The sequence below is a fragment of the Halomonas sp. DP8Y7-1 genome (assembly GCF_019801685.1).
In the GTDB taxonomy this organism is placed as follows: domain Bacteria; phylum Pseudomonadota; class Gammaproteobacteria; order Pseudomonadales; family Halomonadaceae; genus Halomonas; species Halomonas litopenaei_A.
The window spans coordinates 287627-401021 of record NZ_JAHVIN010000014.1 but is presented as its reverse complement, the minus strand read 5'-3'; the positions used below and the strand labels follow the sequence as shown (position 1 = coordinate 401021).

General features: G+C 62.2%; 107 protein-coding genes and 2 pseudogenes (2 of these 109 cut by a window edge). 62 read left to right on the top strand and 47 right to left on the bottom strand.

The genetic code is table 11. The features are described from left to right. Together KUV41_RS18710 and KUV41_RS18705 are read left to right on the top strand one after the other, a co-directional pair. On the top strand, positions 1-1088 hold the 3' portion of the coding sequence (locus KUV41_RS18710; protein WP_222486978.1) for a metal ABC transporter permease. It extends 61 nt beyond the left edge of the window; the window shows 1088 of its 1149 coding nt (coding positions 62-1149); its start codon lies off the left edge, out of view; it ends in the stop codon at positions 1086-1088. Continuing rightward, positions 1088-2224: a metal ABC transporter permease gene (locus KUV41_RS18705; protein WP_206942387.1), complete on the top strand. Its 1137-nt coding sequence runs from the start codon at positions 1088-1090 to the stop codon at positions 2222-2224. The genes KUV41_RS18710 and KUV41_RS18705 overlap by 1 nt, the downstream gene beginning before the upstream one ends. 76 nt (positions 2225-2300) lie before the next feature. Here KUV41_RS18705 and KUV41_RS18700 read toward each other — a convergent pair whose 3' ends face one another. Beyond that, positions 2301-3101 carry a transporter substrate-binding domain-containing protein gene (locus KUV41_RS18700; RefSeq protein WP_206942385.1) on the bottom strand — a complete coding sequence of 267 codons (801 nt, stop codon included), beginning with the start codon at positions 3099-3101 and terminating at the stop codon, positions 2301-2303. A 134-nt stretch (positions 3102-3235) separates the two neighbouring features. Between KUV41_RS18700 and KUV41_RS18695 the strand changes: the two genes are divergently transcribed. The 5 genes from KUV41_RS18695 to KUV41_RS18675 all read left to right on the top strand — a co-directional run bounded on the left by KUV41_RS18695 (position 3236) and on the right by KUV41_RS18675 (position 8307). Then, positions 3236-4186, top strand: a complete 951-nt coding sequence (locus tag KUV41_RS18695) for a LysR family transcriptional regulator (protein ID WP_222486977.1) — start codon at positions 3236-3238, stop codon at positions 4184-4186. Between the two features lie 152 nt (positions 4187-4338). Next, positions 4339-5373, top strand: a complete 1035-nt coding sequence (dctP, locus tag KUV41_RS18690) for a TRAP transporter substrate-binding protein DctP (protein WP_222162158.1) — start codon at positions 4339-4341, stop codon at positions 5371-5373. A gap of 299 nt (positions 5374-5672) precedes the next feature. Continuing rightward, a complete protein-coding gene (locus KUV41_RS18685; RefSeq protein ID WP_206942379.1) occupies positions 5673-6200 on the top strand; it encodes a TRAP transporter small permease in 528 nt (175 codons plus the stop codon). Then, entirely contained in the window at positions 6197-7474 is a 1278-nt protein-coding gene (locus KUV41_RS18680) for a TRAP transporter large permease (RefSeq protein WP_206942377.1), read from the top strand. Before KUV41_RS18685 ends, KUV41_RS18680 begins: the two co-directional genes overlap by 4 nt. 104 nt (positions 7475-7578) lie before the next feature. Then, the gene (locus KUV41_RS18675; RefSeq protein WP_222162498.1) at positions 7579-8307 is read left to right on the top strand and encodes a M15 family metallopeptidase; all 729 of its coding nucleotides are present in this window, start codon (positions 7579-7581) and stop codon (positions 8305-8307) included. Positions 8308-8440: 133 nt separating this feature from the next. On the opposite strand, the gene KUV41_RS18670 is transcribed toward KUV41_RS18675, so the two are convergent. The 6 genes from KUV41_RS18670 to KUV41_RS18645 all read right to left on the bottom strand — a co-directional run bounded on the left by KUV41_RS18670 (position 8441) and on the right by KUV41_RS18645 (position 15863). Beyond that, on the bottom strand, positions 8441-8965 hold the full coding sequence (locus KUV41_RS18670; RefSeq protein WP_222486976.1) for an RES family NAD+ phosphorylase: 525 nt from the start codon (positions 8963-8965) through the stop codon (positions 8441-8443). Beyond that, entirely contained in the window at positions 8962-9321 is a 360-nt protein-coding gene (locus KUV41_RS18665) for an XRE family transcriptional regulator (protein ID WP_222162160.1), read from the bottom strand. The genes KUV41_RS18670 and KUV41_RS18665 overlap by 4 nt, the downstream gene beginning before the upstream one ends. Positions 9322-9410: 89 nt before the next feature. Beyond that, the gene (locus KUV41_RS18660; protein WP_222486975.1) at positions 9411-10298 is read right to left on the bottom strand and encodes a hypothetical protein; all 888 of its coding nucleotides are present in this window, start codon (positions 10296-10298) and stop codon (positions 9411-9413) included. 5 nt (positions 10299-10303) lie between these two features. After that, positions 10304-11557 (bottom strand): hypothetical protein, encoded by a 1254-nt coding sequence (locus tag KUV41_RS18655; RefSeq protein ID WP_222486974.1) that lies wholly within the window; start codon positions 11555-11557, stop codon positions 10304-10306. Further along, entirely contained in the window at positions 11554-12180 is a 627-nt protein-coding gene (locus KUV41_RS18650) for a condensin complex protein MksE (protein ID WP_222484372.1), read from the bottom strand. The genes KUV41_RS18655 and KUV41_RS18650 overlap by 4 nt, the downstream gene beginning before the upstream one ends. After that, the gene (locus KUV41_RS18645) at positions 12177-15863 is read right to left on the bottom strand and encodes an ATP-binding protein (protein ID WP_222484371.1); all 3687 of its coding nucleotides are present in this window, start codon (positions 15861-15863) and stop codon (positions 12177-12179) included. The genes KUV41_RS18650 and KUV41_RS18645 overlap by 4 nt, the downstream gene beginning before the upstream one ends. A 143-nt stretch (positions 15864-16006) precedes the next feature. On the opposite strand from KUV41_RS18645, the gene KUV41_RS18640 reads away from it, so the two are divergent. Both KUV41_RS18640 and KUV41_RS18635 read left to right on the top strand, forming a co-directional pair. Beyond that, positions 16007-16639 carry a hypothetical protein gene (locus KUV41_RS18640; RefSeq protein WP_261396106.1) on the top strand — a complete coding sequence of 211 codons (633 nt, stop codon included), beginning with the start codon at positions 16007-16009 and terminating at the stop codon, positions 16637-16639. Positions 16640-17116: 477 nt separating this feature from the next. After that, a complete protein-coding gene (locus tag KUV41_RS18635; protein ID WP_222486973.1) occupies positions 17117-18061 on the top strand; it encodes a formylglycine-generating enzyme family protein in 945 nt (314 codons plus the stop codon). Between the two features lie 116 nt (positions 18062-18177). On the opposite strand, the gene KUV41_RS18630 is transcribed toward KUV41_RS18635, so the two are convergent. The 10 genes from KUV41_RS18630 to KUV41_RS18585 form a co-directional block, all read right to left on the bottom strand. Continuing rightward, positions 18178-20394, bottom strand: a complete 2217-nt coding sequence (locus tag KUV41_RS18630) for a hypothetical protein (protein ID WP_222486972.1) — start codon at positions 20392-20394, stop codon at positions 18178-18180. A gap of 1 nt (position 20395) precedes the next feature. Beyond that, positions 20396-23245, bottom strand: a complete 2850-nt coding sequence (locus KUV41_RS18625) for a type VI secretion system Vgr family protein (RefSeq protein ID WP_222486971.1) — start codon at positions 23243-23245, stop codon at positions 20396-20398. A 439-nt stretch (positions 23246-23684) separates the two neighbouring features. After that, positions 23685-25499: a TRAP transporter permease gene (locus KUV41_RS18620; RefSeq protein ID WP_222486970.1), complete on the bottom strand. Its 1815-nt coding sequence runs from the start codon at positions 25497-25499 to the stop codon at positions 23685-23687. Positions 25500-25665: 166 nt separating this feature from the next. Then, the gene (locus tag KUV41_RS18615; protein WP_206942338.1) at positions 25666-26649 is read right to left on the bottom strand and encodes a TAXI family TRAP transporter solute-binding subunit; all 984 of its coding nucleotides are present in this window, start codon (positions 26647-26649) and stop codon (positions 25666-25668) included. A 328-nt stretch (positions 26650-26977) separates the two neighbouring features. Continuing rightward, on the bottom strand, positions 26978-27781 hold the full coding sequence (locus tag KUV41_RS18610) for a hypothetical protein (RefSeq protein ID WP_222486969.1): 804 nt from the start codon (positions 27779-27781) through the stop codon (positions 26978-26980). Between the two features lie 23 nt (positions 27782-27804). Then, the gene (locus tag KUV41_RS18605) at positions 27805-28545 is read right to left on the bottom strand and encodes an SDR family NAD(P)-dependent oxidoreductase (protein ID WP_206942334.1); all 741 of its coding nucleotides are present in this window, start codon (positions 28543-28545) and stop codon (positions 27805-27807) included. A 57-nt stretch (positions 28546-28602) separates the two neighbouring features. Continuing rightward, positions 28603-29391 (bottom strand): SDR family NAD(P)-dependent oxidoreductase, encoded by a 789-nt coding sequence (locus KUV41_RS18600; RefSeq protein WP_222162168.1) that lies wholly within the window; start codon positions 29389-29391, stop codon positions 28603-28605. Next, positions 29388-30758, bottom strand: a complete 1371-nt coding sequence (locus tag KUV41_RS18595) for an MFS transporter (protein WP_206942330.1) — start codon at positions 30756-30758, stop codon at positions 29388-29390. Before KUV41_RS18595 ends, KUV41_RS18600 begins: the two co-directional genes overlap by 4 nt. Before the next feature lie 114 nt (positions 30759-30872). After that, a complete protein-coding gene (locus KUV41_RS18590) occupies positions 30873-31754 on the bottom strand; it encodes a polysaccharide deacetylase family protein (RefSeq protein WP_206942328.1) in 882 nt (293 codons plus the stop codon). Positions 31755-32391: 637 nt separating this feature from the next. After that, complete coding sequence (locus KUV41_RS18585; RefSeq protein WP_222486968.1) at positions 32392-33474, bottom strand: GntR family transcriptional regulator; 1083 nt, start codon at positions 33472-33474, stop codon at positions 32392-32394. Positions 33475-33754: 280 nt separating this feature from the next. Here KUV41_RS18585 and KUV41_RS18580 point away from each other — a divergent pair, with 280 nt between their 5' ends. The 5 genes from KUV41_RS18580 to KUV41_RS18560 are packed head-to-tail and all read left to right on the top strand — an operon-like array spanning position 33755 to position 39332. Beyond that, positions 33755-35311 (top strand): NCS1 family transporter, encoded by a 1557-nt coding sequence (locus KUV41_RS18580; protein ID WP_261396105.1) that lies wholly within the window; start codon positions 33755-33757, stop codon positions 35309-35311. Between the two features lie 55 nt (positions 35312-35366). After that, complete coding sequence (locus tag KUV41_RS18575) at positions 35367-36716, top strand: amidase family protein (RefSeq protein ID WP_222486967.1); 1350 nt, start codon at positions 35367-35369, stop codon at positions 36714-36716. 41 nt (positions 36717-36757) lie between these two features. Beyond that, complete coding sequence (locus KUV41_RS18570) at positions 36758-37060, top strand: hypothetical protein (protein ID WP_222162171.1); 303 nt, start codon at positions 36758-36760, stop codon at positions 37058-37060. A gap of 27 nt (positions 37061-37087) precedes the next feature. Continuing rightward, positions 37088-38128 carry a CobW family GTP-binding protein gene (locus KUV41_RS18565; protein ID WP_222162172.1) on the top strand — a complete coding sequence of 347 codons (1041 nt, stop codon included), beginning with the start codon at positions 37088-37090 and terminating at the stop codon, positions 38126-38128. Then, positions 38121-39332, top strand: a complete 1212-nt coding sequence (locus tag KUV41_RS18560) for a PotD/PotF family extracellular solute-binding protein (RefSeq protein WP_261396104.1) — start codon at positions 38121-38123, stop codon at positions 39330-39332. The genes KUV41_RS18565 and KUV41_RS18560 overlap by 8 nt, the downstream gene beginning before the upstream one ends. Before the next feature lie 161 nt (positions 39333-39493). Here KUV41_RS18560 and KUV41_RS18555 read toward each other — a convergent pair whose 3' ends face one another. Together KUV41_RS18555 and gap are read right to left on the bottom strand one after the other, a co-directional pair. Further along, complete coding sequence (locus KUV41_RS18555) at positions 39494-40237, bottom strand: sulfite exporter TauE/SafE family protein (RefSeq protein ID WP_206942319.1); 744 nt, start codon at positions 40235-40237, stop codon at positions 39494-39496. A gap of 169 nt (positions 40238-40406) precedes the next feature. Continuing rightward, positions 40407-41408 (bottom strand): type I glyceraldehyde-3-phosphate dehydrogenase, encoded by a 1002-nt coding sequence (gap, locus tag KUV41_RS18550; protein ID WP_222486966.1) that lies wholly within the window; start codon positions 41406-41408, stop codon positions 40407-40409. 363 nt (positions 41409-41771) lie between these two features. On the opposite strand from gap, the gene KUV41_RS18545 reads away from it, so the two are divergent. Together KUV41_RS18545 and pgi are read left to right on the top strand one after the other, a co-directional pair. Beyond that, a complete protein-coding gene (locus KUV41_RS18545; protein ID WP_222162175.1) occupies positions 41772-42248 on the top strand; it encodes a methylglyoxal synthase in 477 nt (158 codons plus the stop codon). A 20-nt stretch (positions 42249-42268) separates the two neighbouring features. After that, positions 42269-43948: a glucose-6-phosphate isomerase gene (pgi, locus tag KUV41_RS18540; RefSeq protein ID WP_222486965.1), complete on the top strand. Its 1680-nt coding sequence runs from the start codon at positions 42269-42271 to the stop codon at positions 43946-43948. A gap of 56 nt (positions 43949-44004) precedes the next feature. Here the strand turns inward: pgi and KUV41_RS18535 are convergent, their stop codons facing one another. Then, a complete protein-coding gene (locus tag KUV41_RS18535) occupies positions 44005-44448 on the bottom strand; it encodes a fluoride efflux transporter FluC (RefSeq protein WP_222486964.1) in 444 nt (147 codons plus the stop codon). Then, positions 44445-44873 carry a fluoride efflux transporter CrcB gene (crcB, locus tag KUV41_RS18530; protein ID WP_224907807.1) on the bottom strand — a complete coding sequence of 143 codons (429 nt, stop codon included), beginning with the start codon at positions 44871-44873 and terminating at the stop codon, positions 44445-44447. Before crcB ends, KUV41_RS18535 begins: the two co-directional genes overlap by 4 nt. Before the next feature lie 366 nt (positions 44874-45239). Here crcB and ybiO point away from each other — a divergent pair, with 366 nt between their 5' ends. Continuing rightward, complete coding sequence (ybiO, locus tag KUV41_RS18525) at positions 45240-47612, top strand: mechanosensitive channel protein (RefSeq protein WP_222484350.1); 2373 nt, start codon at positions 45240-45242, stop codon at positions 47610-47612. 358 nt (positions 47613-47970) lie between these two features. On the opposite strand, the gene KUV41_RS18520 is transcribed toward ybiO, so the two are convergent. After that, entirely contained in the window at positions 47971-49197 is a 1227-nt protein-coding gene (locus tag KUV41_RS18520; RefSeq protein ID WP_206942309.1) for a heme biosynthesis HemY N-terminal domain-containing protein, read from the bottom strand. Further along, positions 49194-50198, bottom strand: a complete 1005-nt coding sequence (locus tag KUV41_RS19595; RefSeq protein ID WP_224851901.1) for a uroporphyrinogen-III C-methyltransferase — start codon at positions 50196-50198, stop codon at positions 49194-49196. The genes KUV41_RS18520 and KUV41_RS19595 overlap by 4 nt, the downstream gene beginning before the upstream one ends. A gap of 19 nt (positions 50199-50217) precedes the next feature. Here KUV41_RS19595 and KUV41_RS19590 point away from each other — a divergent pair, with 19 nt between their 5' ends. Continuing rightward, positions 50218-50781, top strand: coding sequence for a hypothetical protein (locus KUV41_RS19590; protein WP_261317400.1), 564 nt, complete (start codon positions 50218-50220; stop codon positions 50779-50781). A gap of 45 nt (positions 50782-50826) precedes the next feature. On the opposite strand, the gene KUV41_RS18510 is transcribed toward KUV41_RS19590, so the two are convergent. Together KUV41_RS18510 and hemC are read right to left on the bottom strand one after the other, a co-directional pair. Then, the gene (locus KUV41_RS18510; RefSeq protein ID WP_222486963.1) at positions 50827-51591 is read right to left on the bottom strand and encodes a uroporphyrinogen-III synthase; all 765 of its coding nucleotides are present in this window, start codon (positions 51589-51591) and stop codon (positions 50827-50829) included. Next, entirely contained in the window at positions 51591-52523 is a 933-nt protein-coding gene (gene hemC, locus KUV41_RS18505) for a hydroxymethylbilane synthase (RefSeq protein WP_242520844.1), read from the bottom strand. The genes KUV41_RS18510 and hemC overlap by 1 nt, the downstream gene beginning before the upstream one ends. Positions 52524-52897: 374 nt before the next feature. Between hemC and argH the strand changes: the two genes are divergently transcribed. From argH to KUV41_RS18470, 7 genes and pseudogenes are all read left to right on the top strand, one after another. Beyond that, the gene (gene argH / locus KUV41_RS18500; protein ID WP_222162179.1) at positions 52898-54313 is read left to right on the top strand and encodes an argininosuccinate lyase; all 1416 of its coding nucleotides are present in this window, start codon (positions 52898-52900) and stop codon (positions 54311-54313) included. Then, positions 54310-54426, top strand: a pseudogene (gene lptM, locus KUV41_RS19755) (LPS translocon maturation chaperone LptM); the annotation flags it as partial. The gene argH and the pseudogene lptM, both read left to right, overlap by 4 nt. Positions 54427-54533: 107 nt before the next feature. Beyond that, entirely contained in the window at positions 54534-55811 is a 1278-nt protein-coding gene (gene lysA, locus KUV41_RS18490; protein WP_222237984.1) for a diaminopimelate decarboxylase, read from the top strand. Continuing rightward, complete coding sequence (gene dapF / locus KUV41_RS18485; RefSeq protein ID WP_222237983.1) at positions 55811-56644, top strand: diaminopimelate epimerase; 834 nt, start codon at positions 55811-55813, stop codon at positions 56642-56644. The genes lysA and dapF overlap by 1 nt, the downstream gene beginning before the upstream one ends. Positions 56645-56731: 87 nt before the next feature. Then, the gene (locus KUV41_RS18480) at positions 56732-57451 is read left to right on the top strand and encodes a DUF484 family protein (RefSeq protein ID WP_222486961.1); all 720 of its coding nucleotides are present in this window, start codon (positions 56732-56734) and stop codon (positions 57449-57451) included. After that, positions 57441-58400 (top strand): tyrosine recombinase XerC, encoded by a 960-nt coding sequence (locus KUV41_RS18475; protein WP_222484496.1) that lies wholly within the window; start codon positions 57441-57443, stop codon positions 58398-58400. Before KUV41_RS18480 ends, KUV41_RS18475 begins: the two co-directional genes overlap by 11 nt. Continuing rightward, a complete protein-coding gene (locus tag KUV41_RS18470) occupies positions 58394-59128 on the top strand; it encodes an HAD family hydrolase (protein ID WP_315900609.1) in 735 nt (244 codons plus the stop codon). The genes KUV41_RS18475 and KUV41_RS18470 overlap by 7 nt, the downstream gene beginning before the upstream one ends. Positions 59129-59191: 63 nt before the next feature. Here the strand turns inward: KUV41_RS18470 and yihA are convergent, their stop codons facing one another. Next, positions 59192-59797, bottom strand: coding sequence for a ribosome biogenesis GTP-binding protein YihA/YsxC (gene yihA / locus KUV41_RS18465; protein WP_206942291.1), 606 nt, complete (start codon positions 59795-59797; stop codon positions 59192-59194). A gap of 242 nt (positions 59798-60039) precedes the next feature. Between yihA and KUV41_RS18460 the strand changes: the two genes are divergently transcribed. The 6 genes from KUV41_RS18460 (at position 60040) to KUV41_RS18435 (ending at position 65988) form a co-directional block, all read left to right on the top strand. Then, a complete protein-coding gene (locus tag KUV41_RS18460; RefSeq protein ID WP_206942289.1) occupies positions 60040-60660 on the top strand; it encodes a c-type cytochrome in 621 nt (206 codons plus the stop codon). Positions 60661-60877: 217 nt separating this feature from the next. Continuing rightward, positions 60878-61516, top strand: a complete 639-nt coding sequence (locus KUV41_RS18455) for a thiol:disulfide interchange protein DsbA/DsbL (protein WP_222486960.1) — start codon at positions 60878-60880, stop codon at positions 61514-61516. Beyond that, complete coding sequence (locus KUV41_RS18450; protein ID WP_206942286.1) at positions 61516-62340, top strand: endonuclease/exonuclease/phosphatase family protein; 825 nt, start codon at positions 61516-61518, stop codon at positions 62338-62340. Before KUV41_RS18455 ends, KUV41_RS18450 begins: the two co-directional genes overlap by 1 nt. A 215-nt stretch (positions 62341-62555) precedes the next feature. After that, positions 62556-63116, top strand: coding sequence for a TRAP transporter small permease subunit (locus tag KUV41_RS18445; RefSeq protein WP_206942285.1), 561 nt, complete (start codon positions 62556-62558; stop codon positions 63114-63116). Next, positions 63117-64520, top strand: coding sequence for a TRAP transporter large permease subunit (locus KUV41_RS18440; RefSeq protein ID WP_222162185.1), 1404 nt, complete (start codon positions 63117-63119; stop codon positions 64518-64520). It abuts the gene before it with no gap. 364 nt (positions 64521-64884) lie between these two features. Then, positions 64885-65988, top strand: a complete 1104-nt coding sequence (locus KUV41_RS18435) for a TRAP transporter substrate-binding protein (RefSeq protein WP_206942283.1) — start codon at positions 64885-64887, stop codon at positions 65986-65988. Positions 65989-66184: 196 nt separating this feature from the next. Here the strand turns inward: KUV41_RS18435 and KUV41_RS18430 are convergent, their stop codons facing one another. Next, a complete protein-coding gene (locus KUV41_RS18430; protein ID WP_222486959.1) occupies positions 66185-66613 on the bottom strand; it encodes a YqaA family protein in 429 nt (142 codons plus the stop codon). 59 nt (positions 66614-66672) lie between these two features. Here KUV41_RS18430 and thiD point away from each other — a divergent pair, with 59 nt between their 5' ends. The 5 genes from thiD (at position 66673) to KUV41_RS18405 (ending at position 71243) form a co-directional block, all read left to right on the top strand. Next, entirely contained in the window at positions 66673-67503 is an 831-nt protein-coding gene (thiD, locus tag KUV41_RS18425) for a bifunctional hydroxymethylpyrimidine kinase/phosphomethylpyrimidine kinase (RefSeq protein ID WP_206942281.1), read from the top strand. A 138-nt stretch (positions 67504-67641) separates the two neighbouring features. Further along, complete coding sequence (locus KUV41_RS18420) at positions 67642-68487, top strand: universal stress protein (protein ID WP_206942271.1); 846 nt, start codon at positions 67642-67644, stop codon at positions 68485-68487. Positions 68488-68584: 97 nt separating this feature from the next. Further along, positions 68585-69205, top strand: coding sequence for a chalcone isomerase family protein (locus KUV41_RS18415; protein WP_222237981.1), 621 nt, complete (start codon positions 68585-68587; stop codon positions 69203-69205). A 70-nt stretch (positions 69206-69275) separates the two neighbouring features. Beyond that, the gene (dtd, locus tag KUV41_RS18410; RefSeq protein ID WP_222486958.1) at positions 69276-69713 is read left to right on the top strand and encodes a D-aminoacyl-tRNA deacylase; all 438 of its coding nucleotides are present in this window, start codon (positions 69276-69278) and stop codon (positions 69711-69713) included. 114 nt (positions 69714-69827) lie between these two features. Beyond that, positions 69828-71243 (top strand): uracil-xanthine permease family protein, encoded by a 1416-nt coding sequence (locus KUV41_RS18405; RefSeq protein WP_222486957.1) that lies wholly within the window; start codon positions 69828-69830, stop codon positions 71241-71243. Here the strand turns inward: KUV41_RS18405 and KUV41_RS18400 are convergent. After that, entirely contained in the window at positions 71226-73178 is a 1953-nt protein-coding gene (locus tag KUV41_RS18400) for an ABC-F family ATP-binding cassette domain-containing protein (protein ID WP_222238059.1), read from the bottom strand. The two genes, KUV41_RS18405 and KUV41_RS18400, sit on opposite strands and share 18 nt — an antisense overlap. A 75-nt stretch (positions 73179-73253) precedes the next feature. Between KUV41_RS18400 and KUV41_RS18395 the strand changes: the two genes are divergently transcribed. The 7 genes from KUV41_RS18395 (at position 73254) to KUV41_RS18365 (ending at position 79495) form a co-directional block, all read left to right on the top strand. Next, positions 73254-73781 carry a TIGR02444 family protein gene (locus KUV41_RS18395; RefSeq protein WP_206942266.1) on the top strand — a complete coding sequence of 176 codons (528 nt, stop codon included), beginning with the start codon at positions 73254-73256 and terminating at the stop codon, positions 73779-73781. Positions 73782-73914: 133 nt separating this feature from the next. Further along, positions 73915-74937 carry a TRAP transporter substrate-binding protein DctP gene (gene dctP / locus KUV41_RS18390; protein ID WP_222486956.1) on the top strand — a complete coding sequence of 341 codons (1023 nt, stop codon included), beginning with the start codon at positions 73915-73917 and terminating at the stop codon, positions 74935-74937. Positions 74938-75135: 198 nt separating this feature from the next. Then, positions 75136-75714 (top strand): TRAP transporter small permease, encoded by a 579-nt coding sequence (locus tag KUV41_RS18385; RefSeq protein WP_206942264.1) that lies wholly within the window; start codon positions 75136-75138, stop codon positions 75712-75714. Positions 75715-75748: 34 nt separating this feature from the next. Further along, positions 75749-77032, top strand: a complete 1284-nt coding sequence (locus KUV41_RS18380) for a TRAP transporter large permease (protein WP_206942263.1) — start codon at positions 75749-75751, stop codon at positions 77030-77032. Between the two features lie 26 nt (positions 77033-77058). Continuing rightward, entirely contained in the window at positions 77059-77502 is a 444-nt protein-coding gene (locus KUV41_RS18375; RefSeq protein WP_206942262.1) for a universal stress protein, read from the top strand. A 165-nt stretch (positions 77503-77667) separates the two neighbouring features. After that, positions 77668-78384 (top strand): FKBP-type peptidyl-prolyl cis-trans isomerase, encoded by a 717-nt coding sequence (locus KUV41_RS18370; protein WP_206942260.1) that lies wholly within the window; start codon positions 77668-77670, stop codon positions 78382-78384. Between the two features lie 64 nt (positions 78385-78448). Continuing rightward, a complete protein-coding gene (locus KUV41_RS18365; protein ID WP_261396103.1) occupies positions 78449-79495 on the top strand; it encodes an alpha/beta hydrolase in 1047 nt (348 codons plus the stop codon). A 44-nt stretch (positions 79496-79539) separates the two neighbouring features. Here KUV41_RS18365 and KUV41_RS18360 read toward each other — a convergent pair whose 3' ends face one another. Both KUV41_RS18360 and KUV41_RS18355 read right to left on the bottom strand, forming a co-directional pair. After that, positions 79540-80145, bottom strand: coding sequence for an SCO family protein (locus tag KUV41_RS18360; RefSeq protein ID WP_222486955.1), 606 nt, complete (start codon positions 80143-80145; stop codon positions 79540-79542). Then, complete coding sequence (locus tag KUV41_RS18355; protein WP_222237977.1) at positions 80142-80669, bottom strand: hypothetical protein; 528 nt, start codon at positions 80667-80669, stop codon at positions 80142-80144. Before KUV41_RS18355 ends, KUV41_RS18360 begins: the two co-directional genes overlap by 4 nt. 156 nt (positions 80670-80825) lie before the next feature. Between KUV41_RS18355 and KUV41_RS18350 the strand changes: the two genes are divergently transcribed. Then, positions 80826-81737, top strand: a complete 912-nt coding sequence (locus KUV41_RS18350; RefSeq protein WP_222486954.1) for an AEC family transporter — start codon at positions 80826-80828, stop codon at positions 81735-81737. A gap of 745 nt (positions 81738-82482) precedes the next feature. On the opposite strand, the gene KUV41_RS18345 is transcribed toward KUV41_RS18350, so the two are convergent. Continuing rightward, a complete protein-coding gene (locus KUV41_RS18345; protein WP_206942253.1) occupies positions 82483-83409 on the bottom strand; it encodes a LysR substrate-binding domain-containing protein in 927 nt (308 codons plus the stop codon). Positions 83410-83531: 122 nt separating this feature from the next. On the opposite strand from KUV41_RS18345, the pseudogene KUV41_RS18340 reads away from it, so the two are divergent. Next, positions 83532-84479: pseudogene (locus KUV41_RS18340) on the top strand (DMT family transporter); the annotation flags it as partial. A gap of 58 nt (positions 84480-84537) precedes the next feature. Here KUV41_RS18340 and trmB read toward each other — a convergent pair. From trmB to thiS, 3 genes are all read right to left on the bottom strand, one after another. After that, positions 84538-85284: a tRNA (guanosine(46)-N7)-methyltransferase TrmB gene (trmB, locus tag KUV41_RS19585; RefSeq protein WP_224851906.1), complete on the bottom strand. Its 747-nt coding sequence runs from the start codon at positions 85282-85284 to the stop codon at positions 84538-84540. A gap of 109 nt (positions 85285-85393) precedes the next feature. Further along, positions 85394-86188 carry a thiazole synthase gene (locus tag KUV41_RS18335; RefSeq protein ID WP_222486952.1) on the bottom strand — a complete coding sequence of 265 codons (795 nt, stop codon included), beginning with the start codon at positions 86186-86188 and terminating at the stop codon, positions 85394-85396. Positions 86189-86266: 78 nt separating this feature from the next. Continuing rightward, a complete protein-coding gene (thiS, locus tag KUV41_RS18330; RefSeq protein WP_206942247.1) occupies positions 86267-86467 on the bottom strand; it encodes a sulfur carrier protein ThiS in 201 nt (66 codons plus the stop codon). A gap of 140 nt (positions 86468-86607) precedes the next feature. Between thiS and KUV41_RS18325 the strand changes: the two genes are divergently transcribed. Further along, positions 86608-87000, top strand: a complete 393-nt coding sequence (locus KUV41_RS18325) for a DUF423 domain-containing protein (RefSeq protein WP_206942245.1) — start codon at positions 86608-86610, stop codon at positions 86998-87000. Between the two features lie 3 nt (positions 87001-87003). Here KUV41_RS18325 and KUV41_RS18320 read toward each other — a convergent pair whose 3' ends face one another. Beyond that, complete coding sequence (locus tag KUV41_RS18320) at positions 87004-87417, bottom strand: PaaI family thioesterase (RefSeq protein WP_206942244.1); 414 nt, start codon at positions 87415-87417, stop codon at positions 87004-87006. Between the two features lie 151 nt (positions 87418-87568). Next, a complete protein-coding gene (locus tag KUV41_RS18315) occupies positions 87569-89755 on the bottom strand; it encodes a malate synthase G (protein WP_222162195.1) in 2187 nt (728 codons plus the stop codon). 450 nt (positions 89756-90205) lie between these two features. Between KUV41_RS18315 and KUV41_RS18310 the strand changes: the two genes are divergently transcribed. After that, positions 90206-91231, top strand: coding sequence for an alpha/beta hydrolase (locus tag KUV41_RS18310; protein WP_206942242.1), 1026 nt, complete (start codon positions 90206-90208; stop codon positions 91229-91231). Further along, a complete protein-coding gene (locus KUV41_RS18305; protein WP_261389608.1) occupies positions 91216-91776 on the top strand; it encodes a hypothetical protein in 561 nt (186 codons plus the stop codon). Before KUV41_RS18310 ends, KUV41_RS18305 begins: the two co-directional genes overlap by 16 nt. A gap of 81 nt (positions 91777-91857) precedes the next feature. On the opposite strand, the gene KUV41_RS18300 is transcribed toward KUV41_RS18305, so the two are convergent. Continuing rightward, entirely contained in the window at positions 91858-93363 is a 1506-nt protein-coding gene (locus KUV41_RS18300) for a YifB family Mg chelatase-like AAA ATPase (RefSeq protein WP_222162199.1), read from the bottom strand. A gap of 141 nt (positions 93364-93504) precedes the next feature. Then, on the bottom strand, positions 93505-93879 hold the full coding sequence (locus KUV41_RS19580) for an accessory factor UbiK family protein (protein ID WP_224907822.1): 375 nt from the start codon (positions 93877-93879) through the stop codon (positions 93505-93507). A gap of 399 nt (positions 93880-94278) precedes the next feature. Between KUV41_RS19580 and KUV41_RS18290 the strand changes: the two genes are divergently transcribed. The 3 genes from KUV41_RS18290 to glnK all read left to right on the top strand — a co-directional run bounded on the left by KUV41_RS18290 (position 94279) and on the right by glnK (position 96444). Next, positions 94279-94617: a P-II family nitrogen regulator gene (locus KUV41_RS18290; protein ID WP_206942240.1), complete on the top strand. Its 339-nt coding sequence runs from the start codon at positions 94279-94281 to the stop codon at positions 94615-94617. 47 nt (positions 94618-94664) lie between these two features. Beyond that, a complete protein-coding gene (locus tag KUV41_RS18285; RefSeq protein ID WP_206942239.1) occupies positions 94665-95915 on the top strand; it encodes an ammonium transporter in 1251 nt (416 codons plus the stop codon). A gap of 190 nt (positions 95916-96105) precedes the next feature. After that, on the top strand, positions 96106-96444 hold the full coding sequence (gene glnK, locus KUV41_RS18280; RefSeq protein ID WP_206942236.1) for a P-II family nitrogen regulator: 339 nt from the start codon (positions 96106-96108) through the stop codon (positions 96442-96444). 527 nt (positions 96445-96971) lie between these two features. Here the strand turns inward: glnK and KUV41_RS18275 are convergent. Further along, complete coding sequence (locus KUV41_RS18275; RefSeq protein ID WP_045993906.1) at positions 96972-97187, bottom strand: DUF3820 family protein; 216 nt, start codon at positions 97185-97187, stop codon at positions 96972-96974. Positions 97188-97326: 139 nt separating this feature from the next. Here KUV41_RS18275 and KUV41_RS18270 point away from each other — a divergent pair, with 139 nt between their 5' ends. Beyond that, the gene (locus KUV41_RS18270; protein WP_222486951.1) at positions 97327-97962 is read left to right on the top strand and encodes an SDR family oxidoreductase; all 636 of its coding nucleotides are present in this window, start codon (positions 97327-97329) and stop codon (positions 97960-97962) included. A gap of 108 nt (positions 97963-98070) precedes the next feature. Here the strand turns inward: KUV41_RS18270 and KUV41_RS18265 are convergent, their stop codons facing one another. Continuing rightward, a complete protein-coding gene (locus tag KUV41_RS18265; protein WP_045993904.1) occupies positions 98071-98847 on the bottom strand; it encodes a ferredoxin--NADP reductase in 777 nt (258 codons plus the stop codon). A gap of 204 nt (positions 98848-99051) precedes the next feature. On the opposite strand from KUV41_RS18265, the gene KUV41_RS18260 reads away from it, so the two are divergent. Next, a complete protein-coding gene (locus KUV41_RS18260; RefSeq protein WP_206942223.1) occupies positions 99052-99978 on the top strand; it encodes a LysR family transcriptional regulator in 927 nt (308 codons plus the stop codon). 53 nt (positions 99979-100031) lie between these two features. On the opposite strand, the gene KUV41_RS18255 is transcribed toward KUV41_RS18260, so the two are convergent. After that, positions 100032-100460 carry a host attachment protein gene (locus KUV41_RS18255; protein WP_206942221.1) on the bottom strand — a complete coding sequence of 143 codons (429 nt, stop codon included), beginning with the start codon at positions 100458-100460 and terminating at the stop codon, positions 100032-100034. A gap of 269 nt (positions 100461-100729) precedes the next feature. Here KUV41_RS18255 and KUV41_RS18250 point away from each other — a divergent pair, with 269 nt between their 5' ends. After that, a complete protein-coding gene (locus KUV41_RS18250; RefSeq protein ID WP_222486950.1) occupies positions 100730-101230 on the top strand; it encodes a hypothetical protein in 501 nt (166 codons plus the stop codon). Between the two features lie 19 nt (positions 101231-101249). On the opposite strand, the gene KUV41_RS18245 is transcribed toward KUV41_RS18250, so the two are convergent. Next, on the bottom strand, positions 101250-101657 hold the full coding sequence (locus KUV41_RS18245) for a VanZ family protein (RefSeq protein WP_222486949.1): 408 nt from the start codon (positions 101655-101657) through the stop codon (positions 101250-101252). Further along, entirely contained in the window at positions 101635-102711 is a 1077-nt protein-coding gene (gene hemE, locus KUV41_RS18240; protein WP_222486948.1) for a uroporphyrinogen decarboxylase, read from the bottom strand. The genes KUV41_RS18245 and hemE overlap by 23 nt, the downstream gene beginning before the upstream one ends. 177 nt (positions 102712-102888) lie before the next feature. Between hemE and ribA the strand changes: the two genes are divergently transcribed. From ribA to KUV41_RS18205, 7 genes are all read left to right on the top strand, one after another. Then, positions 102889-103524 carry a GTP cyclohydrolase II gene (gene ribA, locus KUV41_RS18235; protein ID WP_206942213.1) on the top strand — a complete coding sequence of 212 codons (636 nt, stop codon included), beginning with the start codon at positions 102889-102891 and terminating at the stop codon, positions 103522-103524. 86 nt (positions 103525-103610) lie between these two features. Then, positions 103611-103889: a hypothetical protein gene (locus KUV41_RS18230; protein ID WP_222486947.1), complete on the top strand. Its 279-nt coding sequence runs from the start codon at positions 103611-103613 to the stop codon at positions 103887-103889. Between the two features lie 188 nt (positions 103890-104077). Then, the gene (locus KUV41_RS18225) at positions 104078-104278 is read left to right on the top strand and encodes a hypothetical protein (protein WP_222486946.1); all 201 of its coding nucleotides are present in this window, start codon (positions 104078-104080) and stop codon (positions 104276-104278) included. Positions 104279-104667: 389 nt separating this feature from the next. Continuing rightward, positions 104668-104961, top strand: coding sequence for a hypothetical protein (locus tag KUV41_RS18220; RefSeq protein ID WP_206942208.1), 294 nt, complete (start codon positions 104668-104670; stop codon positions 104959-104961). A 271-nt stretch (positions 104962-105232) separates the two neighbouring features. Then, positions 105233-105526, top strand: coding sequence for a hypothetical protein (locus tag KUV41_RS18215; RefSeq protein WP_206942206.1), 294 nt, complete (start codon positions 105233-105235; stop codon positions 105524-105526). A gap of 121 nt (positions 105527-105647) precedes the next feature. After that, positions 105648-105941: a hypothetical protein gene (locus KUV41_RS18210; protein WP_206942206.1), complete on the top strand. Its 294-nt coding sequence runs from the start codon at positions 105648-105650 to the stop codon at positions 105939-105941. A 121-nt stretch (positions 105942-106062) separates the two neighbouring features. Next, positions 106063-106356, top strand: coding sequence for a hypothetical protein (locus KUV41_RS18205; protein WP_222484323.1), 294 nt, complete (start codon positions 106063-106065; stop codon positions 106354-106356). Between the two features lie 218 nt (positions 106357-106574). On the opposite strand, the gene KUV41_RS18200 is transcribed toward KUV41_RS18205, so the two are convergent. Both KUV41_RS18200 and KUV41_RS18195 read right to left on the bottom strand, forming a co-directional pair. Then, entirely contained in the window at positions 106575-108134 is a 1560-nt protein-coding gene (locus KUV41_RS18200) for a Na+/H+ antiporter NhaC family protein (RefSeq protein WP_206942202.1), read from the bottom strand. Between the two features lie 163 nt (positions 108135-108297). Next, complete coding sequence (locus KUV41_RS18195; protein WP_222486945.1) at positions 108298-109314, bottom strand: aldo/keto reductase; 1017 nt, start codon at positions 109312-109314, stop codon at positions 108298-108300. 216 nt (positions 109315-109530) lie between these two features. On the opposite strand from KUV41_RS18195, the gene KUV41_RS18190 reads away from it, so the two are divergent. Continuing rightward, positions 109531-110451: a LysR family transcriptional regulator gene (locus tag KUV41_RS18190; RefSeq protein ID WP_222484320.1), complete on the top strand. Its 921-nt coding sequence runs from the start codon at positions 109531-109533 to the stop codon at positions 110449-110451. A 60-nt stretch (positions 110452-110511) separates the two neighbouring features. Here the strand turns inward: KUV41_RS18190 and djlA are convergent, their stop codons facing one another. Both djlA and dxs read right to left on the bottom strand, forming a co-directional pair. Next, positions 110512-111291, bottom strand: coding sequence for a co-chaperone DjlA (gene djlA / locus KUV41_RS18185; protein ID WP_206942196.1), 780 nt, complete (start codon positions 111289-111291; stop codon positions 110512-110514). Positions 111292-111752: 461 nt separating this feature from the next. Further along, positions 111753-113395, bottom strand: partial view of a 1-deoxy-D-xylulose-5-phosphate synthase gene (gene dxs, locus KUV41_RS18180; protein WP_206942187.1) — the 3' portion only. The gene runs 259 nt beyond the window's last position; 1643 of the gene's 1902 nt are visible here — the last part of the coding sequence; its start codon lies beyond the right edge, outside the window; the stop codon is at positions 111753-111755.

Sequence of the window (113395 nt, the reverse complement as noted above, 5' to 3'; positions counted from 1 at the left end):
TGCTGGGACTGGTGAGCGGCGTGCTGGGCTCTTTTGCGGTGCTGCGCAAGCAGAGCCTGCTCGGCGATACCCTGTCCCATGCAGCGCTGCCAGGGGTCTGCCTGGGCTTCATCATCGCCGGGGGTCGTGAAATGGGCAGCATTCTTGCTGGCGCGCTATTTACTGGCTCCCTGGCTGCCCTGGTGATGCTGCTGCTGACCCGCATGAGTCGGCTCAAGACCGACGCCGCCCTGGGCATCTCGCTGAGCGTCTTCTTCGCTATCGGCGTAGTGCTGCTGACGTACATTCAAGGCACGGGCAACGCCTCCCAGGGCGGCCTGGATGCCTTTCTGTTCGGCCAGGCGGCGGCCACGCTGAGAAGCGACCTGTGGATCATGGCTGCCGTGGGCGGCGTGGCCCTGGCCTTGGTCGCCGGCCTGTGGAAAGAGTTCAAGCTGGTGTCCTTCGATGCCCAGTTCGCCGCGTCCCAAGGCATGCCGGTGTCGCTGCTGGATGGGTTGATGACGATCATGATCGCCCTGGCGGTGGTCATTGGCCTGCAGATGGTCGGCGTGGTGCTGATGGCTGCCATGGTCATCGCCCCTGCCGTTGCCGCCCGCCAGTGGGCCAACCGGCTCGAGTCGATGGTGGCATTGTCGGCGCTGTTCGGCATTCTCGGCGGTGTCGTGGGCGCCGTCATCAGCGCCACGGGCCCCGGCCTTGCCACGGGTCCGCTGATCATCCTGAGCCTTTCCAGCGTGGTCCTGGTGTCCCTGCTATTCGCCCCCAGACGTGGCTTCTTGTGGGAGATCCTCAAGCTGCGACGTGACCGACGCCAGCTCCGCTACCAGCGCGTGCTGACCACGCTTTACCAGCTGGCAAGCCATCACGCAGACCGCCACTATCGCTCAGAAAAACGCATGCTGGACACCTATCTGGGCGCGGATAGCCGCAGGGCTCTTGCCCGTCTGATGGCTCGCGGACTTATCATTGAGCAGGACCCTCCCCCCCATGAGCCCGGCAACAACAAACGCTGGGTACTGACGCCAGCAGGCTGCCAGGAGGCAGAACGCATTCTGGCGACGCTCGGGCAGGAGCAAGCACACTAATGGCCACCCTATTCGACAACATTCCACTGATGATCATGCTGGTCGGGGCGCTGGTGGGCATCGCCTCTAGTCTGGTCGGCACCTTTCTGGTGCTGCGCGGGACCAGCATGCTGTCAGACGCCATCGGTCACTCTATCGTGCTCGGCATCGTGGTCGTCTGGCTGGCGACCCATCAGGCCAACGGACCGGTGCAGATCATCGGCGCAGCGCTGACCGGCATCCTTACCGTCTTCTTGACCGAACTGCTGGTCTCGACGCAAAGGGTCAAGAAGGATGCCGCCATTGGTCTGGTGTTTCCCGTGCTGTTTTCGCTGGGCGTGCTGCTGATCAACCTTTACGCCAGCGACGTGCATATCGACGCCCATACGGTGCTGCTGGGGGAAATCGGCTTCGTCTGGCTCGATACCCTGACCATCGGAGGCGCGGAGGTGCCCCGTGCGCTGATCTCCATGGGCGCCATGACCCTGCTCAACCTGCTGTTCGTGGCGGCCTTTTACAAGGAGCTGAAACTCGCCACCTTCGACGAGGCCCTGGCCAAGGCATTAGGCTTCGCCCCCACGGCACTGTTCTACGTCTTGCTGATGTTGACCAGCGGTACCGCCGTCGCAGCCTTCGATGCCGTGGGTGCGGTGCTGTTCGTGGCCTTTGTCATTGTTCCGCCATCCGCGGCGTATCTGCTCACCGACCGGCTTTGGAAGATCTTTGTCTATGCCTCGCTGATCGCGGCTGCCTCCAGCGTCTCCGGCTATATGCTGGCGGTGGCATGGGACGTGTCGATTGGCGGCATGATGGCCGTCATGACCGGCGTCTTCCTGGCTCTGGCCTTTCTGCTCGGTCCGCGCTATGGCCTGTGCGCCCAGTGGCTGAGCCGTCGCCGCCAGCGCGACCTCAACGAAAGCCGTACCCTGATGGTGCACCTCTATCACCACGAAGATGGCCCCGAAAAGGCAGTGGAAAACGTGACCCAGGCGCTGCGCGAGCATCTTATGTGGACACCTGCCAGGGCGCGTCGCGCGGTTGAGTTATCCCGCCAGCGCCAGCTTGTCGTGCAGGAGGGTGAGCGCTTGCACCTCACCCAGGCGGGCCGGCACATGGCGCGAGAGATTCTGGAGCCAGGCGCCAAGGACGGCAGCTGATACCAGGCAACGACGTCAACGGGGCAGCCAGAGGCTGCCCCGTTGACGTTAAACTGGCAGAAGCACAGCTCTTGCCTCAGATCTTGATATCGTAGTCCACGTACTTGTGCATCAGCTCGTCGTAGGTGCCGTCTTCCTTGATCTCGGCCAGGGCCTGATTGAACTGTGCGGCCAGGTCTTCGTCGCGAGGACGAAACGCCACCGCCACACCGTGGCCAAAGTAGGACTTGGGCTCACGGATCAGCTCGGAGCTGACCACTACCTCGCTGTCGGCTTCGTCCACCTGCAGGTTGGCCAGCGCCAGCGGGTAGTACATGAAGGCACTGTCCAGGCGTCCGGTCTTGACGTCCAGCGCCAGGTCCTCGGCGGTGGCATAGCGACGCACTTCCATGATGTCGCCGTAGGTATCGGTGATGAAGCGATCACGAATGGTGCCGCGCTGCACGCCAACGGTCAGGCCCTCCAGGCTCGCACGGTCGTCGGGATCCACTTCACTGCCGCGCAGCGTCACCCATACGCTGGGGTTGGAATAGTAGGGCTCGGAGAACAACACCTGCTGGCGACGCTCTTCAGTGATCGCCATGGACGACATGATGGCGTCGTACTTGCGGGCCATCAGCCCCGGGATGATGCCATCCCAGCTTTGCTCGACCCATTCACATTGACGCTGGATGCGCCGACACACTTCTTCCCCAAGCTCTACCTCGAAGCCCGTCAGGGTGCCATCAGGCAAGCGGTACTCGAAGGGCTCGAACGGGATATCCACCCCCAGCTTGAGCGGCTCGTCGGCCTGGGCCGTTGTCACCAGGGTCGAAGCCGACAAAGCGGTGAGCCCCAGCAGGGCACTCAATAGCACAGGACGAGAAAACGATCGCATCCGTAAGTTCCTTTTTGCGTTATGGTTATTGGTCTATGCCTTGTGGGCACAAAGAGTCTGCCACTCTCTGTCACCCTCGCCAAGTTGCCTGCGACATGCTGACAACCACCGGTCATCATCGATAAGGAACGACAATGCTCAACGGCCGCGCTCTGGCGTATCTGTGCGAAGTACAGCGACGTGGTTCCCTGCGGGGCGCAGCCATCCACCTGAATGTGGACGTCTCCGCCATCAGTCGCTTGATCCGTCGCCAGGAAGAAGAGCTTTCGATCCCATTGCTGACCCGCCACCCAGATGGCGTCACCCTGACCGAAGCCGGCCGCCTGCTGGTGGAACACCATCGCGCTCGATGCGATGCCGAAACGGCAACGCTGTCGCGCCTGAGCGCGCTTCAGAGCCTGGATAGCGGTGAGGTCAGAGTGGCCGTCGGCGAGGGCTTTATCGCTGATCTGGTCAATGCCCCCTTGCAGACCTTCATGACGGCGCATTCTGGCATCGACATTGTGGTGGTCATGGCTGGCGTCAACGAGGCCATGGCGTTGGTCCGTGACCGCGAGGTGGATCTGGCCCTGTTGTACGCGCCACCCATGGACCCGCTGCTGCGTTGTCATGTGGAGCGCCGCCACCCTCTGGATCTGATCGTGCCTGCCGACCATCCACTGACTCGGCGCCAGGCACCATTGACCCTGGCCGAAATCAGCGATTGGCCACTGGGGCTGATGGACAGCCCCTTTGGCATGCGCCAGATGGTCGACCAGGTCGCCCATCAGGAGCGCCTCCATCTGCGTTCACGGCTGCATACCAACTCGGTCACCGTCCTGAGGAATTTCGTCAGGTCCGGTAGCGGCGTCACCTTTATGCCCGAGTTGACCGTCGCCGATGACATCGCCCAGGGGTTGATTCAGGTGCTGCCGCTGGCACATCCGGTGCTCAACGGGGCCCGCGCTCAGATCGTCAGTCGTCAAGGCCGGCCATTGCCGGTGGCGGCAGAGGCCTGCCTGGCGCATCTGCGTCGCGGCATGCGCTTCTTTGCCGATGATGCGCCACGCCTGCTGGCCCCACATCGCCAGAGCGGCGTTGCCTGAGGGCCCGTCCGACGTGCTGCCAAACGCCAGACCATGCTGGCGTTGCCAAAAGATCAACGCCTTGGGGTTTGATTAGTCAACGCGACAACGCCTAGTCTCGTTATCGATAGACAGCGTTGCCGCACAATAACACCACAACACCGGAGTCCCTCATGAGCCTGTTTCGTCCACTGCCCCTGCTTGCTGCCCTGACCACCGCCACGACAATGGGGTTGACCGCCGCCTCAGCGCTGGCTGCAACCACCGTCAACCTGAGCTATAACGGCGCTCCCGACCCGGACAAGAACGCGGTGCACGTGTTCGCCACCAACTTGAAGGAACTGGTCGAGGAAAAGACCGGAGGCGAGCTTGAGCTCAAGCTGTACCCCAACAGCATGCTGGGTGAAGAGCAGGAGCGCATGGAGCAGACCATGGCGTCGCCGAGCCTGAACATTGCGTCCTTCGCCGGCATGTCGCCCATCGTCCCCGAAGTGTTCGTCAGCGCAATCCCCTTCCTGTTCCAGGATTTCGATGACGCTCGCCAGTTCTTCGACGAAGGCAGCTACTGGAAAGCGGTTCAGGAAGACCTGGAGGGCCGCGCCGGACTGGAACTGCTGGCGGTAGTCGAGGAAGGCGGCTTCCTGGCCTTCACCAACGACAAGACGCCAATCGCCGAACCGGCGGACTTCGAAGGGCTGCGCTTCCGCGCCATGGACCCCAGCCAGGTCGCACTTTATGAGGCCTTCGGCGCGTCCGGCACGCCCATTCCCTGGACCGAAGTCTACATGGCGCTGAAAACCGGCGTCGCTGACGGCCAGATGAACCCGCCGATGTATATCATCCTCGGCAGCCTCTATGAGGTTCAGGACTACCTGACGCTAGCCAACATCCAGTACTCCGACCAGTTCCTGGTGGGCAACACCAGCATGATCAATGGCTGGGACGAGGCGACCCAGACTGCCTTCCGTGAGGCGGTCGCCGAAGCCAACCAACTTGCTCGCGAACAGAACCAGGCCAAGGTCGATGAGCGCATTGCCTACCTGGAAGAGCAAGGCATGGAGGTCATTCGTCCTAACCCAGAGCAGCTGGAAGCCTTCCGCCAGCAGGGCCAGCCGGCTTATCTTGAGTGGCTGAAGGACCAGAACATCGAACAGCGCTATATCGACATGGCGCTCGACGACGCCGGACTTCAACTCAGCGCCCAGTAGACCTGAGACCTGAGCACTTAGTACTGAACACCGGGCAGCGTCGACGACCGTCTGGCTGCCCGGCACACAGTGCACTGACCCAGACTCTCTTAACACGTGCTCTGAATAGGTGCTCTGAACAAGCGCTCTGATATTAGCGGCTCAACGTTAAGCGCTCTGATATCGGTATGGCGACATGAGTGCTCTGACGTGAGTGCGCAGGCCTGAGCGCAAGACGAAGAATGCTCCAGCACGTACAACGGCCTCCGCTCCAGGAGGCCGGTTCATCCTGTTTCACCAACCTGTGGGAGAGCCTCCCCATGTCCTGGTCCCTTGCCCAAAGCCGGCCCGTCATGGCGCTGCGGCGACTATCGCTATGGAGCGCGAGTGCACTGCTGCTCATTGATCTGCTGGCCATGCTGTATGGTGTGGCCGCGCGTTATCTAGCCGGCGGGGCCCCCATCTGGACCGATGAGCTGGCCCGCTACCTGATCATCGGCGCGGTCATGCTGGCCCTTGGCAGCGTCTGGATCGAAGGCGGTCATATGCGGGTCGCGCTGATCGAGCGGCTGATTCCACGCACCCTGGGGCGCATCCTCTCTGTCTACCAGTGGCTATTGACCCTGGCACTTGCCGCTGGCGGAGCCTGGTTCAGCTTTCACTACGCGCAATCAGTGGCGATGTTCCAGAGCCAAGGCCTGGGCATTAGTCGGGCCGTGCCGGTTATGTCCGTGCCGCTCGGCTTTGCGCTGCTGACGCTGATGGCGCTGTGCCATGGTCCATTCCCGCTACCGACCCAGGACGGCGACGCCGACGCCGCTCAGCACGACCGGGGGGCCACATCATGACGCTTGCCATGCTGGCGGTCTTTGTCGTCCATGTGCTGCTGGGCCTGCCTCTGTTCATCTCGCTGCTGGCCACCGCCGTGGTCGGTTTCGCCTTCGTCGACCTGTCGATGATTCCCCGCATGATGCCCCAGCAGTTCTTTGGCGGCATCGATGCCTTCTCATTGATGGCCATCCCACTGTTCATCCTCGCCGGCAACCTGATGAACGCCTCGAAGCTGACCGACCGGCTGATGGCGCTGGCGCGTCTGTTGGTCGGCCATCTGCGCGGCGGCATGGGCCACGTCAATGTGGTGTCCAGCGTGTTCTTTGCGGGGGTCAATGGATCGGCGGTCGCCGATACCTCGGCACTGGGCTCTCTGCTGGTCCCTGCGATGCGCAAGGAAGGCTATTCGACGGCCTTCGCCGCTGGCCTGACGGCGGGCAGCTCACTGATCGGGCCGATCATCCCGCCCAGCATCTTCATGATCCTCTATGCCTCGCTGACCAACACCTCGGTGGGCGATCTGTTCCTTGCCGGCGTGATTCCCGGGCTGTTGCTGGGTGCCGCCTTCATGGCCATGAATGCTGTCTACGCGCGTCGCAAGGGGCTGCCCAAGGGTGATGGCTGGCCCGGTGCGCGCCAGCTGGGGGTGGCTGCCCTTGGCGCCTTGCCTGCCCTGATGGCCCCCTTCCTGATTGTCGCCGGCATCGTCATGGGATTGGTCACACCCACGGAATCAGGAGCGCTGACCGTGGCCTACGTGGCCCTCTATGGGGTGCTGGCTGGCAACCTGAATCTATTGGCGCTGTGGCGTGCGTTTGTCGACACGACCCGCCTTACCGCCGCCATCTTCGTCATCATGGCCGCCTCCAGCACGGTCAGCTGGCTGCTGTCCTACGCCCAGGTGCCCTACCAGTTCGTCGAGCTGTTGACCCCCTACGTCGATAGTCCGGTGATCATTCTGCTGTTGCTCAGCCTGATCACCTTCATCACCGGCATGTTCATGGAAGAGGTCTCGGCGCTGATGCTGCTGACACCGATCTTTGCGCCGGTGGCCATGATGGCAGGCATCGACCCGGTCCACCTGGGTATCATCATCACCCTCAACATCACCATCGCGCTGATCACGCCGCCGATGGGCGCCTGCGTATTCGTCGCCGCTGCCGTCAGCCGGCTGGAGATCACCGCGCTGTTTCGTACCATCTGGCCCTTCGTGGTCATCGCCCTGCTGGTCCTGGTGGCACTGATCCTGGTGCCCTCCCTGACCCTATGGCTTCCGACCGCTCTGGGATGAGAACCTCCATGACCTCCAACGAAGGCTGCAACGAGAGCTGCAACAACGGCATCAATAACAGCGGTGACGACCGTCATCCCTATGCACATCCCGAGACCCCAGCCATGGCGATTCCTCTATCCGCTGAGCCTTCCTGGGCCCAACTGCGCCAGATTCCCATTCAGGGGCTGGATGAGCCCCTGGTGCCCATGAGCCTGGCCCCATCACCGGTCAAGGTATTTCCCGCCTACGCCCGCCTGGGAATTCCTGGCGCCATCAACGAGTGCTATCTGCGTGAAGGCGTCTATCGCCGCGTGCTGGCGGCGGCGCGCTCGCTGCCTGACGGCGTAGGTCTGATCGTGCTGGACGGCTGGCGTCCGTGGCGAGTTCAGCAGTACCTGTTCGACACCTTGATGGAAGCCATTCGCGGCAACCATCCAGACATTGATGAGGCTGAGCTGCTAAACCGTACCCGTGAGTTTGTGGCCGAACCCAGCACCCGTGCCGATGCGCCGAGCCCGCACCTGAGCGGCGGCGCCGTCGACGTGACCCTGTGCGATGCCGATGGCCTGCCGCTGCCCATGGGCACCTTGTTCGACGAAGCGTTGCCGGCCTCCCACACCGCTTTTCTGGAACACAAGGCCACGCTGACCGATGACGAGCGCGCGGCGCGGGACAACCGTCGCCTGCTGTACCACGCCATGACCGCTCAGGGATTCACCAACCTACCGAGCGAATGGTGGCACTTCGACTTCGGCGACCAGCTGTGGGCCCATTACGGCGGCCACGATCAGGCGCTGTACGGCCCCGCCGAACTGGACACCATCGAGAATCGCTGGCGGCGGCAGTTGTAGCGAAAAGCGGTAAGGGAAAGGGAAAGGGAAAGGGAAAGGGAGAGTGGGCAGGAGAAAGGAAAACGTTGAGGGGCAACACGGGATAACTGGCTGCGCTGGACATCTCGAACTGTGGCGCTGACGATACGCTACTTCAGCGGCTCAGCCGCCCCTCATCATCGATCACCCTGACCTTGGTCGGGCGAGAGCGAGACCATTTCCAGAACACCAGGTTGACGTCACGGGCACCGGCCCCCGTCGCCTGCGACGGTACTCGTATGCCGACAATGCCTTGCCGAATCAGCTCGTCGGCAATCTCCCAGGCGAGCACGCTTTGACGTGCGAGCCTCTTCGCCAGCCAGGCCTCGTGCATCCAGCTGTCCACGTCGGGATGGACGAGGGCACAGACATCCCGATCACACAGGTCAAGCAGCGGACCACAGTCGACCTCATAGGTACACAGCGTCAGCGGCTGTGTCTTGAAGGGCATTCCCTGTTGCGCTTCCAACCAGGCGGTCTCGAACCGCGCTGAGGTGTAGAGTGCGGGTTGGCCAACACGGTTCCAGCGCCCGCCATTCAGCGCCGCCCCATCTCCGGATTCAGGTGCGTGCTGCCAGAGAGGGTTGTGCCCTCGATACACCAGTCCTTTGAAGTGAAAGCCGTGACTCCGCAGGCTCACGCATAGCCCCCCTCGGCGATATGCGACAGATACGCGCGTACATCATCGGCTCGACCTCGCCTGACCAGTTCTTCCGCCGTCATATCGCCCAGGGCCGCAATCGGGTAGCTGCGAAACCACGACCAGGCTGCGCTGATCGAGCCAGCCCAGGGCTCGATGCGTTTGAGTATTTCATAGGCCTGGCGCAACCGCTGTTGCGTCGAGACGGCCTGCAGCCGCTCCTTGCGAACGATGGCGCTCTGGCTGAGCCCGATGGCGCGAGCAAATTCGCTTTTCGTTATATGAAGCGCCTTGGGCAAGGCATCGGCGCTGATATAGCCCTCGGCATTCACCGCTTCACGAATCTCAAAGGACATATCTGACACCCATTACGACATAGATATATGTCAATCTAGGCGACAAACAGGGAAGCGTCAAAACCCGCCTGCGCAACCCTGTCGCAGACTCAGCGCAGTGCCACGGCCTTGAGAGGGCCTTCAAACCACTGCTGGAGCAGGCCGCGCTGCTCATCGAGGATCAGCGCGAGATAGTCGCGTAGCGGGTGGCCAGCGGGCAGACTCTCAAGATGATGTATCAGCCCCTCATGCCGCGGCAGTTGCTCGGCGAGCTGATGATCCGGCGTGGCCCGCTGCGCGAGCCAGTCCAATGGTGGCAGCAACAGATGGCTGGCGCCGCTGGAAAGTGCTTCGCGAACGCCGGCGGCATCGAAGTCACCGAGATAGAGATGCGGTCGCGGCTCATCAAAGCCCTGTGCCCAGGCCGCCGCCAATTGATCGAAGCCCTGGCGATAGGCACTGTCGCCGCGATAGACCACCAGCGGATTGGCGAAGCCACCTAGCTCCTCTTGCATCACGTTCAGGTCATAGTGGCTATCGAGATTCTCGACCTGCACCAGGGCGTCGAAGGCCGCAAGCTCGAGCTTTCGACCATCGACATCAAGGGCCTCCCTCACACATAAGGGAAAACCGACCCGCGGCGTTGCCGGAACACTCACCAACACCCGATAGCGACGGGGTGGCTCGCGCACGTATTTGTCTTCCTTAGACCCGAACTTCGCCTGTTCCCGCGTGGATAAACCGCTGAGCGACTGCCCCAGTCGGGGCTGATCGAGGCTTTCAAGCGTGGCATCGATGGTGGCCAGCAGGCGCCGGTCAAAGCGCAGCATGTTCCCCCAGCGATAGTCGCCAAGCTCCACATCATGGGCCTCACACCAAGCCTCGATTGCCCTGATGGCCTTCATCGAACGCGTGCGTTCTACCGTCGGAGACTTCTTTAGTTCCTGGGCGATGCGCGAAAGCACCGCGTAGTCCGCCGACTTCAGCTCCTTGCCCATCAACACTACACCGCCAGCACCAAGCTGACGTCGTGAATCAGCTGGACGTCATTGAAGGGGCCTGCCGGGCTTTCCTCGGGGATCAGCCGAAAGGCACGCTGCTCTTCTCGCGGCAGCCCCTGGTACTCGGCGATGACCTGAAACAGCCAGATTTCCTGATCCCATTCGAGTGCGCTGTCGGCCAGGTACTCAAGGGCACTGACATCTCCCGGAATCCCTCCTTGCGCGGTGCCACGATCCACCACGTCCAGGTAGAAGCGCTCTACATCCTGCTTCAGCGCCTGCTGGCGGGCCTCCACCAGGCTTTGTTCCTCCACCTGGGCGGGGCCGGCGGCCTCGACGATCTCGGGGCGGTGAACCGCAACCGGCAAGGCGTGCAGCAGGCTGGCGATCGTGTCGCTGTCGTGATGGTGGTCCAGGGCCACCGAACCCGCTGCCTGCAAGGGGCTTGCCCGATTGAACAGCTCTGGCACCTCGCTTCTGCGAGTGTAGTTGCCGGGAATAAACCCCGGATGCTCGCGCAGGAAGGCGGCCATACCGGCCACCAGTCGGCTCTGCTGCTGCTGCTGGCGAAAGCGCGCCATCAGCTCGATCAGCCGCCCCTGCACCTCACGCAGGTTGGTGTAGTGCAGACTCAGCTGCTGTTGCAGCTGGCTGATCAGCAGCTTGCGCAACGACCCATCACTGCCCACCAGTTCGATCAGCTCTTCGAAGTCGATCAACGCCATGCCGTCGAGCAGACGCACGATCTGCTTCTGGGCACGGTCGTTCTCGCGGATCTTGTCGTTAAGGCGGCTGACAAAGCCAAAGTCGCTGTTGAGGCGCTGCCACAGACTATCGATGGCGTCGGCGAAGCGGCCGTTGAGGTCGTCCACCTCCTGGCGCAAGCGCAGCATCAGGGGCCCCTGCTGGTAGTGCTCACCGCGATTGACCGCTTCACGATAGCTCTGTACCAGGTTGCGAATCTGCTCAAGGGTCTCACCGACGTCGGCGTTGACGTGGCGGCGGGTCTCATCGGCCAGCATCTCGGCGATCAGCTCGCGCACCTTGGGGGTCAGCTTGACCGCTCCGTGTTCGTCTGGGCGCCACAGGATGCGCGCCGCCAGCAGCTTGCGCAGGGCGCCGTCAGTCAGCGGCTCCAGCGGCACCTCGTCACGGGAGTAGCCCTGCATCAGGACGTCGGCGTAGCGTCCCAGCAAGGAGAGACGCTCGGTGCCGGTGGCCATCAACCGGCTTTCGAGCGTGTGTTCCTCGCTCATAGCAGGGACTCCTGACGGGCCGGCGCCTCATCATCCACCGGCAGGCTTTCTTCGTCGCGAATGAAGCGTACCAGCTCGACCAGATAATCGATCTTGCCGGTGACCAGATAGACCTGACGATCGGCGTGGGGCTGCAGCAGGTAGCCGTGTTCCTTGAGTCGCTTGAACACCTGCTTCATCTGGGCGTCGAGCTGCTCGCTCTGGGAACCGAAAAAAGGATCGGTGGCAAGGCGCTCCAGGCGTTCGCGCAGACTCTGGTTGTCCTCGCAGCGAGCGCTGAACTCCGCCGGCTTGAGCACATCGCCAGGCGCCGCCAGGGCATCCTGGCCCAGCGCTTCCTGTACCAGTTGCAGCCACTCCAGCAGCGGCAGCAGGCTGTTGACGGTATCGCCCAGCTGGCGCGACAGCTGCTCGCGGGCGTCTTCGTTTAGCTGCCGCCAGGCCAGGAAGTGGACGCTGCGGTCCTCGTTGCTGGCCAGACGGCGATTGAGCGGACGCAGGTAGGTGTCGATCTGCTCGCGAACGTCGTCGTCTTCAAGTTTGCGAAAGGCGCTCTCGTCGCTGATCGCGCAGATGAACTCGCCGGCCAAAAGGCGCTCCAGCAGGGGGCCGTGTTCGATCATAGGGTGAGCTCCTCTTCACTGCGCTGCTTGAGTCGCTGGGCCAGCTTGCTGAGCCGGGGTTCGATGCGCTTGAGTCGACGGCGGCGAGGATCACTGGCGTCACGGTCGATCAGGTAGCGGTTGTGGAACAGCAGCAGCACATCGGACTCCGGGTTGGGGAAGGCGCCGACGATGTGAATGTGATTGCTGTCACAGGCCTCGAACAGTTTTTCGACGTTGTGATAGGCCAGGGTGCCGATCTCGTCGATGGGCCAGTGCACGCTGATCTCGGCCTGGCCGCGCAGCAGGCGGGTGAAGGCCAGCAGGAACTTGCACAGGATCAGGTAGGCCATGCCGTGGCTCGACGACTCGAGCAACTGGCGGTCGTTCTTGATCACCAGGTCGGTGCCGCCTTCATTAAGGTGCAGCTCCAGGCGCAGCAGGCTCTCGAAGCTGTACTGCTGGTCGCTGCGCAGCAGGTCGACCACATCGGCCAGGGCATTGAGGTAGTCGTCTCCGGGCAGGCCACCGGCGTCCTGCCAGTCACGATAGTCCTGGGCGAAGCGCTTGAGCGGCTCCCAGAAACCCAGCTCGTCGATGGTGGACTGGATCTTGACCTCGGCCTTGGTGATGCCTTCCAGGCGCAGGTCGTCGGCCACCTCTTCGGATAGCCGTCGGCTCTGGGCGCTGATGCGTCGGTTGAGGTCGCGAAAGACGGTGAAGAACTTGTCGAGGTCCGCCCCCAGGTTGCGTCCCTGCTGCACCAGCTGCTGTTGCTGGTCTTCGAGCAGGGTAAGCATCCCGCGCAGCAGCGGCAACAGCTGCCGAGGACCGACGTCGGCGCTACCCTGGAGCTCATCGCGGAGCTTGTCGCGCTCGGCGCTCAAGGTATCGATAAAGCCAGCGCTGGCGCCCTTGATCAGCTCCCCCTCGACCTGCTCGCACCCCTTGCGCAGGGCATCCATTTCGGTGGCACGCTCGCTTAGCGCTCGGTGGGCTCGCTCGATACGCTCGTGCACATCCCCGGGTGCCTGACTCTGGGGCGCCGGAGCTGGGTCCAGCGGCAGCTGCTCGACCTGCACCAGCAGCGGCTTGAGGGCGTCGATGATGCCGCTCTCGGTGCTGCGCCGGGTGGACAACTCCGCCAGCGCCTGCTGGTGGGCGCTGCGGGCAGACTGGAACTCGGCCTTGCGCTGCTCGCGCTCGCGCTCGGCGGTCTCCTTGTCACGTATCAGACGGGTTTCCTTCTCCACCAGCTGCGGCTTGCGCTGACCCCAGTCCAGGCGCATGAAGCGGCGATAGTCCTCCAGCTGCTCCTGACGGCCGGCGGTGTCGCGGATGCGCTGATCCAAGGCGGCAAGCCGCGCCTTGGTATCCCTGAGGGAGTCCAGGTCCACGCCCTGCTCCTGCAGCTCACGATCGAAGGCGGCCTCGAGCTCCTGGCGCTGGCGCTGGTGCTCCTGCTTCTGGTCGCTCAGGTACTGCTTGTGCTGGCGGATCTGGTCGTCGATGCCATCCAGGCGGCTCTGGGCATCGGCCTTCACCTCCAGTAGCTGCGCCTGATGGGTCTTGGCCAGAGTGTCGAGGGCATCACCTTTTTCCTGCTTGAGGTCATCATGACTCGCCTGCTGAGCGGCCAGTGACTCCTCCAGCGCCTGACGCCGGGTCTTCTGCTGGCGCGCATGGCGCTCCTGCAGTTGGCTGCGCGCATCCCGGGCGTAGTCCACCTCCGACTCGGCGCGCTTGACCTCCATGCGCGCTCGCCGCACGGCGTCCTCGGCAGACTGTACCCGCTCGTTGCAGGCCTTCATCTGACGCTCGGCGGCCTGTTCGGCGTTCTCTGCGCGCACCAGCGCGGCCTCGGCCTGCTCGATGGCGACGACCAGGCTCGCCTCATCCTGAGCGTACTCCGGCACGTCCACCGCGGCCAGGTCGAGCCCGACGCCGAACAGCTCATCGTGGTCGTGTTCACCGACCTTGGGTGACAGGTCGCGACGCTCCAGCAGCTCAGGCGCGATCACCTTGCCCAGACGTTGTTCCCAGCCCGGTCGGTGATAGCGCAGGAAGTGGCGCAGCGTGCCTTGCGCGGGATCACGCTGCTGGTGCAGCGCGTGACAGTGTGCCTCGGCCTTGGCCAGCTGGTGACGGGCGTCGTTGAGCTCCTGCTCCGCCTGGTCTCGACTGCGCTTGAGCGTGTCGTACTCTTCGCGCAGGGCACTCAGGGTTTCCCCGCTGGCGTCACGATCGCTCTGGGCCTGGTCGAGGCGCGCCTGGGCGAGCTCCGCTTCCTGCATCTCTTCTGCTGTGGCGGCACTGGCCGACAGCTGCGCCTTCAGTTCGGCTACCCGCTGAAGCCCTGCGTCGAGGCGTTCACGGTAGCTGTCATCGAGCTCCTGGCGCTGGGACTGGTAGCGTTGCTCCAGCTCGCTTTGCTGCTGCCACTGCTGATTGCGCAGCTCTTCCCTGGTCTCGCCCAACTCGTCGATACGGGCCTGGGCCTCCTCCTGCTGGCGGGCCAGCTCATCGGCGAGCTCACGCAGCCGGCCCTCAAGCCGTGACTGGTGCTCCTGAAAGGCGGACTGCATCACCGCCAGGTGCTCGCGCAACTGCTGACTCTGGTCGCGCCACTGGGGCAGCGACTGGACGTCTCGCTCAAGCGCCGGCATGTCGGCTTCTTCGAAGGCCTCGAAGGTGTCCTGCAGATCCGACAGCTCCCGCTGAGTCTGCTCGAGCTCGCTGGTCATCTCGCTAAGACGGTCATTCAAGGCGTCGCGCAGGTGGCCATATTCCGCTTCACGCTCCTGAAACTCCTGCTTGCGGCGAGCGATCTCCGCCTCGGTGTCGGCCAAGGTGCGCTCGGCGCGGTGGCGGTCAGCCTCGAGCTGGGGCTTCAACTGCCACAAGATGGTCTCGCGCTCGGCCACCTCATGGTCCAGCTCATCCAGCTTCGCCAACGCCCGCTCCAGCGGCTCCAGGCGTTTGGACTGACGCATCTGAGCGATCCACTCCCGCGCCTTGGTGCTGCGGATGCGCGTCACCGGCAGTTCGACGCCGTCCTCCTCGAAAATCGCCGCCAGCATGGTCTTGAGGGTGTCCATCTTGCCCTCTTTGGCGTGCACCGCACTGATCAACTTCTCCATATGGCGGATACGACGCTCAGGCTTGACCAGGCTGAACTGGGCGGCCATCTGGCGCAGTCGCAGACTGTCCTTGCGGTTGCCCTGCTGATGGGTGAAGTCGTTCTGGATGACGGAGCGGTACTCCGAGGTGGCCGTCAACTTGGCGGACATCGGCACGTTATCTCGCCTCAACTGGCTGGCCCAATCGCTGTAGCCGAGTGCTGTCACGCCACCGTTGGCTTCCACCAGATAATGACCGGGCTGATACGGCGCGCCAATAAAGCGGTACTCGATGCCGCCATCGGACTTGCGCGTCAGCACCGCCTGACAGACATTGCCGGCCTCGCGACGATACTCGTAGATCAGGTAGCTGTTGCCGTGGGGTAGATAGAAGGCGTCGAACTTCTTGCGGGTCTTGGGTACCACCTTATTGGGCAGCTCACCGTAGAACACCGGCACCAGACGCTGGAGCGTGGTCTTGCCCGAGGCATTGGTGCCACAGATATTGGTGTGACCATCGACATCCAGTTCGACCACCCCTTCCAGGTGGCCGTGGATCATCACGATGCGCAGCAGGTGAGCCATGGAGTTTCCTTGTTCGCTTGTCCGTCAGGGGGAGTATTCTGCCAGAGACCGCCCGCCCTGACAGTTCGACCAGAGTTGCCCCGGAGCAAGCTTTCGCCTAAAAGAAGTATCCCCACTATCGTCTGCCCACTACCGGAGCACCCATGAACTTCGCCACCCTCGGCCCTGAAGACAGCAACCACGCCTTGGTCCTGGCCCGCTATCTTGAGCTCCGGCGTCAGGATCTTGGGGGTAAAGACAGCCCACGCTCGCCGACCGTCCAGCTGGTAAACGACTTCCCCCAGGCCTTTCAGGACCTGGTGGACGGGCATCACGACTATGTGTTGCAGGTCAGCGCCCATTTCAGTCACGCCGACTGCGTCGGACGCTTCATGCACCGCGCCTTTCCCGTGGATAGCTTCATTGCCCCAAGCCGGCCCTTGGCACTGGTCGCACGCAAGGACGTCGCCAACCCTACAAGCGTCCTGCGTCAACCGGCGACCCGTCACTACACCGACCTAACGGGACTGGAACAACGCGACGCCCCCACCATCGTCGCCGCCCTGGAAGGCCTGCTCGACGGCCAAGCCGACGCCGCCATCGTCGCCGAGCAGGCCCTGGCCCTCTACCCAGATCAACTGCGGTTGATGCGCCCCCTGGGACCAGCGCTGGACACCTGGATTCTGTACGCCAACCGACCGCTCATGGATGAGGTGCAGCAAGAGCCGGCATTGGGAAACAGTGGCGCCCTACGGGAGCATTTCAGAACGACGTTTGCGCGAAAAAAACCGGCATGATGCATCAACCTCGATAACGTATGCGGTGTGGCAGGTACTTGCCGCCGCTTTCCCGATGGAAGCGCTGACGTCATCAGCCGAGCGGTACCAGGCGCCCGCAGCGCAGCACCCGGAGCTTATGCGGTATCGGTGAGGAGTTCGAGCAGCGCGTAACGCAGCAAGTCGGCGGCGCAGGCATTTATGCAGTGTTTCCCTATGGTGGAGAGTCACACAGGGGGAAGGGCCCACTTCATCACTATCATCCTCCGAACTCCCAAGCCCCGTCGTTGAGTTAAAACTCCTTCAGGCCACCGATACGTGTCGACGCTTAGTCCCCACTTATCCCTACCTGGACAGCCATGACGCCCCCCTAGGAGATAGGGGAACCCACAGATCGGAATAATTTGTGGGAAATCACTCACAAGGCACTGTCCGGTCGAATGGTAAGCTTACTTTGCGCACACCCTTGTCGCACAAGTATCGTAATGGAGCCAAACCATGGAAAGGTTTTATCGACTCAGCATCCCCATTATTGCATGCGTCGTGATGACCGGGTGTGACAGCACTACTTCACAGGAACAAGCCGGAGGCCACAGGGACGCCGGCTCACCGGTTAACCAAGAGGCCGTTGCGGCACTCATCCAGAAAACCATGGATAACATGGTCTTTGTTGAAGGCGGCAGCTTCCAGATGGGAGATTTTGGGCCGCTGATGCCCAATTCTGGCGGAAGAACCTATACAGCGGATAGCGACAATAAACCCGTGCACGAAGTGACGCTGGACAGCTTCTCCATTTCCGCCGTCCAGGTATCCTACGCTGACTACGACATTTATACCGAGGCGATGGAGTTGCCAAGGATCAATACCGAAGGTATTGAAGTGGAGTATCGTGCTTCTGACGTGCCCGCCGGTGTGGATTGGTATCAAGCCAGAGACTACTGCGAATGGCTGGGTGAACAGACCGGACTTCCCTTCTCACTTCCTACCGAGGCGCAGTGGGAATACGCAGCACGCTCGCGAGGGCAATTCCTACCATTTGCCACCACTGATGGTTATATCAACCGTGGGACGAACTATCCTTCTCGGGCAGAAATCCTTGCCAGTACTCCGTCCCCACTAATAGGCCCCCAGTCAATAAAACTTATCCCTCCAAACCCATTAGGTCTATACCAAATGGGGTTGAATGGATTCGAGTGGGTTAGTGATTGGTATGATGAAAACTACTACAGTGTTTCCCCCACGAAAAATCCGACCGGACCAATAATGGGAACACAGAGAGTTCAACGTGGCGCTGATTTTGGAGAAGGAAACAGCTCTAATTTATTGATAAATCGTCGAAAGAAGAATCCGGACTTATCTTATAACGACCCAAGAGGATTATCTAGCCACAGTGCTTACCGAGTAAACACCGTAAGATGTGCCATCAATAAACAAACTTATTAACAGACACCAACCACCAAATACGACAAGCACTGCCATGTCAACTTATTAAAAAAACTTTCTATCAAAGTAACGACTCATTGATAGAACAAGGTCTACCGAAAGTATACGGCATGGGATCATATTGTAACTACACATTGTGTGGTATTTTCACAAGCTCTGGAGAAAAATCTTGAAATAGGCTCTTGAGATGAGTATGTGAAACTATCATTTCTTACGATCGGCATTCCCACCCTAGTCTTCTCCCACAAACGAGCCTGCAAATGAATAAACTCTCTAGCATAGTGCGAAGATAGCGGCCTTGGTAGGCCTCTCTCACCACGCCCCATGAACTCCTCGACTATTCTCTCGCCTTCTTTCCAGGGAATTAGTTCACCTATCCGAGACGTTACTCTTTGCATGACGTTTCGATACTCGTTAACCGATTGGATCAAACGTAATACGTTCATTACCGCTTCCTTTCGGTCATTCATAAAACCAAAAAGACTTGGATCTTCCCACCACCCTTCTAAATCTCGATTTGCTGGATGATAACGATCAAAAGCATTTGTTTGCATAAGCCAATATATTACTATTCCTTTAGCATCTGGTGTGGCATGCTTCATCACATCATTACCCTCGTTTATGCTCTCAGAAAGTTTTCCTCTTGCTGAAGCATTGTCAATATCTACTCTTGTTTTTGCGAGTGTTCTAGCAAGGTCATCAATAATGTCTGATGCCTCTTCTCTGAGGTATTCGCTCAGTCGCCCCCCTTCAATTGCAGCCATGGTAACAATACTAGTTATCGCATGAAAAGCGCTTTCGTCAATAAACAGCAATCTTGAGTAATCAATATTCTTCAGCTGGTAAATTACCCATTTCACGAACTCATATATCAGTCCAGCATCCACCTCAAAATCAACTTTACCTTTAATCCCTGGCCCGAAACACACTCCTGCCTGGGCCGTTATACGAAACTTGCCACTATCATAGTAGACCGAAAAGTTTGCGGCAGCTCCGGCCCCCAGCAACCCAACAAGGCTCGGTGCGCTTTTTGCAAAAGGTTTAAACTTATTGCCTTCTTCGGGGTTCTTCCATTCAAGCTGCACCCCGAAGGTTGCGATCGCTTGGCCTCCGGCAAAGGCCGCCATCCCCCCGGCGATTTCACTATTGTCCAGCTGGGGTGACCCTGACTGACGCACCACCGACCGCTGCTCGCCGGGTAGTCCTCGTTGGGCAAGCTGTCCTTGTACCCCACGAGTCTGCAACTGACCATCCCGCATATCGACATTCAAGCTCAGCTCGGCGGCTACGCTGGCTCCAATCCCTCCACTACAGGTGATAAACGCATGCGACCGTATCATCCCCAGATCAATGATCCCGGCTTCATTGGGAAGCTCACAGGCCAGCATCAGGCCACCAGCGGGAGTATAAAAATCCAATGATGCCTTGGCTTCCGCCAGGACCAATTCTGCTTTTGCGTCAGCCTTGAGGGAGGCTTTTCCTTGAAAGGGGTTGAACTCTCCGCTCATACCACTTGCACCTGATGTCCAGCGCATCAACTGGGCTTCAGCAGATAGCTCAACACGCGAGCTATCCTTATCGTGTTCCTCACCCTCAAGCAATTCGTACTTCGCAGACAGGTTTTCGTTGATCGCCTCAGACCACTTAAACAGATCAACTGTCTCTTTTTCCTTCTTCAGCCAATCTTCAAACCACGGAAAATCTGCTTTCACCTTAGCTTCACCACTGACATTCACCATCTGGCGCACCAGCTTGTCAGTATCGACACGTCCGTTGTTGAGCACCGTCTGGCTAGCATTACCGCCACCACCGCTTAACGGTATCTCTTCAGATATCGCTCTGATAATATGAGACCTAGCGTACACCAGTCTGAAGTGTTCAGTTCTTGAAGCTCTTCGTTGAATAGGGATTAGCTCCATCACCTTGTTCGTTTCGCTACTCAACTCCGTCAGCGGCTCAATCACATCCTTCAGCGCACGATTTTTCTCGTCCACCTTGCGTTGCGCTGTCAGGACCTGTTGCCTCAAGGACTCTCTGTCCATAACAAACTGTTGATCACGGATGTCCGACATCATCAACGCAATATAGTTACTAGTGGCAGCGGATAGCTCATCAAGTGCATGTTGATGCTCCTCTACCACGGTTTCCATTAGCCGGCACTCCTCAATAAAGTGCGCAGCTCCCTCGGGTGACACGCTCACCAACTTATCTCGCCCCACCGCATAGAACAGCAGTGGCGAGCCTCCAATCGCAACATCACGCCCTTGCGGCATCAGGCGGGTTTGGGCATTACCATCTTCCGTATCAGCGGGTAGTGTCGAAGCCTCTGTCATGTCACACGCCTCCCTGCGCATCAAAAATGTCATCCAGGTCATCAAGCCGGTCTAGAACCGTGATGCTCAGGCGCTCTGGTTGACGGGTAACTACCTTCTGCGTCCGCCCCTCTTCGTCACTACGACCCTCGATAGCCCTGCCCTCTGCAGTCACGATCCGGTACTTTGCGAAACGCAGGGGCAAATTCGTCTTCTTGTCACGCAGAACGAAAAACTCGGAAAATATTCCTTGAGGCTCGGGCAATGGAGCCAGCAACTGCTGCAAGCTTGTCGGCCCCGCCAAGCTATGCTGCGCGCCCTTCAGGTCCACCAGTCCCGGCCCGTGGATCTGAATATCCCCATCCTTGAGGCGGATATAGCCTCCGCCGCTGGTCAGCAGGATTTCCTCTTCGGCAGCGATGTGTACGCTGTCCTCGGTGGAGGTGATGGTCAGCTGCTTCTCGGCGGTCAGGGCCATCTCATCTGACTGGGCCTGGATATCGACCTTGCCTTGGGCGGCGAACAGCTTGATGCCGGCGCGCTGCACGAACAGCGAGAGCGCCTCGGATATCGCACCCAGCAGGCTCCTGCCCGTGGCCAGGTTGATGTCCTCACCACTGGTGACGCTGAGCGACTTACCCTGGACAAAATGGGTGGACTGCGGGGTGCTCGCGGCGATGCCCGCAGGAGACGCCAGGTGCAACCAGGACTGCTTCAAACTCCCGGCCTGGCCGCGCCCGCCAAGGCTTGCCGTGCGTGCGCTTCCGCCGTCGAACGCGTTGGCCTGGGTGGCCTCACCCGCCACGCCCTGGGTGTCGTCGGCGGCTTGCTTCAGGTTGGCGCGGGCGGCCAAGGCGTCGGCGCTGTGCTCCACCGCACTCTGACTGAGGCTATCGGCCAGTTGCCAGGCGCTGGCGAGCTCTTGATACGCCGGGGCCAGGGCGAGCTGTTCACCGTTCGCGCCCAGTTGCCCCCAGGTCGTCAGCAGCAGTCCCTGATGGGCGCGTACAGCGCCAAAGGCGTCGCTTCTCAGCTCGAAGCCGGTACCGCGAAAGTCGCCGCGGGTGTTGCCCTGCTGGTGGATCAGGTAGCCCAGGTTCAGCTGAGTCTTGGCGTGCTCGGAATTAAGACGAACCCGCTCCTGGTCGGTGGCGTCATCGAATACCAGCTCGTTGTACGTGTTACCCCGGTAGGTCTTGGACTTGAAGCCGGATAGCAGACCGTTGGAATGCCACTCGGGCTGTTCATCACCGTTATAGACGCGCCCGGTGATCAGCGGGCGGTCCGGGTCTCCTTCGAGGAAGTTGACGACCACTTCCTGACCGATACGCGGGACAAAGACACCGCCCCAACCGGCGCTGGCGTTGGCCTCGCTGACTCGCAGCCAGCAGCTCGACTGGGAATCCCGCTGCCCCAGCCGATCCCAATGGAACTGCACTTTCACCCGGTTGAGCCGGTCGGTGTGGATTTCCTCACCCTCGGGTCCCACCACGATGGCGGTGTGGGGTCCCCCCATGACAGGTCGAGGATGATCGAGCGCCGAGCGGTAGGGCTGGGTCAGGCGCTGGGCCTCCAGGTCCATCAGGTAGTGGCCGGTACCGGCACGCTGGTAGTCGTCACGATGAAGACTGTCGTCCTCAAGTCCGTGGGCCCGGCGGGCATCCAGCAGTTCCTGTTGCAGGCTACCGGGCAAGGTGTGGAGGTGGGCCGAGACCGGCAGGGCATTCTCGGCGAACAGGCTGAGGCCCAACACCAGAAATTCTCGCTCGGTAGTCTCGCCGCGGTTATGTTGAGCGTGCTGGGTCAGTTCGAAGAAGCGACCGACCTGAAGCTGGCGGGCGCCGCCACTGCCAAAGAAGCGCTTGGCGCGAGATTCCAGGGCCGCGAGCCGATGCTCGGTCAGCCGCTCGCCGTGATAGTGGTCATGGTAGTAGTACTCGCCGGGGGCGTCGTAAACCTCCTCGTCCGAGAGGTTACCCTGCTTGTCGCGGGACAGCAGGTCAGTGCGCTTGACCAGGCGAGGCTGCTTGTAGTCGTAGGTGGCAAGGCTGACCCTTGTCGCCTGCTGCTGGCGACGTCCGCCCCATTGGGTAAGCGCGTCTTCGGTCTCGGTGGCGGCCTGGCGATGAAAGCGAATCTGGCGCGGCGCGACCGCCTGGCAGGTGGCCACATCGTCGGTGATCACCAGACGGTGAAGAGCGGTCTCACCGCTTGGGCTACCGGCGTTCTGGCTGTTGTTGAGGCTGCTGTTGTGGCTATCGTTGTGGCCAATGTGCTGGCCATCGACCTGAGAATGCTCGAAGTAGTAGAACAGGCCTTCCTGTTCCATCAGGCGGTTGACGAAATGGTAGTCGCTCTCGCGGTATTGCACGCAGTAGCTGCGCGCCAGGTAGTCGCGACGTACGTCGATGCGCCAGCCGCCCCGGGCGATATCATGGCCAGAAAAGACGTCTTCGATGATCTCAAGGACGCTCTTGTCCTGAAAGATGCGGCTGTCGCGTCCCAGGTTCAGCATCGCAAGCCAAGGCACCAGGGTCAGCTGGTAGTAGAAGACGCCGCCATCCTCGCCCAATAGCGCCGCGGTCTCGACCAGACCGGACAGCGACCGGTAGGGCCCGTCGGCCTGACGAATCGCGATGGTGGCGGGCTGGGCCATCAAGGACTTGAGCTCGATATCGCCTCGCTGGGCGATCACATCGAGGCGATAGCAGAACGGGCGTGACATCTGCTCCTGCCCGACCAGACGGTGGGGGATCAGGGCTGGGCCCGCTGACGTGGCACTGTGCAGTTCAAGCTGGAGCAGCCGCTCGTTCTGTGACAGCGGAATATCGAAAGAGGCGCGTAGCGCCTTCCACCAGGAGGGATCGCTCATAAATGCCAGCCTTGCTGGCATCGGCACAGCGTTCGATGGCAGGCCATCGACAAGGGATCAATATCCAATCTAGCGCACGTAATGGGCATGAAAGATCCTCTCCTGGCAACATCCATGTAGTCACAGGAGAATCCTACCCAAGCCCTCGACGTGAGCCATCACATCGCAATGACTTTCCGAGAAAGCGACAATTTTTTATTAGAAGAACCTACAAACTTCACAATAAAACGCACGGAATAGCCGCTCATGAAAAGCAGCTATTTATCCTTTTTTCGCTCCCGTCGCTCACTCATCATCACATCATCGATGCAGGAATTATCGTCTAACGACCACCGTTTTTTCGATGGCCTTGTCCCCGTCGTAACAGCCAGAGAACGGCTCAGAGTACAGACGAGAGCACCGGACAGAGTACAGACCAGAGCACCGGTAAGAACACCGGTCAGAGCACAGGCCAGGGCACGAAGATCACGCCAAGCCCCAACGCCACCAGCACCAACCTGACCCACCAGCGGAAGCGTCCGATCAGTCCGTAGGACGTCAGCCCAAGGCCAAGCAGCACGCCAAGGGTCGTGCCCAGGGCAAGGACAATCCCACCGCCAAGATCCAAAAGCGCCGGATGCGCCACCATGGCCAACGGGATCAGGTACAGACCGACCCCTAGCGCCATAGCCTTGGCCGCGACCTTGAGCCAGTTTTCATCGGCCATGCCAGCAGCGATGAACACCGCCCCGCACACCGGCGGGGTGATGGTGGAGAGCAGCGCGAACCAGAATACGAACAGGTGAGCCGTCAGCAATGGCAACCCCAGCTCGGTCAGCGCGGGTCCAGCCACCGACACACAGATGACATAGGCCGCAGTGGTCGGCACTTCCATACCCAGTACCAGGCAGGCAAGCGCGGTCAGCAGCAGCGCCGGCCATAGCTGCCCACCGGACAGCGACAGAATGGCAGAGGTCACCTTGACCCCCAGCCCGGTGAGCGCCAGCACACCAATGACCAGGGAGGCGCACAGAATTATGGCGCCGATGACGGCAATCTGGCGACCGGCCGTCAGCGCAGCCTGGGCCAGGCGCGCGCGGAATTCTCTCCCGGACACCTTGAGCTCGGCATTCATGGCCAACAGGGCAAGCCCTGCGAAGATCGCCACGCTGGCAGCATACTGGGGCGTGTTGCCGCCGTGAAAGATACGTTCCAGCAGGATCGCGAAGGGCACCGCAAAGAACAGTGCCGTCATGACCACCTCACGCAGCGCCGGGCGATCTTCCGCAGCCACAGGTTTCAAGTCATGGCGAGTCGCGAAGGCATTGATACCGATCCACACCGTGGCGAAGTAGAGAAACGCCGGCAGCAGCGCCGCGCCCATGATCTCGGTGTAGGGAGTCCCGGTCAGCTCGACCATGACGAAGGCGCCAGCCCCCATCAACGGCGGCATGATCTGGCCACCGGACGAGGCTACCGCTTCGACCGCACCGGCCAGCGAGCGCGGGTAGCCAAGCCGGGCCATGGAAGGAATCGTGATGGCGCCGGTGGAGGCCACATTGGCCGACGCCGAGCCCGAGATCGACCCCATCAAGGCGCTCGAGATCACCGATACCTTGGCGCCACCTCCGGTCAGACGACCCGCCGCGGCACCTGCGAGGTTCATGAATCCTCGACCCGCTTCACCGGCATTCAGCACCGCGCCGAAGATCACGAAGATGGCGACCACCGACACGCTGACCCCGGTCAGCTTGCCCCACAGGCCACCCTCGGCAATGGTCAGAGAGCCCACCAGGCTTGCCATGGGCAGCCCCGGATGACCGAACTCACCGGGTAGATACTGGCCCAGGGCCGCGTAGCCCAGCGCCAACGCCGTCACCAGTGGCAATGGCCAGCCGATCGCACGCCGCGCGGCTTCCAGCGCGACGACGATCAACAGCACGCCCACCGCCATCTGCAACGGGGTATCGATAAAGCCATACTGGCCGCTCAGGGCATCCTCGTTGATGACGATGAACAGACAGGCAGCGACACCCAGCGCCGTCAGTGCCAGGCCGCTGGCATGCTGCCAGCGAGTACGGGCGGAAAACACCAGTACCCATGGCAGCACCAGCGCCATGTGCAGAGGGCGACTGATCAGCGCCGGAGTCAGGCCATGGAAGATCAGGCCAAGGTGGAACACCACCGACAGGGTTCCCAGGCCCACCCACACAGGCGTGAGGGTGCGTCGGGCGTCGTTGTCGGTGGCCGAGCGGGCGGCATCGCTTGAACTCATGACATCACTATTTCAGCAGGGACGGTGCCATTACCCGAAGTGATCTTCGCGGCAGTGGCCAGGCCAGTTTTACGGAAAATCGATAAAGAGGAGCCAGGAAAACGCGTATTCGCCACGCAGCCGGGAATGGCATTCATGGCGAATACTCTGTCAGCTCAAGGAATGATCAGCGCTGAGCGTCAGGAATCTGAACGCCGGATTCCTCGTAGTAGCGAAGCGCTCCGGGATGCAGAGGCCCCTCGAGGTTAGCCAGCATCTGAGGAGAAATGGCCTGCCACCAGGGGGACGTCTTGGCCATCGCCTCTCGCCGTTCCCAGAAGGTCTTGGTGAGGGTGTAGGCGGTCTCTTCATCCATCGCGCTGGTGGTATAGGCCACCACCGGTAGTGACGTGGTCAGCACGTCTTCATCCACACCCGCATAGGTACCGGCGGGAATGATCTGAGGCGCAGCTCCGGTTGCCTCCACCTCGGCCTCGCTGAAGGACACCAGTCCGACATCGTGGCTCGCCGCTGTCTCGATCACATTGGGCGCGGGGAAAGAACTCGCGGTGGCAAAGGCGTCGATCTGGCCATTCTTGAGCGCGTCGGGAGCGCTGCCCACGTCGGCGTCGTCGACCTCGACCTGGTCGGCAAGCTCGAACAGGTCCAGATAGCGCGCAGCCTCTCTAGCGCCGAAGGAGCCCTGGCCGATCAACAGGTGCTTGCCAGCCAGTTCATCCAGCGACAGGGTGTCCTGCTCGCCGGCCACCACAAAATGCATGGTCAGTGACGGAATCGGGAACAGCGCGCGAATCTCCTGGAAGCGCGGATGGTTGCGGTTCTCGAACGGGCCGCTGGATTCGCGTGCCTTGCTGACCAGGCCCGGGGGCGAGGTAAAGACATAATTACCGGGCCGCGCCATCACTTCCATGACGTTCTGCACCGATCCCTGGCTTTCTTCCAAGGTGAGCGTGACCTCACCCTCGGTACCGGCCTTGATGGCTTCGGATAGCTCGACCCCCATCTGGTAATAGGCGGTGCCGGCAGACGCCGACTTGTAGGTCAGGCGAGTCTGCGCACTGGCGGTGCCAGCCGCTAGACCGCTCAGCAGAAAGGTACCGGCCAGCACGGCCGTCAAGGCCCTGGAGCCTCGGCTACGAAGATGACGCATGGGGTGGTGTCTCCAGTCGACAATGGGCGGGGCCAGCACCTCTTCTTTCCTTTATAGTGCCGCGCCAGGTACACACCTGCCGGGCTTGGCCGGCCAACAGCATATTCGACTGACGCCCTTCTCGCCATGGCAGGGCCAAAATGCCGACCACGCCTGACTAAGAGACACCTCTGAATCACGAATGAGGGAGACACCCTACGGAAACGCGTATCACAGCTTTTTGCAGAATCAGGCATGTCGAGTAAGCCTGCTATCGCTCACCAGACTTAAGCAGGTCTCTCTCTTTCCCCCACCTCGGTGGGGTTTTTTTTGCATGTCATCGATGAGCCTAGCCGGATTTCCTGGAAGTCCTCGCGCAGCGCCAGCCCACCACCTGCCTCGCCCATAAGGCGCCGCTGGTGGCCAACGCGGCCGCTACGGCAAGGCTGAAGGCGGTGGCGGGGGGAAGAGTATCGGCACTGAGTGCGAGGACGGCGCTGAAGGCCACCAGGCTCAACATGCCCAGCTGGGTGCTGGCCAGGGTGGCACGCGCTGCCGCTGCTCCGTAGCGCTGGTGCAGGGTCAGGGCGATGGTAAGCATACCGATCGGGAAGCTCAGGACCATGCCCGATACCGCGGGTGCCCAGGTACCGACCAACAGTGTGGCGAGACACACGATGGCGCCCGCTAGAGAACCCCTTAGCAGTAGATCGACCCAGCGTACCGGCGCCGATACCGACACCGATGCCAGGTGAAGCGAGCGCAGCCGTCGCATGGCCATGGCCAGACAGGCAAGAAACACGACCAGTGCCAGTCCCACACCACCGGGTAGCGCGTTGGCGACCGCTGCCGCCACCCACCACAGGCCCGCGGAAATACCGGCGCTGGCCCAGGCTCCAAAGCGACCCGACGCCAGCACAAAAGCCAGACAGAAGGCCAGGGTGGCCAGCATGGCGTGCAATGACCCCAGCGCGGCATCTGCGACCAGGCCACCTGGCTGCTCACGCAGCATGAAGAAGTAACCTGGTCCCAGCACGATCGGGGTGCCGGCCAGTACCCCGCCAATCCCGGGGCCCAGGCGGACGGCGGCCAACGAGACACCGATCACCACTGACGCGGTCGCCAGCCACTTGATCAGCAGCAGAGTCACCATGAAGGGGCTCCCGTGGACGATGGCTACATCACGTCGCCACTGTTGGGCCCAAGCGTCTGGCCAAGATACAGATCACCGTCCGGCGACGCCGCCAGCATCAGCGCCGAAGGCGCCACCTCCTCGGCTCTGCCGAAACGCCCGAGGGGCAATTCGGCTTCCTTGTCGGCGATCCACTCCGGGCTCAGCCCTTCCAGCATCGGGGTCAGGATAGGGCCAGGGGCAATCGCATTGGTCAGCACGTTGTAGGGAGCAAGGTCCCGGGCCATGGACTTGGTCAGCCCCAGCACCCCGGCCTTGGCCGCGCAGTAGTGGGACAGCCCCGTGCCGCCCTTGAGCGCCAGCTGTGAAGCCACATTGATGATGCGTCCGTTCCTGCGTTCCACCATGTGTGGCGCCACGGCCCGACTGACCAGAAAGACCCCGCGCAGGTTGATGCCAATCATGCGGTCAAAGGTGTCCGCACTCATCTCCAGAAACGGCGTTTCGTCGAGTATTCCGGCGCTGTTGACCAGCACGTCGATGCGTTGATGGCGGCCGATCACCTCATCGACCATGGCCGCCACCGAGGCCTCGTCGGAGACATCCACGCGGTGGACGCTGGCCCGCGCATCGAGCTCATCGGCCAGCTGAGCGCAGGCATCGGCGTTACGATCCGCCAGCGCAACGACGGCGCCCTCGGCGTGAAACAGCGAGGCAATGGCGCGACCGATACCGCTGCCACCTCCCACCACCAGAGCCACCTTGCCTTCAAGCTTGAGTGTCATGCAACGATCCTCCTCTGGGGAAAGTCGGGGGTGAGCTGGCCCACCCCCGCAAGGGTGTCAGCTGGGCCAGCGCACGGTCAGGCCGCCGTCGACAATCAGCTGCTGTCCGGTGACGTAAGAGGCGTCATCGCTGGTCAGAAAGCGCACCGTGCGGGCGACCTCATCGGCGTGCCCAACACGTCCAGCGGGAATCACCTTGCCTGCCGCCGCCAGGCCTTCCGGCCCCAGGGAGTTGACCGGGTCCAATGACTGTGGCGTCTCGATCAATCCGGGAATCAGGGTGTTGACGCGAATACCTCGTGGGGCGAGCTCCACCGCCAATGACTTCACCAGCCCCACCAGGCCACTCTTGGCGGCGGCATAATGGGCATGGTCATCCCAGCCATACACGCCCCCGGCGATGGAGGACACCGCGACCATGGCGCCAGGCCCGGTCATCACCCTGGCGGCGGAGCGGAAGATCCGCATGACCCCGGTCAGGTCCACCGACAGCATGTCATTCCAGGCATCGTCGGTGAGGTCTTCCAGCGCGGCCTGGCGCAGGATTCCCGCGCCTGCAACCGCAATATCCAGTCGCCCAAAGTGCTCGACGGCGGCCTGGGCGAGCGCATCACACTGCTCGCCATCACGCACGTCCACCGCCACCGCCAGGCACTCGCCGCCGGCTTCTCGCACCGCGGCAACGGTGGTCTCGACATCATGGGGGTCGCCCGGATAAAAGCCAGCAACCACCTTGACCCCCGCCTTGGCATAACTGACCGCCAGGGCTTGCCCGATGCCACTGGCCGCACCAGAGATCATGGCGACCTTGCCTTCCAGTCCATCGTCACGCATCAAGCGACTCATGCTGCCACCTCCTTGAGAACATCCTCTTCGCGGTGATCGACCTGACGCGTACCGAACATCAATAGACCACTAAGCAGCAGCGGCAGTGAGCCGGCCAGAATCGCCGCCCAGGTCATGCTGACACCAGCGGTCAGCAGCAGTGACACCAGCCCGGAACCGATGATCGCCCCCACCGGCGCCATGACGTGGGCGACGTTGGCGCCGGTGCCACGCACGTGAGCCGGAAAGGACTCCCCCATGTAGAACAGGATGGCGGCGAACGGGCCGAGCAGGAAGAACAGGGTGACCGCGTACATGGCATAGACGAAGCCATCGGTCGCCGGCCCCAGCAGCATCAGCATGCTGGCGATGCCCCCGAGCAGAAAGCCCAGCAACACGGTATTGCGACGCCCGATACGATCACCTACCCAGCCATGACTGAGGTAGCCGACAAAGCCCACCGCGTTCGCCAGGATCAGGACATACAGGGAACTCTCGAAGCTGACACCCTTGGCCTCGACCAGCACTGTGGTACCCAACACCGCAAACACCTGGATCGCCATCCAGCTGAACAGCCAGACCAGCGAAAGGGAGATGGTGTGGCGACGCAGCTCTGGCGAGAACACGCCCTTGAGTCCCAGGTTCTCGCCATTGTTGACCTCGATGTCGTGTTCGGCCGCAAGGCTCGCCGCCCCGCTGTCGTCACCCGCCTTGCGCCGGCGCTCGACTTCCTTGATGGCGGCAAAGACAGGGGATTCCGGCAGCTTGATCGCCATCACGATGACAATGATCGAGGCACAGGCGGCCACGAAGAAGCTGCCGCGCCAGCCGACGATCGGCAGCAGTAGCGAGGTCATGCCGGCGGCCAGCAGGGCACCGACCGGCCAGCCACTCTGCACCAGGCTGTACATGAAGCCACGGCCCTTGGCCTTCTTGTAGATCTCGTTCAGGTAGACGGCATTGACCACCTCTTCAGAGACCGCAAAGCCAGAGAAGGCGCGGATGATCACCATGGACGCTGCACCGATGGCGATCCCCGACAGACCCGAGCTCACCGCGCCCCCGATCACCAGAAAGATCAGGGTCTTCTTGCGACCGAAGCGATCGAGCATCGTGCCGACCACCAGCGAGACCAGAAAGACCCCGATGGTGGCCCAAGTATTGACGGCAGTGGCCTTGGCGGTGGTCCAACCGAAGTCCTCGGCGATCACCGGCAGCAAGGTGCCAAACAGGGTGTAGTCGTAGACCGACGCCACCCAGGCGATAAAGCAGACCAGAGAGGCATAGCCAATCTGTTTCTTGGTTATGACCGCGTTCCAGGGGGCTTCTGCGTCGGCGGGAGCCGTGCCAGGGGCACTGGAGGACACAGTGGAGGTTGGTTCAGTCATCGACGTCACCCTTTGTTCGTTATCGTTGTGGTGTGAAGGTCAGGCGGGGCGAAACGTGAAGGCTTGGTGGCTCGCCCGGCAACGGCGCCGAGCGAGAGCATCCCTTCGGTTCGTTCAGGTTCTGGGGTGGCGCTTGGCGAAGTCGTCGGCGATTTCGTCGAAGGTGCAGAAGCGCACGCCCTCGTGGCTCTGCATGTGCTCGATCAGTCGCTCGAGCATCATCAGCACCTGAGGACGGCCGGAGACGTCGGGGTGAATGGTCATGGTGAATACTGCGTAGTCATTCTCGCGGTAGACCCAGTCAAACTGGTCCTGCCACATCTCGCCCAGCTGCCGCGGGCTGACAAAGCCGTGGCTGTTGGGAGACTTCTTGATGAACATCATCGGCGGCAAGTCGTCGAGATACCAATTGGCGGGAATCTCGATCAGATCCGTTTCCTCGCCTCGCTCAAGCGGCTTCATCCACTCCTTGGCGGACTTGGAGTAGTCGATCTTGGTCCAGGAGTCGCCTACACGCACGTAGTACGGATGAAAGTCGTTGTGCATCAGGCTGTGGTCGTACTTGATGCCCCGCTCGAGCAGCAGCTCGTTGGTCACCGGACTGAACTCCCACCATGGAGCGACATAGCCAGTGGGGCGCTTGCCGGACAGCTTGGTCACCAGCTCGATGCTGTGATCAAGGACATCGCGCTCCTGCTCGCGGGTCATGGCGATGGGGTTCTCGTGGCTGTAGCCGTGCACGCCGACTTCATGACCCGCGTCGACCACAGCCTTCATCTGCTCGGGGAAGGTCTCGATGCTGTGGCCGGGAATGAACCAGGTGGTCTTGAGGTTGTAGCGTTCGAACAGCTTGAGCAGTCGGGGGGCGCCGACCTCGCCAGCGAACAGCCCGCGGGAGATATCGTCCGGTGAATCTTCGCCGCCATAGGAGCCGAGCCAGCCGGCCACGGCATCCACGTCGACACCAAACGCACAGAGAATTTCTTTCTTGGCCATCGTGTAAACCTCGTCTTGTCACTTGGAGTTATTGAGATCTGTTGGCGAAACCGGCCACGCCATGGGCATCTGGACACGGGATAGAGCGCAGCTCACCTCTCCAGAGCATCGCCTTTCAATTGAAGACTGGATACAAAGGTCATTTTTGTCAAGACGGTGGCTTTTCGCTTTCGAGGCGTAAGGGATCCATCGACAGACGCTCTCATCCACCGCAAAGAACGCACTAACGCCTTTTTTCTCAACAAAATAGAAACAACAGGAAAGAAGCACCGGGAATCTTGGGACTCGCAAGAAATACAACTAAAGTCGAAAAAAGAGAAAGCGCAGGAACGGATAAAAACGCAGAACGTCATTTTTTTGATCATCGCATTCCGATGACATTTTTCAGTGCCCCAGCATGACGCAGCCGCGGCAAGCATCAGTAGAAGCAGAAGGGGGATAGAGGGAGAGGGAGAGGGAGAGGGAGAGGGAGAGGGAAAAGAGAAAGCCACAGGGGCTGAGCCACAGCCCCAGAAGCGCCAGCGCCAGCGACAGCGACAGCAGAACGAGAGGTCAGCGGCTGCCGGTCATGCTAGAGAGATAGCGACGCCGGAGACCCGACGTCAGCAGCAACAGGGGAGATCGCCACCGCCAGGGATCATACGATGCGCTGCAGGTAAGGCGGCAGTTCAGGTTCAGGAAACACTGACAGCACCTTGAGGCGACGCCGGGTACGCTCAGCGGCGGCCTGGAGGTGTGATTGCAGGCTGGAGGCGGCAGCATCGAAGGCGCCATATAGCAGGTGATCGATGACAAGCTTGTGCTCTACCAGCAGCGGCTCATCGCTTGGCACCCCCAACACCTGGAAGAACATGCGATTGACGATCACCGGCAGCTGGCTCTGGGCGATCATTTCGCCGGCCTTGCGGTTGCGATAGTGTCGCAGACAGTGCTGATGCAGATCCTGCTCCAACCGCGCAAGGGTCGCAGCGCTCTGTTGTTCAGGCGCATCGATCAGCTGCTGCACCCGCGCCTGCATGGCCTCGAGCTCGTCACGCGCCAGATGCGGCCCCGAAGCCTTCAGTGCCGCCGGCTCAAGCAGGATCCTGATCTCGTAGTCCTCGGCCACGGCCTGCGCCGTCAGCGGGCCTGCCAACCAGTGCGAGTGGCGATCCTTCTCGATCAGTCGCTGGCTACGCAGCCGCCCCAGCACCTCGCGTGCCACCGTCCTGCTGACCCCATAGTGCTCGCTGAGGGTGGTTTCCACGATGCGAAAATGGCCAAAGGCGAGGCACGTCGCCACCGCCTCTTCCACTGCAGCGTAAATCCGCTCAGCCGCGGGCCTCGTGTCCACCACCGGTGCCTGGTCGTCACACAGCCCCAAGCGCTCAGCCGTCAACGGCTCCCGGGCGGGGGACACGGCCCCAGGGTGCGGCGTTGCCACAAAGCCACGTCCTTCAAAGCGGCTGATCACCCCTTGTTCGTGCAGCAGCTCCAGCGCCTTGCGTACCGGCCCGCGACTGGTCCCGAACAACCGTGCCAGCGGTCCTTCCAACAACACCTGATTGGGCGCGACACGGCCTGAACGTATGGCGTCCCGCAGCGAATCCTGAATCATTGCATAGCGCGGCGGGCGTCCCCCACCGTGCGTGCTGGTCTTTTCTGCCGTATCCAGAAGTCGCCCTCCCTGTCGTTGGCGAGCCGCCCTGCCGCAAGGCAGCCCCATAGTCTGGCAGCTCATGCCGCCCCTTTCGACCCGCTCAAAATGACACCTGTCGACGAAAGCAGCCCGGTCATCCACGCCCGATCCCATCTGGAGCGCTCGCGCCGGGGCTCTACTATGACGAAAAAACAGCCTATTGCATTTACTTTCCGTACCAAATGCGGCTTAAGGCTAGAGGCAAAGCTTGTCAAAAAATGGTTTTTGTATCCATACTGCATTTACGCGACCTTGAGAGATCTCCTCCCCTCTCCGGCGCTATCGCTCCCAACAACAACCTTTCACACCCAGGTGCGATACCATGACAAGCACTCAACACACATCGCCGCCCCCTGCCCCTTCGACGCGCTCCGGTACGTCATCCCAAGCGACGACGTCCTCCTCGGCCAACGCCAGCGATCATCTGCTGGAGGCGGCGATCCTGCCGGTATGGCTCAATCAGCGCACTATCGGCTTTCTGGGCTTCATCTGGCTCTGGATCGGCATGGCCGTCATCATCGCCACCTTCCAGCTCGGCGCTGGCGGTGTCGCTGGCCTGCCACTGGTCCAGGTGGTCGCCATCATCTTCCTGGCCAACCTGGTCCTGGGCGTGGTGATGAGCCTGACGGCCGACATCGGTACCGAGCACGGCCTGTCGTTCGCGGTCTATCTGCGCGCTCCCTTCGGCCTCAAGGGCACCCACCTGCCCGCCGTATCACGCGGCATCGTCGCGGCTATCTGGTTCGGCGTCCAAACGTACCTGGGGGCGCTGGCCCTCAACGGCATCGTCGAATACCTGTGGGGCCTCGACAACTGGGTGCTCTGGTACCTGCTGTTCGCCGTCGTGCAGATCGTCAATACCGCCCTCGGTATCCGCGCGGTAGAGCTGCTGGCGTCGATCGCCGCGCCCTGCATCGTGGCCATCTCGGTATGGATGTACTTCACCCTGGACGTACTGGCCGAGACCCAAGGCATCAACATCTGGACCTTTGCCGGCGATCAGGACGTGGCGGCGCTGGGACTGTTCTTCGCCAACATGGCTTTCTGGTCGGCGCTCGCCGTCGATATCCCCAACCTCACCCGCTTTCTGAAGACCGAGGCGGGTGCCAGAAGCTTCTTCCAGCGCAACCGCAACGTCTTCGTGGCGCAGTTCCTGGCGCTGCCCGCCACACAAGCCTGGATCGCGCTGATCGGCGGCGTCTCCTTTATTGCGGCGGGCGACTGGAACCCGGTCACCGTCATCCAGGGCCAAGGCGGCGGCTTCACCCTGATTGCGCTGCTGGCCATGGTGATCCTGGCCCAATGGTCGACCAACAATGCTGCCAACCTGATTCCGGCGGCCCTGACCTTCGTCAATGCCGGGGCGCCAAGGGTCAGCTATCCGGTCGCGCTGGTCATCGCGGGGGTGGTCGGCACCGCGTCAATGCCATGGCTGATTCTCGATAACCTGTTCACCTTTCTGAGCTACTACGGCGCCGTGCTGTCTGCCGTCGGGGGCATCATGGTGGCTGACTACTATCTGCTGCGCCGGCGTCGCCTCAATGTACCCGCGCTGTTTGATCCTGCAGGGCAGTTCCGTTTCTGTGGTGGCTTCAATCCCGCAGGGCTGATTGCCTGGCTCGCCGGTGGCACTCTCGCGCTGATCTTTCTCGAGTATGCCTACGCCGTGGGTTTCGTCACCGCCCTGGTGGTCTATGTGGTACTGATGAAGGCCTGGATCCTGCGCCGGTACCCTCAGGAGGAGATCCGCTCAGGCTTTGATGACCGCTTCCTGGCCACCTCGGTGGGACGCAACTGGGTCTATACCGAGCAGGGACGCTTCGAACGCCTGGAAACCGGTGACATCCCCGACTCCGCGCTCAAGCGCGAGGATCGCTGAGTCGTCGTCTGGTGCCGCCCGCGGCGGCGCCCACCAACCGCAACAGGAGACGTGCATGCCTGCCTCCCCCTTCACCGCCCTGGCCATCGGCGAGGCCATCCGACGCGGCGAACTCGATCCGGTCGCGCTGACCCGCCAATGCCTGACCCGGGCCGCCGACAGTGACGCCGCCTTTATCTCGCTGACCGAGCAACGCGCTCTGGTGGAGGCCGAGGCCTGTGCCCAGCGTCAGCGCTCGGGCACCCTGCGCGGACCGCTCGACGGTGTGCCGCTGGCCTGGAAGGATCTGTTCGATATCGCCGGCACCGCCACCACCGCCGGCGGCAAGGTGCTGGGCAAGACGCCGGCCGCGCGCGACGCCGAGGCGGTACGCCACACAGCCGGCGCGGGCATGGTCGGCATCGGCAAGACCAACCTCACCGAGATCGCCTACTCGGGGCTGGGCCTGAACCCGCACTTTGGCACACCGCACCATACGCCAGCCGGCGCCGAGCCACGGGCGCCCGGCGGCTCGAGCTCAGGCTCTGCGGTGGCGGTCGCGGCAGGCATCGTGCCCGCCGCCATCGGCACCGACACCGCGGGCTCATTGCGCGTCCCGGCGGCCTTCAATGGGCTGGTGTCCTATCGCCCCTCCCAGGCCCGCCACTCGCGCCAGGGCGTGACACCGCTGGCCGACAGCCTGGACACCATCGGCGTCATCGCCACCACCCTCGAGGACTGCCTGGCCATCGACGACACGATGCGCGGCAGCGCGCCGCTGGCCCGCGCCGCCGCCGCGCCCGAACAGTCGGTGATCGTGCTCGATACAGGCTGCCTCGACGACCCGAGGGTATCCCGCGCCGTGGGCGACAATCTGGAGGCCTGCGCCAGCCGCCTTGAGGACGCCGGCTTCCACATCATCCGTCGCCGCGTGGCCAGCGTCGCCGGCACCCTGGAGGCCATCGCCCGCCACGGCTGGCTGGGGGCGGCGGAGGCCTACACCGAGTATCGCGCCTTGCTGGAAGGCCCCGATGCCGAGGCCATGGACCCTCGGGTACGCAAGCGCCTGGCGGCCGCCCGCCAGATGCCCTCGGACAGCGTGGTCAGCCTGTACCGCCTGCGCCAGGCGCTCAAGACTCGGCTGCGCGAGGAGCTTGCCGGCGCGACCCTGCTGACGCCCACGGTGGCGCATGTGGCGCCCTTGCTCGCGCCGCTGGAAGCCGACCCCGAGCACTTCGCCGAGGTCAATCTGGCGACGCTGCGCCTGAGCATGGTGGCAAGCCTGCTCGACTCGCCAGCGGTGGCGCTGCCCAGCGGACGTGACGACGACCGCCAGCACACCAGTCTGCAGCTGAGCGGACCCTGCGGCGAGGACGAAGCACTGCTGCGGGTGGCCCTTGCCGCCAGCTCGGCGCTGACGGCCTAAATCACATTCATTCGGCGCCGACGGCGCCATCGGAGGTTGGCATGTGCGGACTGTGCGGTGCATTCGGCGGCGAAAGCCACTGGAGCACCACCATCGAGGACCCCGAGCAGGCCCACTTCGCGCGCAGGCGCGCCCGTGCCTACCGGGTCACCCTGATCAATCGGGTACTTGCGCCGAGTCGTATTACCATCGAGGACTTCCAGGCGGCCAGCTTCGTGTTGGCAAGCGCCACCGGCAAGCGCGATATCGTGCAGGACCTGGGTGGCGTCTGGCAGCAGGCCGAGCAGATGTGCGGTCGCCAGCTGGACCCGTTGGATGCCGATTTTCTGGCGTCTCTTGCCTGACACCATCGCGCGACACGAGACTCCCTTATGAGCGAGAACACTCCCCTGCTCCCCGTCCATGTGATCTCCGGATTTCTCGGTGCAGGCAAGACCACCCTGCTGAAGTCGGTCCTGGCCAGTGAGGCATTTGGCGATAGCGCAGTGCTGATCAACGAATTCGGAGACGTGGGGCTCGACGACCGGCTGATCGGTGATATTGCCGAAGATGCCGTACTGCTCTCCAGTGGCTGCGTCTGCTGCACCATCCGCGGCGAGCTGTCCGAGGCGCTCAGGCGCTTGCTGACTCGACGCCAGGACGGCGACATACCACCGTTCAAACGAATCATCCTGGAGACCACGGGCCTGGCCGATCCTGGTCCGATCGCCTCCACCATTACCGCCGATCCGGTCTTGCGACACCACCTGCGTCCCGGCACCAACCTGACGCTGGTGGATGCCGTCAATGCCGTCGACAGCCGCGCCGCTCACCCGGTCTGGGAGGCTCAGGTCGCCGTGGCCGACAAGCTGGTGATCAGCAAGACCGACCTGGTGGAGCACCATGCGCTGACACAGCTCGAATCACTGCTGGAGGCGCTCAACCCCGCTGCTCAACGGATGGGCAGGGAAGCCCTCGATCAGCCTAGTGATAGCCTGTTTGCCAGCGGCCCACACCTTCAGCGGTTCACCCCTGGGCAGGTCAAGGACTGGCTGGGGCCATGGCGCAACCCCGTCCGGCATGACCCCGACCACCTTGGCAACATCCGCTCCTTTCGACTGGGCCTGGAAGGCGACGTGGACTGGACGTGCCTCGGTATCTGGCTGTCCATGCTGCTTAATCGCCATGGCAGTGACATCCTCAGAGTCAAGGGGGTGCTTCACGTGCACGGCGATGACCGCCCGGTCGTGCTGCATGGCGTCCAACACACGATTCATCCGCCTGAGCATGTCGAGACGTGGCCGGCGCACGACCGTCACTCGGAGCTGATCTTCATTACCCGCGACATCGATGCCGAGCGCGTGACACAATCGCTGACGACCTTCATGGAGCGCATCAGCGATCACCCCAGCCCAAGGATTCAGCATGCCTGACACCCAGCACGACGCCCCCTATGTGCAACGTGGCCCCGTGACCCTGCGTGTGCTTGGCACCTCAGTGACGCTGCTCGAGAGTATTCGCGAGCGCGCCCGAGAAGATCTCGGTCTGCGCCTGGAGTTCACGGTGATGGACGGCGTAGCCGCCCAGAGAGCCGGCGTGCTGGCCCCCGACAGCTTTGATATCTACGATCAGTGGTTCCACAACGTCGACTTCGTATGGCCCGCGGGCGCCATTCAACCGATCGAGCTGAGCCGTCTGGAACACTGGGAGTCCATCAACGACCTGCCCAAGACCGGCCGCCTGACGCCCCATGCCCCAAGAGGTGCCGGTGGCAATCCGGTGGACCGCCTCTACGTCCAGCCCGACGGCAGCTGTGGCCCACGGCCGACGGAACACATCACCATGTTGCCCGTCAGTCACAACGTCGACAGCTTTGGCTACCGTCTAGACATGCTGCCGGAGGGGCTCTCCGACGCAGAAGAGAGCTGGGCCTGGCTGCTGGACCCGCGCTGGCGCGGCATGGTCAGCCTGCAGAACGATAGCGCCATCGGCGCCATTGACGCGGCTCTGGCCGCCCAGGCAGCGGGCTTGGTGACCTTCGAGGATCTGGGCAACCTGAGCGTCAATGACATCGATACGCTGATTGACTGCCTGATCACCCTCAAGGGAAAGCAGCACTTTCGCACCTTCTGGAGCAACCAGGATCAGGCCTCCTCGGATATGGTGCGCGGCCGCGTCGGCATCGAGAGCCTGTGGTCGCCAGCGATGACGGCGCTAAAACAGCGCCAGATCAAGGTGCGCATGGCAGCGCCACGGGAGGGGTACCGCGCCTGGTACGGCGGTATGTCGCTATCTCGAGGTGTCACGGGCAGAACCCTGGACGCCGCCTACGACTACATGAACTGGTGGCTCTCTGGCTGGCCCGGCGCGGTGATGGCCCGTCAGGGCTACTATATTTCCACGCCGGAGCTGACACGTCCTCACCTGACCACCGCCGAGTGGGACTTCTGGTATGCGGGCAAGCCGGCGGCAGAGGAGCTCGCGGGCCCTTCAGGGCCGTGCGGCATGATTCACAAGGGCGAGGTCCGCGACGGCGGAGATTATCTGACCCGCATGAGCCGTATCGCCGTCTGGAACACGGTCATGGACGAACACAACTACCTGGTCAGACGCTGGAACGACTTTATGTCGGCGTGAGCCCACAACAGCCCGTCGCCAGGCGCTGCCCGAAAAGTCGACGAGCGAAGGTTAGACAAGGCAAAAATCGGTGAGAAAGCGCAGTTTACGGGGTGTAAATGAGCATTTCGGTCCGGTTTTTAACGCCGTATTACCGAGCGCAGGCACTTTTCAAACAAGCCCTAGCCCAGCGCCTTGACGATCAACTGAACCCCCACCACCGCCATGGCTAGCACCACCAGGCGATAGAACAGCCGCTCGTTGACCCGATGCTGCAACCACAGACCGCTCTTGATGCCGAACCAGGCCACGGGCACCAGCGCCAGCGACGCCCAGATGCTGGTGAGGTTGATCTCGCCCAGCCACAGGTAGGGCGGCAGTTTCATGGTGTTGACGGCGGCGAACACCAGAGTGGTGGTGGCGATGAAGGTGGTCTTGGGCAGTCGCCTGGGCACCAGGTAGAGGTTCATCGGCGGCGCCCCGGCATGGGCAATAAAGCTGGTGATGCCGGTGGCAATGCCCGCAGGCCAGGCCCAAAGGGGGGCGATCGGCTTGGAAGCCGCCGGCTTGAGCACCATGTAGACCACGAACAGCAAGGAAATCACCCCGAGCAGCAGCCTGACGTGATCCTCATCGAGACGGCCCGCCACTAGGGTCGCCACTACCACGCCGATCGCCATGCCGGGTATCAGCCGCTTCACCTCGGCCATATCCTGGTGTCCCCACCAGGCCTTGACCGCCAGCCCATCCATCACCAGCAGCAGGGGCAACAACAGGCCGGCAGCAGCGATGGGGTCGATGGCCAAGGCCATCAGCGGTACCGACAGGGTGCCGAACCCTCCGGCAAAGCCGCCCTTGGAAATACCGGTCAAATAGGTGGACAGGATGATCAGGCCCCAGGCGAGCCAGGAGTAATCGGGAAGCATAGCGATCCTTGCGCACGACGACGCCGAAGCAAGCCTGCTTCGGCGTCTTTATCAGGGGTCGGGGTAACCATGCACCCCAGGCCCCAGCATGCCACACCATGCTCACCTATGGCAGCGGGCAGCGGCGTTTCGCTTGCTGGCTGAGCTGCGAGGCGCTTGCCTGCTGGCGTTACTTGGCGGCCTGCATCGCCAGGGCGGTATCCAGCATGCGGTTGGAGAAGCCCCACTCGTTGTCGTACCAGGCCATGACCTTGACCAGGCGGCCGTTGACGCGGGTGTGGTTGGCGTCAAAGGTCGAGGAGGCTGGATCGTGGTTGAAGTCGATCGACACCAGCGGCTGGGCGTTGACGTTAAGTACCGGAGAATTGGCCGCCGCCTTGGCGACGATCTCGTTGATCTCTTCCTTGGTGGTGTCGCGTGAGGCAGTGAACACCAGGTCGACCAGCGACACATTGATGACCGGCACCCGCACCGCCAGGCCATCCAGCTTGCCATTCAGCTCCGGCAGCACCTTGCCCACCGCCGCCGCGGCGCCGGTCTTGGTCGGGATCATGGAGTGGGTAGCACTGCGCGCGCGGTAGGGGTCCGTGTGGTACACGTCGGACAGGTTCTGATCGTTGGTGTAGGCGTGAACGGTGGTCATCAGACCGTTCTCGATGCCCACGGCATCATTCAACGCCTTGGCCACCGGCGCCAGGCAGTTGGTGGTGCACGAGCCATTGGAGACGATGATGTCGCTGGCCTTGAGCACGCTGTCATTCACGCCGAAGACAATGGTGGCGTCGCCATCGGGGCTAGGCGCCGACACCAGCACCTTGGCGGCACCAGCGTCAATGTGCTTGCTGGCATCGGCACGCTTGGTGAACAGCCCCGTGCACTCCATCACGATGTCCACGCCAAGGGTTGACCAGGGAAGGCTGGCGGGATCACGTTCGGACAGGATAGCGATACGATCGCCGTCGACGCTCAAGCTTTCCTCGTCATGTTCTACCTTGAAAGGAAAGTGTCCATGGGCCGTATCATGACGCAGCAAGTGGGCGTTGAGGGACGGATCGCCCAGGTCGTTGATGGCCACGACCTCGATACGATCCCGGTAGCCGTTCTCGTAGAGCGCGCGAAGCACATTGCGGCCGATGCGACCAAATCCGTTGATGGCAACCTTGAGAGTCATAGCGAAAATCCCCCTGAGCGGCGAAAAACAATCTTGCGTGAAGGCCATAGAGCTCGACGGTAGGCGGGATTGATGAAGTTGCACATCCCCCGCAAGGACGTCGTCAGTGGGCACCAATGTGGTACAGACAGCGCCGGGACTCAAGCACTATTTTGCTAAACTTACAACATTTTCAGCAAAACATTGATAGAGGACACTCCAATAGTTCCCGTAATTCGCCAACTTGCTTGCGATTCAGCTCTGAAGCCTTCGCGGTTCATACCTTAGTCGCACGGCATCTTCGTAGTAATATTACCTTCAACACTCTATGGTATCCCTGAACATGGTGACACCATTCACCCCGCCTTTCATCGGAGGCCTCGCATGTCTCAGCCCGTCAAGGAAGTCAGCCGTGTACTCCCGGCTCGTAAACGCATCGCTCTGGTCGCCCACGATGGCAAGAAGCAGGAGCTGATGGACTGGGCCTCACGCTGGAAGGACACCTTGACGGCGCACCAGCTGGTCGGCACCGGGACCACGGCCGCCCGTCTCAGCCACACCCTGGGACTGGACGTGGAAGGGTTGATGAGCGGTCCGCTGGGCGGTGACCAGCAGATTGGCGCCAGGATCACCGAACAGGCGTTAGACCTGCTGATCTTTTTCTGGGATCCGTTCTCGCCGCAGCCTCACGACCCTGACGTCAAGGCGCTGCTGCGCCTTGCTGCCCTTTGGAACGTGCCGGTGGCCTGCAATCCCTCCAGCGCCGACTTCATGATGAGCTCCCCCTGGCTCGGCCAGGACTACGAGATGAGGATACCCGACGCCCAGGCGTGGATTTCTTCTCGTAGTGACAACAACTAATTCGTATCGAGGATTCATCCGTGTTCCAACTGACCCGAAGCGTGACCTGGCAATCGCTGCTGAAGCTGCGTGAAGAAACCGCCAACGACCGCATCCGTGACTACTTTGCCGCTGATCCCAAGCGATTCGACAAGATGAGCCTGCGCGTGGGTGGGCTCTTTCTCGACTACTCCAAGCATCAGATCTCCGACAAGGTGCTCGACAAGCTGATGGAGCTGGCAGAACACTCTGCCCTAGTGCAGCGGCGCGCGCAGATGTTCTCCGGCGATATCATCAACGTCACCGAGGACCGGCCGGTCCTGCATACCGCATTACGCAACCTGGGCGACACGCCGGTCATTGCCGACGGCAAGGATGTGATGCCCGAAATCCACGCCACTCGCGAGCAGATCAAGCGCTTCTCCGAGGAAGTGCGCAGTGGCGCCTGGAAGGGCTACAGCGGCGAGCGTATCCGCGACATCGTCAACATCGGCATCGGCGGCTCGGACCTGGGGCCCAACATGGCCAGCCGCGCGCTGCTCAAGTACCGACAGGCGGACCTGAACTTCCATTTCGTCTCCAACGTCGATGGCGCTCATATTCAGAAGGTACTGAGAAGCCTTGATCCGGCGACCACCTTGTTCATCGTCTCCACCAAGACCTTCTCGACCCAGGAAACCCTGCTCAACGCGCGTACTGCCCGTCGCTGGTTCATCGAGAATGCGGGTGATGATGCCGACATCGGCGCTCACTTCATCGCTGCCTCGACCAACCGTAAAGCGGCCATGGAATTCGGCATCCGCGAAGAGAATGTCTTTGAGTTCTGGGCCTGGGTCGGCGGACGCTACTCGATGTGGTCGTCGATCGGCCTGCCTATCGCGCTGGCTATCGGCTACGACGGCTTCATCGAGATGCTCGAAGGCGCCTACGAGATGGACCAGCATTTCCTGTCCGCGCCGCTGTCCGACAACATGCCGGTGCTGATGGCGCTGATCGGCATCTGGTACATCAACTTTGTCGGCGCCGAAACCCAGGCCATCGTGCCCTACGACCAGGCGTTGCATCAGCTGCCCGCCTTCCTGCAGCAGCTCGACATGGAATCCAACGGCAAGTCGGTGGATATCTTCGGGCGTCCCGTGGACTACAAGACCGGGCCCATCGTCTGGGGTCAGACCGGCTCCAACGGCCAGCATGCCTTCTTCCAGCTGCTGCACCAGGGCACTCGCTATGTGCCCATCGACTTTATCGCGTCGCTCAAGCCGGAACCCGGCGTCGAGGACCACCACTTCGCCCTACTGACCAACATGCTGGCTCAGGCCAACGCCTTCATGGAAGGCAGTAGCCAGGGCGGCGACCTGGATCCTTACAGCTGTCCAGGTAACCGACCCTCCAGTGTGCTGCTGCTCGATGAATTGACGCCGCGCAACCTGGGCGCCTTGATCGCTCTTTACGAGCACAAGGTGTTCGTCCAGGGAGTGATCTGGAACATCAATTCCTTTGACCAGTGGGGCGTCCAGCTCGGCAAGCGGATTGCCGGTGAGATCAGCGAGAAGATCGACGAGCGCAGCCAGGACTTCGACGCCTCGACCCAGGGACTGCTGGGTCTGGTAAGAGAACACTTCAGCGCGGCAGAAACACCCAGGAACAAGCACGCTGAGAAAGCGACCAAGACGTCCCGCAAGGGCGCATCGTCCAAGCACGACGCAGCAACGAAACCCTGACGACAGCAGACCTTCAAGCTCGCTCCAGACACCCTGCGGGGCGAGCTTGACTGCGTTCAATCTTCGCCGCGCTTCGCGCCAACCGCCGCCGTGCGTCGGGCCAATACGCTGCGTGCACGGGCATCTCCTGCCCAGGCCGCCCCAAGCCACAGTGGAACACTCACCGTCAGGTAGGCCAAGGCCAGGCCGGGGCGCCCTGCGATGACCAGTTCAGCCACTTCCAGGCTGAACAGGGAAAAGGTCGTAAAGCCACCACAGAAGCCTGCCACCGCCCAAGGGTGCAGACGCGCCAGACGCCGGCTGCCACTCAGACCCGCGTGGGTGGCAAAGCGGGCGATCAGCCAGGATCCCAGCACATTGACCAGCAGGGTCGCCCAGGGAAACGGAGAAGCGACAAGCCCTGCCACCATCATACCGACGCTGAGGCGACACACCGCGCCCAGGGCGCTCCCCACCCCGACGGCCAGATACAGCCATGCCACTTCGCGGCGGGTCCTCATGGGAGCGCCTCCCTGCCCAGCAGCAGGCCATCGATGAGACTACCCAGCATCCATCCGGCGGCCACCGCCGACAAGCCGACGATCAAGGTCACGCCCACGTTTGCGATGGCCGCCATCAAGCGCCCTTCTCGCAACAAGTCGAGGGTTTGCAGGCTGAACGAAGAGACCGTGGTGAAGCCACCCATGACCCCAGTGAGTAGCATCAGCGCCAGCGTTGAACCGGTCTCCAGCAGGCTTGCCAGCAGACCTATCACCAGGGCACCGAGCAGATTGACCAGCATGGTGCCCCAGGGAAACCGGCTGCCCCAGGCCGAGGCTGCCCAGCGGCTGACGAACAGCCGCCCCATGCCACCCAAGGCTCCTCCCAGCGCCACACTGGTCAGCGTCCACCCATCCATCGCCTTGCGCTCCGACAAAAGCGTCATGGTAAGCCAGTGGCTGCCCTTTGTCGTGGCGACACACCAGCAGATCCGGGGAGCGATTTACTACGCAAAACCGGCACGGCACAGAACGTTTCTGTCAAAGCAGGCTCTCAATGCAGGTGCCCGCCTGGCAGGGACGCGAAAAAAAACGCCGCCCGGGAGGGCGGCGAACTTGTGCTTGCCTAGCAGGGATGAAGCGCATGGGATGCGTTCACCGTCAATATGGCACAGAATTGGCAATACGTACAAGTTTTGTACATCATTGATGACGTACAAGCGCTGATCGAACATGTTAGCCTGCGCCAGAATCGCTCGATCATGCCCTCGCCTGTCCTCAGGCTCCATCAATTACAGGAGAAGGTTTGCGTGATGCCCTCACGACTCTGCTCTCGACTCTCACGCGTGCTGCTGCTCGCCCTGATATTGTTCGCTGGCCCAGCCTTTGCTCAGCAAGCGGATGGAGATGGCACCGCAAACGCTTCTGGCGACGGCCCAGCCTATTCGACCCTGGCTGACCTGCTGGAAAACGAGCAGTCTCGTAGCCAACTGATCCAACAGCTGCGCCAGATGGCGGAGAACGCCCCGGAACAGGCTCAAGCTGCCGGCGGCGCGGCCATCGATACCGCGGCCGATGCGACCTTGCCAAAACAGCTGGCCGATATGACCAGCCGCGTCGTCACCGAATTTGGCTTTCAGTTCGAGAACCTGGTCAATATCTTCGGAGCCATGGTGAATGGCGCCTTCTCGGAAGGTGAGCTCAACTACGAGCTCTTCACCGAAGCGGCCATCAATCTCGGACTGGTGATTCTGGCCACCTTCGTCATGTTCGTGGTCATCCGACGACTGGTCAGGCCGCTGTTCACCCGCCTGAGCCAGTATTCACAGAATGGCCAGACGCTGAATCCGACCATTCGGCTGGTGCTGTGTGTGGTCCTGGCCGTGATCGTCGACGCCGCCGTGGTCGGGCTTGCCTACGTGGGCGGCAACCTGGCCGCCACCTTCGCGATTGGTGAAACCGGAAGCCTGTCGACAAGGGCATCCCTGTTCCTGAACGCCTTCCTGGTCATTGAGCTGCTGAAGGCGGCTGTCCGCATGTTGTTCGCCTCCCGCTACGAGGGGCTACGCCTGCTGCCGATTTCCGCCGAAAATGCGTCCTACTGGAACCGCTGGATCGCGCGCCTGATCGGGCTGACCGGCTACGGCCTGATGGTCGTGGTGCCGCTGATCAACACCTATCTTTCCTACAGTGTCGGCGAGGGAATTGGCGCCCTGATCATGATCGGTGCCTACCTGTATGCCATCACCGTGGTACTGATCAACCGCACCAAGCTGCGGGATGCGCTGTTCGATTCTGCGGTGCGTTCCAGCCTGGCCGCCTCCGGCGTGGCACTGCGTATGCTGGGTCGCACCTGGCACCTGTGGGCCATCATCTACTTCTCGGTGGTGCTGGTACTGACCCTGACACGTCCCGAGGACGCTCTGCCATTTGTCTTGATGGCCACGCTGAAGACCCTCGGCATCGTGCTGGCGGCCATGCTGATCTCGCGGCTGCTGGTACAGGCAGTAGGACGCCGCATTACCCTGTCCAGCGAGCTCAACAAGAAGCTGCCGCTGCTGGAAACTCGGCTTAACTCTTACGTGCCCACCCTGCTGCGCATCGTCAACGTATTGATCCTGATCGTTGCCGCCATGGCGCTGCTCAATGCCTGGGGCGTGTTCGACATGGCCACCTGGTACGCGTCAGAAGCCGGGCGCCTGCTGGTCAGCCAGGTCATCAATGTGGTCATTATCCTGGTGGTGGCTGCCGGCACCTGGATCGCTCTGGCCAGCTTCATCGAGCACAAGCTCAACCCCTCCACTGGCCGTGGCGTGCCATCTGCCCGGGCCCAGACCTTGCTGTCGCTGTTCCGCAATGCCCTGGCGATTGCCATCGTCACCATGACGGCAATGATCGTGCTGTCGGAGATCGGCATCAATATCGGGCCATTGATCGCCGGTGCCGGTGTGCTGGGTCTGGCTATCGGTTTCGGTGCGCAGAAACTGGTTCAGGACATCATTACCGGTATCTTCATCCAGGTAGAGAACGCCATGAATACGGGTGACGTGGTGACCCTGGGCGGTATTACCGGTACCGCAGAAAAGCTCAGCATCCGTTCGGTGGGTATTCGTGACCTGCACGGCACCTATCACCTGGTTCCCTTCTCCAGTGTGGATGTGGTGTCCAACTACATGCGTGGCTTTGCCTACCATGTCGGCGAATACGGTGTGGCATACCGCGAAAACGTGGATGAAGCGATCGTTGCCCTGCGCAATGCCTTCGACGAGCTGTCGTCGGACGACCAGTGGAAGACGGAAATTCTCGAGCCTCTCGAGGTGGCGGGTGTCATCGCCCTGGCCGATAGCTCGGTCAACATTCGTGTCCGCATCAAGACCACACCAGGCAACCAGTGGGCCATCGGGCGCGCCTACAATCGCCTGGTCAAGATGCACCTGGACGAGGCGGGTATCGAGATTCCCTTCCCTCATACCACCGTCTATTTCGGCGAAGACAAGCAAGGCAAGGCACCTGCCGCCAACCTGCGCCTGGTCGAAAAGGACGTGGTATCCACCGGCAAGGAGAAAGATACCGCGCCACTACCTGGAGAAGAAGGCAGCGTCGACGCCCCTCGCGAGCACGAGACCCGCGAGTACGCTGAAACCAATGCCAAGTTCCGCGGTGACTATGACCCGGAAGGCAACTGACCTGATCTTCAGTAACAGCGAGGGCGGCCCATGGGCCGCCCTCTTTTTTTCGCTGCTGGTAACGCCTACCCCACACACGCTTCCCGGCATCTCCCACCCGGCGCCAGGCGGCTCGCCTGCCCCATACGGTTCCTGGCAGCACATGGCGGCTCGCCTATCGCTGGAACCACTCCCATGCAGCTTCTGGCAGCGCTCATCCGGCACCTGAAGATGGCAGGCCTCCCGCCACGAGCTCGGGCGCCTTGTGTGACGCTCGGCCATGTTCAGCGCGACCGCTAGTGGCTCACAAACGCCAGGGGCGGGGCCTATTGGCCCCGCCCCTGGCGGTCGTTCTGCGACGTCGGTCGCAGTCCTGGGATCAGGCCTGCTGGGCGTCGCTCGGTTGCGGTAGTGACGGCAACGACTTGTCGAGAAGCTCGACGCTCTGACGATAGTAGAGCTGGCTCTTGTTGTGTTCACCCAGGTTGGCATAGAGCCGTGCGAGTTCTGCACAGACCACGCCGCTCGGCCGCTGACGCTGGCTCGCCTCGAAGTACTCCTGGGCCTTGCCCCAGTACGCATTGCGCAGGGCCAGTCGACCAAGGGTCAACAGCAGGTCCGGATCATTGGGGCGTTCCTGCAGCCATTTCTCGGCGGTGACCAGTTGGCGCGAGGCATCCACACCCAGCAAGCCGTAGCGCAGCACCAGACGGCTATCCCAGTTGGATTTGAGCGAATGACGCAGCAGTTTCTCGGCAATCACCTGCTCGTTGCAACGCACCAGCGTCTCGGTGTACAGCACCAGCAAGTCGACGTTGCTGCGCAGGTACTCCGGCATGTCGGACCACAGGTTGCGCACTCGCTCGATATCTTCGGGGTTGCGCGTTTCCTGCAGAATCAGCTCACGATAGGCCTGCAGCTCCAGTGCCTCACGCTCTTCCCGGGAGATCAGCTGCTGGTCAGCCAGGCGCGGCAGCAGGCGACGCAGGCCATCCCAGTCGCTGACGCTGATGTACGCGGCTTTCAGCTGCTTGAGTACCTGCGGGTGACGCGGCAGGTGCCGGTCGAGACGCGTCAGAATCGCCAGCGCCTCTTCGTACTGCTGACGGTCCAGCATCAGCTGAGCCTGCATCATACCTACCGCAGGATCGGCCCCATCGGTCGAAATATGTGCACGCTTGAGCAGCGTATCGGCCTGGTCGTAGCGTCCCTGGTAGTGAGCCGCCAGCGCCGCGGACAAGTAGTTGACCAACGGCGTGCTGGAGTCGTCCGCCGCCTTGACCAGGGCCTTCTCAGCTCGCTTCCAGCGACCTTCCGCCAGCGCAACCAGCCCGCGCACGGTACGCTTCATGGCGGTGCGATTACGGGCCCGAGAATTCCACACCTTGAAACGGCTGACCGGGCGACTCATGCGCACCAGAACGCGCAAGGCAAAGTGCACAATGATGAACAGCGCCAACAGGATGACCAGACCGAACCAGAAGGAGGTCTGGAAGGAGGTGTCCCCCACCCTGACCAACCAATAGCCAGGAACGGACATCATCAGCTGGCCGAACAGCGCCCCGACCGCAAGGCCAACGACGATGAGCAGGATCAGCTTTCTCATGCGTTACCTCCCTGGCCGGATGCACCCGCCTCGAAGCGCTGCTCGATAAACCTGGCCAGCGCTTGCTGGGAGGCACTGATGTCGGGAAGCTCGGGGCGAATGGCCTGGCTCTTCAGCTCACCCAGGCGTGCAATCACCGCCTGCACCGCCTCGTTGTCGCCATCGTAGTAGCCTTGAAGCAAGGTGATGGCCTTGTCGAGGCTCGCTTCGTACAGCCCGGTTTCTTCCTTCAGCAGCGCCAGCTGCGACTGCTCCAGGACCAGACGCAGGCTTTGACGCAGGTAGGATTCCTGCTCGGGGGTGATCAGCGCCTCGAGAGCCTGGTCATGATGACGGACCGTCACCAGCTCCTTGAGTTCTTCCCCGACCCGAGCGAGCTGCTCCTGCCAGGCCCCTGCCGGCGCCTCCTCGATGGTGGTATCCGCCGTGAATTCCTCGATGTCCTGGGCCAGCGGCAATCCGGCGATCTGCTCCTGCTGGGCGTTCAGGGCCAGGTAGAGCCCTGTGCGGTCCACCTTGGGCACCGACTGCAGCGCGGCAAGCTCTTCGGCAATGGCTCGACGCACCGGCACCAGCGCCGGGTTATCAGCCTCTTCCAGGCGCGCGTCTGCGGTCCGCAGCAGGGCAGCGGCACCTTCCACGTCGCGCTCCAGCTGCAGGCGCTGGTTGGCCAGCCTCAGCAGATAGGCAGCCTCGGCATGAAGCCAGTCGCGCTCATCGGCATTCTGTTCCTTGGAGAGTTCCGCCAGCACACGGTCCAGCGTCTGATTGACGTCGGACTTGTAGTCCGCGAAATCACTCTTGATCCCGTCGACCGCCTGCCCCATGGTCTCGCGGCGCTCGTTGAGCCCGCTTTCCAGCTGTGATGACAGCTCCTGGACATCGCTCAGGCTCGGCGTGTTCTGCTTGAGCTGATCGATCCGGGCCGACATGGCCTGCTGAAGCTGCCACCCTTTGAAACCGACAAAGGCCACACCAGCGATCAACAGCAGCACCAACACCAGCGCAACGACACCGGCCTTGCCTCCACCGGAACCGCCCGAAGAGGTCGATGTGGCGCTGGTCGATGCCGCGCCTCCACCGCTACCGGCGGAGCCACCCTTGGCGCGGCCGCCGGACGAGCCAGTGGACGCAGAGGAAGTCGCACCCGTCGCGGCAGCCTTCGTCTTGGCTGAGTCCGATGCGCTTGAACTCGATGCACTAGAGCTAGAAGCAGACGTCTTGGAGCGGGAGTCGCTCGACTGGGTGGAGGCAGACGCGTCCGCGCTTTGCGGCTTGGCATCAGCGGCTGGCTTGGCTGCCGACGTGGTAGCACTGGAGGCCGCATCTTTCGACGCTGAGGTCGCCTTGTCGCCAGCGCTCGACGCGGCCGCATTGTCAGAAGAGCCACTCTTGCTGCTGGCCGACGCGGCGGTGGAAGACGGCGAAGCGGACCCGGTCGAGCTGCTGTTGTTCTTGTCGCGACGCCTCGAGCGCCGCTGGGCGCCTCCCCTGCCGGCACCACCCTTGGCGGGCTCCGTGCCTGAGGTCGCGGCCTGTGCTCCTTGCTTGCCGGAGGCGGACGCCGTCTGCTGCTCGTCCTGATCGTGCTGTTGGTTGCTCATCTGTCGCTAGCCCTTTTCGAGATCTTCATTCGCCATCCTCTGGGTCGCAGGTCCTTGCTACCGCAGCTGCCAGCGCCGCAGGAGACGCGCCAGACGCCACGACCGGGACGCGAAACCCCAGCGTTTTCGCCAGTGTAGCCAACCGCTGGCTGGAAACGACCAGCGGTCGTTGAAAGGCGGCCTCTGAACACCATCTTGCCAGATGTTCCAGGATTTCTCCGCTACTGACCACCAACGCCCCGTAGTCCCCTGCAGCCAGCCGCTGCGCGGCATCCTCTGCCAGCGGCAACAGACGGCGCCGATACACTTCTACCCGCGTCAACCGCGCCCCTCGCTGAGCAAGCGTCTCACCCAGCAACGACCGCCCTCCTTCACCTGCCACCAGCAACACTCGCTGCTGATCAAGCCGCTTGAGCGACGGAAGTGCCAGCAAGGCCTCACTGGTTTCTTCCCCGGCGGCCGCAGTGGGCAGACGCACCCTCACGCCCAAGGCCTGATACAGCAGCTCGGCCGTCGCCTGCCCCACGGCATACAGCTCGAGCCCTTGCGGCAGCTGCGGCCAATATCGGTCGAGCGCCTCGACCAAATGCTCGGCGGCGGCGGGGCTGATAACTATCACCTTATGAAAGTGATCGATGTCGAGCCAGGCCGACCTTGCATCCGCCGTCTCTGGCACAGTTTCCTGCCGCATCACCTCGAGCCGAAGCGTTGACAGCCCGAACGCAGCGACGGCTTCTGCCAACACCTGGCCGCGAGCGCCCGGTCGAGTCAGCAACGCCGGTGCAGACATCAGCGCGGCCCGTACACCTCAGCCAGAATATCGCTGGCTCCCTGTTCGAGCAGCTGCTCGGCCACCCGAATACCCAACGCCTCCGGTTCGTCTACCGAGCCGCGACCCTCGGCCCGCAGCACTCGCGTGCCGTCCGGGGTACCCACCAAGGCACGCAGCCACAGCGTCCGGCCATCATCTTCGTAGATAGCGTGGCCGCCGATGGGGACCTGACAGCCCCCTTCAAGCCGCGTGTTCATAGCACGTTCGGCACGCACTCGCGTCGCCGTCTCGATATCATCAAGCGGCGCCAGCAATGACACCAGCTCGGTATCATGCATACGGCACTCGATCCCCAGGGCGCCTTGCCCACAGGCAGGCAAACACACCTCGGGGGGCAGCTCCTGGGCGATACGGTCTTCAAGGCCCAGGCGCTTTAGTCCGGATGTCGCCAGCAGAATGGCGTCAAACTCACCGCCGTCAAGCTTGGCCAGGCGGGTCTGCACATTGCCACGCAGGCTGATCACCTCCAGATCGGGGCGCGCTTCGCGCATCTGCAGCCCGCGCCTCAGGCTGGATGTGCCCAATCGAGCCCCCTCGGGAAGGTCCTCGAGGCAACCGTAGTCGTTGGACACAAAGGCGTCGGTGGGCTCGGCCCCTTCGAGAATCACCGACAGACCCAGGCTTTCGGGGAACTGCATCGGGACATCCTTCATGGAGTGCACGGCAATGTCCGCTCGTCCGTCGAGCATCGCCTCTTCCAGCTCCTTGACGAACAGTCCCTTGCCGCCGACCTTGGCCAGCGGGGTATCGAGGATCTTGTCCCCACGCGTCGACATGGGTACCAGCTCGACTTCAAGGTCAGGATGAATCGCCATCAGGCGATCGCGGACATGTTCGGCCTGCCACATGGCCAATTGGCTCTTACGCGTCGCGATACGCAGCCTGGACATCTGTTGCACGTTGCTACTCCCTGGTCGGGCTCGCGACCACATCGCCGCGTCCGCCATATTAAGTGAATGGCGTCATCATAAAGCACGGCCCCCGTCAGTAAAATCGACCTGAGCCAGCCTGGCCGTCCTTTTTGCCGCCATCTTCGCCTTCGCCCCGGTCTCAGCCCCCTGGGTCCGAGACTTTTGTTGTCGGGCTCGATATCGCCCTCGCTCGTTGGCCGACTTTCGTTACCGGGCCCGATACCGCCCTCGCCTCGTTGGCCGACTCTGGTACACTCTGGCCCATACCTCGACAGCGGCTCCCGACACTGTCCTCGCCTGCAGGCCCGACGTCGCGCCCGTCGCCATCGCATCGTCATTCAGGAAGTCCTTCAATGAGCCAGACCACCAATCAGTCCTGGGGCGGACGCTTCAGTGAACCCACCGATGCCTTTGTCGCCCGTTTCACCGCCTCGGTCGACTTCGATCAGCGCCTGGCACGCCACGACATTCAGGGCTCCATCGCTCATGCCACCATGCTGGCCCAGGTAGGGGTGCTGAGCGAACAAGAGCGTGACGCCATCGTGACCGGCCTCAAGGAGATCGAGACCGAGATTGCCGAAGGCAGTTTCGAGTGGTCGGTGGCACTGGAAGACGTGCACATGAATATCGAGGCGCGCCTGACGCAGAAGATCGGCATCACCGGCAAGAAGCTGCATACCGGCCGTTCGCGTAACGACCAGGTGGCGACAGATATTCGCCTCTACCTGCGCGAAGAAATCGATCTGGTCGCCAGCGAACTGGCACGGCTGCGTGCCGGGCTGATCGAGCTGGCCGACGGCGAAGCAGATACCATCATGCCGGGCTTCACGCACCTGCAGACGGCCCAGCCGGTCACCTTTGGCCATCACCTGCTGGCCTGGCAGGAAATGCTGGCGAGGGATCATGAGCGCCTGCTGGATTGCCGCAAGCGGGTCAATGTGCTGCCCCTGGGCGCCGCCGCGCTGGCGGGTACCACCTACCCCATCGATCGCCACCTGACCGCTCAGCTGCTGGGCTTCGAGCGCCCCGCCGAGAACAGCCTGGACGCCGTCAGCGATCGTGACTTCGCCATTGAATTCACCGCCTTCGCCAGCCTTCTGCTGATGCACCTGTCGCGCATGAGTGAAGAGCTGGTGCTGTGGACCAGCGCCCAGTTCGACTTCATCGACCTGCCGGACCGTTTCTGCACCGGCTCATCGATCATGCCGCAGAAAAAGAACCCCGACGTGCCTGAGCTGGTGCGCGGCAAGACCGGTCGTGTCTATGGTCATCTGATGGGCTTGCTGACGCTGATGAAGTCTCAGCCGCTGGCCTACAACAAGGACAATCAGGAAGACAAGGAGCCGCTGCTCGACACCCTGGACACCGTCAAGGGCTGCTTGCGCGCCTTTGCCGACATGGTGCCGGCCATCGAGTCCAAGGGCGATTCCATGCGCGAGGCTGCACGCAAGGGCTTCTCGACCGCCACCGACCTGGCCGACTACCTGGTGCGCAAGGGCGTCGCCTTCCGCGACGCCCACGAAATCGTGGGTCAATCGGTCGCCTATGGCATCGAGAGCGGCAAGGACCTGTCGGACATGAGCCTCGACGAACTGCGCCAGTTCTCCGATACCATCGGCGACGATGTCTTTGATGTGCTGACGCTGGAAGGCTCGGTAGCAGCCCGCAACCATATCGGAGGCACCGCCCCCGACCAGGTCCGCGCCGCTGCCCAGCGGGCTCGCGATGCGCTGAAGGCCATCGCCACTGACCAAGGAGCCCGCCAATGAGCCGCGCTACCTCTGCACTGCTGCTGATACTGCTGCTGGCGATGACCAGCTTGGCCGGCTGCGGACAAAAGGGCCCGCTGTACCTGCCAGGCGATGAGGAGGCCGCAGAGCGCTACGGCCCTCGCGACAGCGTGGACCAGGACGACCAGGGTGAAGATGGCAACGCCCAGGGCCAAGATCCGGATCAAGACGGCAACACTGAAGGGAGCGACGGCTGAGCATGGATCACTTCAACTATCGCGAGGGCGAGCTCCACGCGGAAGCGGTCCCCCTTGCGCGCATCGCTGACCAGGTGGGCACCCCCTGCTACGTATATTCACGGGCCACCCTGGAGCGCCACTTCAAGGCCTACCAGGAAGCCCTTGGTGATCATCCACACCTGATTTGCTATGCCGTGAAGGCCAACAGCAACCTGGCCGTACTCAACGTTCTGGCACGCCAGGGAGCCGGTTTCGACATCGTCTCCGAGGGCGAGCTAGAGCGCGTCCTGGCGGCTGGCGGGGACCCCGCCAAGATCGTGTTTTCCGGGGTTGCCAAGCAACCTGGCGAAATGGCTCGCGCCCTTGAGGTCGGCATCAAGTGCTTCAATGTCGAGTCTCGTCCGGAACTCGAGGTCCTCAACCAGGTCGCCGGTCGTCTCGGCAAGGTAGCCCCGGTCTCGCTGCGGGTGAACCCGGACGTGGACGCCGGTACCCATCCCTACATTTCTACCGGCCTCAAGGACAACAAGTTCGGCATCGCCGTCGACGACGCCCTTGAGGTCTATCGCCTGGCGGCGACGCTGCCTAACCTGCGCATCGAAGGCCTCGACTGCCATATCGGTTCACAGTTGACCGAGATCGCCCCCTTCCTGGACGCCTTGGAACGCCTGCTGGTGCTGCTCGACCGTCTGCGCGAAGAAGGCATCGAGGTGTCCCACCTGGACCTGGGCGGTGGCCTTGGCGTGCCCTACCGTGACGAGACGCCCCCGGCGCCCTTCGACTATGCCTCGAAGTTGCTGGAGCGCCTGTCTCGCTGGGAAGGTGGTGAACGCCTGACGCTGCTGTTCGAGCCTGGTCGCTCGATCGCCGCCAATGCCGGCGTGATGCTGACCCGCCTGACCTATCTCAAGCCAGGTGAAACCAAGAACTTCGCCATTGTCGATGCGGCAATGAACGACCTCATTCGACCGTCGCTGTATCAGGCATGGCAGGCCATCATTGAGGTCGATACGCGCCAGCAGCGCGACAGCGATATCTATGATGTGGTCGGCCCGGTATGTGAAACCGGCGACTTCCTGGGCAAGGAACGTCGTCTCGCCGTGGCGCCGGGAGACCTGCTGGCGGTGCGTTCGGCCGGTGCCTACGGCTTCGTCATGGCCTCCAACTACAACAGCCGGCCGCGCCCCGCGGAAGTGCTGGTGGATGGAGACAGCTGGCAGGTCGTGCGGCAGCGAGAACGCATTGAAGACCTGTGGGCAGGTGAATCACTGCCCGACGCCGCCGGAGAGTCGCGCTGATGCTGCTGCACTTCACCAAGATGCATGGCCTGGGCAATGACTTCATGGTCATCGACCTGGTCACCCAGCGCGCGCGTATCGAGACGGAAGACATTCGCCGCCTCGCCGATCGCCGCTTCGGCATTGGCTTTGATCAACTGCTGGTGGTGGAACCGCCGCGAGATCCCGACATGGACTTTCGCTATCGGATCTACAACGCCGACGGTAGCGAAGTGGAAAACTGTGGCAACGGAGCGCGCTGTTTCGCCCGCTTTGTGCGCGACAAGCGCCTGACCCATAAACGCCAGATCCATGTCGAGACCGCCGGAGGGCCGCTGGTCCTTGACGTGCACGAAGACGAACAGGTCAGCGTGGACATGGGCGCACCGCGCTTTGCTCCTGCCGCGCTGCCCTTTGACGCCGACGCTGACCAGTTGCTGCATACGCTGGAGGTGGACGGAGAGACCCTGAACATCGCCGTCGCCTCCATGGGCAACCCTCATGCCGTCATCCGCGTCGATGATGTGGCCAGCGCCCCGGTAGAGCGTCTGGGCCCGCTGATCGAGCATCATCCGCGCTTTCCGCGCCGGGTGAATGTCGGCTTCATGCAGATTCTGTCGCGCCAGAGCATCCGTCTGCGGGTGTTCGAACGCGGCAGTGGCGAGACGCTGGCCTGCGGCACCGGCGCCTGCGCCGCAGTCGCCTGCGGTATTCGCCAGGGTCTGCTGGATAGCCCGGTATCGGTGGCGTTGCCTGGCGGCAACCTGAGCATACGCTGGGCCGGAGAAGACCAGCCGCTGATCATGACCGGGCCTGCCGAGCGAGTGTTTGATGGTCGCATCCCGCTACGTTGATCTCTTACGTATTGGACGCTCCCCGACTACGCTAAGCTGCCAGCATGGCTGACACTTTGACACCGACCGTTACACAGGGAGACGCGCATGCCCCAAGCCGCCCCAGAGCCTCGCAAGACGCTGGATCCGGACCGGGTCGCCGAATGGCTGGCGCGCCATCCGGACTTTTTCGTTGGCCGTGAAGGCTTGCTGCAAAGCCTGAAGGTGCCTCATCCGGAAACTCAGGGTGCGACCTCTCTGCTCGAGCGTCTGGTCTACGATCTGCGCAAACGCGCAGAGGGTGCTGAACTGCGCCTGGAACAATTGCTCGACTCGGCCCGACACAATGAAGCCCAGTACCGTCGAACCCGAGAACTGGTGCTGGCGCTGCTCGAGGCCCAGGACAACGATGCCCTGGGGCAGGCGCTGGCGACCCAGCTGAGCGAGCGTTTCCAGACTCCGGCAGTAGCAGTCTGGTGCCCCGCCAGCTTGACCGATCGCGACCCGCGCCCACCTCAGGCGCCGCGCCACGTCCTCGACGAGCACACGGGTCAGCGCTTGACCGCTTTGCTCGATGGCCGCGCTAGTCGTTGCACACGCCTGACGCCCACCGACTGGAAGCGACTGGTGCCCCATGCCAAGGCACCGACCAAGTCCGGTTCCTGCGCGATCGCCCGCATGACCCTCGGCGACCCCCAAGGCTTCGTGGTGTTGGCCAGCGCCGACCCGGACCACTTCCGCGCCAGCATGGACACTCTGTTCACCGAGTATCTGGCCGATGTGCTGGTACGGTTGAGCGTCCGACTGAGCGAGCATGATGGCGGCTGAGCCTCCGCTTGATCGTGCGGTGGCGGACTTCTTGAGCGAGCTTGCCCGCACGGCCAGCGGCGCCACGGTCGACGCCTACCGACGAGACCTGGCCGCCTATCTGGATTGGCGGGCACAGCAGAGCCTGTCAGCGCCTGAGGATGACCTCATCACGGCCAAGGAACTGCGTCGATTCCTGGCCTCCGAGCGCAGCCGAGGGCTGGCTGCACGCAGCCTCAAGCGCCGCCGTGCCGCACTGTCGCGGTTCTGTGGTCATCTGGTGGACAGCGGACAGCTGGCGTACAACCCGGTGGGCCTGAGTCAGGGCCCCAAGGCGCCCAACGACCTTCCTCGCCCCGTCGATGTGGACCTTCTTGCCCGCTTTCTCGACACCCCCCATGACGGCTCGGTGCTGTCGGTGCGCGATCAGGCCATGCTGGAGCTGCTTTACTCCAGTGGGTTGCGCTTGGCGGAGCTATCGGCGCTGGATCTGGGGGATGTGCATGGCGCCAGCGTCAGGGTCGTCGGCAAGGGCAACAAGCCGCGCCAGGTACCCGTGGGGTCCCGCGCCAGAGCCGCCATCGAGCAATGGCTGACATTGCGAGGATCGCTGGCTGCTGATGGCGAGCGGGCCATGTTCGTCGGACAGCACGGGAAACGCCTGGGTCATCGCGCCATTCAGGCACGCCTGGTCACTCAAGCGCGCCGTCGCGGCCTCCCCGAGCACCTCCACCCTCATCGACTGCGTCACTCCTTTGCCAGCCATCTTCTCGAGTCCAGCCAGGACCTGCGTGCGGTTCAGGAACTGCTCGGCCACGCCAACCTGTCGACCACCCAGGTCTATACCCGCCTGGACTGGCAGCACCTGTCGGAGAGCTACGATCGCGCCCACCCCAGGGCTCGGCGCAGGCCGGCCAGCACCGCACCAGACCCTGATGACCCTGACCTTGTTGGAGAGACGCCGTGCTAGCGCCCGCAAACCTGTCTCGGCTGGAAGCCATCACCTTTGATCTGGACGATACGCTGTGGGACAACGCCGGCGTCATGCAGCGCACCGAGCACGGCCACGTCGACTGGCTGAATACCCAGCTTACGGCGTGGCAGGCCCGCCGAGGCGAGCCTGCCACCGACCCCATCGATCTTGAGCGCTATCTCGCGGCACGCCAGGCCATGGCTCGGCAGCACTGGTCCCGACGCGGCGACTTCAGTTGGCTGCGCGAGCACAGCCTGGTTCAGCTGCTGGTCGAAAACGGCCTGGATCAGGACAGCGCCCGCGAGTGGGCGGCACGGGCCATGCAGCAGTTCCATCAGCTGCGCATCGACGTCACGCCCTTCCCCGGGGCCGACGCCATGCTGGAGCGTCTCGCCTCACGCTACCGGCTCGGCAGCATCACCAATGGCAATGTGGCCTTTGAGCGCTTGACCATTGCACGGCATTTTCATGAGCGCATCGCCGCTGGTGAAATGCTGGCCCCAAAGCCCGACCCACGCCCTTTCCTGGCCATGCTGGCGAGGTTGAACGTGCGCCCTGAACGAGCACTGCACGTGGGAGATTCATGGGAGGAGGACATCCTGCCTGCCAGACGGCTAGGCATGCAGGCCGCCTGGATCGCGCCGACACAGACGCAGGTGACGGACCTGCCTGCCGGCGTCTTTCACCTGACCTGTGTCACCGAGCTAGAGGCCCTGCTGTCCTGAAGGGGCGTGTTCTCACACCGAGAGCTCTCGCACCATAGGTGCTGAGCCACAACCCTGGCAGGCTCAGTCCTGGTCGAGCCACCCATCCAAACGTCGATGGGCGTCTTCAACCCCCTGACGCTTGAGTGCCGAGAATAACTGGACGCTGACCAGGTCTTCCCACTCGCGCAGACGAGACCGCACCTGCTGCAACGCATTCTTGGCCGCGCCCTGCTTCAACTTGTCTGCCTTGGTCAGCAGGATATGGACCGGGAGATCTCGCTCGTCCGCCACATCCAGCAGCGCAAGGTCAAATTCGGTCAGCGGATGCCGCACATCCATCACCAGCACAAGGCCGCGCAGTGATTGGCGCTTCTGCAGGTACTCCGCCAGGTGACGCTGCCACTCCAACTTTACCTTTTCAGGCACCTTGGCGTAGCCGTATCCCGGCAGATCCACCAGACGCCGGTCCACGTTGTCGCCCAGCGAAAAGACATTGATCAGCTGTGTGCGTCCCGGCGTCTTGGACGTCCTGGCGAGCGCCTTCTGCTGGGTTATCGCATTGATGGCACTAGATTTTCCCGCATTGGAACGACCCGCAAAGGCCACTTCCACGCCGCTATCTTCAGGGCAGCGGGCAAGGGTAGGGGCGCTGGTAAGAAATCGGGCCAAGGAGTAATTGAAAGCCATGAGATGGAAGAAATCCTGACGGTGGTCAAAAGTAGGGGCGAGGGCCCTGGCATTCCCGCCCTCAGGGTGTTTGGTTATAGTAAGCTTTGAGGCGGCTGCGACCCGGAGACCCATCTTACCATTGTGCTGCTGTTGCCAGCGACCGGCCTCAGCGCGGGCGCTTCCTCCTGCAACTCGGGCATGCCTCAAGGCCACGCCCCGCAGGACCGTGAAAACATCATAACGGCATAAGTGAACTAGCGATGAGACAGTTACTGGCAAGCCTGGCAATCTCCATCGGCGTCGTTGGCGCCGCCCATGCCGATCTTCAGAGTGACGCAGACGCCGCCGCTGGACGCGACAAGGCAACCGCCTGTGCCGCGTGTCACGGCCAGACCGGCGCCAGCATCGCGCCAACCTTCCCCAATCTGGCAGGACAGCAGGCCTCCTATCTGGCCAAGCAGATCCTCGATATTCGTGATGGCCATCGTCTGGTACCCCAGATGGCGGGTCAGGTGGACAACTTCAGCGACCAGGACGCCTGGGACGTGGCCGCCTTCTTCGCCGGCCAGGAGCCGGTGGTGGGCCAGGCCAAGGACGACGAGGCCTTGCTGGAACGCGGAGAAGCCCTCTATCGCGCGGGCGATCTCGCCAAGGGCATACCCGCCTGCAGTGCCTGCCATAGCCCCACCGGCAGTGGCATAGGCTCCGCGGTCTATCCGGCACTGTCCGGACAGCACGCGGGGTATGTGGTCACTACGTTGAAGGCCTTCGCCTCCGGTGATCGTGCCAACAGTCCTGGCGGCATGATGTCGGATATCGCCGCCAAGATGAGCGACGCCGACATGGAAGCCGTGGCCAACTACGTGCAAGGACTGCACTGACCGTCTCTATGGCGGATCAGCGGGGCGGCTCTTGAGCCGCCCCGCTTGCGTTTGGCGACACCCAGCGGCAACCCCATGGCCATTCGGGATATTCGGGAACCCTTCTAACGTTGTAGACTCAAAACAGCGTTCGCTTTGTGGCTTCAGCCTCAGGTGAGCAGAGCTGCTGCTCGCCGGTCGCGGAAGTACACCGTCTATTTCAAGGAGACATACTGACATGCTGAAGTCACTGATGATGGGCCTGGTAGGCCTGGGCCTATCCACCATGGCTGCTGCTGCCCCGGTCACTGAAGGCAAGGACTACACCGTTGCACCCAACGCCGTTCAGCTGGGCAGCGACGATAGCAAGATCAACGTGACCGAGGTGTTCTGGTATGGCTGCCCTCACTGCTACGCGCTGGAAGATCCGCTGAACGCCTGGGTGGCAGACCTGCCCGAGGACGTGGAATTCGAACGCATGCCGGCCACCCTGGGGGAAACCTGGGTCAAGCACGCTCGCGCCTTCTATGCTGCCCAACAGCTGGAGATTCTCGACGAGGTCCACGAGGATTTCTTTGACGCCATCCACCAGGAAGGCGAGCAGCTGACCGACCCGGACGATATTGCAGCCTTCTTCAGCGACTACGGCGTCAGCGAAGAGGATGCCCTCAAGGCCCTGGATGGATTCGGCGTCAAATCGCAGATCAACCGCGCCAGCGCGACCATGCGTAACCTGCAGCTGATGGGCGTTCCGGCACTGATCGTCGATGGCCGCTACATCGTATCGCCCAGCAACGCTGGCAGCCTCGACAATATGCCGCGCATCGCCGAAGCGCTAGTGGAGCAGGTTCGCGAAGAACGCGAGGCCGCGCAGTAATGAGCTCCCTGGCCGAGGAACATCACCCTACCCTCGAAGGAGGTCACCTGAGACTGGTGACCTTCAACCTTCAGGTGGGCATTCAAACCTCGGCCTACCACCATTATCTGACGCGCAGCTGGCAGCACCTGTTGCCACATCCCCAGCGGCAACGTCGCCTGGACATGATGGCTGAGGTGCTGTCGCACTTTGACATGGTGGGACTGCAGGAGGTGGATGGGGGCAGCTTTCGCTCGAGCCAGGTGAATCAGCTGACCTACCTGGCACGGCAAGGAGGCTTCCCTCACCACTACCAGCAGCTGAACCGCAATCTCGGCCGTATCGCGCAACATAGCAACGGCCTGCTGTCGCGCCTGACACCTAGCCGTATCGAGGAACACCGACTACCGGGAACGCTTCCCGGCCGCGGTGCCATCCACGCTCGCTTCGGTGAGGGCCCCGAGGCGCTACACCTCTTTGTGGCACACCTGGCCCTAGGCCAGCGCACCCAGAACCTGCAGCTCGACTACTTGAGTGAATTGATCCAGCCCCTCAAGCATGTGGTGGTGATGGGCGATCTGAACTGCACACCAGAGCGCTTGCATGCCCATGATCGATTCTGCGCATCGTTGCCGCTGCATCCGGTGCATCCGCCGCTGAGCTACCCGTCCTGGCGCCCCAGTCGTGCGCTGGACCATATTCTGCTGTCGTCCTCTCTCGAGGCCGACGAGGTCGAGGTCCTCGACCGGCTGTTTTCCGACCATCTGCCCGTCGCGGTGGATATTCGCCTGCCAGATCCCTGCCTGAAGGCCATTCGCGCCTGCCATTCCCAACAACTCGCCTGAACCGAGCATCACACGACCGATACCGCGGCAAGGCTCGACTTTCGATGCCATGACAGTGCTACCTTGCCTGCCGTATAGTCAGCGTTGATGCGCGCCACCCTGTGCAACGGGTCCCGCGTGCAACACTATCCAAGACGCCAGGCCGCTCCGCGCTTCCCCGCGCGCGGATGCGCTGCCTGAAACAAGATCGCCCTGACACTATCTTGCGAGCTCACATGTCCACAACCTCCGGCTTGCCGGGGCCACTGGCGGCCCTCGACGCCTTGATCGAACGCCTGGGTAGAGGCCTCTCCTGGCTCATTCTGGCGATGATGATCATTCAGTTCCTGATCGTCATTCTGCGCTATGCCTTCAGCGTCAACAGCATTCCCATGCAGGAATCGGTGATGTACATGCATGCCACCGTCTTCATGCTGGCGGCGGCCTACACCCTGCGGCATGGCGGACATGTGCGCGTCGATATCTTTTACCGGGCCATGTCGGCACGTAAAAAAGCCCTGGTCGATCTGCTGGGCACGCTGTTCCTGTTACTTCCGGTGATGGTGTTCGTCATCGCCACCAGCCTTGGCTACGTCGGCAAATCCTGGGCCATTTTCGAGGGTTCCCCCGATGCCGGCGGCATCCCCGGCGTGTTCCTGCTGAAGACCCTGATACCGGCCTTTGCGCTACTGATGATCCTGCAGGGGATCGTTGAAATCTGCCGCAATTCTCTCATCCTTAGCGGGCGCCTGACCCCGGACGAAGCCCCCCACGATGCCAACGAGGAGCACCTGTAAATGCTGGAGTTCATGCCACTGGTGCTGTTCGCGGTCATCTGTACGGTCCTGATGTTCGGCTATCCGGTAGCGCTGTCGCTGGCCGGCACCGCGCTGGCCTTCGCCGGTCTTGGCTTCGGCCTCGAGTCCATCGGTATCGACGCCAATTTTGATGGCAGCTATCTCAACGCCTTCCCCAATCGACTCTACGGCATCATGACCAACACGACGCTGTTGGCGGTGCCACTGTTTGTCTTGATGGGCGTGCTGCTGGAAAAGTCCCGGGTCGCCGAGACCCTGCTTGACGCCATGGCTCTGCTGTTCGGCTCGCTGCGCGGGGGACTGGGCATCTCGGTGACCATCGTCGGCATGATGCTGGCGGCCTCCACCGGGATCGTCGGTGCCACCGTCGTCACCATGGGGTTGATGTCGCTTCCCACCATGCTGAAGCGTGGCTACAGCCAGTCCCTGGCCACCGGCACTATCTGCGCTACCGGCACGCTAGGACAGATCATTCCCCCGTCCATCGCCCTGGTCCTGCTGGGTGACGTGCTCTCCAGCGCCTATCAGCAGGCCCAGCTGTCCATGGGCATCTTCAGTCCCAAGACGGTGTCCGTCGGCGACCTGTTCATGGGTGCGCTGGTGCCAGGCCTGATTCTGGTGCTGGTCTACATCGTTTACGTGAGCCTGGTGGCGATGCTCAAGCCCAGCGCAGCACCCGCGGCCGATCGCCAGGAGCTGATGGCGGAAATGGGCCATACCTCGGGCCTGGGTCTACTGTTGCTCAAGGGGCTCGTACCACCCATCGTGCTGATTGTCGCGGTACTGGGCTCTATCCTGACCGGCCTGGCAACCCCCACAGAAGCGTCCGCCGTTGGTGCCTTTGGTGCTTTCGTGCTGGCCCTGGCCTATCGTCGCCTCGACATGGCCACCCTCAAGGAAGTGCTGCGCTCCACCACCCATGTCACCACCATGGTCTTCCTCATTCTGATTGGGGCGGCCCTGTTCTCGCTGGTATTTCGTGCCTACGGGGGTGAGGAACTGGTGACTCACCTGTTCGAGAACATGCCTGGCGGCGTCGTCGGTGCCACCATCATCGTGATGCTGGTCATCTTCCTGCTTGGCTTCATTCTCGACTTCATCGAGATCACCTTTGTGGTCGTGCCGATCGTCGGCCCCATTCTGCTGGCCATGGGCCTCGACCCGATCTGGCTCGGTATCATGATCGCGATCAACCTGCAGACCTCGTTTCTGACCCCACCGTTTGGTTTCGCGCTGTTCTACCTGCGCGGGGTCGCTCCGGAATCCGTTCCGACGTCTGCCATCTATCGTGGTGTGATTCCGTTCATCGTACTGCAGCTGGGAATGCTGCTGGCGCTGGCGTTCTTCCCGGGCCTTGCCACCTGGCTGCCGGAGCAGTTCTAACTCGGGATATGCTGTTCAAGGAGGCCGGGAGAGCGCGGTCACAAGCGGCTCCCGGCTCTTTCCGGCGCTTTCAGACAGGAACATGGGGCATCATCATGGCCATGGGCGTGCGCATACCGCACGCAATGGCCCCCGCGTTGGCGATGCGTGGACGGCGCCAGTCACGTGCACCACGGCGCGGCATCTATAGTAGCTGCATCGCCATAGCGACCCTTGCCTACACGCTATATCAAAGGGCTATATCAACAAGACGCATGACCGAGCATCATGACGCTGCCGACATCCCGGCAGCGCCATTCACCCGCTGGCCCTACCCCGGCCGGCAGGTCCCGACAACGCCAACACCATATAAAAGGGGACTTACATGCAACGCAGCTCAATCGCCAAGGCCATTACCCTCGCCAGTGCCACCGGCCTTATGCTGATCGGTGCCCAGGCACAGGCTCAGGACACCTTCGAGTGGAAACTGGTAACGTCCTGGCCCAAGAACTTTCCCGGCGTTGGCCAAGGCCCGGAGCGCCTGGCCAAGCTGGTGGAAGAAATGTCGGACGGTCGACTGACCATTGAAGTGTTCGGCGCCGGCCAGCTGGTTCCCGGCTTCGAGGTCTTCGACGCAGTAGCGGAAGGCACCGCGCAGATGGGCCATTCCGCGTCGTACTACTGGAAGGGCAAGGCACCCGCTGCCCAGTTCTTCGCTGCCGTTCCGTTTGGCATGAATGCTCAGGAAATGAACGCCTGGCTGCACTATGGCGGCGGCCTGGAGCTGTGGAACGAGCTCTACGACGACTTCGGGGTAGAAGTCATGGCGGCCGGCGCCTCCGGGGTGCAGATGGGCGGGTGGTACAACAAGGAGATCAACTCGGTCGCCGACCTGGACGGTCTCAAGATGCGTATGCCTGGCCTCGGTGGCGAGGTCATGAACCGCATGGGCGTGGCCATCGTCAACATGCCAGGCGGCGAAATCTTCACCTCGCTGCAATCCGGCGCCATCGACGCCACCGAGTGGATCGGCCCCTATAACGACCTGGCCTTTGGCCTTCACCAGGCCGCCGAATACTATTACTACCCGGGCTGGCATGAGCCCACGGTCATGTTCGAAGCCATCATCAACGATGACGCTCTGGCAGAACTGCCTGCCGACTTGCAGGCGATCCTGCGTAGCGCGGTTCGCGACGTCAACCAGGACGTACTCGACGAGTACACCGCACGTAATAACGACGCCCTGGCAACGCTGATCAACGAGCACGACGTTCAGCTGCGCAAGCTGCCTGATGATGTCCTTGCTCAGGCTCAGGAGATTTCCGCCGAGGTCGTGCAGGAACTCGCCGACTCCAGCGATATCGCCGGCCGCATCTACGAGTCCTATCGCGAGTTTCAGGACAAGGTCGTGAATTACCACGCCATTTCCGAACAGGCCTACTACAACGCCCGTAACCCGGACGGCGGCACCAGTCTCGGGCAGGAGTAATCCGCGTCGCCCATCGCCGTCAGCGGTGATATCGACAGCAGAAGGGCCGCCATTCGGCAGCCCTTCTGCTATCCCCGGCTAGGCCGGGGCTTCCGTCAAGCCTGGGTTTGGCTAAAAGGCTTGGCTATAGGGCTTGGCTAAAGGGCTTGGCTACAGTGCCCGGCTATAGGGCTTGGTGGTAGGTCCTGGTCCAGGCTCAGGCGCCACACGAGAAGTAGCTGTCCGCAAACCACAATACCAGCGCATAGCGCCCCCCCTTGCTCACCAGAATCCACACCAGCGCGCGCCACCAAGGTAGCCGCGCGATTCCCGCCAGCACGGTCAGTGGATCTCCTATTACCGGCACCCAGGCCAGCAGCAGACTGGCTTCTCCTCCCTTGCGATACCAGCGCTGGGCCCGCGCCAGTCCCTGCGGTGATGCCGGAAACCACCGCCGATCCACGTAGTGGGTGGCATAGCGCCCCAGCCCCACGTTGATCAAGCTCCCCAAGGTGTTGCCCAGCGTCGCCACCCACCACAGTGCCCACGGCGACTCGCCACGGCACCACAGTGCCGTCAGCCACACCTCGGAGCCGCCCGGCAACAAGGTCGCACTGGCCATCGCTACCACAAACAGACTGAACATGGCTCCCTCGACCTGGTCTCTTGTATCCTGTGGGTCCTGCTGACTTTCCGGTGCCGTTCATGTCCCAGCTCACAGCCATCCCCCACACTCTGACCATTGCCGGCTCTGACCCGTCCGGTGGCGCAGGTCTGCAAGGCGACCTCAAGACGCTGTCGGCGCTAGGCACCTATGCCACCAATGTGATTACCGCGGTGATCGCGCAGAATACCTGTGGGGTCCGCGAGGTGCACCCGGTGACGGCCGCCAGCATCCGCGTTCAGCTCGACCACTTGCTCGATGATGTCCGCGTCGACGCGGTCAAGATCGGTATGGTGGCAAGCCGCGACGTCGCCGAGGTGCTGCGCGAAGCGCTCGAGGCCCGGCGTCCGCGCTGGATCGTGCTGGACCCGGTCATGGTCGCCAAGAGTGGCGATATTCTGGTCGACGAGGCGGGGATTAGCGCCGTACGCGACATTCTGGTGCCGCTGGCTGACGTCATCACGCCCAACCTGCCCGAGGCTGCCGTATTACTTGACCGGCCCATCCCCACCAGTGCAGATGACATGGAAGCCATGCTGCCAGCACTGACCGCGCTATCGGCGCCCTATGTCCTGCTCAAGGGAGGCCACCTCGACGGTGACAGCTGCCCTGACCTGCTCGCCTCGCCCACCGGGGAGCGGTGGCTACCTGCACCACGCATCGATACTCAAAACCTGCATGGCACGGGCTGCGCGCTGTCGTCTGCCATCACCGCCAAACTGGCCCACCTGCCGCACGACGCCCAGGAAGCCCAGATTATCGACGCCATCGGCGATGCCAAGCGCTGGCTGCACCAGGCACTGGATGCCAGTCGCCGGCTGTCCGTGGGGCACGGACGGGGCCCGGTTCACCACTTCCACGCCTGGTGGTAGCCGCTACCTTCTGTTGTCGTCCAGGCTTAGGGATCAGATCATCATGCGCTGACAGCAGTGGTACCTTGGAGCGCTTGCGCGAATCGGCATGCCCACCCATGCTGAAGGTTCCTCCACTGGCGTTCTGAGGGCAGAGCCATGACTCGCTCCCTGCTGTTTGCCTGTGACCTGTCAGCCGAAAACCGCTCCGCCTTTGGCCGTGCCATTCGCCTGGCCAACGACATGGGCGCACGCCTGGACGTACTTCACGTCCTTGACCCCTATCTGCCACGGCGGGTGCTGCGTGACCTGGAAGGTGCCGTCGTCGATGACATCCATGCCATCGCCACGGATCTGCGTGAAGACTATGCGCTGAATGAACCGCCTCTGTTGGTGCAGACCGTGACCGGGGCTCCCTACGCCGAAATCATACGCGAGGCCCACGAGCGCAGCGCCGAGATGATCATTCTTGGCACTCACCGCAAGCGGGGTCACCCTGACCTGATCGGTGGCACCACCCTGGCCAGAGTGTTGCTCAGCGCACCCTGTCCGGTGCTGACCGTCAGCCAACCGCCCTCTGCCCCATGGACTGACATCCTCGTGCCGGTCGACTTCTCGCTGACCTGCCGACGCACGCTACGCGAAACCCTGCGTCATTTCCCGGAGTCACGCCTCGAGCTTCTGCACGCCTGGGACGTGCCTGGCGAGCGCGAGCTGGGCTCCGACGCGGAGTTTGCCCAATGGCGCGACCGAGAAGTCATTCGCCTGCGACACCAGCTCGAACATGAAATTGATCAGCTGATGGCAGAGTTTGAACGAGTGCCTGAGCTGGAGCTGGTACTGGAGCAAGGTGATCCACTGGATGTACTGATCGCCCATCTCCGGCGCCAACCTCCTGACCTGCTGGCACTGGGCAACCGCAGTCAGGCTGGACGTCGCAGCCAGATCACCAAGCGCCTGCTGGCAGAGCCGCGCTGCGACATCATGCTGTGTCGAGCCTGGTAATCGCCGACGGGTAAGGCGCAGCAAGATATACAAAACCTGTACAAGCAACGCATCCTTTGCCATGATCTGTACAACATCGTGCCAGAGGACGTGTCTCATGCCCCCGCGCCAGCCCCAGCAACATCCGCTCACTCGACTGATTGCCGCCATCAGCCTCATGACGTGTCTGACACTGACCATGGCGCTGCCCCCCAAAGCCGACGCCCAATCCACCACCGCGAACGCACCGCAGGTACAGGTCAAGGACGCCAGCTTTGCGCGAACGATTGAAGGTGACCGGCGCTACGATATGCTCGGTCATGGCCTGTTCACCTATATGGTGTGGGACGCCTACGCCGGCGCCTACTACCAGGCCGCAGGCTTTCCTCGACCGGCGCCGCTATCCGATGTCCCGAGACAGTTGGTGCTGCATTACTTCCATGCCATCGACGCCGAGGACTTCGCCGAGGCGACCACTCGCACGGTGCGCGAGCAGGTCAACGAGGTGAGTTTCGCCAGCGTGCGCTCAGAGCTATCTCGGCTCACAGACAGCTATCGCGACGTTCAGCCTGGGGATCGCTACGCCTTGCGCTGGAGCGGCGAGCAGCTCACCCTCTCGCTCAATGGAACGCCGCTGTTCCAGAGCCCCAACCTGGAACTGGCCATCGCCATGTTCGCCATCTGGTTGGGCAGCGATCCGTTGGACGATGGCTTCCGTGATGCGCTTCTCGGGCGCTGACCGGCGCCTTCTGCCTACCCTTACCTCTCCGTGCTAGGCTGATGCCCTTTTCAGCCAAGGCACTCGCATCATGAAAGCTCTGATTCAGCGCGTCAGACGCGCCAGCGTCGATGTCGACGATCGCACCATTGGCGCCATCGGCCACGGCCTCCTGGCCCTCGTAGGCGTCGAGAAAGGCGACGACGAGGCGGCAGCCGAACGGCTACTGCACAAGCTGCTGCACTACCGTGTGTTCGGCGACGACGATGACAAGATGAATCTCAACCTCCAGCAGGCCGGCGGCGGGCTCCTGCTGGTGTCGCAATTCACCCTTGCGGCTGACACACGCAAGGGCCTGAGACCCAGTTTTTCCAGCGCAGCCCCTCCTGCGGAAGGCGAACGCCTCTTCCACTACCTGCTTGATCTGGCGAACCAGCGCCACAGCCCCGTCGCCTGTGGACAGTTCGGAGCCAACATGCAGGTAGCGCTGGTCAACGACGGTCCGGTGACCTTCCTGCTGGAAAGCTAGGGGTCGTGACACGTCGCAATACGCTGACATGACCGTCGTCGAAAACGTCGCTTGATGTTCATGGAAACATTTACCACAATCATCTGTATACAATAACAACGGATGATCGTATCCATGACACACCAGCGACATGTCGCCAGCCGCTCGGTCTTCGACTTCCACGGCAGGCCCCCCATGAGCCGTGCCCTGCCGTTATCATTGCAGCACATCCTCGCCATGATCACGGGCACCATTACCGTGCCCATCATCGTGGCGGGCACCGTGGGTGCACCGGTGGCCCAAACACTGATGCTGATTCAGGTGTCCCTGATGGCGTCGGCGGTGTCCACGCTGATCCAGCTGTTTGGTGTCTGGCGCTTCGGCGCCCGCTTGCCGACCATCTTTGGCGTGGGCTTCGCCTATGTCCCCACCTTGACGGCGGTAGGCGCACAGTTTGGCCTGGAAGGTATCCTCGGCGCCCAACTGTGTGGAGGGATCGCCATGCTGCTGGTGGGCATCGGCATTCGACCGCTGCGGCATCTCTTCCCGCCGGTGGTCGCCGGCGTGGTGGTGCTGGTCATCGGCCTATCCTTGTATGACATCGCCATCCACTACATGGCCGGAGGACGCAACAGCCCCGACTATGGAGGCGGACAGCAATGGCTGGTTGCCCTGATCACGCTCGCCGTCGTATTGGGGGTGTCCCAATTCGGCCGAGGCTTTATCAAGCTGGCGGCGATCATCTGCGGCATCGTGGTCGGCTACGTTCTGGCACTGGCCCTTGGCATGGTCGATTTCACTGCCGTGAAGCAGGCTGCCTGGTTCAGCGCCCCACGCCTGCTACCGGTATCGCTCGACTTCGCCCCTGCCGCCATCCTGTCCATGGTGATCATCTGCGTGGTCAACTCGGTCCAGACCATTGGCGACCTGTCGGCAACCACCATCGGTGGCATGAACCGTGAGCTGGGTCATCGGGAACTCTCGGGAGGACTGCTTGGGAACGGGATCTGTACCCTGGTTGGCGCGCTGTTCGCCGCCCTGCCGACAGCGTCCTTCAGCCAAAACGTCGGCATTGTGGCCATGACCAAGGTCGTCAGCCGCTCCGTACTGGCACTGGCAGCGGTATTCATGCTGGCGGCGGGGCTGATTCCCAAGTTCGGCGCGCTGATGACCACCATTCCCTATCCCGTGCTGGGGGGCGCTACCATCACGGTATTCGGGATGATCACCATGACAGGCATCCAACTGCTGACGCGGGATGAGTTGTCAGGCCGCAACATGACCATCGCCAGCCTGTCCCTGGCACTGGGGCTCGGCCTGGCCGCCGCGCCTGAAGCGATGCAAGCCCTGCCGAGTACCTTGCAGCTCGCTCTGGGCAGCTCACCGATTGTGGTGGCGGCCCTCAGCGCCGTCACCCTCAACCTGGTGCTGCCGCAGACCAGCCTGGCAGACGAGCAGGCAGAACGGCAGCGCATGGCGGCGCGAATGGATGCACAGGATGCGGCCTCGCCCGGACACACCGAGGAGGTCCCCTCAGTCTCCGCTCGCTAGCGCGTCCTGCATCTCCTCGAGTGCCTCTTCGGCGGCCAGCCACTCGGCCTCAAGGTCGTCGAGGCGGGCCTTGAGCTCGCCCTGGCGACCCAGGCATTCGGTCAACTCCTGCTTGCGAGCGGTATCGGTGTACAGCGACGCGTCCCCCAGCCGTTCCTCGACCTCGGCGAGCTCAGCCTGCACACCCTCCATGGCCTTTTCCGCACGATCACGCTCGCGCTTCAGGGGCCTTAGCTTCTCTCTCAGCTCGGCGGCGGCTCGGCGGGAGGCCTTGCGATCTTCCTTGGGTGCTGCCTGCGCGGCGTCCGCCTTGTCGGCCTTCTCTTCCCGGGCGATGCGCCGGGCCGTCTCCAGGCGCGTCTTCAACCAGACGCGATAGTCCTCGAGGTCACCGTCGAAGGGCTCTACCCGATGATCCGCCACCTTCCAGAACTCGTCCACCGTGGCCTTGAGCAGATGGCGGTCGTGGGACACCACGATAACCGTGCCATCAAAGGACGCCAGCGCTTCCGTCAGCGCTTCGCGCATCTCGAGATCGAGGTGGTTGGTGGGCTCGTCCAACAGCAGCAGGTTGGGCTTCTGCCAGGCGATCAAGGCCAGGGCCAGGCGCGCTTTCTCGCCCCCGGAGAAGGTATCGACCTTGGCAAAGACATCGTCGCCCGGAAACCCGAAGCCTCCCAGGAACTGACGGATGTCGCTGTCAGCGGCCTTGGGCGACAGACGCTGGACGTGGGTGAACGGCGACGCCTGCAGATCGAGGCCTTCCAGCTGGTGCTGGGCAAAGTAGCCTACGGCGAGGTGTTCGCCGGGTACACGCCGCCCCTCCAGCAGGGGCAGGTCGCCGGTCAACGACTTGATCAGGGTGGACTTGCCTGCGCCATTGGGCCCAAGCAGACCAATACGCTGGCCCGGCAACAGCGTCAGCTTGACGTTGGACAGCTGAACGCGCTGACCGCCGTCCGCCTGCTGATAGCCTAACGCGGCATCGTCGATCACCAGCAGCGGGTGGGAGGTCTTCTCTGCCGCCGGCAGGGTGAAATGAAACGGAGAATCGACGTGAGCAAGGGCGATATCGCCCATGCGCTCGAGCATCTTCAAGCGGCTTTGCGCCTGCCGTGCCTTGGTCGCCTTGTAGCGAAAGCGAGCAACGAACTTTTCGATTTCCTCCCGCCTGGCCTGCTGTTTCTCGGCCTGGGCCTGCTGCAGCGCCAGCTTTTCGGCGCGGGTGCGCTCGAAGGTCGTGTAATTGCCCCGATACAGCACCAGCTGGCGACGATCGAAGTGAACGATGTGGTCACAGACGGCATCGAGAAAGTCGCGATCGTGAGAAATCAGCAGCAGAGTCCCCGGGTAACGCGTCAGCCACTGCTCCAGCCACAGCAGGGCATCCAGGTCCAGGTGGTTGGTAGGCTCATCCAGCAGCAGCACGTCAGAGGGCATGAACAGGGTGCGCGCCAGGTTGGCGCGCATTCTCCAGCCGCCGGAGAATGCCGACAGCGGCTTGTCCAGATCCTGCTGAGCGAAGCCAAGGCCCACCAGCAATTGGGCGGCACGGGCCGGCGCGCTGTAGCCATCCAGCGCCTCGATGGCCCCATGCAGCTCCGCCTCGCGATGATGGTCACCCTCCGTCTGGGCGGAGGCCAGAGCCGCTTCGGTGCGGCGCAGCTCGGCATCGCCATCCAGCACGTATTCCACGATGGGCCGGGTCAGCGCCTCGACCTCCTGGGCCATATGGGCGATGCGCTGACCGCCGCTCATTTCAATCGCGCCCTTGTCGGCGCCGATCTCGCCCAGGATCAGCCCGAACAGGCTCGACTTGCCGGCGCCATTGGGCCCCACAATACCGGCCTTGTGCCCCGCATGCAGGGTCAGGTCGGCACCTTCGAACAGTGGCTCGGCGCCACGTTGCAGGGTGACTTGGCGCAGTGCAATCATCATGGCTCCATCGAACTAGGCCCGTCGGGCCTGTTACCCGCGAGCATCTGACTGAAAATAAGGAAGGATGTCATCTTGCCCACCGATTCTACCGAATTCGCCGCGCAGCTGCGTCCCCGTCTAGCCTCAGACCCGCTATGGGAGTTTGCCCTGGCTCTCTATGCCAGGCCGGGGGTAGAGCCGTCGTGCCTGATCCTGCAGGACGAGCACGGCTGGGATGTGTGTGAGCTGATCTGGCGCTGCTGGCTGTTTCGCCATGGTGCCACGACAGGCCCGGTTCCAGCGGACGTCAGCGACTGGCAGCAAACGGTGACGGTTCCATTGCGCCAGCTTCGTCGCCAACTCAAGCGTGCCGCCCAGCACGAACCGAGCATCGCGAGTGTGCGCTCAAGCATCCAGCGCGCAGAACTCGAAGCGGAGCGTCAATGCCTCGAGATGCTCATGAAAATTAGCCTTGAGGGGCTTGCTTTTACCCCCTTGCCAGAGCCAAGACCACGCCTTGAAAAAGTTCTTCTTTCTTGCAGCGAACGACAGAAAAAAACGCAATTTACGGCCCTGAGAAGCATGGAAAGCCAGCTTGACCCTCTTCCTTCAGCGCGCTAGCCTGAACTTAACTGCATGAGAATTACTGCATTTTTTGCAGAATCTAACCCGCTGAAGCCAAAGCGGTGTAGCGCGTTGTTCAGTGCGCGCTCAACCTGCCCCTAGCTCCAACACCTGCAGAGGAACCACAAGAATGAAGGCAACACAATTGTTGACCACCGCCAGTATCGGCGCACTGATGCTGGGTCTTTCCTCCACTGCCATGGCTGACAACTGGCGCTACGCCCACGAGGAGTACGAGGGCGATGTCCAGGACGTCTTTGCTCAGGCGTTCAAGCAGTACGTTGAAGACAATTCCGACCATTCCGTCCAGGTCTATCGCTTTGGCGAGCTGGGCGAATCTGACGACATTATGGAGCAGACCCAGAACGGTATCCTGCAGTTCGTCAACCAGTCCCCCGGCTTCACCGGCGCCCTGATTCCAGAAGCCCAGATCTTCTTTATCCCCTACCTGCTGCCCACCGATGAAAGCACCGTTCTCACGTTTTTCGACGAGAGCAAGGCGATCAACGAGATGTTCCCCGAGCTCTACGCAGAGCATGGGCTAGAACTTCTGCAGATGTACCCGGAAGGGGAAATGGTGGTCACCGCCGACGAGCCGATCACTTCACCGGAAGACTTCGATAATAAGAAGATCCGGACCATGACCAACCCCTTGCTGGCGGAGACCTACGACGCCTTTGGCGCCACGCCGACCCCGCTGCCCTGGGGCGAGGTGTATGGCGGTCTGCAGACCGGCATCATCGACGGCCAGGAAAACCCGATCTTCTGGATCGAGTCTGGCGGTCTGTATGAGGTGTCTCCCAACCTGACCTTCACCGGACACGGCTGGTTCACCACCGCCATGATGGCCAACCAGGACTTCTACGAGGGCCTGTCAGACGAAGACAAGCAGCTGGTCCAGGATGCGACCGATGCTGCCTACGACACCACCATCGAGCACATCAAGGGGCTTGCCGAGGAGTCGCTGGCCAAGATCCAGGAAGCCTCCGACGAGGTCACCGTGACGCGTCTGGACGAAGAGCAGATCCAGGCCTTCCGTGATCGCGCTCCTCAGGTTGAGGAGAAGTTCATCGAGATGACCGGTGAAGGCGGTCAGACGCTGCTTGACCAGTTCAAGGCCGACCTCGAAGCGGTGCAGGGCAGCGAGGGTTAAACCTCGTCACCACGAGACCGCTCCCAAGGGGGCAGCCGCAGTCTGGCTGCCCCCTTTTGTTTGCACGACTGCCGGTCTGCGTACACATAGCGTTGGAGGCGCTATCGGCATCAGCGCCTCGCGGCCACTACGCTGCTGGCAGGGCTACAGTGAAGACCCGTGTCTCTCACCCGGTACCCCCCGACCAAGGATTGCCACATGACCGACGAAGAATCCGAAAAGAATTATCACTCGGGGCTGCCTGGTTTTCTGGGCACCATCGACAACGCGATCAGCAAGCTGGAGGCCGCCATTCTAGCCGTCGGCGTGCTGCTGATGGCAGCTAACACCATCATCAACGTGATCGGGCGTTTTGTATTTGGCGAGAGCATCTTCTTCAGCGGTGAGCTCAACCGAATCCTGATCATCATGATCACCTTTGCCGGCATCGGCTACGCCGCGCGCCATGGCCGACACATCCGCATGTCTGCCATCTACGATGCCCTGCCGGTAGGTGGGCGCCGCGTCCTGATGGTGGTCATTGCCCTGTTCACGTCACTGGTGATGTTCTTTTTGCTCTACTACTCAGTGATCTACATCCTCGACCTCTACGACAAGGGGCGCATCCTCCCCGCGCTGGGAATTCCGATTTTCTGGATCTATCTGTGGGTCCCGCTGGGCTTCTTGATCACAGGCATCCAGTACCTGCTGACGGCCATCAAGAATCTGACGTCCCACGACGTCTACCTGTCGACAGGCGTAGTGGATGGCTACAAGGACACGGAGACCGAAGTATGAGTGATGTGACGGTAGCCGCAGGAGAAATGGCCCAATGACAACGATAATGGTCACAACCATGATTGCCCTGCTATTGCTGGGCTTTCCCATGATGATTCCGCTGATTACCGCCGCGGTGATCGGCTTCTTCATGATGTTCAACGGGCTGGATCAGATGGATACACTGATTCAGCAGATGATGGCCGGCATCAGACCAGCCTCACTGATCGCGGTGCCGATGTTCATCCTTGCCGCCGATATCATGACCCGCGGTCAGTCGGCGGAGCGACTGATCAATATGGTCATGGCCTTTATCGGCCATGTGAAAGGTGGACTGGCGGTGTCCACCGCCGCCTCCTGCACGCTATTCGGTGCAGTATCGGGCTCTACCCAGGCGACCGTGGTGGCCGTCGGCTCACCGCTGCGTCCACGCATGCTCAAGGCGGGATATTCCGACTCCTTCACCCTGGCCCTGATCATCAACGCCAGTGACATTGCTTTCCTGATCCCGCCGAGCATCGGCATGATCATCTATGGCGTCATTTCCGGAACATCCATCGGCGAACTGTTCATCGCAGGCATTGGTCCTGGTCTGCTGATTCTACTGATGTTCTCTCTCTACTGCGTGGCCTACGCGGTGATTCGCGATGTACCGACAGAACCCAAGGCGTCATGGGGCGAGAGACTGGCGTCCGTCAGACAGGCGCTATGGCCCCTGGGCTTCCCGGTCATCATTGTCGGCGGTATCTACGGCGGCATTTTCAGCCCCACCGAAGCGGCGGCTGCCTGCGTACTGTACGCGGTGTTGCTCGAGTTCGTGGTGTTCCGTTCGCTGAAGATGGGCGATATCTATGCGATCGCCAAATCCACGGGGCTGATCACCGCCGTGGTGTTCATTCTGGTGGCCGTAGGCAATGGTTTCTCATGGATCATCTCCTTCGCCCAGATCCCCCAGGCCTTGCTGGAGGCAGCGGGTATCAATGAGGCGGGGCCCACCGGCGTGCTGATCGCGATCTGCGTGGCCTTCTTTGTGGCCTGCATGTTCGTGGATCCGATCGTGGTGATCCTGGTGCTCACGCCCATTTTTGCGCCAGCCATCGAGGCGACCGGCCTGGATCCCGTGCTGGTCGGCATCCTGATCACCTTGCAGGTGGCCATAGGGTCGGCCACGCCACCGTTTGGCTGCGACATATTTACCGCCATCGCGATCTTCAAGCGCCCCTATCTGGACGTGATCAAAGGCACGCCACCGTTCGTGTTCCTGCTGATCCTGGCAGCAGCGCTGTTGATCATGTTCCCGCAGATTGCGCTGTTCCTGCGTGATATTGCCTTCCGATAGCACAGCTACGGCTCAAGGAGAAACCGATGTTCAATCGTATCCTGGTGGCGGTAGATGGCTCCAAAGGCGCCATGAAAGCACTGGAAAAGGGCGTGGGTCTGCAGTACCTGACCGGCGCTGAGCTTTATATTCTGTGCGTTTTCAAGCATCACAGCCTGCTCGAGGCCTCGCTGTCGATGGTCCGTCCCGACAAGCTGGACCTGCCAGACGACGCGCTCAAGGAATATGCGTCCGAAATCGCCGTTCATGCCAAGAACCATGCGGTAGAACTGGGGGTGCCGCTGGAAAAGGTGCGTGCCTTCGTCAAGGGTGGCCGCCCCTCACGCACCATCGTGCGCTTTGCTCGCAAGCGAGACTGCGATCTGATCGTCATTGGGGCCCAGGGCACCAACGGCGATGCCAGCCTGATCCTCGGTAGCGTCGCACAGCGCGTTTCCGGCTCCGCCCAGTGTCCTACCCTGGTCGTCTAGTCGGTCATCAGACGGCAAGCCAAGCACGACAAACAAGACCCGGATCCCTGATCCGGGTCTTGTTCGTATGGAGTAGACTGCGACGGATGCGGAACCCTTTGCCGCCTGATACAGTCACACCAACGACATTCACACTGCGGCCGACGCCGCCAGACAAGGATTTCCATGAAGACACTGCTGACTTCCGCTTCGCTGATCGCCCTGCTGGGTGCCGCTCCGCTGGCCTTCTCTGCACCGGAAAGCGACCAGGAGAAACTCAGCTACAGCCTGGGTGTGACCTTGGGCCAGAGCATCAAGCAGGACGTGGAAGACCTCGATACCGACGCCTTCAGTGACGCCATCAACGATGTGTTCGCCGGCGGCGACCTGGACATGACCGACGAGGAAATTGCGGCGGCGTTGACCAAGTTCCAGGAGGACGCCATGGCCAAGCGCGCGGAGGAGCAGCAGAAACGCGCCGAAGAAATGGCTGAACAGGCAGACGCCAACCAGGAAGAAGGCGCGGCCTACATGGCTGACAACGCCGAGAAAGACGGCGTGACCACCACCGATTCCGGCCTTCAGTACAAGGAACTGGAAGAAGGCGACGGTGAGTCACCTGAAGCGGGTGACACTGTCCAGGTCAACTACGAAGGCAAGCTGATCGACGGGACTGTCTTCGACAGCTCCTACGAGCGTGGCGAGCCCGTCTCCTTCCAGGTCGGCCAGGTCATTGAAGGGTGGCAGGAAGCCCTGCAGATGATGAACGTGGGCGATACCTGGGAAGTCGTCATTCCGCCGGAGCTTGGCTACGGCGCCCGTGGACAGGGACCGATTGGCCCGAACGAGACCTTGATCTTCAAGGTCGAGCTGCTGGATATCAATCCCAGTGATGAAGGCTGAGGCAGTGCGCCCAGCTCGCCGGACCAACGCCAGCCTCCTCGGGGGGCTGGCGTTTTTTTTGGCGATGCCAGCGCTGGCACAGCCCCCAGCGCTCCCGGCGCTCGGTCTATCAGCCGAGCATACCGCCACCATTGGCGTGTCTTCCGGGGGTTACATGGCGGAGCAGCTGGCAGTGGCCTGGCCCTCACGCTTCGAGGCCCTGGGCCTGGTCGCCAGCGGACCGTGGGGATGTGCCCTGGGTGAACTGGGGGTAGCCCTCGGTCAGTGCATGGGGCAACGGCACGGTACAGCGGACTTGGCAGCCATTGATCGGCGCCTGCAGGGCTATCGTGAGCAATCGCGGGTAGGCGACGCAGACGATCTTGCCGAGCTGCGAGTGTACCTGTGGCACGGCGACAAGGACGGCACCATCGACCCCGCGGTAGGCCACGCAGCCGTTACCCAGTGGCAAGGCTGGCTGGCTGACGAACGCCAGCTTCAGGCCGTCTTTCATCCCGACGCTGGACATGGGTGGCCCACCACCGTGGAGAGCGACATCCCTCTGGCAGACTGCAGCGAAGGAGGCCCCCCTTACCTGCTGGACTGTCATACCGATCTGGCCGGAGACTTCCTCACCTGGTGGCTTGGCGCGCTCCAGCCTGCCGAGCCACCTGAGTCAGCCGAGTCAGCCGAGCAACCTGAGTCAGCCGAGCCTGCGGAGTTTGCGAGCGACGCGCGACTTATCGCCTTCGATCAGCGCGAGTTCGACGCCAAGGGCCTGGCGGATACCGGTTTTCTGTACCTGCCCGAGGCCTGTGAACAGCAGCAGAACACGTGCAAGCTCGTGGTCGCCTTCCACGGCTGTGAGATGGCGGTGGACGACACCGACGACGAGGCGATCCAGCCGCCCGCCTTTGCCAAGGCCAGCGGTTTGAATCGCTATGCCGAGCGCCTCGGCCTGGTCGTGCTGTATCCCCAGGCGGAAGCAAGCTTGGCCAACCCGAAAGGGTGCTGGGACTGGTGGGGTTTCAGCGAAAGTACCTGGCAACAGGACCCGCTGCATGACAGCCGCGATGGCCGACAGGTCAGCGCGCTGATGAGCATGATCGATCGACTGCAACAACGCCCTTGATGCACGTCATCCGCTCAGCGCGCATCACCCCAAAGGCTGCTGGCTTATTCGGCCAGCGCTCGATCAAGGGCTGCCTTTAGCGGGCCTGGAGTCGGTGAATGCAGGACACGCTCAAGGATCGTACCGTCTGGCTTGACCAGATACAGGGAGGCGGTGTGATCCACGGCGTATTCCATCTGCGAGTCTGGTGTCTCGACCTTGCGCCAGACAACGCCATAGCGCTCGCCAATGTCCGCTAGTTCGGCGGCACTCCCTGTGGCTCCGACCATGTCGTCACCGAAGGCGGCGAGATACTCCTCCAGTCGCTCCAGCGTATCGCGTTCGGGGTCTACCGAGATCATGACCGGCACCACTCGACGGCGTAGCTGAGGGGGAAGCGATAGGCGCGCCTGACGCACGACGGCGAGGCTGATGGGGCAGACATCAGGGCACCAGCTGTAGCCAAAGAACAGCACGGCGACCTGGTCATCCTGCAATGCTGACAGCGAAAACGTGCCGGTGGTGGCAGGAAGTTCGATGTTGCCGCCGACAGGCCCCGACGACGGCGTAACCTGCCAGGATCTGAAGCTCCAGAGCAAGGCTGCCGCCACCACCAGCCCCCCCGCCAGCCCAAGGGCCCAGCGACGCCGCGCAGAAATTCGGGAGGTCATGGCAGGCTACGCTCGACTTCCAGGTCGAAAAAACTGCCCACGCGTCCTCGTGGCGTATCGAAGCTGACCCGGGCACGCCAGACCATGGTCTCGCGCGTACAGATGCCCAGCTGCCCCTCACCGATGAACCGACTGACGCCGTTCTCGTCTGGTGGCTCGGCGGACAGCGTAAAACGGTGCTCGCCCATGTCCATATCGACCCCTTCGAATGACACCCTCACGTTGTCAGCAGCCACACCGTCGATGCGAACCGCCAGAGGCAGCGCGACGAGAGGCTGAATACTGCTGTCAGGCGCGATGGCAAGAGAGACGCTTTCCCCCTCTCCGAGGCTGGCCGAACAGGGCCCCTGGTGCAGATCGCACCCTGGGGCTGCGGGGTACCAGACCGTCTCCTGATGATCGCCAAGTTCGTAGCGCAACAGGTACCATAGGGCAACCAGCAGCGTGACCACGGTAACGGTGATCAGCATGCGCAGTCGTGGACGACGTGCGCCACGCGAGGCTGAGGACTGGCGCGAATCCATGTTGGAGGACGACCTCCAGAGCAGAATGGGTGTCACCTTAGCTTATCAGCAAAATCCCGAAGCCCCCTGCGCGACAATGTCGCAGTTATCAACGCGCTGGACTGACAACAACGCATCACCACGTCGCCTCGGGCGTCATTCGAACAAGGATCGTACATGGCCTCCATCAACGCGGCCCTTGGCCCTCTCTTCCTGCTGATATTGCTGGGTGCTCTTCTCGGGCTTGCACGTTTCCCCGGTGGCGACTTCTGGGCACGCATGGAACGGCTGATTTACTTTCTGCTGTTTCCTGCCATGCTGGTCGCCACTCTGGCACGCGCAGATATCAGCCAGGTTCCGGTGGTTCGGCTGGCCGTGGTCCTGCTCGGCACCATGCTTGCCCTATCCTTGCTGCTCTGGTGGTGCAAGCCGCGCCTTGGCCTTGACGCCGCCGCCTTTACATCGGTCTTTCAAGGGGCTGTTCGCTTCAACACCTATGTCGGAGTGGCAGGCGCGGCCGCCTTGCACGGCAGCCAGGGCGCGACCGTCGCGGCGGTAGCGCTGGCGCTGATGATTCCGACCGTCAATGTCCTGTGTGTGCTGACCTTTATTGCCGCCGGAACCCTGGGACGTTCCGGGCTCTGGCGCTCGCTGTGGGCACTGGCCCAGAACCCTCTGATTCTGGCGTGCCTGATCGGCATTGGACTCAACCTGTCTGGCGTCGGGCTACCTGGCTGGTCGGCCGGTACGCTGGAACTGCTGGGTCGAGCTGCGCTTCCCCTTGGTCTGGTGGCTGTCGGCGTGGCACTTCGTCCCCAGGCACTGCTTCGCCGGGACCTGGGCCTGTGGGTATCGAGTCTGGCCAAGCTCATCCTCATGCCAGCACTGGTCCTCGCACTTGGTTGGGTCTGCGGGCTCGATCCGGTCAGCCTGAATGTGGCGCTGTTGTTTGCTGCGCTGCCCACCGCCACCTCTGCCTATATTCTCGCGCGCCAACTCGGTGGTGACGCTGAGTTGATGGCCGGGCTGATCACGGCGCAGACCCTGGCCGCGATGCTGACGCTGCCACTTTGGATGCAGCTGACCTGAGCCGCACAGGCCCATATAAAAAAGATTCTCGTTTGTGTTGACGAAGCGAATGAGAATGAATTACGCTTACTTCGTCGGCGTTGATGAGTCGCCGACACCAGATACAGGCATTGCCAGTCGCTATCTGGTTTCTCCTCCTCATTGCTAGTCACGGTCCTTTCGCCGCTTCCCCTTGGAAGCGGCTTTTTCTATTGTGGCCTGATGCCATTCCGCGATCGGCCAGGCCAACGCGATGGCATCAGCAGCGCTGGCCGCCGCCTTAAATAAAAAATATTCTTGTTTGTATTGACGCGATCAATGAGAATGATTTACGCTTACCTTGTCGGCGTTGATGAGCCGCCGACACCAGATACCAGGCGTTGTTCGTCGCTATCTGGTTTCTCCTCCTCATTGCTAGTCACGGTCCTTCGCCGCTCCCCCTTGGGAGCGGCTTTTTCATTTCCCCTTTTTGTTTCCCCCTTTCCAGACCAACGCAGACCAACGCAGACCAACGCGGACCAACGACAGCCAGTCAGAGAGCAACGACGCTCAGAAGGCATGAATAAAAAGAATTCTCGTTACGCTTGACGGGTAAAATGAGAATGATTTACGCTGATATTGTCAGTGTTGATGAGCCACTGACACCAGATACAGGCTCTGCCAGTCGCTATCTGGTTTCTCCTCCTCATTGCTAGTCACGGTCCTTTCACCGCTCCCCCTGGAGCGGTTTTCTTTTGTGCTCCGCCTACCCTCGAGACGCTCTCCGTCAGCTACCCGCGTTCATCTGTCGTGACTCGCGACCATGGGCAGGCCAGGGCCCGGCACCCGACAGGCGCTGTCGCAGCAAGGTCGCCAGGGCGTCTACGGCTGGCCATGACGCCGCCGCAATTCGCCTGCTGAAGTACAGACACGCGTGTGAGTGACTCAGCTCAGGAAGCCCGTCTCGCTCATCCAGTACTCGCATTCTGGGCGTCAGCCGCTGGCGGTCGAGAATGCTCACGGCCAAGCCGACTTCTACGGCCTTCTCGACGGCATGGATACTGGTACTGGTAAAGACGGCGTACCAATCACGCCCCTGGCTGTCGAGGGCCTCTACACCGAGAGAGCGGAATGGGCAGTCCAGAGGGTGCAGAGCAAGCGGCAGCGGCGCGTCATCCGTGAGACGAAATTCACGCGAGGCAGCCCACACCGGGGCGGTCTGCCACAGTGACTCTCCCGCTCCCAGCTGGTGGGGTCGGTCCAGCGCGACGGCCAGCGACAGCTCGCCGCGTTCCAGGCGACGCGCCAACTCTCCACTCGGCGCCGTCACCGCCTCCAGCAAGACATTGGGATGGCTGGCCAGGAAATCAGGCAGGATCTGCTCCACCAAATGCGGCGCATAGCCTTCAGGCATCCCGAAACGCACCCGACCACTCAATCCCTGTCCTGTCAGCCTGGCCACCAGGCTATCGTGCTGGCGCAGCAGTTCACGCGCTTCCTGGAGCAAGGCTTCACCCGCCGGCGACGGCGATACGCCCCGTGGGCCGCGTATCAACAGCCGCGCGTCCAGGCGTTCCTCCAGGCGTTTGATCTGCATGCTCAAGGCACTGACAGTGCGATGACGCAGAGCCGCAGCACCCGCCAGACTGCCCTGCTGGGCCACCGTGACAAAGCTGCGCAATGCTTCAAGATCCAACGATGGGCCCTCTCCCATACCTCCTCCAGGGTTAAGCAACATTGAAGTCAGCGTGCAAAAGCTTTCGCTACTCGAAAGTCTAGCATCTGGGCAGACTAAGCCAACGCTGACTCATCCACCGATGCCTGGAGGAGGTAACGATGCAAAGACCCACCCTTTCGCTAAACGTCGGGCACCGCGGCCTTCTCACCGCCCCCAGCACGACCGTCGGAGCTTGCTGTCTCGCAGCAGGTTTCGTGCTCTGCTGGAGCAGTGGCTTCGTGGGCAGTCGTCTGGCGGTGGAGCTGAACACTCCTGTGTTGGGCCTCTACAGCTACCGTTTCGCTCTGGCTGCGGCGCTGGCCTGGGTCGTGGTGGCCTGTCTCAGGCGACGCCCCGGATTGCGCCCGAATCGACAACAGGTTCAGCATGAACTGCTGACCGGCAGTCTGACCGTTGGCGTCTATCTGCTGGCGATGTTGATCGCCGTGGCGGAAGGGGTGAGTGCTTCGGTGGCTGCATTGATCGGAGCCCTGCAGCCATTGGCGGCTGCCTTGCTGGCCAAGCACCTGCTCCATGAGAAAAGTGAGAAGGCTCAGTGGTGGGGCATGGGACTGGCCACCTTGGGCGCCGCTGCCATGATCACCGGTGACATGCAGAGTGCCGGTGGCGCGCCCTGGTGGGCCTATCTGCTACCGTTGCTCGCGGTGGCGGCGGTCTCTCTGGGCAGCGTGCTGACACCCCCTGACACCTCACGCCCGGGCTCCCAGCATGCGCGTCCTGAGCCACTCTCCCTGGTGCTGCGGCTAGCCCTGCAGCTGAGCGCTGCCACGCTGGTCTTTGTGGTCGCAGCACTGCTGTTGGAGCCAGGCATGCCCACGCCTCCACCACTGACACTCGACAGCGGCGTGGCGCTGATCTGGCTGGTGCTGCTGTCGACCTTCGGAGGCTACGGCTTTTTCGTCGCCAGTCTCGGCCGCTTCGGGGTCACACCGACCTCGGCACTGATCGCGCTGACGCCCGCAGTGACACTGGCATTGAGTGTCGTCCTGCTCGGCGATCGTACCGACATGCTTGGCCTGAGTGGCCTGGTCGTGTCGTTGCTCGGTGCCCTGTGGGCGCTGGCTGCAGGGCGCCAGCGTCCAGGGCGAGGAGCCGATGCGCGGCTTACTCGGCGCGGCGGTAGATCAGGTCCCAGACACCGTGACCGAGCCGTTCGCCCCGCGCCTCAAACTTGGTCAAAGGACGAAAGTCGGGACGCGGCACATAGGGTGTCGTCTCCTCGGTCGCCGTATTGACGTAGCCCGGCGCCTCATCCATGACCTCGGCCATCCACTCGGCGTAGGCCTCCCAGTCGGTCGCCATGTGCAGGGTGCCGCCCGGCTTGAGCCGCTGGCGCACCAGCTCCACAAAGGCTGGCTGAACGATACGCCGCTTGTGGTGCTTCTTCTTCGGCCAAGGGTCCGGGAAAAACAGCTGGAGGGTGGTCAGGCTGGCTTCCGGCAAACATTGCTCGAGCACCGCCAGGGCATCCTCGCGATACACCCTGAGGTTGGTCAGCCCACGCTTGTCGGCTTCATCCAGCAACTTGCCGACTCCCGGCGCATGCACTTCAATGCCGATAAAGTCAGTATCCGGATGAGTTTCAGCCTGCTCGACCAGTGATGCCCCCATGCCAAAGCCGATTTCAACGACTCTAGGGGCGCTGCGTCCAAACAACGCGTCGAGGTCCTGGCGCCCTTGATCCAGCGTCAGGCCAAGCTTCGGCCATACCTCTTCCAACCCACGCGTCTGCGCCTGGGTCATGCGCCCGGCCCTCAGCACATAGCTCTTGATACCGCGACGATGCAGCGGTGCCTCGGGCCCTTCGGGGCCAGTATTCTTGCCCTCTTGCGGGCGGTCTTGATCGGTCATGATGGTGTCTGGCGGCGTGAAAAGTGACTGGTGAGCAGCGCTTCTGCGGAAAGCGCTGCCGCCACTGCTGCACTGGCAACATGACGACAGCGCGTTCCCAAGGCCGGCTTCACACGTTGATGCGTCCAGCGAAAGGTGAGGAGGCTTCAGCGTTGCGACGAGGCATGCGCCCGGCAAGAAACGCCTGGCGCCCGGCCTGTACCGCGTGCTTCATGGCTTCGGCCATCAATACCGGCTGGCGCGCGTGGGCAATGGCGGAATTCATCAGCACCCCGTCGCAGCCCAGCTCCATGGCTAACGCGGCTTCTGATGCGGTGCCAATGCCGGCATCCACCAGCACGGGCACCTTGGCCTGCTCGATGATCAACCGCACATTGTAGGGGTTTTGAATGCCTTGACCGGAGCCGATCAGCGAACCCAGGGGCATCACCGCGCAGCAGCCGATCGCCTCGAGCTCTCGGGCAACGATGGGGTCATCGCTGGTGTAGACCATGACGTCGAAACCATCGGCTACTAGGGTTTCTGCCGCCTTGAGGGTCTCCACCACGTTGGGATACAAGGTGTTGTCATCGCCCAGCACTTCAAGCTTGACCAGCTTGTGACCATCCAGCAGCTCACGGGCAAGGCGACAGGTGCGTACGGCGTCCTTGGCGTTGTAGCAACCTGCCGTATTCGGCAGCAGGGTGTAACGCTCAGGTGGGACGACGTCGAGCAGGTTCGGCTCGCCGGCGTCCTGGCCCAGGTTGGTGCGGCGCACCGCAAAGGTGACAACATCCGCGCCACTGGCGGCGATGGCGTCGCCGGTCTCGTCAAAGTCCTTGTACTTGCCGGTCCCGACCAGCAAGCGTGAAGAAAAGCTGTAGCCGGCGACCCGTAGCGGGCTGTCCTGAAAGATATCGGTCATGCTCTGGTCCTTACTCGCAAAGCGATTCTGGGCCGCCGTCGAGCGGCGCACCATGAGAGTGAAGCGGGATGGCTCGCCTCAACCACCTCCGATAGCGTGGACGATCTCGATCCTGTCGCCATCGGCCAGCGGCGTCTGCGCGTGCTGGCTGCGCGGCACGATATCCTCGTTGAGTTCGACGGCGATACGCCGACCACCCAGGCCGAGCGCGTCAATCAACTCTGCCACGGTCTGTTCGCGGTCGAGGGCGTGGGGCTCACCATTGAGCTGGATCTGCATGGCCACCTCATTTTCAAGATGTCGCGGGGCCCACATTGTAGCGACTCACAGCGTCTCGGGGTACGGTTGGGGGCAGATTCCTTGCAACTGTCCCGGCCGCCGGCAGACGCTTCACGCCTCACCCACAGAGAGACCCCCTAATGCCTGATCGCCACTGGTGGATCACCCTGGCCCTGTCCGGGGCCTGCGTCGTCGGCCTCGGGGCCTTCGCCGCCCATGGTCTGCACGACCGCTTGCCCGAGCGCCTGTCGGCGGCCTTTGTCACCGGCGTGCGCTACCAGGCATGGCACACCCTGGCCGCCATGGCCGTGCTGGCATGGCGGTCGCAGTTCCCGATCCCTGCTCAATTACTGGCCCTGAAACTGTGGCTCGTGGGGGTGCTGCTGTTCTCGGGGTCGCTCTACGCCATGGCCATGGCGGGACTGGCAGGTGCCGGGCTGGGCCCACTCGGGGTGATCACCCCCATCGGCGGTACGCTGTTGCTGCTGGGATGGCTGGCCCTCGCCTGGGGACTTTGGCGCCAGCCCCGCTGATCATCAGTCAGCGTCCGGCAGCACGTAGGTCGCCGTCACATGGGCCACCGGCGCCTCATCTCCATCAGAGAACAGCTCTACCTCCCCCACCGCCAGACGTCGCCCAAGCTTGATCAACCGGGCATTGGCGATAAGGTCGCGATCACCCCGCGCGCGACGCAGAAAATGGCAGTTGAGGTTACTAGTGACGGCCATGGGTTCTGGGCCTATCTGTGCCAGGATGGCCACGTACAGACACACGTCGGCCAGGCCCATCATGGTGGGACCCGACACACTGGCACCGGGCCGCAAATGCTCGTCCTCGATGGCCAGACTCATGGTCGCACGCATCTCGGACACGGCCTCGATGGTGCCACAGCGCTGTGGGAAGACATCATCGAGAAAATCCTCGATGGCGGCGGCGGTCATCACGGTCATGGCTCTCTCCCTGAAAGCAGTCCAGCGACTTCACCATACCCCAAGGCGCGACACCATACCTCAACGCCCTTGCCACCAGGGCACAACGCAGCACCCCCGGAAACAGGGTTCCGGGGGTGCTGGTGATGCGCTCGACAACGTCTTGAGCGTCTTACTTCGCCTTGTGGACCTGGCGCCAGTGGTGCAGCAGCGGCTCGGTGTAGCCGGCAGGCTGCTCACGCCCCTTGAAGATCAGATCGCTGGCGGCCTGGAAAGCGCTGGAGTTGGCAAAGTCCGGGCTCATCGGCGTGTAGGCCGGGTCGCCTTCATTCTGCCCATCCACCACCTTCGCCATGCGCTTGAGCGTCTCTTCCACCCGCGCAGCATCCACTACGCCGTGATAGAGCCAGTTAGCAATATGCTGGCTGGAAATACGCAGCGTGGCACGATCTTCCATCAGGCCCACGTCATGAATGTCCGGCACCTTGGAAGCACCAACGCCTTGCTCGACCCAGCGCACCACGTAGCCAAGAATACCCTGGCAGTTGTTGTCCAGCTCCTGCTGAATCGCCTCATCGGACCAGTCCGCGGAGGTGACCACCGGTATCGTCAGCAGGGCCTTGAGCAGCTCTTCACGCTGCTCGCTTTCATCCAGTTCCTCGAGTTCGCGCTGCACCTGGGCCACGTCGACCTGGTGGTAGTGAAGCGCGTGCAGTGCCGCCGCCGTCGGAGACGGCACCCATGCGGTGTTGGCACCGGCCTTGGGATGACCAATCTTCTGCTCGATCATGGCCGCCATCAGGTCCGGCATGGCCCACATGCCCTTGCCGATCTGAGCACGACCACGCAGGCCACAGGCCAGTCCGACCAGCACATTGCTGCGCTCGTAAGCCTGGATCCAGTCGGCACCCTTCATGTCACCCTTGCGCAGCATCGGGCCCGCTTCCATGGCGGTATGCATCTCGTCGCCGGTGCGATCCAGGAAGCCGGTGTTGATGAACACCACGCGACTGGTGGCTTCATTGATGCAGGCCTTGAGGTTCACCGAGGTACGCCGCTCCTCGTCCATGATCCCCATCTTGAGGGTATGGCGAGCCATGCCCAGCAGGTCTTCGACGCGTCCAAACAGCGTGTTGGCAAACGCCACTTCCTTCGGACCGTGCATCTTCGGCTTGACGATATAGACAGAGCCGGTGCGCGAGTTGCGCGGCTGATCATCGCTCTTGTTGAGGTCATGCAGCGCAATCAATGAGGTCATGATGGCGTCGAGAATGCCCTCGGGCAATTCGTTGCCGTCAGCATCCAGCACGGCCGGGTTGGTCATCAGGTGACCGACGTTGCGCACGAACAGCAGCGAGCGGCCGGGCAGCGTCAGCTCGCCACCATCCGGCGTCAGGTACTGACGGTCCGGGTTCAGGCGACGGGTGAAGGAACTGCCGCCCTTCGACACCTCGGCCGTCAGGTCTCCTTTCATCAGACCCAGCCAACTGGCATAGACCCCCACCTTGTCCTCGGCGTCCACCGCCGCAACCGAGTCCTCACAGTCCATGATGGAGGTCAGCGCGGCCTCGACGACCACATCTTTGACATGAGCCGGATCGGTCTTGCCGATGGGGTGACTGTCGTCCACCTGAATTTCCAGGTGCAGGCCGTGGTGGGACAGCAGCACAGCGCTGGGCGCAGCGGCATCTCCCTGATATCCCACCAGCTTGCCGGGCTCCTTCAGACCGGTCTCGCGTCCACCTTCCAGTGAGACGACCAGGTGGCCGTCGCGTAGGAAGTACTTCACCGCATCACGATGTGAGCCTGTGGCCAGCGGCGCCGCCTGGTCCAGCACATTGCGAGCGTAGGCCACCACCTTTGCCCCACGCTTGGGATTGAAGCTCGAGCCTTTCTCGCAACCGTCCTCCTCGGAGATCGCGTCTGTGCCGTACAAGGCATCATAAAGGCTGCCCCAACGCGCATTGGCCGCATTCAGGGAGTAGCGAGCATTGTTGACCGGAACCACCAGCTGCGGGCCGGCTTGAGACGCGATCTCGCGGTCCACGTTCTCGGTAGTAACCTCGACCTTGGCAGGCGGGTCCACCAGATATCCGATGTCCTTCAGGAAGGCTTGATACGCCGCCATGTCACTGACCGGGCCGGGGTGCTCGCGATGCCAGGTATCAAGCTTGAGCTGCAGGGCATCACGTTCGGCCAGCAACTCACGATTCTCGGGCGCCAGGTCGTGAAAGATCGCGTCTACGCCTTTCCAGAAGTCCTCGGGATCAATACCTGTGCCGGGCAGCGCCTGATCATTGATGAACTGGTCCAGCTCGGCGGCCACCTGAAGGCGATGGCGAGTAATGCGTTGCGTCATGGGGTCTAGCTCCTCGTTGGGCCTTGGGTGCCCCCCTGGCACCATCCGGCCGGACAGGATGAAAGGTGACTGCTCCCGAAAGATTTTGTGGAAAATAATTCCACATGTAAACCCAAACGCTTCGTCTTTCCCCCAAGGCTAGACCAAAAGATAAGCCTGCGACGTAACCAATGATTAGGAAACAGTGGTGCCGAACAGGCGCAATCGCTAGCATGGAATGAGCAAGGATGCGTTAACAGGAAGGTTTTCAGGCCTGCCGATGGGCTGCCTCACGCTGTGCCGGACCAGATGGATGACGGCAACCACCGGCCCCATCTCGCTGTCTTACTCAGACAGGGACTGGGCAGGCAAGCGAGGGGCAGCGCGCTGGTGGCTCCCACCCAGCGTACCCGATGACTTTGTTAGCTTCGGGCTCCCGCCACACGGCCGCACCTTCCCGCGGAGGATGCCATGACCGATTACACCCCACTCGAAGACATCGAGACGCTGACGACCATCGTCAATCAGGGGGGCCGACTGTCCGCGGCTGGCGCCACCCCGGCCCTGGAGCAGGTGCTCGAACAGTACCTGTCGCACTATCGCCTCGATGCGATACTCGACGACCGGGTCACCCTGCATGCGGGCAATATCGAGACCCCGCGCTTTCGCCTATGGACGCAGGTCTGGCGTCCACGAAAGCCCAGGGGCACCGCGGTAGTGGTCCACGGTTATTACGACCACCTTGGCCTTTATCGGCATCTGCTCAAGCTGTTGCTGGAGCTCGAACTGACCGTGGTGCTGTGGGATCTACCTGGGCACGGCCTGTCCAGCGGTGAGCGTGCCGATATTGAAGACTTCGCGGACTATGGTGACTGCCTGCGCGCCCTTCAGCAGTACCTGGGGGACCATGGCCTCGCCTCTGGCCCCTGGATTGGGCTTGGACAGAGCACCGGAGGGGCGATCCTCGCCACCGACGCTCTGAGCCGCGGTGACGACGGTCACTGGTCTGCGCTGGTGCTGCTGGCACCGCTGGTCAGGCCCTGGGGATGGACCCGGGCAGCATGGGTCCACCTGCTGGTCAGCCCATTCGTCGATAGTGTGCCAAGAAAGTTTCGCCCCAATACCAACGATGATGATTTCGCGACCTTCCTTCGGGAGCAGGATCCCCTGCAGCCGGTCCGCTTACCTACCGGCTGGGTCACTGCCATGCGTCGCTGGATGCCGCGCCTGATGCAACTGCCGCCCTGTCAGCTGCCGACCCTGATCGTGCAGGGTAAAAAGGACATGACCGTGGATGGCCCATGGAATCTGGCCGTGCTCGGCAAGAAGTTCCCCCAGGCCACGGTGCATTGCCACGCCGAAGCGAGACACCACCTGGTAAATGAAGCCGAGGACATACGGCTGGAACTTTTCGAGGAAGTGCGTCACTTTTTGGAGCAACAGCTCAGCGCAGAGCCCCCCGTGAAAAGGATGTCACGACGATGCCCAGACGCCTGACCCAGAGTCGGTTCCTCCCCAACGTCTTTGCCCGCCCATCCAGCACCCGTCATTCCTTCAGCACTCTGCGATGGCTGACGTGGCTGGTGGCGCTCTGGCTCAGCGGCTGCGCGGGAGCGCCGGAGCGCCCCGATAGCTTGCGTCAGGCGCTGCTGGGACTTGGCCACCATGCCGCCGAGCAGGTCGCCCAGGCTCCTCCCCTGGCGGAGACGCCGCTGATCGATCAGGTGCTGCTGCTGTCGCCGCCCAATGTGGATGAACGTCTGTCATTGAGCGTCGCCCGCGTGCAGGAGAGCCTGACCCGCGGCCTGCTGGCCATCGACGATGGCCCCCAGGTACTGGACTGGCAACCCGGTGATACCCCCGCCGCGGACACCCAGCAGTGGCTGATCGATAGCCGCCTGATTGCCGATGGCCCGCGCCTGCGTCTGTCAGATCGAGAGCTGGTGCCCTATCGCTTTGAGCTGCGCCTGAGGCGGCCTGGCGACGGCGCGGCACTGTGGTCGACGGTGCTGAATGGCGCCTTCGACGCCGACGCGCTGTAATCACACCGGGCCATATCCCACGACATGCTCATGCTCGTGGTGGCATTCTGGCCCCACTGGTCAGGTGCCCCCCGTGTCCGGCTAACCTCGCTTGAGCAGACGGTCCAGTTGGCGGTAGCCAATTGCCTCGATCAGTTCGTCATGCCCTGGTGCGTCCTTGGCACCGAGATCGGCCAGCGTCAGCGCTACCCTCAGGACGCGGTGGTAGGCCCGGGCCGACAGTCGTAAGCGCTCCAGCGTCTGCGCCAGCCAGGCGCGCTCGGTGGCATCCAGGGCACAGGCGTTTTCCAGTGCCCTGCCCGATAAGCGCGCGTTCAACCCTCCCCGCGCCATTTGCCGCTCCCGCGCTGCCATCACCCGCGCCCGCACCATGGCGGTGCTTTCGCCAGGCTGCTGAGAGGTCAACTCTTCAACCGGCAGTCCCGGCACTTCGACCTGCAGGTCGATGCGGTCCAGCAGCGGGCCAGACAGCCGCGACTGGTAACGCTGAATCTGTGACGCCGTGCAGCTGCAGTCCTGGCGTGGATCCCCCAGGTGGCCGCAGGGGCAGGGGTTCATGGCAGCCACCAGCTGGAACCGAGCCGGAAAACGACGCTCGTGACTGGCTCGGGTGATGTGAATCTCTCCACTCTCCAGTGGCTCCCTGAGCACTTCCAGCACCTGCCGGCTGAACTCAGGCAATTCATCGAGAAACAGCACGCCGCAGTGGGCCAGGGAAATCTCGCCGGGACGCGGCCTCGACCCGCCTCCCACCAGGGACACCGCGCTGGCAGTGTGGTGGGGAGAGCGAAAGGGACGACAGCCAAAGCCTTCTGACAATGGCAGCGCACAGACGGAGCGAATGGCCGCCACTTCCAGGGCCTCATGATCTTCAAGGGGCGGCAGGATGCCGGGCAGGCGACTGGCCAGCAATGTCTTGCCAGTCCCTGGCGGACCGGCGAACAGCAGGTTATGACCGCCAGCGGCCGCTACCTCCAGGGCGCGACGCGCTTGATACTGTCCGCGCACATCACAGAGATCCAAGGCTGCCTCGACCGGCATCGACGATGCTGCCGCAGTACACGTCTGTAGCGGCACCCGTCCACTCAAGTGGGCGATGACATCCAACAGGTGGTCGGCGGGAAGCACCTCAAGGCCGCTGACCAGCGCAGCCTCCTGGGCATTGGCGGCAGGCAGGATCAATCGCCGCCCAGCCCGAAGGGTAGCCATGGCAAAGGGGAGCATGCCGGCGACAGGGCGAAGACGCCCATCCAGCGCCAGCTCTCCGGCACACTCAATACCGTCCAGCGCCGCCGCAGGCAACTGCCCCGATGCCACCAGCAGTCCCAGCGCAATAGGCAGGTCGAAACGTCCCCCTTCCTTGGGCAGATCGGCAGGGGCAAGATTCAGGGTGATACGACGCAAGGGGTAGTCGAGACCACAGGTCGCAAAGGCACTGCGCACCCGCTCGCGACTCTCTCTGACGGCGGTTTCCGGCAGTCCCACCAAGGTCATTCCGGGTAGGCCGTTGGCCAGGTGCGCCTCGACCTGAACTTCTGGAGCATCCAGCCCCACCCCGGCACGGGTCGTGATGATGGCAAGCGTCATGGGCTCCCTGCCTGACGGCTGACGTTATGGCTGTCAGTAGACCACGATCATCGGCCCCTCGCCGCCTGCGCACGCCAGAAACAGCCGGGCCGGCATATCCCTATGCCGGCCCGCTACATTCGCCAAGTGCTCTGGTAGAGATCACGCCGATGGCGTTTCACCGCCCTTGGCCGCGCCGTCCTGTCCTTGGGTCGCAGGGGGTACGGGGATTTCGGCAGCTTCCTCGCTGACCGCGGGCGTTGCATCGACACCTGTCTGGCCCGCCGCTGCGCGCTCTTCGACCAGGCTCTCCAGGGCTGCGACCTGTTTCTCGAGGGCCTCGACGCGTGAGCGGGTACGCTGCAGCACATCCATCAGGATGTCGAAATCTTCACGCGAGACCAGCTCCAGGCGGTCGAAGGCGCCACGCACCACCTGTTGCACGCCCTTCTGGATGTCTTCCGGGGCCTGAGAAGCGCCCTGCAGACGCTCTCCAATCTGCTGGGCTAAACGGCTGATGCGATCCTGACTGATCATGGGGCTCTCCTTGTGCATCAAAACGGCGACTCTATTGCCGACAGCATACGCAAGCCTGACGCCCAACGCATGTCTCTTGGCTGCCTACGTTGGCTACAACGCTGGCGGGCCAGTTTGGCTAACGACGACGGTCCTTCCCGCCGTCATAACGGAACGTCGCGCGCTCACTGATGGCGCACGCGCCTCAGCTCCAAGCACCAAAGTAGTGCATCGTCATTGATGCAGTGCCGCAATTTACCCCCGCTATGCAGCCTCCCGCATATCCAACACGCCCTCAATTAACTCCAAGTTCATGTAATAAAAGATATTAGGAATAAAGTGGCACATTTCCCGCTATGACAACGTATCCATGCACCGAGCGGAAACAAGCCGCCACCCATGCACGTAGGGAGCCATGCCATGAAACTGATCACCGCCATCATCAAGCCTTTCAAGCTGGACGACGTTCGTGAAGCGCTGGCCGACAACGGCGTCCAGGGCATCACCGTGACAGAGGTCAAGGGATTTGGCCGTCAGAAGGGCCACACAGAGCTCTACCGCGGCGCGGAATATGTCGTGGACTTTCTGCCCAAGGTCAAGGTCGAGGTGGCCGTCGACGAAGCTCGCCTGGACAGCGTGCTGGAAGCGATCTGCAACGCGGCCAACAGCGGCAAGATCGGTGACGGCAAGGTCTTCGTCACGCCGCTGGAAGATGTCATCCGCATTCGCACCGGCGAACGCGGTTCGGACGCGGTCTGATGTCCGCCCCTGCCCTGACTCCCGATAATAAATAGCGAGACACTCTCATGGTTGATATCAGTGAACTCAGCTACGCGCTGGACACCTTCTACTTCCTCATCTGCGGCGCCCTGGTCATGTGGATGGCAGCCGGTTTTGCCATGCTCGAAGCCGGGCTGGTTCGGGCCAAGAATACCGCCGAAATTCTGACCAAGAATATCGTGCTGTTCGCCGTGGCCTGCACCATGTATCTGCTGGTGGGTTACTACCTGATGTATTCGTCCGACGGTGGCGGCATCATTCCCAATCTGGGCTTTCTGATCGGCACTGAGAACAGCGTCGATGCCGTGCTGGCCGGTGGCGAAGATGCCCCCTACTACTCTGCTCGCGCCGACTTCTTCTTCCAGGTCGTGTTCGTGGCCACCGCCATGTCCATCGTCTCCGGTGCCGTTGCCGAGCGCATGAAACTGTGGGCCTTCCTGGCCTTCGCTGTGGTCATGACGGCCTTCATCTATCCAGTGTCTGGCTACTGGACCTGGGGCGGCGGCTGGTTGTCTGAAGCAGGCTTCTCCGATTATGCAGGTTCCGGCATTGTTCACATGGCGGGTGCCGCTGCCGCTCTGGCCGGTGTGCTGGTCCTCGGCCCGCGTAAGGGCAAGTACGGCAAGAACGGCGCGATCTACGCGATTCCTGGCGCCAACATGCCGCTGGCCACACTGGGTACCTTCGTCCTCTGGCTGGGCTGGTTCGGCTTCAACGGCGGCTCCGAGCTCAAGGTTTCCGACGTCGCTTCTGCCAACAACATGGCCCAGGTACTGGTCAACACCAATGCGGCTGCCGCGGGCGGCGTCATTGCAGCACTGATCCTGGCCAAGATCTGGTTCCGCAAGGCGGACCTCACCATGGCATTGAACGGTGCCATCGCCGGCCTGGTCTCCATCACTGCCGACCCGCTGTCCTCCAGCGCCCTGGGCGCCACCCTGATCGGCGCAGTAGGCGGCATCCTGGTGGTGGTCGCCATCGTGGTGCTCGACAAGCTGCGCCTTGACGATCCGGTCGGTGCCATCTCTGCCCACGGTGTTGCAGGTATCTGGGGCGTCCTGGCGGTACCGCTGAACAACGCCGACGCCACTTTCGGTGCCCAGCTGCTCGGTATTGCCGGCATCTTCGCCTGGGTCTTCACCGCCAGCCTGGTCGTCTGGCTGATCATCAAGGCGATCATGGGTGTCCGTGTCAGCGAAGAAGAAGAATACGAAGGCGTCGACCTTGCCGAATGCGGCCTCGAAGCCTACCCCGAGTTTAACGTCGCCAAGAAGTAAGCCTGAGCTTACCCGCGACTCCAGTGAGCTGGCGTGCTCCACCTGGCCCCTTCGGGGGCCTTTTTTATTGCTGGTTGCCAGGGGTATGCTTTGTCACACTAGTCAGGTCAGGCGCAACGGCGCGCCGCCCACGGGTTAGCGACGGACATGCCGCACGCCGCCCCTACACGGACAGGATGAGGAAACCGCCATGAAACTGGTGACCGCGATTATCAAGCCTTTCAAGCTCGACGACGTGCGCGAGTCGCTCTCCGAGATCGGCGTTCAGGGCATTACGGTGACAGAGGTCAAAGGCTTTGGACGACAGAAGGGCCACACCGAACTGTATCGAGGCGCGGAGTATGTGGTGGATTTTCTGCCCAAGGTGAAGCTCGAAGTCGCGGTGGATGACAGCATGACGGAACAGGTCATCGAAGCCATCGTGCAGGTCGCCAACACCGGCAAGATTGGCGATGGCAAGATCTTCGTCACTCCTCTGGAGCAGGTCATCCGTATTCGTACCGGAGAAACTGACAAGGACGCGGTCTAAGCGAACCTTGAAGGGTGGCGGGTGGTCGCCAAAGGGCGATGGCAGCTTTCTTTACGCCACCCCCCTCGACCAGGTCATCCGCATTCGTACCGGAGAAACCGACAAGGACGCGGTCTAAGCGAACCTTGAAGGGTGGCGGGTGGTCGCCAGAGGGCGATGGCAGCTTTCTTTACGCCACTCCCCCTGGAGCAGGTCATCCGCATTCGTACGGGCGAGGCCGACAAGGACGCCGTCTAAGCGAACCTTGAAGGGTGGCGGGTGGTCGCCAAAGGGCGATGGCAGCTTTCTTTACGCCACTCCCCTGGAGCAGGTCATCCGTATTCGTACGGGCGAGACCGACAAGGACGCGGTCTGAGCAAAACTGGCAAGGGCGCGGGCTGAGCGACGATGGCAGCTTTCTTTACGCCACCCCGTTGGAGCAGGTCATCCGCATTCGTACGGGCGAGACCGACAAGGACGCGGTCCGACTAGACCGGCAAGGACGCCGTCATTGCGACGGCTTCCTGGGGATTCCTTCCCGATACCGCTTACCCCCGGCGTCGCAACGGCTCCAGCAGGTCGCTCAAGCCGTTGTGGTCGATCTCGTGCATCAATGCCAGCAGACGTCCAATCTCTCCGGGGGGAAACCCGACCCGAGCAAACCACGCCAGGTAGGGCCCGGGCAGATCGGCGATCAAGGTGCCCTGATGCTTGCCGAAAGGCATCGGCAAGGTAACCAGGCGTTCCAGGTCCTGAGGATTCATCGCTGCTCCTGAGCGGGTGGGTAAGGGGAAGACGCACAGGGTACCGGCCTGCAGGCGGCGTCGCCATCGATTCGCTCCCCATTGAAAGTCTTCCCCTTCGACGCCATGGTCATTCCCAGATATCGACAAGGAGGACGACATGATCACACTCGTGATAGGTGCCAACGGCCAGATCGGCCGCCAGGTCTGCGCCATCGCTCACCGTCAGGGACATCCGATTCGCGCCATGGTCCGCCGCGCCGAGCAGCGCGACTGGTTCGAGCAACAGGGGATCGAGACGGTCGTCGCCGACCTGGAGGACGACTTCGCCGCCGCCTTCGATGGTTGCGATCAGGTGCTGTTCACCGCCGGCTCAGGTCCGAACACCGGGCCCGACAAGACACTGTTGATCGACCTCTACGCCGCTACACGGGTGGCGGACGAGGCCAGCCGCCTGGGGCTGGACCGCATGCTGATGGTCAGCGCCATGCGAGCCGAGCAGCCGCTGCAAGCGCCGGAGAAACTCAGGCCCTACATGGCCGCCAAGTTCGCCGCCGATGCTTATCTGCGCAGCAGCAAGGTGGACCATGTCATTGTCAAGCCAGGCCGGCTCACCGACGACGACGCCACCGGCCGGGTGGCCACGTCACTGGACGAGACCGGGGGCAACAACCAGATATCCCGAGCCAACGTGGCCCTCGCCCTGGTCCATCTATTGGGGCAGAGAAAGATCCGTAACCACGAAACGGTGCTGCTGGACGGCGAACGCGAGATCGCCGAGGCGCTCGGCGACTGACCACCGCCACACCGGCCAGTCCAGGCGATTCAATCCGCCAGCTCCAACGACGACGCCGATGGCAAGTGGCCATCGGCGTCGTCGTTTACGGCGTCCTGTCGAGGTGCCTTACTTCTCCACGAAGGCACGCTCGATGACGTAGTCGCCGGGCTCGCCCATGCGCGGGGAAATATTGAAGCCGAGCTCGTCGAGCAGTGCGCTGGTGTCATCCAGCATGGCCGGGCTGCCGCAGATCATGGCCCGGTCCTGCTTGGGATCGATGGGCGGCAGGCCCTTGTCGTCGGTCAGCTTGCCAGTGCGGATGTGATCGGTCAGGCGGCCCATGGTGTGGAAGTCTTCACGGGTCACGGTGGGGTAGTAGACCAGCTTCTCGCTGATCTCCTCGCCCAGGTACTCGTGAGCCGGCAGCTCCTTGGTGATGAAGTCGGCGTAAGCCAGCTCATTCACGTGACGCACACCGTGCACCAGCACCACCTTCTCGAAGCGCTCGTACACTTCGGGGTCCTGAATCAGGCTCAAGAACGGCGCCAGGCCGGTGCCGGTGGAGAGCATGTAAAGGTTACGCCCAGGCAGCAGATCGTCGCATACCAGGGTACCGGTAGGCTTGCGGCTGACCATGATCTGGTCGCCCACCTGCAGGTGCTGCAGACGTGACGTCAGCGGACCATCCGGCACCTTGATGCTGAAGAACTCAAGGTGGTCTTCATAATTGGGACTTGCCACGGAGTAGGCACGCATCAGTGGCTTGCCATTGACCTCGAGCCCGATCATCACGAACTGGCCGTTCTTGAAGCGCAGGCTGCGCTCACGAGTGGTGCGGAAGGTGAACAGGGAATCGTTCCAATGGTGAACGCTCAGCACCTCTTCCAGGGCAAACTTGCTCATGCCAACTCCTTAAAAGCGTGGGCTTATACGTTTAAAGAATAAGCCTTGATATTAACTCTTGCGGATAATTCTAAGACCGGCCATATTATCTGTTAAATGAATTGTATGGATATGTCTTATCTATTTCTTTGATATAGACAGTCTTCATCGGGAATTTTTGCTATCCGCGGCGGGTGCCTGATCCCCCCTCAAGGAGCCTCAACCATGCGCTACACCCTTCGCCAGCTGGAGGTCTTCGTGGCCGTCGCCCAGCACGAAAGCGTGTCTCAGGCAGCCCGCGCCCTGTCCCTGTCCCAATCCGCGGCAAGTACCGCCTTGGCAGAGCTTGAGCGACAATTCGACTGCCAATTGCTGGATCGCATCGGCAAACGGTTAAAGCTCAATGCCCTGGGCTTCCAACTGCTGCCCAAGGCGGTGGCCTTGCTCGACCGCGCCGAAGAAGTGGAAGAACTGCTACGGGGACAGCAGGGCATCGGTACTCTGGATGTGGGCGCCACCCTGACCATCGGCAACTATCTGGCGACCCTGCTGATCAGCGACTTCATGCAGCGACATCCCGGCAGTCGCGTCCGCCTGCAGGTACGTAATACCCGATCCATCATTGATGCGGTGCGCCACCACCAGCTCGACCTAGGCCTGATCGAAGGGCAATGTGAAGAAGATGACGTTATCACCCAGCCCTGGGTCGAGGATGATCTGGTGGTGTTCTGCTCGCCCCGCCACCCCCTCGCCAACACGGGGCCAGTGGAACTGGACCGTCTGCTGAGAGAGCCCTGGATCATGCGAGAGGAAGGGTCAGGAACGCGCCTGACCCTGGAGCAGGCGGCACGTCATCGTCGTGGACGCTTTACCATCTTGCTGGAGCTGGAGCATACCGAAGGGATCAAACGTGCGGTGGAGTCGGGCCTGGGGATCGGTTGCGTCTCACGACTGGCGCTACGCGACGCCTTTCGGCGTGGCAGCCTGACCCCGTTGCCCACACCGGAGCTGGATCTCAGTCGTCAGTTCACCTTTATCTGGCACCGGCACAAGTACCTCACGGCCGGCATGCGGGAATTCCTTAGACAGTGCCGCCACATGACAGAGGGCATCCAGCGCAGCGACCAGATCGATCTGCCCCAGATACCGTGACGGCGCCCCACGTCGCGCCGTGCCGGTTGAACGGCCGCGACGTGGGGCCTATTTCAGCGCAGATCATCCACCGCATCGCTGATACGCGCACTGTCTGCCTTGGTCAGGTCCTTGGACAGCGTGTGTATGACCAACTTGGCAGTCGGAGCATCGAGCTTATCGCGCAGATGACCAAGGAAGCGGGGGGGCGCTACCATGATCAGCTTCTCCATGCTGTTATCCACTCGGGCCTTGTACAACCGATCGGCCACTTCTCGTGCGAACAGTACTTCGTGGTGATGCGTTGCGACGTCCTCGCTACCCGCTTGGCGAGATGACGTTGCACTGGACTCATGAACATCGCCGCCCTTGTCGGTCACTAGATCCCCCTCATGCAGCCGGCCTTCGGCATGCACGAGACTCTCCAGCTCTTCAAACCGGCGCCCTTCACGGGTGAAAATCCGCGCCCGTGACGCATCGGCTACCACGATATAGGTCGTCATGATCAGTCCTCGCCTCCCTGAGCTCTGTCACTCCGGCACAATGACCGGTACAGAATCACCATGGCAACGGACCTCAGATGCGTCAACTGATGGTTTTCGGCGACACCTGCGTCGCCCATCTCGGACACTGACCACAAGGACACTATTTGGGGTAGGATGCAGCGACTTGGCCCGCCGGCGAGCCAAGTGAGCACACACTCTCCCCCGCCGAGCAAAGATTCATATCTGTGGATAGTCCAAAACGGGCTACCTGCTGGAGGACCCAGACCATGCGCCAGTTCCTGCTACCCCGCGCCCCCCTGGCCCGGCGCACCCTGCTTTGTTGCCACCTTCTGGCCCAACTCGGTGTTCTTGCTGCCGGCCTGTGGTGGCTGATACCACGCTCTCCATGGGTCACCATGTCGAGCTGGAGTGACAGCTGGCCACCTCTGGCCGTGGGCGCGGGGGTCACCCTGCTGACCATGCTGGCCCTGCGTCTGCTGGCGGAGCTGTGGTTACTGCCCCACCACCTGAGTGCCCAGCGCCCCGGCTTTGCGCCAGGCGCCGTAGTGACGCGCTCCTATGACCGGCGTCCGGCGGTACACGATGGCGACAAGGCCTGGACATCGCAGGCACGCTCCATCGAGGACGACGACGCCGTCATCGGCAACGCGCGGGTGACCCGCGAGGCCGAGCCCCTCGCCCAACGCAAGCAACGCGAGCCGGGGCTGGATTTCCATCGTGCCCCGCAGGAAGAGCCCGCCGGACGACGCCAGGAGCCAAGCCTCTAGCGCGCCGCCAAAGCGGCTGTCAGCGTCCTCGCCATAACCGTCGCCGCCATAGCCGTCGGCACTGACAGACGAGCAGTACGCCCAGCAGCGCGCCCAGGGTGTTGGCCAGCATATCCCAGGGATCTCCGCCCAGGCGGCCAGGCACCGGGATCTGTGCCAGCTCGATCAGCACCCCATAGCCGACGGCCAGCCCCACCGATAGCCACACCCTGTCACAGGCCAGCGCCACCAACGCCGCCAATCCGGCATACGCGAGCAGGTGGTTGGCCTTGTCCCATGGCAGGTCTTCGGGCAACTCGCTGGCCGGCATCAAACTGCCCCAGGCGATGACCGCCGCTAGCAACAACGCCAGCCCCCACCACCCGCCTGAATGACGCGGGCGTTGGCGGGTGGCGCCACTAGCGTCAGCCTGTCGCGATGTTGGCATGGTAGGCCGGGCTCAATTCATGCAGCGCGTCCATAAAGGCAGTCACGTTGCTCGGGTCGGTAAACTGGTTGATCCCGTGGCCCAGGTTGAAGATGTGACCAGGCCCTTCGCCGTAGCTATCGAGAATACGGCCAACTTCGGCACGAATCGCCTGGGGAGTGCCAAACAACACGTTCGGGTCCATGTTGCCCTGCAAGGCCACCTTCCGGCCGACCCTGCCGCGCGCATTGGAAAGCTCTGTGGTCCAATCCAATCCCAGCGCATCCGCCCCGGTGTCCGCCAGGTCCTCGAGCCACTGCCCGCCATTCTTGGTAAACAGGATCACCGGCACCCGGCGGCCGTCATGCTCCCGCTCCAGTCCCGCCACGATCTGCTCCATGTACTTGAGCGAGAACTCGCGATAGGCCGGCGTCGACAGCGTCCCTCCCCAGGTATCGAAGATCTGTACCGCCTGTGCACCGGCACGAATCTGCGCATTGAGGTAGTCCGTCACGGCATCCGCCAGCGTATCCAGCAATTGATGCATGACGTCGGGGGTGGCGTAGAGCATGCTCTTGACGTGACGGAAATCCTTGCTGGAGGCTCCCTCGACCATGTAGGTCACCAGCGTCCAGGGACTCCCGGAGAACCCGATCAGCGGCACCCGACCATTGAGCTCACGCCGAATGGTGGAGACCGCGCGCATCACATAGTCGAGATCTCGCTCGGCATCCGGCGCCTGCAGTGCAGCCACGTCAGCGGCGGTCCTCACCGGCTTGCGGAACTTCGGACCTTCTCCAGTCTCGAAGTACAGCCCAAGGCCCATGGCGTCGGGGATCGTCAGGATGTCCGAAAACAGGATGGCGGCATCCAACGGAAAGCGTTCCAACGGCTGCAGCGTCACCTCACAGGCACGATCGGTATCGCGGCACAGGTCCATGAAGCTCCCGGCCTCGCCACGCACCCGCTTGTACTCGGGCAGGTAGCGACCCGCCTGGCGCATCATCCATACCGGTGTCCGGTCCACTGGCTGCCGTGCCAGAGCGCGCAAAAATCGATCGTTCTTCAGTTCCATGCAGGCATCATCCAACAGGAGATTTGCCCGCATTGTACCGCAATGACTGGCTGACGAGAGGCCCCTGCGACCGTGTGTCGTGGCTTACCCGAGTGCTTCCCGTGAGCCCAGCGCGAGTTCCTGATAGACTAAACGCCCCTTGACGGCCCGACCGTTGTCTTGACTTCGAGGTACCTCGTGACGATCCGCTTCATCGCCGCCTCCCGCCTACCCACCCCCTGGGCGACGTTCACCATGCACGGCTTCGAAGATGAAGCCACGGGCAAGGATCATATTGCCCTGACACTGGGCGATATCGACGATGGCGCCCCGGTGCTTGGTCGCGTGCATTCTGAATGCCTGACGGGGGACGCCTTGTTCTCGATGCGCTGCGACTGTGGCTATCAGCTGCAAGAGGCGCTCAAGCGTATCGCTCAAGAGGGGCGCGGGGTGATCCTCTACCTGCGCCAGGAAGGTCGCGGCATTGGTCTGCTCAACAAGATCCGCGCTTACCATCTGCAGGATCAGGGCGCCGACACGGTGGAGGCCAACGAGCGCCTGGGATTCGCCGCCGACTTGCGACGCTATGACCTGTGCGTCCCCATGCTCGACCACCTTGGCGTGCAAGGCCTCAAGCTGATGACCAACAATCCCAGAAAGGTCGATGCCCTGACCCAGGCCGGGGTGCAGGTGGTGGAGCGCGTAGCCCTGACCACCGGGTTGAATCCCCACAATGAGCACTACCTGTCGACCAAGGCTGGCAAGCTTGGACACATGATGGCCCTTGGTGATTTCACTCAAGCAGACGACGTGGACATCGAAAGAAAGTCCTGAGGTTGTAAGGAACCTGAAGGCGGCCCCGACAGAGGATCAAACGTCAACAATGGCGTTCCATGGATTCCTACTGATGAGGTGTCACCATGAAATTCAAGTTCCTGCTGCCCCTTGCTGCCATCGCCGCTCTTCCCCTGACCGCCCAGGCTGATGCTCGCGCCACCGATCTCGCCAGGGCGCTCAACAGCGAACCCCTGTCCATGCGCGACGCGATGGCCAAGCCAGGGGACGACATCATCAATGCGCATATCGCCAGTGACAGCACCGAGGCCCTGCGCAAGGCTCGCCTCCGCCTGCAGTCCCGTCATGTCGACATGACCAACTTCATGCTGAACCTTGATTTAAGCCGAGCTGCTACAAAGTAAGGTTTAATTTTCAACACCCTAAAGACATACGACCGTTTTAATAGAAACCGTCAATCGGCATCATTGAAGACCTTGGCTGGCACACAGCACCGCTGCCCAGCATACTCATTTCAGCGTTCGGCGGGGCCAGCAAGCGCTCACACTGTGAGCTACCTTCAGGCTCCGCTGTAACGGCAAGGAGAGACATCATGAAACGCGCTCTGTTACTCGTTACCGTCACCGCTATTCTCGCCGTCATCCTGCCCGCTTCGGCCATCGCAGCGCCACCCAAGTATGCGCTGGCGCAGCTGGACACAGTGGACGGAGATAGCACACAGCATCAGCTCCGCACCCGTATGCCGGCGATGATCGAGGCACAGCAGCCTAGCCAGGTGCAACGCTATAGCTGAGAGCCCTGATCTTTCTCCGTAAGAGCGGGTCCGTAAGAACGGGTCCGTAAGAGCGGGTCCGTAAGAGCGGGTCAGGAAAAACGAGCCCGGAGAAGCGAGTCCTGAAAGTCGCGCCATGGAACGAAGCGGAGTTAGACCAAGGTTGAAAAGGTATTTGACAGTTAGTTAGTCTGTTAATATTATGTCGCCAAGCAATAGCCATCCCCATCAGCGACCGACAGGTTCGACGCTACGCCTGACCAAGGCGGTGGATGGCTAAGCACTCGTGACAGCCAAGACACGGTAGGCCCAGATGGGCCAAAAAATGCCGGAAAAATTAAAACGACCGTTTTATTTTAAACAGGTCGACCAATGAGAAGGGGGCCAAGCGGCCCGCAAGGAGAGACATCATGAAAGCCAAGATTACCGCCACAGCCCTGCTGATCGCTGCTGCCCTGCCACTGACGGCAAACGCTGATCCTGCCACTGACCGCGCGCAACACATCAACGCCGAGCCGCTGGCACAGGTATCAGGCGCCGCTGTCGATGCAGCACACCAGGTCGGCAACACCCATATTGCCGACAACGGCAGCAATGCCATGGCCAATGCCCGCCTCGAGCTACTGCGTGAGCAAGACAAGCGCACCGACTTCGCCATGAGCGAGCATGACCTGGATCTGGCTCGTCAGGCCACTACCGGTTAACGTTTTCGGCGGAAATTAAAACGACCGTTTAATTAAGGCCAGATCACCGTGTCATCGAGTCGACGACATCGATGGTGACGACACACGATCACCGGTGAGATGGCCTCTTGATCCATGGTTGCGCCGATCGTTTCGGCGTGAACAACAAACGAAAGCCGCGACTCGCTGACCATAGACATGGGATGGGTCACGGCAGCAACACCACTCACGACATCACTGACACAGTTTGACCGATAGAAGCTCCCTGGAGAGCTTCCACAGGAGAGAGACCATGAAAGCCAAGATTGCCGCTACCGCCCTGCTGATCGCCGCCGCCCTGCCGCTGACCGCCCAGGCCGATAATGCCAGTGAGCGTGCCCAGGCGCTTAACGCTGAGCCGCTGTCCCAGCTCACTGCTGACGCCGTGAACGTCGCCAATCAGGTGGGCAACACCCATATCGCCGACAACGGCAGTGACGCCATGGCCCACGCCCGTCTTGAGCTGCTGCGCGAGCAAGCCAAGCGCACCGATTTCGCCATGAGCGAGCACGACCTGGACCTGGCTCGTCAGGCCACTACCGGGTAATGTTTTCGGCTGAAATTAAAACGACCGTTTTATTCAGACCAAGAAATGCCACAGCCTCGGTGCCCACGGCATCGAACTGACCGACAGACGATCTGTCGAGAGCTTCCACAGGAGAGAGACCATGAAAGCCAAGATTGCCGCTACCGCCCTGCTGATCGCCGCCGCCCTGCCGCTGACCGCCCAGGCCGATAATGCCAGTGAGCGTGCCCAGGCGCTTAACGCTGAGCCGCTGTCCCAGCTCACTGCTGACGCCGTGAACGTCGCCAATCAGGTGGGCAACACCCATATCGCCGACAACGGCAGTGACGCCATGGCCCACGCCCGTCTTGAGCTGCTGCGCGAGCAAGCCAAGCGCACCGATTTCGCCATGAGCGAGCACGACCTGGACCTGGCTCGTCAGGCCACTACCGGGTAATGTTTTCGGCTGAAATTAAAACGACCGTTTTATTCAGACCAAGAAATGCCACAGCCTCGGTGCCCACGGCATCGAACTGACCGACAGACGATCTGTCGAGAGCTTCCACAGGAGAGAGACCATGAAAGCCAAGATTGCCGCTACCGCCCTGCTGATCGCCGCCGCCCTGCCGCTGACCGCCCAGGCAGACCGGGCCAGCGAGCGTGCCCTGGCCGTTAACGCCGAGCCGCTGTCCACGATTGATGCTGGCGCACTTGAAACAGCACACCGTGTTGGCAATGCGCATATCGCTGACGACGCCAGCAACGCCATGGCCAATGCCCGGCTGGAACTGCTGCGCAACCAGGCACGCCATACTGACTTCGCCATGAGCGAAGACGATCTGGACCTGGCTCGCCAAGCCACCACTGGCTGATCAGGAGATGTTGCCGAGCGAAGCTAACCGCTCGATACCTGACCCTCCTGCTCCGCTAAGCGCAAAGGCCCCGCCCACCTGGATGTTGCCAGGCAGACGGGGCCTTTTGCTGTACTGCTCTCGGCCATCGCCTGCCTGCAGGGCGCCAGCAGCGATGTTCGATATGTCTTCAGCGCTACCCTGGCGCCACGCTGCCAGCGTAGACCTGAACCAGCACGTTACTCGCGGTACGTCACTTCATCCCTCACCCCGTCACTGCGGGGCTGCCACAAGAGCTTCAACAGCAGCGCCAAGGACAGCATCACGGCAATGCCACTGACAGCGCCCATCCACACCGTGCCACTGATTCCTGCCACAAAGAACGCCACTAGCCCGGCGATGCCGGCGGTCATGGCGTAGGGCAGCTGGGTCCGCACATGGTCGATGTGGTCGCAGCTTGATCCCGCCGACGAGAGAATGGTGGTATCGGAAATGGGCGAGCAGTGGTCACCAAAGATGCCTCCACTCAGCACCGACGCGATCGCCAACGCCATCGGCAGATCCATGGCCGCGGCTACCGGCATGGCAATCGGGATCATGATGGCAAAGGTCCCGTAGGACGTGCCGGTGGTGAAGGCCACCACGGCGCCAATCAAGAACAGCAACACCGGCACCAGGCTGGGCGGAATACTGGCCTCGGTCAGACTCACCAGATAGTCAGCCGTGCCCAGCTCCGACGTGACGCTGCCGATGGACCAGGCCAACGCCAGAATGATGTACACCAGCGTCATGCTCTTGATGCCTTCCACGACGATATCCATCGCCTCGCGGAAGTCGAACAGGCGCTGGCTCATGCCCATGGTCAAGCCGACCATCACCGCCACCAGGGTCGCGATCAGAATCGACTGACCGCCGTCGGCGCTGCCGACCGCTGTGACCAGGTCGTTGTTCGGGAAGTCACCGGTCCACAGAAACAGCGGTGGAATCATGGCCAGCAGAACACCGATAGGCACCAGCATGTTGCGCTTGCGGGCAGTATCCTGTGGCGCCTTGAGCTCCATCGCATCGGTATCAGAGGGCGGCTTGGCGGTGTCTTCCATCAGCTTTCCGGTCTCACGGGCACGGCGTTCCGCCCGCGCCATGGGGCCAAAGTCCCATTGGGTGATGACAATGAAGAAGATCATGCCCAGCGCCAGCCAAGCGTAGAAGTTCAGCGGAATCGATGACAGATAGATCAGGTATTCCGAGCCACTCAGCTCCATCTCGCCAAGCTGGGTGCCAATCAGGCCCATGACAAACACCACCCAGGTGGATACGGGGCCCAGTAGGCACATCGGCGCCGAGGTCGAATCGACGATATACGCCAGCTTTTCACGGGAGACCTGCATGCGATCGGTGATGGGACGCATCACGCTGCCCACTGTCAACGCATTGAAGTAGTCTTCAAAGAAGATCAGCATGCCAAGCCCCAGGGTGCTGCCTTGTGCGCCTCGCGCACTGGCCACCTTGCGGGAAATGGCGCGGGCAATGGCATGGGCCCCGCCGGTACGCTGCAGGACACTGATCAGCACGCCGAACAGGCCACAATAGATCAGTACGGTGGCATTCCACTCGTCACCGATACTCGGCACGATGAAGTCAGAAAAGCTGTTATAGAGGCCGGCTGCGGGATTGTAACCAGCCAGCATGGTGGCCCCGAGCCAGACACCGCAGAACAGTGCGGGTATGACATTGCGTGTCGCCAGCGCCAGCAGAATCGCCAGCAGCGGCGGCAGCAGGGATAAGAGTCCGAAGGACATCGGGAGTCTCCTGGGTTCTTGTCGGTCTTGGCCCGAGGGGGCAACACCATGGGAGGTGGCGTCGCGCGGGCAGCGGGGCATCCTAGGCGCTAACGGCACAAACGGCAACCGCGCTGTCCCATCCCCGCAACCCATCCTCTTTAGGTGCAAGTCGACACGCCGTTCAACCAGGCTGACGAGTCTCCACCTCGACCCCTTTCATGCCCTCCTCAGTGTAGCGCTCCCCTGCCACGGCCTCCCGGTGAAACCAGTCGTTGAGACTCGCCAGATCGGCGTCACTCAAGGACAGCGACAGCGCTCCTAGATTCTCGTCCAGGCGGTTCAGCTTGCGGGTGCCGGGGATGGGGATGATGGCGTCGTCCTGAGCCAGTAGCCAGGCGAGTGCCACCTGGGCGGGGGTGGCACCTCGCTGCTGTGCCAACCCATCCAGCCGATCCAGCAGGGCGATGTTACGGGCCAGGTTCGGCGCCGAGAAACGCGGTGCGTGGCGTCGAAAATCGGTCTCGCTGATGTCAGCACGACGTCGAATCTGGCCGCTGAGGAAACCGCGACCCAGCGGTGAGTACGCCACCAGTGACACCCCCAACCGCTGGCACGCAGGGAGCACGCTGTCCTCCACTCCGCGACTCCAGAGTGAGTACTCACTCTGGACCGCAGCAATGGGATGCACCGCCGCAGCCCGCTCCAGGGTGGCAGGTGACACCTCACACAGCCCCAGCGCACGAACCTTGCCCTGGGTGACTAGCTCGGACATGGCGCCGACGGTCTCTTCGATCGGCACCTCGGGATCGAGACGGTGGGCGTAGTAGAGGTCAATCGTGTCAATCCCAAGGCGTGCGAGAGAAGCCTCACAGGCAGCGAGAACATACTCTGGGCGCGTGTTGATCGACCGGGCGTAGTCGCCAGGCCTGCGCACGATGCCAAACTTGGTGGCAATCACAGCGCTGTCTCGCCTACCGTGCAGCGCCTTGCCCAAAAGTTGCTCGTTATGGCCCTGGCCGTAGGTGTCGGCACTGTCGAACAGGCTCACGCCTCGCTCCAGGGCCTCGTGAATCAACCGGGTGGCGTCACGGTCATCACTGGCACCATAGAATTCGGACATGCCCATGCACCCTAGCCCCAAGGGCAGAACGTGCAGGTGGTCACCCAGTGAACGTGGGGAATGTGAGGGAGAGGTCATCGCAGGCTCCATTACGTAAGGCGGATCACGTCAGACACGTTGTCTGACCTGTTGCATGATCCTGGCCGTGGGCCCGCGGGAGAATTGCTGATAGATTGATACTTGCAGCGTATCAATCCCTGGCGTCCACGTGACACCTCCCGGTCATCCACGATGGATCGACCGCCGGGGGGCAGTGGCGTCCTTGCTTCTCTTCACTAACCTGACGAGCGCCCCATGCCGCCCAGCAGACAATGGTTCAAGCGTTGCGACCGGCTAATCAGCTTTCTCGCCGTTGCCGATACTGGGCACTTTCGCCAGGCCGCCGACAGGCTGCATCTCACTCAGCCTCCGCTGACGCGCCACATCCAGGCGCTGGAACAGGAGCTGGGCGTCACGCTGTTCACCCGCACCACTCGTCAGGTGCGCCTGACCCCGGCAGGAGAGCGCCTTGCTCGCCGGCTGCGCCCCTGCTTTGAGGAAATAGAAGCCGCCTGGCACGACGCCAGCGCACCTACCGACCAGCCCTGCCCCATTGCCATCGGCATGACGCCCGCAGTGGATGATGGCCTGCTGCCCTCCCGCGCATGGCTCGAGGCGCACCTGGACCAGACCGTGGACATCGAGCGCCAACCGTCCAGCAGGCTGCTGTCACGCTTGCTGAAGGATGACGCGAGGCCGCTATCCTTGGCCCTTGTCGGTCTGCCCATCACCCTCCCAGAGCCATTGGAGTGCCACATCGTCGCCGACGACCCGCTATGGGTGTTGATGTCCGACGCCCTTGCCGAGCGGCTTGGAGAGGACCGGGACGTGGATCTTTGCAGGCTGAGCGACCGTCCCCTGTTCTGGTTTTCCCGCAGGGACAATCCGGACTACTTCGACCACTGCGAGCGCCTGTTTCGCATTCACGGCTACCAGCCCCAGCGACTGCGTGAGCCCGACGACCATCACCAATTGCTGGCGCTGGTCGCGGCAGATGAAGGCATCGCCCTGGCGCCCCAGAGCTTTCTGGTCACCCAGCGGCAGGGCGTGACCTCGCGACCATTGTCGCCTCGCTGGAGCGACCTGCGCACTCGCCTCGCCCTCGCCTGGAACCGACATGACGACGCGTCCTGCCGACTGGCACAGCGCCTTGTGGCGGCCCTGCAGAGCAACTGAGGCGTAAGCAGAGCGACTGAGGCGCGAGCAGCACGGCTCAGCCGCGTCGTCCAGGTACGGTCAGGCCTGGCCCCGGGCCTGCCGGATGCGCTGATAGGCATTGCCGATCTCGACGGTGCGGGCCTCGGCGACCTCGCGCATGCTGTCCGGCAGTCCCCGGCTGGCCAGCTTGTCAGGATGGTTTTCGCTCATCAGCTTGCGATAGGCGCGCTTGATTTCGGCATCGCTGGCCTCCGGGCTGATACCCAGCACCTTGTACGCGTCCTCCAGCGGGCTCTGGCTTTCCTGAGTGGCGCCCGCCCCATGGGAGGCTCCACCGCGCAGCATGGCCTCGATCTGGGCTATTTCCGCCTCACTGCAGCCAAGGCCGCGGGCCACCCGCATCAGCATGTTGTGCTCGGCTGGGTGCAGCACACCGTCTGCTGCAATGGCCGACAACTGCACCTGCAAAAAGATCTGTCGCAGCGCACCGCGACCACGGGTCAGGCGTGCCACTCTGGCGATCTCGGCATCCAGATCGAAGTCACTGGCCCGTCCGCGTTCGAATGCGGCACGGGCACTGGCCTTGGTGCTTTCAGGCAAGCGCAGGCGCACCAGCAGTTGCTCGAGCACCTGACGCTCTTCCCCGCTGACCTGACCGTCTGCCTGGCACACGGCGCCCATGACGGCGAAGGTGGAGTCCATGAACTGGCGCTGCATCTCGGCCAGACCCTTGCCGAGCATCACGCCGCCGCGCAGACGTCCGCCCAACCACCAGCCGATGCCGCCACCGATCAACATGCCCAGCGGGCCTCCGGTCAGCAGCCCAATTACCGCCCCGATAACAATGATGGTCAGCATAATTCCTCTCTGTCGGAGCCGTGTTTCAGTCCACGGCGTGCTGTCTGCTCAGGTGGCGCTGGCAGGTGCTTGAACGGTCATCGACTCGCCATCACGCCCACCCACCACCATGGGGGTACGCGAGGCAGGATACCACCGCCACCCGGACGCGGGCGAAAGCGTGCGCCGCCCACCTTTTCATCGAATGGTCATGGGAGTCACCGATACTGGCCGCCAGGTTAACGACGAATGCACTGCCCAGGACGTCTTATGCGACTTTCCTTCACTCGACTCGCCATTGTTGGCGCTATTGTTTCGGCTTGCGCCAGCGTCAGCGTGGCGTCCCACGCCGTGGCGCCGACCCACTGCGCACTGACGCCATCGATCTCTATGTTGCCGGTCTCTGTGCTACCGACCCATATGCGATCGGCCCCCATGTAGGGGGCCGATCGCGTCGTGCTCTGAAGGGACGGTAGGCTGACTCAGCCGAGGCGCTGCCGAATCGCCGCTTCAATTCCCTCAGCGTCCAGACCGCAGTCTCGCAGCAATTCAGCCGGCTTGCCGTGCTCAGCAAAGACATCCGGCAGGCCCAGGTTGAGCACCGACACAGAGACCCCTTCGGCCAGCAACAGCTCATTGATGCCGCTTCCGGCACCGCCCGCCACGACGTTCTCCTCCAGGGTCACTACCAGCTCGTGAGCGCGGGCCGCCTCGAGCACGGCGTCCCGGTCCAGCGGCTTCACACTGCGCATATTGATGTGGCTGGCATCGAGCCGCTCCGCCACTTCGGCAGCAGGACCATTCAAGCTGCCAAAGGCCATCAACACTACGCCCTGGCCCTGGCGACGCGGTTCGGCCACCCCGATCGGCAGCGGCTCAAGGTGATCGGGAATCGCCACGCCTGGCCCCGTACCGCGCGGATAGCGCACCGCCGCTGGACCCGGGTGGTGATAGGCCGCACTGAGCATGGCGCGGCATTCTGCCTCGTCAGCCGGGGCCAGCACCACCATGCCGGGCACACAGCGCAGGTAGGATAGATCCAGGGCACCGTGGTGGGTGGGACCATCCTCCCCGACCAGGCCTGCGCGGTCGATGGCAAAGGTTACGTCCAGATCCTGCACGGCCACATCGTGAATCAATTGGTCGTAGCCACGCTGAAGGAAGGTGGAATAGATCGCGACCACGGGCTTCATGCCTTCGCAGGCCATGCCGGCAGCCAGGGTCACCGAGTGCTGCTCGGCAATGGCCACGTCGTAGTAACGATCCGCATACTCCTTCGAGAAGCGGATGAGGTCAGAGCCTTCGCGCATGGCCGGCGTGATGCCGATCAGGCGCTCGTCTGCCGCGGCCATGTCACAGATCCAATCGCCAAAGACACTGCAGTACTTCTTCTTTGGCGGCGCGGGTGGCGTTGCCACCTCAGCTTCCCGAGCCTTGGCCGCATCGGGCGTCTCGAGCTTGGTAATGGCGTGATAGCCAATAGGATCGGACTCCGCCGGCAGGAAGCCACGGCCCTTGCGCGTCTTGACGTGCAGAAACTGCGGCCCCTCGAGATCACGCATGCTGGTCAGGGCGGCACTCAAGGCATCAAGGTCGTGACCATCGATCGGCCCGACATAATTGAACCCCATCTCCTCAAACAGCGTAGCCGGGCTGACCATGCCCTTCACGTGTTCTTCCGTACGGCGTGCAAGCTCCAGGGCACCCGGCAGATGAGACAGCACCTTCTTGCCGTTCTCGCGCATGCTCAGGTACGGCTTGCTGACCAGAATGCGGGCCAGGTAGCTGGCCACACCGCCGACATTCTCGGAAATCGACATTTCATTGTCGTTCAGCACCACCAGCAGATTGGCATCCACATGGCCGGCATGGGCCAACGCCTCGAAGGCCATGCCGGCGGTCAGGGCGCCGTCACCGATCACCGCGCAGACGCGACGATCCTGGCCCTGGGTACGTGCCGCCAGCGCCATGCCCAGAGCCGCCGATATCGAGGTACTGGAATGGCCGACGCCAAAGGTGTCGTACTCCGATTCGGCTCGCCGTGGGAAGGCCGCCAGGCCACCGTAGCGGCGTATGCCGGTCATCGCTTCGCGACGACCGGTCAGGATCTTGTGTGGATAAGCCT

Coding starts and splice junctions, on each gene's coding strand:
- dctP (WP_222162158.1), top strand. CDS start 4,339: ATGAGCCTGTTTCGTCCACTGCCCCTGCTTGCTGCCCTGACCACCGCC.
- lysA (WP_222237984.1), top strand. CDS start 54,534: ATGGATCACTTCAACTATCGCGAGGGCGAGCTCCACGCGGAAGCGGTC.
- KUV41_RS18380 (WP_206942263.1), top strand. CDS start 75,749: ATGACAACGATAATGGTCACAACCATGATTGCCCTGCTATTGCTGGGC.
- KUV41_RS18585 (WP_222486968.1), bottom strand. CDS start 33,474: ATGAGCTGCCAGACTATGGGGCTGCCTTGCGGCAGGGCGGCTCGCCAA.
- KUV41_RS18320 (WP_206942244.1), bottom strand. CDS start 87,417: ATGACCGTGATGACCGCCGCCGCCATCGAGGATTTTCTCGATGATGTC.
- KUV41_RS18250 (WP_222486950.1), top strand. CDS start 100,730: ATGCGCCAGTTCCTGCTACCCCGCGCCCCCCTGGCCCGGCGCACCCTG.
- KUV41_RS18685 (WP_206942379.1), top strand. CDS start 5,673: ATGTCCTGGTCCCTTGCCCAAAGCCGGCCCGTCATGGCGCTGCGGCGA.
- KUV41_RS18215 (WP_206942206.1), top strand. CDS start 105,233: ATGAAAGCCAAGATTGCCGCTACCGCCCTGCTGATCGCCGCCGCCCTG.
- KUV41_RS18360 (WP_222486955.1), bottom strand. CDS start 80,145: ATGACCTCCCGAATTTCTGCGCGGCGTCGCTGGGCCCTTGGGCTGGCG.
- KUV41_RS18520 (WP_206942309.1), bottom strand. CDS start 49,197: ATGAGAAAGCTGATCCTGCTCATCGTCGTTGGCCTTGCGGTCGGGGCG.
- KUV41_RS18650 (WP_222484372.1), bottom strand. CDS start 12,180: ATGATCGAACACGGCCCCCTGCTGGAGCGCCTTTTGGCCGGCGAGTTC.
- KUV41_RS18630 (WP_222486972.1), bottom strand. CDS start 20,394: ATGACAGAGGCTTCGACACTACCCGCTGATACGGAAGATGGTAATGCC.
- glnK (WP_206942236.1), top strand. CDS start 96,106: ATGAAACTGGTGACCGCGATTATCAAGCCTTTCAAGCTCGACGACGTG.
- KUV41_RS18350 (WP_222486954.1), top strand. CDS start 80,826: ATGGCCTCCATCAACGCGGCCCTTGGCCCTCTCTTCCTGCTGATATTG.
- KUV41_RS18245 (WP_222486949.1), bottom strand. CDS start 101,657: ATGCCAACATCGCGACAGGCTGACGCTAGTGGCGCCACCCGCCAACGC.
- KUV41_RS18625 (WP_222486971.1), bottom strand. CDS start 23,245: ATGAGCGATCCCTCCTGGTGGAAGGCGCTACGCGCCTCTTTCGATATT.
- thiS (WP_206942247.1), bottom strand. CDS start 86,467: ATGCAGATCCAGCTCAATGGTGAGCCCCACGCCCTCGACCGCGAACAG.
- KUV41_RS18575 (WP_222486967.1), top strand. CDS start 35,367: ATGCCTGCCTCCCCCTTCACCGCCCTGGCCATCGGCGAGGCCATCCGA.
- KUV41_RS18590 (WP_206942328.1), bottom strand. CDS start 31,754: ATGGCCAAGAAAGAAATTCTCTGTGCGTTTGGTGTCGACGTGGATGCC.
- KUV41_RS18435 (WP_206942283.1), top strand. CDS start 64,885: ATGCAACGCAGCTCAATCGCCAAGGCCATTACCCTCGCCAGTGCCACC.
- KUV41_RS18285 (WP_206942239.1), top strand. CDS start 94,665: ATGGTTGATATCAGTGAACTCAGCTACGCGCTGGACACCTTCTACTTC.
- KUV41_RS18290 (WP_206942240.1), top strand. CDS start 94,279: ATGAAACTGATCACCGCCATCATCAAGCCTTTCAAGCTGGACGACGTT.
- KUV41_RS18370 (WP_206942260.1), top strand. CDS start 77,668: ATGAAGACACTGCTGACTTCCGCTTCGCTGATCGCCCTGCTGGGTGCC.
- KUV41_RS18645 (WP_222484371.1), bottom strand. CDS start 15,863: ATGGCTCACCTGCTGCGCATCGTGATGATCCACGGCCACCTGGAAGGG.
- KUV41_RS18375 (WP_206942262.1), top strand. CDS start 77,059: ATGTTCAATCGTATCCTGGTGGCGGTAGATGGCTCCAAAGGCGCCATG.
- KUV41_RS18445 (WP_206942285.1), top strand. CDS start 62,556: ATGTCCACAACCTCCGGCTTGCCGGGGCCACTGGCGGCCCTCGACGCC.
- KUV41_RS18255 (WP_206942221.1), bottom strand. CDS start 100,460: ATGACGACCTATATCGTGGTAGCCGATGCGTCACGGGCGCGGATTTTC.
- KUV41_RS18570 (WP_222162171.1), top strand. CDS start 36,758: ATGTGCGGACTGTGCGGTGCATTCGGCGGCGAAAGCCACTGGAGCACC.
- KUV41_RS18700 (WP_206942385.1), bottom strand. CDS start 3,101: ATGCGATCGTTTTCTCGTCCTGTGCTATTGAGTGCCCTGCTGGGGCTC.
- yihA (WP_206942291.1), bottom strand. CDS start 59,797: ATGGCTTTCAATTACTCCTTGGCCCGATTTCTTACCAGCGCCCCTACC.
- KUV41_RS18335 (WP_222486952.1), bottom strand. CDS start 86,188: ATGACCGATATCTTTCAGGACAGCCCGCTACGGGTCGCCGGCTACAGC.
- KUV41_RS18275 (WP_045993906.1), bottom strand. CDS start 97,187: ATGAATCCTCAGGACCTGGAACGCCTGGTTACCTTGCCGATGCCTTTC.
- KUV41_RS18385 (WP_206942264.1), top strand. CDS start 75,136: ATGACCGACGAAGAATCCGAAAAGAATTATCACTCGGGGCTGCCTGGT.
- KUV41_RS18325 (WP_206942245.1), top strand. CDS start 86,608: ATGCCTGATCGCCACTGGTGGATCACCCTGGCCCTGTCCGGGGCCTGC.
- KUV41_RS18455 (WP_222486960.1), top strand. CDS start 60,878: ATGCTGAAGTCACTGATGATGGGCCTGGTAGGCCTGGGCCTATCCACC.
- KUV41_RS18200 (WP_206942202.1), bottom strand. CDS start 108,134: ATGTCCTTCGGACTCTTATCCCTGCTGCCGCCGCTGCTGGCGATTCTG.
- KUV41_RS18205 (WP_222484323.1), top strand. CDS start 106,063: ATGAAAGCCAAGATTGCCGCTACCGCCCTGCTGATCGCCGCCGCCCTG.
- KUV41_RS18460 (WP_206942289.1), top strand. CDS start 60,040: ATGAGACAGTTACTGGCAAGCCTGGCAATCTCCATCGGCGTCGTTGGC.
- ybiO (WP_222484350.1), top strand. CDS start 45,240: ATGCCCTCACGACTCTGCTCTCGACTCTCACGCGTGCTGCTGCTCGCC.
- KUV41_RS18430 (WP_222486959.1), bottom strand. CDS start 66,613: ATGTTCAGTCTGTTTGTGGTAGCGATGGCCAGTGCGACCTTGTTGCCG.
- KUV41_RS18680 (WP_206942377.1), top strand. CDS start 6,197: ATGACGCTTGCCATGCTGGCGGTCTTTGTCGTCCATGTGCTGCTGGGC.
- KUV41_RS18675 (WP_222162498.1), top strand. CDS start 7,579: ATGGCGATTCCTCTATCCGCTGAGCCTTCCTGGGCCCAACTGCGCCAG.
- KUV41_RS18190 (WP_222484320.1), top strand. CDS start 109,531: ATGCCGCCCAGCAGACAATGGTTCAAGCGTTGCGACCGGCTAATCAGC.
- KUV41_RS18265 (WP_045993904.1), bottom strand. CDS start 98,847: ATGAGCAAGTTTGCCCTGGAAGAGGTGCTGAGCGTTCACCATTGGAAC.
- KUV41_RS18610 (WP_222486969.1), bottom strand. CDS start 27,781: ATGGTGACTCTGCTGCTGATCAAGTGGCTGGCGACCGCGTCAGTGGTG.
- KUV41_RS18665 (WP_222162160.1), bottom strand. CDS start 9,321: ATGTCCTTTGAGATTCGTGAAGCGGTGAATGCCGAGGGCTATATCAGC.
- KUV41_RS18560 (WP_261396104.1), top strand. CDS start 38,121: ATGCCTGACACCCAGCACGACGCCCCCTATGTGCAACGTGGCCCCGTG.
- KUV41_RS18705 (WP_206942387.1), top strand. CDS start 1,088: ATGGCCACCCTATTCGACAACATTCCACTGATGATCATGCTGGTCGGG.
- KUV41_RS18310 (WP_206942242.1), top strand. CDS start 90,206: ATGACCGATTACACCCCACTCGAAGACATCGAGACGCTGACGACCATC.
- KUV41_RS18315 (WP_222162195.1), bottom strand. CDS start 89,755: ATGACGCAACGCATTACTCGCCATCGCCTTCAGGTGGCCGCCGAGCTG.
- KUV41_RS18640 (WP_261396106.1), top strand. CDS start 16,007: ATGAACTTCGCCACCCTCGGCCCTGAAGACAGCAACCACGCCTTGGTC.
- KUV41_RS18545 (WP_222162175.1), top strand. CDS start 41,772: ATGTCTCAGCCCGTCAAGGAAGTCAGCCGTGTACTCCCGGCTCGTAAA.
- KUV41_RS18415 (WP_222237981.1), top strand. CDS start 68,585: ATGCCCCCGCGCCAGCCCCAGCAACATCCGCTCACTCGACTGATTGCC.
- KUV41_RS18535 (WP_222486964.1), bottom strand. CDS start 44,448: ATGAGGACCCGCCGCGAAGTGGCATGGCTGTATCTGGCCGTCGGGGTG.
- crcB (WP_224907807.1), bottom strand. CDS start 44,873: ATGACGCTTTTGTCGGAGCGCAAGGCGATGGATGGGTGGACGCTGACC.
- KUV41_RS18355 (WP_222237977.1), bottom strand. CDS start 80,669: ATGGATTCGCGCCAGTCCTCAGCCTCGCGTGGCGCACGTCGTCCACGA.
- KUV41_RS18220 (WP_206942208.1), top strand. CDS start 104,668: ATGAAAGCCAAGATTACCGCCACAGCCCTGCTGATCGCTGCTGCCCTG.
- thiD (WP_206942281.1), top strand. CDS start 66,673: ATGTCCCAGCTCACAGCCATCCCCCACACTCTGACCATTGCCGGCTCT.
- KUV41_RS18225 (WP_222486946.1), top strand. CDS start 104,078: ATGAAACGCGCTCTGTTACTCGTTACCGTCACCGCTATTCTCGCCGTC.
- KUV41_RS18420 (WP_206942271.1), top strand. CDS start 67,642: ATGACTCGCTCCCTGCTGTTTGCCTGTGACCTGTCAGCCGAAAACCGC.
- KUV41_RS18635 (WP_222486973.1), top strand. CDS start 17,117: ATGGAAAGGTTTTATCGACTCAGCATCCCCATTATTGCATGCGTCGTG.
- KUV41_RS18615 (WP_206942338.1), bottom strand. CDS start 26,649: ATGCGTCATCTTCGTAGCCGAGGCTCCAGGGCCTTGACGGCCGTGCTG.
- KUV41_RS18595 (WP_206942330.1), bottom strand. CDS start 30,758: ATGACTGAACCAACCTCCACTGTGTCCTCCAGTGCCCCTGGCACGGCT.
- KUV41_RS18365 (WP_261396103.1), top strand. CDS start 78,449: ATGCCAGCGCTGGCACAGCCCCCAGCGCTCCCGGCGCTCGGTCTATCA.
- KUV41_RS18260 (WP_206942223.1), top strand. CDS start 99,052: ATGCGCTACACCCTTCGCCAGCTGGAGGTCTTCGTGGCCGTCGCCCAG.
- trmB (WP_224851906.1), bottom strand. CDS start 85,284: ATGACCGATCAAGACCGCCCGCAAGAGGGCAAGAATACTGGCCCCGAA.
- KUV41_RS18305 (WP_261389608.1), top strand. CDS start 91,216: ATGCCCAGACGCCTGACCCAGAGTCGGTTCCTCCCCAACGTCTTTGCC.
- KUV41_RS18345 (WP_206942253.1), bottom strand. CDS start 83,409: ATGGGAGAGGGCCCATCGTTGGATCTTGAAGCATTGCGCAGCTTTGTC.
- KUV41_RS18580 (WP_261396105.1), top strand. CDS start 33,755: ATGACAAGCACTCAACACACATCGCCGCCCCCTGCCCCTTCGACGCGC.
- dtd (WP_222486958.1), top strand. CDS start 69,276: ATGAAAGCTCTGATTCAGCGCGTCAGACGCGCCAGCGTCGATGTCGAC.
- KUV41_RS18450 (WP_206942286.1), top strand. CDS start 61,516: ATGAGCTCCCTGGCCGAGGAACATCACCCTACCCTCGAAGGAGGTCAC.
- KUV41_RS18440 (WP_222162185.1), top strand. CDS start 63,117: ATGCTGGAGTTCATGCCACTGGTGCTGTTCGCGGTCATCTGTACGGTC.
- hemC (WP_242520844.1), bottom strand. CDS start 52,523: ATGTCCAGGCTGCGTATCGCGACGCGTAAGAGCCAATTGGCCATGTGG.
- KUV41_RS18475 (WP_222484496.1), top strand. CDS start 57,441: ATGGCGGCTGAGCCTCCGCTTGATCGTGCGGTGGCGGACTTCTTGAGC.
- KUV41_RS18565 (WP_222162172.1), top strand. CDS start 37,088: ATGAGCGAGAACACTCCCCTGCTCCCCGTCCATGTGATCTCCGGATTT.
- KUV41_RS18300 (WP_222162199.1), bottom strand. CDS start 93,363: ATGACGCTTGCCATCATCACGACCCGTGCCGGGGTGGGGCTGGATGCT.
- djlA (WP_206942196.1), bottom strand. CDS start 111,291: ATGCTGACCATCATTGTTATCGGGGCGGTAATTGGGCTGCTGACCGGA.
- KUV41_RS18555 (WP_206942319.1), bottom strand. CDS start 40,237: ATGCTTCCCGATTACTCCTGGCTCGCCTGGGGCCTGATCATCCTGTCC.
- KUV41_RS18695 (WP_222486977.1), top strand. CDS start 3,236: ATGCTCAACGGCCGCGCTCTGGCGTATCTGTGCGAAGTACAGCGACGT.
- KUV41_RS18405 (WP_222486957.1), top strand. CDS start 69,828: ATGACACACCAGCGACATGTCGCCAGCCGCTCGGTCTTCGACTTCCAC.
- KUV41_RS18620 (WP_222486970.1), bottom strand. CDS start 25,499: ATGAGTTCAAGCGATGCCGCCCGCTCGGCCACCGACAACGACGCCCGA.
- KUV41_RS18480 (WP_222486961.1), top strand. CDS start 56,732: ATGCCCCAAGCCGCCCCAGAGCCTCGCAAGACGCTGGATCCGGACCGG.
- KUV41_RS18660 (WP_222486975.1), bottom strand. CDS start 10,298: ATGGGCAAGGAGCTGAAGTCGGCGGACTACGCGGTGCTTTCGCGCATC.
- KUV41_RS18195 (WP_222486945.1), bottom strand. CDS start 109,314: ATGACCTCTCCCTCACATTCCCCACGTTCACTGGGTGACCACCTGCAC.
- argH (WP_222162179.1), top strand. CDS start 52,898: ATGAGCCAGACCACCAATCAGTCCTGGGGCGGACGCTTCAGTGAACCC.
- KUV41_RS19580 (WP_224907822.1), bottom strand. CDS start 93,879: ATGATCAGTCAGGATCGCATCAGCCGTTTAGCCCAGCAGATTGGAGAG.
- KUV41_RS18600 (WP_222162168.1), bottom strand. CDS start 29,391: ATGAGTCGCTTGATGCGTGACGATGGACTGGAAGGCAAGGTCGCCATG.
- KUV41_RS18400 (WP_222238059.1), bottom strand. CDS start 73,178: ATGATTGCACTGCGCCAAGTCACCCTGCAACGTGGCGCCGAGCCACTG.
- KUV41_RS18210 (WP_206942206.1), top strand. CDS start 105,648: ATGAAAGCCAAGATTGCCGCTACCGCCCTGCTGATCGCCGCCGCCCTG.
- dctP (WP_222486956.1), top strand. CDS start 73,915: ATGAAGGCAACACAATTGTTGACCACCGCCAGTATCGGCGCACTGATG.
- dapF (WP_222237983.1), top strand. CDS start 55,811: ATGCTGCTGCACTTCACCAAGATGCATGGCCTGGGCAATGACTTCATG.
- KUV41_RS18655 (WP_222486974.1), bottom strand. CDS start 11,557: ATGAGCGAGGAACACACGCTCGAAAGCCGGTTGATGGCCACCGGCACC.
- gap (WP_222486966.1), bottom strand. CDS start 41,408: ATGACTCTCAAGGTTGCCATCAACGGATTTGGTCGCATCGGCCGCAAT.
- KUV41_RS18270 (WP_222486951.1), top strand. CDS start 97,327: ATGATCACACTCGTGATAGGTGCCAACGGCCAGATCGGCCGCCAGGTC.
- hemE (WP_222486948.1), bottom strand. CDS start 102,711: ATGGAACTGAAGAACGATCGATTTTTGCGCGCTCTGGCACGGCAGCCA.
- KUV41_RS18605 (WP_206942334.1), bottom strand. CDS start 28,545: ATGACACTCAAGCTTGAAGGCAAGGTGGCTCTGGTGGTGGGAGGTGGC.
- KUV41_RS18230 (WP_222486947.1), top strand. CDS start 103,611: ATGAAATTCAAGTTCCTGCTGCCCCTTGCTGCCATCGCCGCTCTTCCC.
- KUV41_RS18510 (WP_222486963.1), bottom strand. CDS start 51,591: ATGTCTGCACCGGCGTTGCTGACTCGACCGGGCGCTCGCGGCCAGGTG.